The 115343-nt window shown below is 44.0% G+C and carries 103 protein-coding genes, 1 tRNA gene and 2 pseudogenes (1 of these 106 running past the window's edge); 68 read left to right on the top strand and 38 right to left on the bottom strand.

Annotation, left to right across the window (positions count from 1 at the left end; translation table 11 throughout):
- Positions 1-2290: the 3' portion of a heavy metal translocating P-type ATPase gene (locus ACPK8D_RS09995; RefSeq protein WP_424717703.1), read on the top strand. The gene continues 584 nt to the left of window position 1, outside the view; 2290 of the gene's 2874 nt are visible here — the last part of the coding sequence; its start codon lies off the left edge, out of view; the stop codon is at positions 2288-2290.
- A gap of 140 nt (positions 2291-2430) precedes the next feature.
- Positions 2431-2694 (top strand): hypothetical protein, encoded by a 264-nt coding sequence (locus tag ACPK8D_RS09990; RefSeq protein ID WP_424717702.1) that lies wholly within the window; start codon positions 2431-2433, stop codon positions 2692-2694.
- A 314-nt stretch (positions 2695-3008) separates the two neighbouring features.
- Here the strand turns inward: ACPK8D_RS09990 and ACPK8D_RS09985 are convergent, their stop codons facing one another.
- On the bottom strand, positions 3009-3557 hold the full coding sequence (locus ACPK8D_RS09985; protein WP_424717701.1) for a rubrerythrin family protein: 549 nt from the start codon (positions 3555-3557) through the stop codon (positions 3009-3011).
- Positions 3558-3790: 233 nt separating this feature from the next.
- Entirely contained in the window at positions 3791-4090 is a 300-nt protein-coding gene (locus ACPK8D_RS09980) for an Hsp20/alpha crystallin family protein (RefSeq protein WP_424717700.1), read from the bottom strand.
- 455 nt (positions 4091-4545) lie between these two features.
- Here ACPK8D_RS09980 and ACPK8D_RS09975 point away from each other — a divergent pair, with 455 nt between their 5' ends.
- Positions 4546-4872, top strand: a complete 327-nt coding sequence (locus tag ACPK8D_RS09975; RefSeq protein WP_424717699.1) for a phasin family protein — start codon at positions 4546-4548, stop codon at positions 4870-4872.
- A gap of 40 nt (positions 4873-4912) precedes the next feature.
- Here the strand turns inward: ACPK8D_RS09975 and ACPK8D_RS09970 are convergent, their stop codons facing one another.
- On the bottom strand, positions 4913-5179 hold the full coding sequence (locus tag ACPK8D_RS09970; protein WP_424717698.1) for a hypothetical protein: 267 nt from the start codon (positions 5177-5179) through the stop codon (positions 4913-4915).
- A gap of 133 nt (positions 5180-5312) precedes the next feature.
- Entirely contained in the window at positions 5313-6344 is a 1032-nt protein-coding gene (locus tag ACPK8D_RS09965) for a chromosome segregation ATPase (RefSeq protein WP_424717697.1), read from the bottom strand.
- A gap of 215 nt (positions 6345-6559) precedes the next feature.
- On the opposite strand from ACPK8D_RS09965, the gene ACPK8D_RS09960 reads away from it, so the two are divergent.
- The 4 genes from ACPK8D_RS09960 to ACPK8D_RS09945 all read left to right on the top strand — a co-directional run bounded on the left by ACPK8D_RS09960 (position 6560) and on the right by ACPK8D_RS09945 (position 11283).
- The gene (locus tag ACPK8D_RS09960; protein ID WP_424717696.1) at positions 6560-7597 is read left to right on the top strand and encodes a helix-turn-helix transcriptional regulator; all 1038 of its coding nucleotides are present in this window, start codon (positions 6560-6562) and stop codon (positions 7595-7597) included.
- Positions 7598-7987: 390 nt separating this feature from the next.
- On the top strand, positions 7988-8491 hold the full coding sequence (locus ACPK8D_RS09955) for an amino acid-binding protein (protein WP_424717695.1): 504 nt from the start codon (positions 7988-7990) through the stop codon (positions 8489-8491).
- 26 nt (positions 8492-8517) lie between these two features.
- Positions 8518-9513 (top strand): homoserine dehydrogenase, encoded by a 996-nt coding sequence (locus ACPK8D_RS09950; RefSeq protein ID WP_424717694.1) that lies wholly within the window; start codon positions 8518-8520, stop codon positions 9511-9513.
- Positions 9514-9576: 63 nt separating this feature from the next.
- Positions 9577-11283: an ATP-dependent DNA ligase gene (locus ACPK8D_RS09945; RefSeq protein WP_424717693.1), complete on the top strand. Its 1707-nt coding sequence runs from the start codon at positions 9577-9579 to the stop codon at positions 11281-11283.
- A gap of 165 nt (positions 11284-11448) precedes the next feature.
- On the opposite strand, the gene engB is transcribed toward ACPK8D_RS09945, so the two are convergent.
- From engB to ACPK8D_RS09930, 3 genes are all read right to left on the bottom strand, one after another.
- The gene (engB, locus tag ACPK8D_RS09940; protein ID WP_424717692.1) at positions 11449-12078 is read right to left on the bottom strand and encodes a GTP-binding protein EngB; all 630 of its coding nucleotides are present in this window, start codon (positions 12076-12078) and stop codon (positions 11449-11451) included.
- A gap of 205 nt (positions 12079-12283) precedes the next feature.
- Complete coding sequence (locus ACPK8D_RS09935; RefSeq protein ID WP_424717691.1) at positions 12284-13297, bottom strand: DHHA1 domain-containing protein; 1014 nt, start codon at positions 13295-13297, stop codon at positions 12284-12286.
- A gap of 766 nt (positions 13298-14063) precedes the next feature.
- Positions 14064-15659, bottom strand: coding sequence for a BatD family protein (locus tag ACPK8D_RS09930; protein ID WP_424717690.1), 1596 nt, complete (start codon positions 15657-15659; stop codon positions 14064-14066).
- Between the two features lie 527 nt (positions 15660-16186).
- On the opposite strand from ACPK8D_RS09930, the gene ACPK8D_RS09925 reads away from it, so the two are divergent.
- Together ACPK8D_RS09925 and ACPK8D_RS09920 are read left to right on the top strand one after the other, a co-directional pair.
- Positions 16187-16936 carry a Nif3-like dinuclear metal center hexameric protein gene (locus ACPK8D_RS09925; protein ID WP_424717689.1) on the top strand — a complete coding sequence of 250 codons (750 nt, stop codon included), beginning with the start codon at positions 16187-16189 and terminating at the stop codon, positions 16934-16936.
- Positions 16937-17208: 272 nt separating this feature from the next.
- Positions 17209-17475 carry a hypothetical protein gene (locus ACPK8D_RS09920; protein WP_424717688.1) on the top strand — a complete coding sequence of 89 codons (267 nt, stop codon included), beginning with the start codon at positions 17209-17211 and terminating at the stop codon, positions 17473-17475.
- 174 nt (positions 17476-17649) lie between these two features.
- Here the strand turns inward: ACPK8D_RS09920 and ACPK8D_RS09915 are convergent, their stop codons facing one another.
- The gene (locus ACPK8D_RS09915; RefSeq protein WP_424717687.1) at positions 17650-18450 is read right to left on the bottom strand and encodes an HD domain-containing protein; all 801 of its coding nucleotides are present in this window, start codon (positions 18448-18450) and stop codon (positions 17650-17652) included.
- A 431-nt stretch (positions 18451-18881) separates the two neighbouring features.
- On the opposite strand from ACPK8D_RS09915, the gene ACPK8D_RS09910 reads away from it, so the two are divergent.
- Both ACPK8D_RS09910 and thiI read left to right on the top strand, forming a co-directional pair.
- On the top strand, positions 18882-22295 hold the full coding sequence (locus tag ACPK8D_RS09910) for a tetratricopeptide repeat protein (RefSeq protein ID WP_424717686.1): 3414 nt from the start codon (positions 18882-18884) through the stop codon (positions 22293-22295).
- Positions 22296-22495: 200 nt separating this feature from the next.
- Entirely contained in the window at positions 22496-23812 is a 1317-nt protein-coding gene (gene thiI / locus ACPK8D_RS09905; RefSeq protein ID WP_424717685.1) for a tRNA uracil 4-sulfurtransferase ThiI, read from the top strand.
- A gap of 161 nt (positions 23813-23973) precedes the next feature.
- Here thiI and ACPK8D_RS09900 read toward each other — a convergent pair whose 3' ends face one another.
- The 4 genes from ACPK8D_RS09900 to ACPK8D_RS09885 form a co-directional block, all read right to left on the bottom strand.
- Positions 23974-24363, bottom strand: a complete 390-nt coding sequence (locus tag ACPK8D_RS09900; protein ID WP_424717684.1) for a response regulator — start codon at positions 24361-24363, stop codon at positions 23974-23976.
- Between the two features lie 226 nt (positions 24364-24589).
- A complete protein-coding gene (locus tag ACPK8D_RS09895) occupies positions 24590-24769 on the bottom strand; it encodes a hypothetical protein (protein WP_424717683.1) in 180 nt (59 codons plus the stop codon).
- A gap of 628 nt (positions 24770-25397) precedes the next feature.
- A complete protein-coding gene (locus ACPK8D_RS09890; RefSeq protein ID WP_424717682.1) occupies positions 25398-25829 on the bottom strand; it encodes a response regulator in 432 nt (143 codons plus the stop codon).
- A 38-nt stretch (positions 25830-25867) separates the two neighbouring features.
- Complete coding sequence (locus ACPK8D_RS09885; protein WP_424717681.1) at positions 25868-30235, bottom strand: PAS domain-containing protein; 4368 nt, start codon at positions 30233-30235, stop codon at positions 25868-25870.
- Positions 30236-30884: 649 nt separating this feature from the next.
- Here ACPK8D_RS09885 and ACPK8D_RS09880 point away from each other — a divergent pair.
- The 10 genes and pseudogenes from ACPK8D_RS09880 to ACPK8D_RS09835 form a co-directional block, all read left to right on the top strand.
- Positions 30885-32294: pseudogene (locus ACPK8D_RS09880) on the top strand (N-6 DNA methylase).
- 163 nt (positions 32295-32457) lie between these two features.
- The gene (locus tag ACPK8D_RS09875; protein WP_424717680.1) at positions 32458-33423 is read left to right on the top strand and encodes a hypothetical protein; all 966 of its coding nucleotides are present in this window, start codon (positions 32458-32460) and stop codon (positions 33421-33423) included.
- A 398-nt stretch (positions 33424-33821) separates the two neighbouring features.
- Complete coding sequence (locus ACPK8D_RS09870; protein WP_424717679.1) at positions 33822-35648, top strand: DUF262 domain-containing protein; 1827 nt, start codon at positions 33822-33824, stop codon at positions 35646-35648.
- Between the two features lie 187 nt (positions 35649-35835).
- Positions 35836-36603, top strand: coding sequence for a restriction endonuclease subunit S (locus ACPK8D_RS09865; protein WP_424717678.1), 768 nt, complete (start codon positions 35836-35838; stop codon positions 36601-36603).
- Positions 36557-36928: a restriction endonuclease subunit S gene (locus tag ACPK8D_RS09860; RefSeq protein WP_424717769.1), complete on the top strand. Its 372-nt coding sequence runs from the start codon at positions 36557-36559 to the stop codon at positions 36926-36928. Before ACPK8D_RS09865 ends, ACPK8D_RS09860 begins: the two co-directional genes overlap by 47 nt.
- 1 nt (position 36929) lies before the next feature.
- Positions 36930-37340, top strand: coding sequence for a DUF6884 domain-containing protein (locus ACPK8D_RS09855; RefSeq protein ID WP_424717677.1), 411 nt, complete (start codon positions 36930-36932; stop codon positions 37338-37340).
- Position 37341: 1 nt separating this feature from the next.
- Positions 37342-38004, top strand: a complete 663-nt coding sequence (locus ACPK8D_RS09850) for a hypothetical protein (RefSeq protein ID WP_424717676.1) — start codon at positions 37342-37344, stop codon at positions 38002-38004.
- Between the two features lie 566 nt (positions 38005-38570).
- Positions 38571-38831 (top strand): hypothetical protein, encoded by a 261-nt coding sequence (locus ACPK8D_RS09845; RefSeq protein WP_424717675.1) that lies wholly within the window; start codon positions 38571-38573, stop codon positions 38829-38831.
- Positions 38832-39329: 498 nt separating this feature from the next.
- Positions 39330-39752 (top strand): type I restriction endonuclease, encoded by a 423-nt coding sequence (locus ACPK8D_RS09840; RefSeq protein ID WP_424717766.1) that lies wholly within the window; start codon positions 39330-39332, stop codon positions 39750-39752.
- Positions 39692-40090, top strand: a pseudogene (locus tag ACPK8D_RS09835) (type I restriction endonuclease); the annotation flags it as partial. The gene ACPK8D_RS09840 and the pseudogene ACPK8D_RS09835, both read left to right, overlap by 61 nt.
- 752 nt (positions 40091-40842) lie before the next feature.
- Here ACPK8D_RS09835 and ACPK8D_RS09830 read toward each other — a convergent pair.
- Positions 40843-41031: a hypothetical protein gene (locus ACPK8D_RS09830; RefSeq protein WP_424717674.1), complete on the bottom strand. Its 189-nt coding sequence runs from the start codon at positions 41029-41031 to the stop codon at positions 40843-40845.
- 76 nt (positions 41032-41107) lie between these two features.
- Here ACPK8D_RS09830 and ACPK8D_RS09825 point away from each other — a divergent pair, with 76 nt between their 5' ends.
- Genes ACPK8D_RS09825 through ACPK8D_RS09810 form a run of 4 tightly spaced genes read left to right on the top strand, consistent with a single transcriptional unit; the run spans position 41108 to position 44623 of the window.
- On the top strand, positions 41108-41590 hold the full coding sequence (locus tag ACPK8D_RS09825; RefSeq protein WP_424717673.1) for a 4Fe-4S dicluster domain-containing protein: 483 nt from the start codon (positions 41108-41110) through the stop codon (positions 41588-41590).
- A gap of 5 nt (positions 41591-41595) precedes the next feature.
- Positions 41596-43542 (top strand): aldehyde ferredoxin oxidoreductase family protein, encoded by a 1947-nt coding sequence (locus ACPK8D_RS09820; protein ID WP_424717672.1) that lies wholly within the window; start codon positions 41596-41598, stop codon positions 43540-43542.
- A gap of 50 nt (positions 43543-43592) precedes the next feature.
- Entirely contained in the window at positions 43593-43892 is a 300-nt protein-coding gene (locus ACPK8D_RS09815) for a MoaD/ThiS family protein (protein WP_424717671.1), read from the top strand.
- Positions 43889-44623, top strand: a complete 735-nt coding sequence (locus ACPK8D_RS09810) for a HesA/MoeB/ThiF family protein (RefSeq protein ID WP_424717670.1) — start codon at positions 43889-43891, stop codon at positions 44621-44623. The genes ACPK8D_RS09815 and ACPK8D_RS09810 overlap by 4 nt, the downstream gene beginning before the upstream one ends.
- A gap of 83 nt (positions 44624-44706) precedes the next feature.
- On the opposite strand, the gene ACPK8D_RS09805 is transcribed toward ACPK8D_RS09810, so the two are convergent.
- From ACPK8D_RS09805 to ACPK8D_RS09775, 7 genes are all read right to left on the bottom strand, one after another.
- Positions 44707-44778 (bottom strand) — tRNA-Ala (locus ACPK8D_RS09805).
- 64 nt (positions 44779-44842) lie between these two features.
- Positions 44843-45112, bottom strand: coding sequence for an elongation factor 1-beta (locus ACPK8D_RS09800; RefSeq protein ID WP_424717669.1), 270 nt, complete (start codon positions 45110-45112; stop codon positions 44843-44845).
- A 92-nt stretch (positions 45113-45204) separates the two neighbouring features.
- Positions 45205-45375: a zinc finger domain-containing protein gene (locus ACPK8D_RS09795; RefSeq protein WP_424717668.1), complete on the bottom strand. Its 171-nt coding sequence runs from the start codon at positions 45373-45375 to the stop codon at positions 45205-45207.
- 204 nt (positions 45376-45579) lie between these two features.
- Positions 45580-46257 carry an amino acid kinase gene (locus ACPK8D_RS09790; protein WP_424717667.1) on the bottom strand — a complete coding sequence of 226 codons (678 nt, stop codon included), beginning with the start codon at positions 46255-46257 and terminating at the stop codon, positions 45580-45582.
- An 84-nt stretch (positions 46258-46341) separates the two neighbouring features.
- The gene (locus ACPK8D_RS09785; protein ID WP_424717666.1) at positions 46342-47331 is read right to left on the bottom strand and encodes a hydantoinase/oxoprolinase family protein; all 990 of its coding nucleotides are present in this window, start codon (positions 47329-47331) and stop codon (positions 46342-46344) included.
- 111 nt (positions 47332-47442) lie between these two features.
- Positions 47443-48402: an ATP-grasp domain-containing protein gene (locus ACPK8D_RS09780; protein ID WP_424717665.1), complete on the bottom strand. Its 960-nt coding sequence runs from the start codon at positions 48400-48402 to the stop codon at positions 47443-47445.
- An 18-nt stretch (positions 48403-48420) separates the two neighbouring features.
- Positions 48421-48681: a hypothetical protein gene (locus ACPK8D_RS09775; RefSeq protein ID WP_424717664.1), complete on the bottom strand. Its 261-nt coding sequence runs from the start codon at positions 48679-48681 to the stop codon at positions 48421-48423.
- Between the two features lie 54 nt (positions 48682-48735).
- Here ACPK8D_RS09775 and ACPK8D_RS09770 point away from each other — a divergent pair, with 54 nt between their 5' ends.
- The 8 genes from ACPK8D_RS09770 to ACPK8D_RS09735 all read left to right on the top strand — a co-directional run bounded on the left by ACPK8D_RS09770 (position 48736) and on the right by ACPK8D_RS09735 (position 60072).
- Positions 48736-49194 carry a heat-shock protein gene (locus tag ACPK8D_RS09770; protein ID WP_424717663.1) on the top strand — a complete coding sequence of 153 codons (459 nt, stop codon included), beginning with the start codon at positions 48736-48738 and terminating at the stop codon, positions 49192-49194.
- Positions 49195-49321: 127 nt separating this feature from the next.
- Complete coding sequence (gene grpE / locus ACPK8D_RS09765; protein ID WP_424717662.1) at positions 49322-49951, top strand: nucleotide exchange factor GrpE; 630 nt, start codon at positions 49322-49324, stop codon at positions 49949-49951.
- A 374-nt stretch (positions 49952-50325) separates the two neighbouring features.
- Complete coding sequence (gene dnaK / locus ACPK8D_RS09760) at positions 50326-52185, top strand: molecular chaperone DnaK (RefSeq protein ID WP_424717661.1); 1860 nt, start codon at positions 50326-50328, stop codon at positions 52183-52185.
- A 106-nt stretch (positions 52186-52291) separates the two neighbouring features.
- Positions 52292-53461, top strand: coding sequence for a molecular chaperone DnaJ (dnaJ, locus tag ACPK8D_RS09755; protein ID WP_424717660.1), 1170 nt, complete (start codon positions 52292-52294; stop codon positions 53459-53461).
- Positions 53462-54097: 636 nt separating this feature from the next.
- On the top strand, positions 54098-55444 hold the full coding sequence (trkA, locus tag ACPK8D_RS09750) for a Trk system potassium transporter TrkA (RefSeq protein ID WP_424717659.1): 1347 nt from the start codon (positions 54098-54100) through the stop codon (positions 55442-55444).
- A 24-nt stretch (positions 55445-55468) separates the two neighbouring features.
- Positions 55469-56902: a TrkH family potassium uptake protein gene (locus tag ACPK8D_RS09745; RefSeq protein ID WP_424717658.1), complete on the top strand. Its 1434-nt coding sequence runs from the start codon at positions 55469-55471 to the stop codon at positions 56900-56902.
- Positions 56903-57238: 336 nt separating this feature from the next.
- Positions 57239-58585 (top strand): Trk system potassium transporter TrkA, encoded by a 1347-nt coding sequence (gene trkA / locus ACPK8D_RS09740; protein ID WP_424717657.1) that lies wholly within the window; start codon positions 57239-57241, stop codon positions 58583-58585.
- Positions 58586-58641: 56 nt separating this feature from the next.
- The gene (locus tag ACPK8D_RS09735; RefSeq protein WP_424717656.1) at positions 58642-60072 is read left to right on the top strand and encodes a TrkH family potassium uptake protein; all 1431 of its coding nucleotides are present in this window, start codon (positions 58642-58644) and stop codon (positions 60070-60072) included.
- 572 nt (positions 60073-60644) lie between these two features.
- Here the strand turns inward: ACPK8D_RS09735 and ACPK8D_RS09730 are convergent.
- From ACPK8D_RS09730 to ACPK8D_RS09695, 8 genes are all read right to left on the bottom strand, one after another.
- Complete coding sequence (locus ACPK8D_RS09730; protein ID WP_424717655.1) at positions 60645-61868, bottom strand: digeranylgeranylglycerophospholipid reductase; 1224 nt, start codon at positions 61866-61868, stop codon at positions 60645-60647.
- Positions 61865-62041: a 4Fe-4S binding protein gene (locus ACPK8D_RS09725; RefSeq protein WP_424717654.1), complete on the bottom strand. Its 177-nt coding sequence runs from the start codon at positions 62039-62041 to the stop codon at positions 61865-61867. The genes ACPK8D_RS09730 and ACPK8D_RS09725 overlap by 4 nt, the downstream gene beginning before the upstream one ends.
- A 763-nt stretch (positions 62042-62804) precedes the next feature.
- On the bottom strand, positions 62805-63431 hold the full coding sequence (gene cofC / locus ACPK8D_RS09720; RefSeq protein ID WP_424717765.1) for a 2-phospho-L-lactate guanylyltransferase: 627 nt from the start codon (positions 63429-63431) through the stop codon (positions 62805-62807).
- Positions 63432-63974: 543 nt separating this feature from the next.
- Complete coding sequence (cofH, locus tag ACPK8D_RS09715; protein ID WP_424717653.1) at positions 63975-65132, bottom strand: 5-amino-6-(D-ribitylamino)uracil--L-tyrosine 4-hydroxyphenyl transferase CofH; 1158 nt, start codon at positions 65130-65132, stop codon at positions 63975-63977.
- A 47-nt stretch (positions 65133-65179) separates the two neighbouring features.
- Positions 65180-66307, bottom strand: a complete 1128-nt coding sequence (cofH, locus tag ACPK8D_RS09710) for a 5-amino-6-(D-ribitylamino)uracil--L-tyrosine 4-hydroxyphenyl transferase CofH (RefSeq protein ID WP_424717652.1) — start codon at positions 66305-66307, stop codon at positions 65180-65182.
- Between the two features lie 25 nt (positions 66308-66332).
- Positions 66333-67334, bottom strand: a complete 1002-nt coding sequence (gene cofG, locus ACPK8D_RS09705; RefSeq protein WP_424717764.1) for a 7,8-didemethyl-8-hydroxy-5-deazariboflavin synthase CofG — start codon at positions 67332-67334, stop codon at positions 66333-66335.
- Positions 67335-67358: 24 nt separating this feature from the next.
- Positions 67359-68636 carry a phytoene desaturase family protein gene (locus ACPK8D_RS09700; RefSeq protein WP_424717651.1) on the bottom strand — a complete coding sequence of 426 codons (1278 nt, stop codon included), beginning with the start codon at positions 68634-68636 and terminating at the stop codon, positions 67359-67361.
- The gene (locus tag ACPK8D_RS09695; protein ID WP_424717650.1) at positions 68633-68794 is read right to left on the bottom strand and encodes a 4Fe-4S binding protein; all 162 of its coding nucleotides are present in this window, start codon (positions 68792-68794) and stop codon (positions 68633-68635) included. Before ACPK8D_RS09695 ends, ACPK8D_RS09700 begins: the two co-directional genes overlap by 4 nt.
- A gap of 838 nt (positions 68795-69632) precedes the next feature.
- On the opposite strand from ACPK8D_RS09695, the gene ACPK8D_RS09690 reads away from it, so the two are divergent.
- From ACPK8D_RS09690 to ACPK8D_RS09590, 21 genes are all read left to right on the top strand, one after another.
- On the top strand, positions 69633-69773 hold the full coding sequence (locus ACPK8D_RS09690) for a hypothetical protein (RefSeq protein ID WP_424717649.1): 141 nt from the start codon (positions 69633-69635) through the stop codon (positions 69771-69773).
- Positions 69774-69785: 12 nt separating this feature from the next.
- Positions 69786-70160 (top strand): F420H2 dehydrogenase subunit FpoA, encoded by a 375-nt coding sequence (gene fpoA / locus ACPK8D_RS09685; RefSeq protein ID WP_424717648.1) that lies wholly within the window; start codon positions 69786-69788, stop codon positions 70158-70160.
- On the top strand, positions 70148-70699 hold the full coding sequence (gene fpoB, locus ACPK8D_RS09680) for a F(420)H(2) dehydrogenase subunit B (RefSeq protein WP_424717647.1): 552 nt from the start codon (positions 70148-70150) through the stop codon (positions 70697-70699). Before fpoA ends, fpoB begins: the two co-directional genes overlap by 13 nt.
- Before the next feature lie 47 nt (positions 70700-70746).
- Positions 70747-71223, top strand: a complete 477-nt coding sequence (gene fpoC, locus ACPK8D_RS09675; RefSeq protein ID WP_424717646.1) for a F420H2 dehydrogenase subunit FpoC — start codon at positions 70747-70749, stop codon at positions 71221-71223.
- A gap of 9 nt (positions 71224-71232) precedes the next feature.
- The gene (fpoD, locus tag ACPK8D_RS09670) at positions 71233-72357 is read left to right on the top strand and encodes a F420H2 dehydrogenase subunit FpoD (protein ID WP_424717645.1); all 1125 of its coding nucleotides are present in this window, start codon (positions 71233-71235) and stop codon (positions 72355-72357) included.
- A gap of 5 nt (positions 72358-72362) precedes the next feature.
- Positions 72363-73403: a F420H2 dehydrogenase subunit FpoH gene (gene fpoH, locus ACPK8D_RS09665; protein WP_424717644.1), complete on the top strand. Its 1041-nt coding sequence runs from the start codon at positions 72363-72365 to the stop codon at positions 73401-73403.
- Between the two features lie 4 nt (positions 73404-73407).
- Positions 73408-73818: a F420H2 dehydrogenase subunit FpoI gene (fpoI, locus tag ACPK8D_RS09660; protein WP_424717643.1), complete on the top strand. Its 411-nt coding sequence runs from the start codon at positions 73408-73410 to the stop codon at positions 73816-73818.
- Positions 73815-74105 carry an NADH-quinone oxidoreductase subunit J gene (locus tag ACPK8D_RS09655; RefSeq protein ID WP_424717642.1) on the top strand — a complete coding sequence of 97 codons (291 nt, stop codon included), beginning with the start codon at positions 73815-73817 and terminating at the stop codon, positions 74103-74105. The genes fpoI and ACPK8D_RS09655 overlap by 4 nt, the downstream gene beginning before the upstream one ends.
- Entirely contained in the window at positions 74095-74346 is a 252-nt protein-coding gene (fpoJ, locus tag ACPK8D_RS09650) for a F420H2 dehydrogenase subunit FpoJ (protein WP_424717641.1), read from the top strand. The genes ACPK8D_RS09655 and fpoJ overlap by 11 nt, the downstream gene beginning before the upstream one ends.
- Complete coding sequence (gene fpoK / locus ACPK8D_RS09645; RefSeq protein WP_310576580.1) at positions 74343-74645, top strand: F420H2 dehydrogenase subunit FpoK; 303 nt, start codon at positions 74343-74345, stop codon at positions 74643-74645. Before fpoJ ends, fpoK begins: the two co-directional genes overlap by 4 nt.
- Positions 74639-76657: a F420H2 dehydrogenase subunit FpoL gene (fpoL, locus tag ACPK8D_RS09640; protein WP_424717640.1), complete on the top strand. Its 2019-nt coding sequence runs from the start codon at positions 74639-74641 to the stop codon at positions 76655-76657. The genes fpoK and fpoL overlap by 7 nt, the downstream gene beginning before the upstream one ends.
- The gene (fpoM, locus tag ACPK8D_RS09635) at positions 76657-78144 is read left to right on the top strand and encodes a F(420)H(2) dehydrogenase subunit M (RefSeq protein WP_424717639.1); all 1488 of its coding nucleotides are present in this window, start codon (positions 76657-76659) and stop codon (positions 78142-78144) included. Before fpoL ends, fpoM begins: the two co-directional genes overlap by 1 nt.
- Positions 78145-78147: 3 nt before the next feature.
- A complete protein-coding gene (gene fpoN, locus ACPK8D_RS09630) occupies positions 78148-79593 on the top strand; it encodes a F(420)H(2) dehydrogenase subunit N (RefSeq protein ID WP_424717638.1) in 1446 nt (481 codons plus the stop codon).
- 13 nt (positions 79594-79606) lie between these two features.
- Positions 79607-80002, top strand: a complete 396-nt coding sequence (locus ACPK8D_RS09625) for a F420H2 dehydrogenase subunit FpoO (protein ID WP_424717637.1) — start codon at positions 79607-79609, stop codon at positions 80000-80002.
- Between the two features lie 236 nt (positions 80003-80238).
- Positions 80239-80412, top strand: coding sequence for a hypothetical protein (locus tag ACPK8D_RS09620; protein ID WP_424717636.1), 174 nt, complete (start codon positions 80239-80241; stop codon positions 80410-80412).
- A 10-nt stretch (positions 80413-80422) separates the two neighbouring features.
- Positions 80423-80608 (top strand): type II toxin-antitoxin system RelE family toxin, encoded by a 186-nt coding sequence (locus ACPK8D_RS09615; protein ID WP_424717635.1) that lies wholly within the window; start codon positions 80423-80425, stop codon positions 80606-80608.
- Positions 80590-80688: a type II toxin-antitoxin system RelE family toxin gene (locus ACPK8D_RS09610; RefSeq protein WP_424717634.1), complete on the top strand. Its 99-nt coding sequence runs from the start codon at positions 80590-80592 to the stop codon at positions 80686-80688. Before ACPK8D_RS09615 ends, ACPK8D_RS09610 begins: the two co-directional genes overlap by 19 nt.
- Before the next feature lie 1908 nt (positions 80689-82596).
- Positions 82597-84318, top strand: a complete 1722-nt coding sequence (locus tag ACPK8D_RS09605; RefSeq protein ID WP_424717633.1) for a PKD domain-containing protein — start codon at positions 82597-82599, stop codon at positions 84316-84318.
- A gap of 289 nt (positions 84319-84607) precedes the next feature.
- On the top strand, positions 84608-84844 hold the full coding sequence (locus tag ACPK8D_RS09600; protein WP_424717632.1) for an antitoxin VapB family protein: 237 nt from the start codon (positions 84608-84610) through the stop codon (positions 84842-84844).
- 5 nt (positions 84845-84849) lie between these two features.
- A complete protein-coding gene (locus tag ACPK8D_RS09595; RefSeq protein ID WP_424717631.1) occupies positions 84850-85011 on the top strand; it encodes a PIN domain-containing protein in 162 nt (53 codons plus the stop codon).
- Positions 84965-85240 carry a type II toxin-antitoxin system VapC family toxin gene (locus tag ACPK8D_RS09590; RefSeq protein ID WP_424717630.1) on the top strand — a complete coding sequence of 92 codons (276 nt, stop codon included), beginning with the start codon at positions 84965-84967 and terminating at the stop codon, positions 85238-85240. The genes ACPK8D_RS09595 and ACPK8D_RS09590 overlap by 47 nt, the downstream gene beginning before the upstream one ends.
- Positions 85241-85395: 155 nt before the next feature.
- Here the strand turns inward: ACPK8D_RS09590 and mntA are convergent, their stop codons facing one another.
- Positions 85396-85842, bottom strand: a complete 447-nt coding sequence (mntA, locus tag ACPK8D_RS09585) for a type VII toxin-antitoxin system MntA family adenylyltransferase antitoxin (RefSeq protein WP_424717629.1) — start codon at positions 85840-85842, stop codon at positions 85396-85398.
- A 318-nt stretch (positions 85843-86160) separates the two neighbouring features.
- Between mntA and ACPK8D_RS09580 the strand changes: the two genes are divergently transcribed.
- The 3 genes from ACPK8D_RS09580 to ACPK8D_RS09570 all read left to right on the top strand — a co-directional run bounded on the left by ACPK8D_RS09580 (position 86161) and on the right by ACPK8D_RS09570 (position 94046).
- Positions 86161-87867: a right-handed parallel beta-helix repeat-containing protein gene (locus ACPK8D_RS09580; RefSeq protein WP_424717763.1), complete on the top strand. Its 1707-nt coding sequence runs from the start codon at positions 86161-86163 to the stop codon at positions 87865-87867.
- 517 nt (positions 87868-88384) lie between these two features.
- Complete coding sequence (locus tag ACPK8D_RS09575; RefSeq protein WP_424717628.1) at positions 88385-92224, top strand: PKD domain-containing protein; 3840 nt, start codon at positions 88385-88387, stop codon at positions 92222-92224.
- Between the two features lie 325 nt (positions 92225-92549).
- The gene (locus ACPK8D_RS09570) at positions 92550-94046 is read left to right on the top strand and encodes a WD40 repeat domain-containing protein (RefSeq protein ID WP_424717627.1); all 1497 of its coding nucleotides are present in this window, start codon (positions 92550-92552) and stop codon (positions 94044-94046) included.
- 283 nt (positions 94047-94329) lie between these two features.
- On the opposite strand, the gene ACPK8D_RS09565 is transcribed toward ACPK8D_RS09570, so the two are convergent.
- Entirely contained in the window at positions 94330-94977 is a 648-nt protein-coding gene (locus ACPK8D_RS09565; protein ID WP_424717626.1) for a TatD family nuclease-associated radical SAM protein, read from the bottom strand.
- A 311-nt stretch (positions 94978-95288) separates the two neighbouring features.
- On the opposite strand from ACPK8D_RS09565, the gene rpl7ae reads away from it, so the two are divergent.
- From rpl7ae to ACPK8D_RS09530, 7 genes are all read left to right on the top strand, one after another.
- A complete protein-coding gene (rpl7ae, locus tag ACPK8D_RS09560) occupies positions 95289-95651 on the top strand; it encodes a 50S ribosomal protein L7Ae (RefSeq protein ID WP_424717625.1) in 363 nt (120 codons plus the stop codon).
- Between the two features lie 24 nt (positions 95652-95675).
- Positions 95676-95897 (top strand): 30S ribosomal protein S28e, encoded by a 222-nt coding sequence (locus tag ACPK8D_RS09555; protein WP_048140916.1) that lies wholly within the window; start codon positions 95676-95678, stop codon positions 95895-95897.
- Between the two features lie 16 nt (positions 95898-95913).
- Complete coding sequence (locus ACPK8D_RS09550) at positions 95914-96102, top strand: 50S ribosomal protein L24e (RefSeq protein ID WP_048166765.1); 189 nt, start codon at positions 95914-95916, stop codon at positions 96100-96102.
- A 44-nt stretch (positions 96103-96146) separates the two neighbouring features.
- Positions 96147-96596 carry a nucleoside-diphosphate kinase gene (ndk, locus tag ACPK8D_RS09545; protein ID WP_424717624.1) on the top strand — a complete coding sequence of 150 codons (450 nt, stop codon included), beginning with the start codon at positions 96147-96149 and terminating at the stop codon, positions 96594-96596.
- Complete coding sequence (locus ACPK8D_RS09540) at positions 96574-96735, top strand: hypothetical protein (protein WP_424717623.1); 162 nt, start codon at positions 96574-96576, stop codon at positions 96733-96735. Before ndk ends, ACPK8D_RS09540 begins: the two co-directional genes overlap by 23 nt.
- Before the next feature lie 14 nt (positions 96736-96749).
- A complete protein-coding gene (gene infB, locus ACPK8D_RS09535; RefSeq protein ID WP_424717622.1) occupies positions 96750-98525 on the top strand; it encodes a translation initiation factor IF-2 in 1776 nt (591 codons plus the stop codon).
- Positions 98526-98675: 150 nt separating this feature from the next.
- Positions 98676-99095: a 30S ribosomal protein S6e gene (locus tag ACPK8D_RS09530; RefSeq protein WP_424717621.1), complete on the top strand. Its 420-nt coding sequence runs from the start codon at positions 98676-98678 to the stop codon at positions 99093-99095.
- Positions 99096-99527: 432 nt separating this feature from the next.
- On the opposite strand, the gene ACPK8D_RS09525 is transcribed toward ACPK8D_RS09530, so the two are convergent.
- The 7 genes from ACPK8D_RS09525 to ACPK8D_RS09495 all read right to left on the bottom strand — a co-directional run bounded on the left by ACPK8D_RS09525 (position 99528) and on the right by ACPK8D_RS09495 (position 107654).
- Positions 99528-99935, bottom strand: a complete 408-nt coding sequence (locus ACPK8D_RS09525) for a pyridoxamine 5'-phosphate oxidase family protein (protein WP_424717620.1) — start codon at positions 99933-99935, stop codon at positions 99528-99530.
- Between the two features lie 325 nt (positions 99936-100260).
- Entirely contained in the window at positions 100261-100860 is a 600-nt protein-coding gene (pdxT, locus tag ACPK8D_RS09520) for a pyridoxal 5'-phosphate synthase glutaminase subunit PdxT (protein ID WP_424717619.1), read from the bottom strand.
- A 322-nt stretch (positions 100861-101182) separates the two neighbouring features.
- Positions 101183-102079, bottom strand: a complete 897-nt coding sequence (gene pdxS / locus ACPK8D_RS09515; RefSeq protein WP_424717618.1) for a pyridoxal 5'-phosphate synthase lyase subunit PdxS — start codon at positions 102077-102079, stop codon at positions 101183-101185.
- A gap of 612 nt (positions 102080-102691) precedes the next feature.
- Complete coding sequence (locus ACPK8D_RS09510; RefSeq protein ID WP_424717617.1) at positions 102692-103756, bottom strand: phosphatase PAP2 family protein; 1065 nt, start codon at positions 103754-103756, stop codon at positions 102692-102694.
- A 155-nt stretch (positions 103757-103911) separates the two neighbouring features.
- Positions 103912-105513, bottom strand: coding sequence for a methylamine methyltransferase corrinoid protein reductive activase (locus ACPK8D_RS09505; RefSeq protein ID WP_424717616.1), 1602 nt, complete (start codon positions 105511-105513; stop codon positions 103912-103914).
- A gap of 213 nt (positions 105514-105726) precedes the next feature.
- On the bottom strand, positions 105727-106554 hold the full coding sequence (locus tag ACPK8D_RS09500; RefSeq protein WP_424717615.1) for a cobalamin-dependent protein: 828 nt from the start codon (positions 106552-106554) through the stop codon (positions 105727-105729).
- Positions 106551-107654 carry an MtaA/CmuA family methyltransferase gene (locus tag ACPK8D_RS09495; protein ID WP_424717614.1) on the bottom strand — a complete coding sequence of 368 codons (1104 nt, stop codon included), beginning with the start codon at positions 107652-107654 and terminating at the stop codon, positions 106551-106553. Before ACPK8D_RS09495 ends, ACPK8D_RS09500 begins: the two co-directional genes overlap by 4 nt.
- Before the next feature lie 753 nt (positions 107655-108407).
- On the opposite strand from ACPK8D_RS09495, the gene ACPK8D_RS09490 reads away from it, so the two are divergent.
- From ACPK8D_RS09490 to ACPK8D_RS09475, 4 genes are all read left to right on the top strand, one after another.
- Positions 108408-109277 carry a dienelactone hydrolase family protein gene (locus ACPK8D_RS09490; protein ID WP_424717613.1) on the top strand — a complete coding sequence of 290 codons (870 nt, stop codon included), beginning with the start codon at positions 108408-108410 and terminating at the stop codon, positions 109275-109277.
- Between the two features lie 336 nt (positions 109278-109613).
- Positions 109614-110669 (top strand): metal-dependent hydrolase, encoded by a 1056-nt coding sequence (locus ACPK8D_RS09485; RefSeq protein WP_424717612.1) that lies wholly within the window; start codon positions 109614-109616, stop codon positions 110667-110669.
- A 319-nt stretch (positions 110670-110988) separates the two neighbouring features.
- The gene (locus ACPK8D_RS09480) at positions 110989-112551 is read left to right on the top strand and encodes a tetratricopeptide repeat protein (RefSeq protein ID WP_424717611.1); all 1563 of its coding nucleotides are present in this window, start codon (positions 110989-110991) and stop codon (positions 112549-112551) included.
- Between the two features lie 226 nt (positions 112552-112777).
- On the top strand, positions 112778-113959 hold the full coding sequence (locus tag ACPK8D_RS09475) for a metal-dependent hydrolase (protein WP_424717610.1): 1182 nt from the start codon (positions 112778-112780) through the stop codon (positions 113957-113959).
- A 182-nt stretch (positions 113960-114141) separates the two neighbouring features.
- Here the strand turns inward: ACPK8D_RS09475 and ACPK8D_RS09470 are convergent, their stop codons facing one another.
- A complete protein-coding gene (locus tag ACPK8D_RS09470) occupies positions 114142-114753 on the bottom strand; it encodes a superoxide dismutase (RefSeq protein ID WP_424717609.1) in 612 nt (203 codons plus the stop codon).
- Positions 114754-115343: the final 590 nt, after the last annotated feature.

Here is a 115343-nt window from a genome sequence, read left to right as displayed (position 1 = left end):
TATCGGATATAAGGTAGAAAAAGATACGGTAACTCTCAGTCTCGAAGGCATGAGCTGTGCCTCCTGTGCTGCAAATATCGAGAAAGTTCTTAATAAGACCGGCGGCGTGATTTCAGCCTCAGTAAATTTCCCGCTTGAAAAAGCCGTGGTAGAATTTGATTCAGCCCGGATTTCCGTAAGGGAGATTATTGCTGCAGTCAGGGGAATTGGCTATGGGGCGTCAGTCAGGGCGGAAACTGTAGATTATGAAGACAGAGAGCAGATATCCAGGGAAGCTGAGATCCGGAGGCAGAGAAATAACCTGATCACTGCTGCTGTGCTTGGAATTCCGGTTGCCATTGGAAACATGGGTATGATGTTTCCTTTCCTTTCGGAGTTTATCCCTTCCTTTTTCTTCGACCCGATAGTGCTTTTTATATTGTCTACCCTTATTCTTATCTTCCCGGGCAGGCAGTTTTTTGTCGGGACCTTTAAAGGTTTCAGGCATGGAGTAACCGACATGGATCTGCTGATTGCCGGGGGAACAGGGTCTGCCTATCTTATCAGCGTAGCAGCGACATTTTTTGATCTGGGTCCCGGATATGACACCCTTTACTACGATACGGTAGCTCTCCTTATACTCTTCATCGTGCTTGGCAGGTATCTCGAAGTCAGGGCAAGGGGCAGGACTTCGGAAGCCATCCGTAAACTGATGGGGCTCAGGGCAAAGACCTCCAGAATCCTTGTTGATGGCCTGGAAAAAGAGGTTCCTGTAGAAGAAGTGGCAGTTGGCGATATTGTCGTTGTCAGGCCAGGAGAGAAAATTCCGGTTGACGGAGTAGTCCTGGAAGGCAGTTCGGCTGTGGACGAGTCAATGCTTACCGGCGAGAGCATTCCGGTAGAGAAAGGTCCAGACAGTACGGTTATCGGGGCTACGCTAAATAAAACAGGAACTTTTAACTTTCGGGCTACAAAGGTAGGAGCCGATACGGCTCTGGCCCAGATAGTCAGGCTTGTTGAAACCGCCCAGACCACCAAAGCCCCAATCCAGAGGGTTGCGGATGTGTTTGCCGGAAACTTCATAGTAGCCGTGCATATTCTTACCCTTCTTGCCTTTTTTTTCTGGTTCTTCATAGGCTACTGGCGCTACGGGGTAGGGGAGTCCGCAGCTATGGGAGGAATCAGCCCCTTCCTTTTTTCTCTGCTTATAGGCATTACTATCCTTGTAATCTCATGTCCGTGTGCGGTTGGGCTTGCAACCCCTGCAGCCATCATGGTCGGTACAGGTAGAGGTGCGGAAAACGGGGTTCTCATCAAAGGCGGGGAGGCCCTGGAAAGGGCTCATAAGCTTGATACCATAGTTTTTGACAAAACCGGAACCCTTACGGAAGGTACTCCGAAACTTACGGACCTGCTTGCAGTTCCGGGAAATGAAGAGAACCAGGTGCTTTTTATAGCTGCAACGGCTGAAAAAGGATCGGAGCATCCTCTCGGGGAAGCTATCGTAAAGGGAGCTGAGGAAAGGGGAATTGGCCTGGGAAAGGCAGGAAATTTCCGATCCATTCCGGGAAAAGGTGTGGAAGCCTATCTCGAAGAAAAGCGAATCCTGCTCGGCACGCGCAAACTTATGGAAGAAAACGGGATCTCCTTTGAGGAACTTAAACCTCAAATGCGTGCATTTGAGGAAAACGGGAAAACTGCGATGCTTGTGGCGTTCGAGAGCGAAATCATAGGCCTTGTTGCAGTTGCCGATACTCTGAAGGAAAATTCCAGGGAAGCAGTTGAGACCCTGACAAAAATGGGAATCGAAGTGGCTATGATTACGGGGGACAATGCTATTACAGCCGGCGCAATAGCAAGAGAAGTGGGTATCTCCAGAGTGCTTGCCGAAGTGCTTCCTGAAGATAAGGCAAATGAAGTTAAAAAACTTCAGGACGAAGGCAAGCTTGTCGGGATGGTAGGTGACGGCATTAATGACGCTCCTGCGTTGATCCAGTCCGATGTGGGAATTGCAATGGGGGCAGGCACAGACGTGGCAATGGAATCGGCAAAAATTGTGCTTATAAGAAATGATCCGAGAGATGTGGTCGTGGCTCTTAAACTGAGCCGGCTTACCATAAATAAGATCAAGCAGAATTTGGTCTGGGCTTTCGGGTATAACACAATAGGTATCCCGATTGCAGCTGGAATTCTATATCCTATCTTTCACAGGATCCTTATCACGCCTGAACTTGCTGCTGCTTTTATGGCACTCAGTTCGGTGTCGGTAACTACCAATTCCCTGCTAATGAAAAGAAGCAAGCTTAAATGAATAGGCGGATAGTCTTAAATTTTAATAAAGAAAAGTTAAACAGGATAGTTAAACAGACCGTTAAACAGGATAGTTAAACAGGATAGTTAAACAGATCGTTAAACAGGAAAGTTAAGCTTAGAGTCAAAAAGGAGAGTTGTATGGTAAAATTCGGATCCGAGGACAACAGACCCAGAATAGTGTTTCTGTTAAGTCTTGCCACCTCGATAATGCTTGTTGTCCTTTTCCTTTCCGGGGCTCTTTTAACCAATATCTCAAGGGGAGAAATGGCCTATACCCAGGTAGATATGGCTGCGGGCTCGATTTTTGTTTTTGTGATTTCCATGATAATCTCGCTGTCGCTCTGGCCCAAAATTGCGGACTGGCTTGAAAACAAGGAAAAAAGCAATAAAATTCCAGAGTGAATCCTTCTGGCAGAGCGGTTCCGGAACGGTTCCACAGGATTTTCGTAAACCTGACTTTTAAATCCGTCGATAAATGAGTCTTTACCAGACAGGGAACTTATTCCTGGACTGATAGGTTCCGGAACCTATTTCTGGACTGATAGCTTCCAGCAAAATAATAAATAGGGAGTTTAATCCGGAAAGGGTGCCAGTAAGAAAGATAATACAGAAAATGACCTTTTCAGAAAATGACTTCGCAATAAGTCATACCGGCCCTGCGGTAGAGAAACTCGCCTGTCAGAATTAACCGATACAGGATAAGCACTTATCAAGCATTATTTAAACGTAGTAAATTTGTCTTTTAATGCGCCACATACGGGGCACCTGTCAGGTGCTTCTCCTTCAAGGGTATATCCGCATACTTCGCAAACCTGAATAGGGCCGAGTTCGACATCCTTTTCTGAATTAACCCACTCCAGTGCCCTTTCAAAAAACTGTTTATGTAGTTTTTCACTGGCATATGACCATTCAAAACTTCTCTGTGCGCCTTTTTCTCCCTGGAATTTTGCTACTTCTATGTATACAGGATACATTTCCTCAATTTCAAAGGTCTCACCGGCAATGGCCAGTTTGAGGTTTTTTATGGAATCCCCGGGGCCAAAAGCTGCCATGCTATTTGCGACAAATCCCCCCTCGAGATGCCTTAACTCCCGATAATGGTCTCCTGCATGTATATATTCGGCATGGGCAATTGCACGAAACAGGCGGGCTACATTACTGTATTTTTCTTTTTCGGCCTGGTTTCCAAAATGTAAATATCTCATATGTGCCTGGCTTTCTCCTCCGAATGCATTGATAAGATGCTGTTCTGTCATTTTTTTCATTTGAAAACCTCTTTTTTAACAGGATTTAACTGATTTAACTATTTATATACTCCGGACTTACGCAGTTGGGGAACAGAATCAAAAGCAAGAAAGTCTATAACCAATATTGTGGTTTAAGCTGCAAATGTCCCTCTTTAAACAGCTTGAGGTTTAATTATCTAAACAGCTTGAGGTTTAATAATCTCAGGTTTAATTCCGGATTTCCCGGTTCAACTGCTTGATTCCCGGTTAACTTACTCGATTTTTACATCCACTGCTTTTTCAAAAGGCTGCTCATAAGGTACTGTAACTTTAAGTACACCGTTTGAGTACCTGGCTACCGCCTTTTCAGGGACTACCGGGCAGCAGATTGCGTAGCTGTCCGCATATTCGACCCCTTCCTTGGCAGCTCTTACATAAAAGCCGTCTTCGGTGATCTTAAAAGAAATGTCTTTCTTTTCCACTCCCGGAAGGACTACTTCAATTTCAAGGTTTTCGTACTTGTCGTCAGGATATGCACATATAGATGGTGAAACTTTTAAAGTGTCTGCCATTAAATTACCCCCAAATAACATCACCGATTAATATATTTATATATTTTCTTTCGGTTAATTAATCTGTTAACGTTAAAATGACTGCAAAGTGATTCATTATCTCGATTTTAATTTACAGGCCGACCTGATCTGGAAGCTGGCTTAAATTCACAGGCTTATGGAAAGAATAAAGGAAAACAGAAATAGAACTCCATAGGAAAGAAGTAAAATCCCATAAAAGCAGAGCGTATCAAATAGAATATGATCACATAGAAAAACAGAAAAGATATCAGATGTAAACATATTATATATTTACTCTTTCTATATTTACTCTTTCTATATTTACTCTTCCCGGTAGGGGAACTTTAATACACCTTTGGGGATCATATCAATTAATTATTTTCACGTGAGATCATTTTAAGATTATTTTAATATAAGCTTTTTCCATATTGATAATCAAAAGCGAGTGTTTGTACATGAGAGAATCCGTCAGAAAACTCGGGCTTATAGGAGCCGGCCTCTGGGCAGTAACCGAAGATAAGATAAACGACCTTGTAAAGGAGCTTGTCGATAAAGGAGACATCAGTAAGGAAGAAGGTAAAAAAGTTATCCAAGATATGCTGGATGAAAGAAAAAAGCAGAAGCTTGATCTTGAAAAGAAAATCTCTGAGAAGATTCAGGAATCGGTCTCAAAAGCTGACGTCTTTGCTAAAAAAGATATGCACGAACTTGAATCCAGGATAGAGAAACTGGAAGATGAAATTCAGAGAATTAAAAACAAAGAAAAGATGTTTTTTAAGTGAAAACGATTTTTCAGGGGTTTTCACCTCCTTCCTTTCCATTTCATATTTCTTCGATTACTATCTCTTCTTCAGGGCTTGCATTTTCAAGCAAGACTTGAAGCTCTTCCATATCAGAATCAAGCTCCTGGATTTCGGCCTGTGTAAGTCCCATTTCCAGATATTCAGCCGGTGACCCATTTCCTGCCTCGACGGCGTTTGGGTTTACCCCTGTCTTTTCTACTTCAGATGTACCGTTCCCAACACAACCGGATCCTGCAAGCCAGATAATTAAAGCTGACAGTACGAGCAGGTGAGCGAATTTAACCATTTTCTGCCTCCTCAATTATGTAATTTTCCTTCAGTAAGTTTTTCCAGTCTCATCCCCTGAGATACGATTTTTCCCTTTGTACAGTTTTCAGGCTGCTCTTCTTAAATTCCGTATATTTTCAATTTAAATTCCGTTACATTTTTGACATCGGTTCCGTTATATTTTTTACTTCAGTTCCGTTGTCTCCTTCAATTTCGTAATCCTTTAGCTCGCCGAAAATTTCCCTGAGTATCTTATTTGCCTTGCTGATATCATTGAGGGACTGACGAAGGTAATTATTCGCCTTTTGCAAATCTTCCCGGCTGACGTTCTCACCATTGTAGATGGAATCTGCTGCTTCTTTCTTCTCCTGCGCGGATTTTATATAGGAAATATAACTGGCAAGTTTGGTCTCAAGTTCAGCTGTGTTAACGCCTGTTTCTTTCTGGTTCTCGACTTTTGCTCCAAGTTTTTCAGAGAGGTTTTCGGATTCTTTAAGGAACTTTCCTACTTTCTCGCTGACAGTCTGCCCTGCGCCTGCAAGGCTGGTTTTCTCGGCATTATTCCATACTCCACGCACGGACCTGACTATGGCCACAAGCTCTTCCTGACTTGATGCATTTGCAATGTTTGTCTTCTCAACTTCAAGCAATTTAATCTTTTCATCTATGACAATAATTTTTTCTTCTGTTCCGTTCCCGTTTGAGTATGCCATGTTGCTCTTTATATTTGAAAGATGAGCTATCATATAGTTAATACTTGAGTTAAGGTAGAGCTTTGTGGCATTTAGAGCCTCTTCGGAGTCAGGATCAAGTTCTTCTGCCCGAATACGATTCCTGATCTTGAGAAAATCTCCTTTTGCTTCCATGTATTCTTGCTTATGAAACCGTAGTTCTTCCTCTAATTGTTTTCTTTCCTGTTTGTATTCGGAAATTTTATTCCCGTTTTTTACGCTGAGATTTTTCTGCTCCTGTCTGGCGCCGGATTCAGAACTGCTGGCCCCACTCATGTTGTTGGTCTCATTTCTGTATGAACTGCGGGCCTCTTCACGCATATACTGATTCGGATTGCTATTTCCGTGTTCAGAAGAGTCTCTGGCAGCGAGGGAGCCTCCTGGCAGCAAACTGAGTAATGTCAATATGATCGTAAAACAGGCCAGATATCGCAAAGCTCTTGATTTTCTCATCTGACTGCCTCCGTTTATAAGTTATTACACTGTCATATGGATTAAGGTAAATATAAGCATTCTTTTCCGAATACGTCTTATTAACAGACAGATATGAGTTTTCAAGCTTGATAAACTCCCTGCTTGCTTGATAAAGCTTTAATGTTTATCTGTTTTTTCGCGTCTCTTCATTAAGAAAAGTAAAACATTTATGTTAAAAACCCATTTAACACTGCGTGAATTTTAGAAAGCTCTGCAGGTTCGCACTTGTGTTGTTTCTCATTATAGTCTTTCAGGGGAATGCATTTGCGGCCACGATTCACGGGACAGTTTACGAATGGCATACCTTCAAACCTCTTAATAACTCAGTTGTAGAGATCAATTCTACTCCGGAACAGAACTTTATCGCAACGGATTCGCATTATTCTTTCAACCTAACTCCCGGGAACTATACGATAAACGCCAGCTATCTTGAAGGAAACAGGATCGTTTATATAGCTCAGGAAGAAGTTGTGATTTCAGATGAAGGAGAGTATGTACACGACCTTCTCCTGTTCCCACCACCCTATGATGAGGAGCTTCTGAACCAGGATGAATTTGAAGCCCCCATTCTGGATTATGAAGAGACAGGGCCCAGATCCCCACCAGGCTCTCAATATACCGCTTTAGTTTCAGCTTTCCTGGCTTTAATAGTCCTGTTGCTGGCTGGCTACTTTTTAAAAAAGAGGCGCGAAAGATCGACAGCGATTCATTTTCCTCAGGGAGACAGACAGCCATACCTGCTGGAGCCTGGAAACCCTATAAAGGATGCAATATTTTCTGAAGAGATTGAAACCGATTCAGCAGAAAACATTGCTGGAATTCCGGAAGTGAGCTCTGAGCAATTTAATCAAAAGTCCGAAGAGATTCCCGAGACTGATAAATCTTTACAGCAGAGACGCAAATCTACAGAAGAAGTTCAGGATCTCCGTAATTCTTCTCTTCATGAAGAGGAATCGGATAAACCGAGTTCAGGAGCCTCAAGACATTCAAAAATTAATCTTCCGGACGATCTCAAAGAACTTCTAGAGATGGTCCGAGCTAGCGGAAATCGAATCACCCAGAGAGAACTGCGAAAAAAATCCCCCTATTCGGAGTCCAAAGTCAGTCTTATGCTTTCGGACCTTGAGGAGCGTGGGCTCATTGAGAAATTCAAAAGAGGAAGGGGAAACATAATCCGTATTCCGGACATGCACATCTCCAGGCAGAAAGAGCGTGAAAGCAAGAAGGAGTAAGCGGATATCGTACCCTATAAAGTCTTTTTTGAAGGGCCATAAACAGTAAACTATATAACTTAACTAATCTACTAAGCAGCAGAAAGGGTTAACAATATTTGGAGTATGCGGTATATTTGAATACCCCTTTTGATCTCTTATGCCCCAGAAATTATTTACTGGACAAAAATATGCTTATAACACATCAGGGTAGCAAGGCCTCGCTTCGCGAGAACGGATCTGGAAATCAGGTTGATAAAAAATCAGGTTTAAGAGGCTAGACGCTGGATTGGAATCGGATACTCTGATATATTACTTTACCCCTGACAGTAAGCTGCTGGACATGAATATTATAGATTCGTAAATTATTATATTACACAAGGGATTATTAAAAAATGTGCGAGGGACAACATGCGAGTTTCCATGGACATTGAGTTAAAAGATGTACCCGGGCAGATGCTTTTAGCCCTCCAGCCTCTTTCGGAATGCAAGGCTAACCTGATAACAGTAGTACATCACCATCAGAAGAGAACCCCCAGAAAAACGGTGCCCGTAAAGCTTGTACTTGAAACCAGGCCTGAAAGCATTGAGACAATAAAGGCGAAACTGGAAGAAAACGGAATTAGAGTAGTGAGAGTCGGAGAACACCGTTTCAGGGAAAGCATAAACGTTGTGCTCATAGGGCATGTGGTCCATACAGGGATCCAGGATACGATTGACGAGATTGACAAGACCGGCTTTGCCGAGGTTGTGGACCTTTCCCTTTCCATGCCCGGTATAAATATGCTTTCTTCAGCCCTCATGAAAATCGATGCTGTCGGTAAAAACGATTTGCAAAGGGCCCTTTCCATCCTCAAAGATGTCTCGGCAAAAAAAGACCTGCTTATGGTTCTTCCAATTGATATCCAGGCCTGAAAAATAGTTTTAGGAGATTTGAAAATATGAAAACAGTGTACTGTTCCATTCTCGGGTTCGGTGCAATCGGACAGGGTGTGGCCGAAGTACTCCTTATGAAAAAAGAGTATCTTGAAAGTATCGGGCTGGACGTAAAAGTGGTTGCTATTGTGGATTCAAAGGGCGCGACTGTTAATCCTGAAGGCGTGGACCTTGCCGACTGCCTTACCAGGAAGAGAACAGATGGGACGGTAGCCCTTGAAAACCTTTCCGGAGTCGAGGTCATCCGATCCGTAGCCCACGAGCTGGTAATCGAGACCACACCTACGAATATACGAACCGGCGGAGCAGGCCTGCAAAACATGCTTGCAGCCTTCCAAACCGGAAAAGACGTTATTACCTCCAATAAAGGGCCCCTTACCCTCAAGTACAGGGAACTTACGGAAGCCGCAAAGGCAGCAGGTTCGCATTTCAGGTTCGAAGCGACAGTCGGCGGTTCAATGCCTATTGTCAACCTGGCAAACGAGGTGCTTGCAGGCAATAAGGTTAAAAGCATCAAAGGAATTCTGAATGGGACCTGTAATTATATCCTGACAAGGATGCTGGAGGAAAGGGCAAGCTACAATGACATTCTTGCCGAATCGATGCAGCTGGGGATTGCTGAAACCGACCCCACATATGATGTGGAAGGAATCGATACAGCCTGCAAACTTGTCATTCTTGCCAACGCGATTTTCGGACTTGATGTTACTTATAACGACGTTGAAGTTACAGGAATTACGAAAGTCACGCCTGAAGCCCTGGAGATGGCTTATGAAAGAGGGCATGTGATTAAACTCATAGGGGAAGTCAGCAGGGAAAGAATTCATGTAGCCCCCAGGCTTGTACCTATCAACCATCCCCTTGCAGTCGGAGGGACCCTGAATGTAGCGTCGGTAGATACCGAACTTGCAGGAGAAATTACGGTTACGGGCAAAGGTGCAGGTCCGGTTGAGACCGCAAGTGCGATTCTCAGCGATCTGATCGCAATTTACGGGAACTGATAGGTTAAGAATTCAGGTTTTGCCCGAATTCGGAAAAAAACAAATTGAAAAGCTGCGTGGATCATGACAAGTTTCAGGGAATTTTCAGAAACCTGCCAGGCGATTGAAAAAATCTCGAGTACTATTGATACTACAAACCGGGTTGCCGACCTTCTTAAAAAGGTTGATGTAGAAGAGCTGCCCATTGCAACTCATTTTATTATGAGTGAGGTTTTTCCGGCCTGGAGTGGAGAACAATTGGGGATTGGCACAAGCCTGCTATATGTTGCCCTTTCCAGAGCCTCGGGAATGGCTGTAAAGAGCATAGAATCTCTTATCCGGACTACCGGAGATATCGGGGATACAGCCCTGCTTATCCTTAAGGAAAAAAGAAAAAATCAGGTTACTTTCTCTTCTTTTCTCGAAGAACAGCCCGAACTCTCAATAACGGAGGTTTATAAACGCTTCAAGATCGCCTCCGAAGCCTCAGGGAAAGGCTCGCAGGATATTAAGATAAAAAACCTTCAGTTTCTCTTCAATTCCTCAACCCCGAGGGAAGCAAAATATATTTCCAGGCTTGCGCTTGAGGAACTCAGAATCGGCGTTGGTGAAGGCGTTGTAAGAGACGCAATTGCAAAAGCTTTTTCCGTGCCTGCGGATGTGGCCGAGCATGCCTTTATGGTTACAAACGACCTCGGGATAGTCGCTGCAACTGCGAAGGACGGCGGAACGGAAGCCCTGGGACACCTCGGGATTGAAATCAACCGCCCTATCAAGATGATGCTCTCGCAGATCAGCCCTGAGATAGATGCCGATATCAGAGAAATGAAGGAGGCTGCAATCGAATGGAAATTCGATGGGGCACGGGTCCAGATCCATAAGGCCGGAAATTCGGTTGCGCTTTTTTCACGCAAGCTTGAGAATGTCACAAATTCCCTTCCTGACCTTGTAGAAATAGTCCGCAAACATGTAAAAGCCGAATCAGCAATCCTTGATGGGGAAGCCGTCGCAGTGGACGAAAACGGTAAGCCCAGGGCATTTCAAGAAATCCTTAAACGTTTCCGGCGCAAGTACGATGTGGAGGAAAAAGCCCTTGGAATTCCTATTCAGCTCAACCTTTTTGACATTATGTACTTAAACGGCAAAACGCTGATCGACCTGCCTCTGATTGAGCGGCGAAAAGCGCTTGAATCCTGCGTGGAAAGCTCGGTTGAGGATTCAAAATCTATTTGCGTGGACAAGCAGGTAATAACCGGAGACCTCGAGCTTATAGAAAAGATCTACAGGGAAGCCTTAAAAGCCGGGCATGAGGGCCTCATGGTCAAAAACCCGAATTCGTTTTATTCCCCAGGCAAGCGCGGCAAAAACTGGCTTAAGAAAAAGCCTCTTATGGAAACCCTTGACCTTGTAATCGTGGGAGCCGAATGGGGCTTTGGCAGGCGTGCAAACCTTATAGGCTCTTACACGGTTGCCTGTTATGACCCCGAGACCGGCCGTTTTCTCCAGGTCGGCAAAGTTGGGACCGGCCTGACCGACGATCAGCTAAAGGAGCTCACAGAGATGCTGTCGGGCCTCATGGAAGGCGGAGAAGCAGGCGGAGTATTTGCAATCCGGCCGAAAATAGTCCTTGAAATCGCCTTTGAAGAAATCCAGAAAAGCCCCAATTACGACTCGGGTTTTGCACTGCGTTTCCCACGCTTTATCCGCATCCGGGACGATAAAGACCCAGACGAAGCCGATACAATCCAGCGGATCGGAAAGGTATACAGCCAGCAGTTGAAAAGGATGTAAACAGCTTTAAATGTTCTAAAACCGCTTTAGAGCTTCTGTTAACAGCTCAAGTCCCTGGGTTGATCCGAAACCTCTGAATAGTCTGAAGATTCTAATGGCTCTATCCTTACTATTTTTTAAAACGATTGAAATAAAGCAATAAACTGGCCTGCTTGAAAATCGGAATCAAACATACTTGAACAGGTCGTCCCTTTTCATTTCGTGCAGCCTGTCCCGAAGTAAACCCTTTATGGCTTTCAAGTCTCCTTTCTTGGCGCTGATAGGGGCTATAATATGCTTCCAGTTCTGCCAGGGCGGCTCAAGCCCGAGACGGACTGCAATCTCGTCAAGGAGAGGGTCATACTCGTTTTCTTTTACTTTGTCCATTTTGTTTGAAACAACAATAGTGTCAATTCCTACCTCCCTCAGGAAATCGAACATCTCAATATCTACCGGGATCTGGTCTTTCAAGTCCCAGCGGTCAACGATTTGCGGGAAAGCCGGGCCGTCTATTACGAGAACTCCGATTTTGATTCTTTCGGCATTCTTTTCAATATAGCGTACTGTCTGGTCTTTTACGATGTCCTGTTTCCGGTCTTTCACTCCGCTCATGAAGCCGAATCCAGGCATATCCGTGATAAGAAGGTCCGATGCCTGGGCATGTCTGGGACGCAGGGTAACGCCAGGGCGTCTCCCAACCCTTACTTTCGCCCCGAAGAGCTCTCTTAGAAGGGAAGATTTTCCCACGTTTGAGCGGCCCACAAAGATGATCTCAAAGCTTATTCCGCTTTCAGCTGCAGTTTTACTGGTTTCCATTGTTTTTTACCTCCTCAAATTTTTTCAAAAAAGGCTTGATCGCAAACTTTTTCAGAAAAAGTTTGATCAAAAACCATGCTTTATCTAAAATGACATACCGGCGTGATCAACAGGCGCAACGCAACCCTTTTGCGAAAAGGCTTGACCGAAAACGACATTGTCGGCGTGATCAACCGGCTCAGCGGTTGCGGCTCAGCGGTTGTGGTCAAGCAGGGCTTCTGTTGCTATTTTCCATTATTTTTATTTCATGTTCCTTCCCGAGTTCCTTATCGAAAGCCCTGAGGAATGCGTCAAGGGAATTCTCAGGGATTCGGGCGCCTGCCGCAAGAGGGTGTCCCCCACCGCTTCCTCCGAATCTCGGGGCGACTGAACGGAGAAGCCGGTCTACGTTGACTTCTCCCCTGGAACGAATACTCAGATCATAAGCCTCTTTTCTCTCACGGTATTCGGCTGCAATCCCTACTTCCCGCCTGCCGTAGGAGGCTGCGTAGATCGCTGCCTTTGAAATGGAATTGTTTGTATTTACAATATACGCACTGTTTTTCAGGACTTTCACATTTTCTTTAACAAAAAGCCTTATTTTCTCCTCGTTGATAGCGGCTTCCCTGGCAAGTTCAAGCAGTTGAGGAATGTTTGAAGGAATAATATCCTTTGAGAGGGGTTCGATCAGGTTTCTCTTGAATTCGTACTCCTTTCCCTTATACAGGACAGCCTGGGTCAGAGTTCCTGCCTGGAAATAAAGGTTTCTTTTATCCCAATCTTTAATCCAGCTCTTTACATGCGCAGTATTATCGCAAAAATCCCCTATCGCTCCGTAAATTGCTATCCTTCGCATGTCCCTGTTAAGGCGCTTCTCAAAGACCCTGTAGGTCAGCTCTGAAGAGCAGGCTTCAAGCTCATGATAGAACCAGTTTTCTTTTTCACAGCTTTTCGGAAGAGGGTGATGGTCAATATAGTAAAGATTACATTTTTTCGCAAATATGTTAAGTACTGCGTGCAGCTCGGAGCAGTTCCTCTCATCGATTGCAATATCGCAGATAATAAGGGTTTTCACATCCTCTATAAGCCTTAATTTGTCAAGAAGGCTAACCGGGCTTGTGAAATACACATAAGCATCCGGATAAGCAGTTTTTGCAATCGCACCCGAGCAGATCCCATCCGAATCCCCGTGGGTAAGGATTAAAGTTTTCGCTTTAAGCCGGTTCTCGAGTTCTTTCATACTTTGCTCCTTTTTTTCCGAAAAAATTCCATTCCTTTTATATCTGCGGCGCTTTTTCCAACATTATCTTTTTCCAACAGCAGGTTCTTTTTCTATCAGTATCCTTTTTCTAACTGCAAGCAGTATTGAGCCCCTGCTTCTTCCTCTTCCAGATATCTATTTTTTACTTTCATACTTTTTACTTTCAGACATCGATTTTTTTCACTTTCGGAAGATCATGGAATATCAGTTTCATATTGCTAAATTTTACCATTTTTTTACTCAAATGAGCCTTAAGGTAAAAAGAAGTTCGCATTAATATCTTGCTTTTCAGGAATGACAAGAAATATCCGGCAAGATGATAAAAAGAACAATGAAAAGTACAAACAAGAGTAACAAAAAAGGATTAAATCAAAAGATTAGATTGGGACGTAAATATTAATACTGATTTCTCAGGAACCTGTTATTACTACGCAGGTAGGAAAACCCAATCAAGACATTATAACCCAAAAAAACACTGAAAACACGGACCGCACTAAAGTTACCATGCCTTTTTCCTCTATTCCATCCCTTCCGGCAGTCGGCGTTTTCATCATTACTGTTTTATAAATTAATTCACCTGAGCACAAGCGCAACCGTTGGTCTGCAACCGTTGGGCCGTTTGATCACGCCGTCACCAGGGGTTTTCGCTCAAGCCTTTTCTGAAAAGGCTTGCGGTCAAGCATTTTTTTGAAAAGGCTTGCGGGACTCAGGTATTCGAGCATCCTAAATCGTTCTTAATATTTTTTCAGGCACGTTTTTTTCCCAGGAAGCCTGTAACTGCCAGAAGTCCTGCTATAGCAAGGATGGCGCCAAATCCGGGAGCTTCTCCGTTGTCTTCTTCCGTAAAGCTGCTTGAGGAGGCATTTTTCTCCTGGTTGGATTCCACTACTTCTTCGGGCTGCGTGCTGCTTCCTTCGAGGGGAATCGGTATTCCTACATAAACTACAGGAGCATTCGAGAAGGTCTCTCCTGAGTATTCATCCAGGTCAAGGAAACTTGCTTTGCATGCATGCAGACGGATTTCTCCTTCTTTATGCATCTGCAGGATGTAAGTTATCGTCTTTGAATCCCCATCTTTGCCGATAATCTGCTTGAAACCCATTTCCCCACTTATAAATTTAGCTTCTGGAGGCGCGGTGTCAGTTAAAGTTACACTTGCATCAACATTGCCGGTATTCTTTGCAGTAACCGTTACAGTCAGTTCGTCTCCGGTGTTTAGCTGCTGCCTGTCAACAGTTTTCGTAATTGATATTTCAGGCCCATAAATTTTTACTTTCTCCGAATTGTTGGAACCCGCTTCTCCGCTCTGTCCATTGGGAAGAGTAAAAGTAGATATAGTTTGAGGGAAGGTGAATTCTCCAGGCTTATCAGGAACCAGAGTGTACTCAAAAACATTTTTAGCTAATTCTCCGGATTTAAGGGAAAGAGTCTTTTCAAGTGTTACATCTTTTTGTAAATGCACTTCGGAAGCTATAGAATCCTTGAGTGCGATATCATCGATATCGCAGAGCCCATTGTTCTGGACGCTGATTGAAACGTGGATAGGTTTCCCCATATGGTTATCTCTTGGAATACTCTTTAGAATAACAAGGCCCCATCTTTTCTCGATTTTTATTACTTTCGAGCCTATATCTTCATACTTATCCTCCCTTACATCCACGCATGTAGTTCTTGCAGTTATGTTAAGGTCAGTATCGACCCAGGGGCTTGGAGCCTTCAGGGTAATGTTTACAGGTTCAAGAGTCTGGTCTTTAGGAACCTCCCCAAGCGTGTACTTTGCTTTTCCTTTAACAACCTCCATTCCTGCCGTATCGATGGTCAGAACGGTATCCTCAGCCTTTGACTTCCCTTCATTCTTAAGCTTTATCGACACATCGATCCAGTTGTCCCCAGAGGATTTGGAGTCATAGGTATCTTTCCGAGTTTCGACTTCGATATCAAAACTAGGCTCTCCTCTTACAAGGATGTCAAGCTCAGCATAAGGATTCCAGTTTCCTATCTTGAATTCCTTTCCATCTTTGGTGATAGTTTCATAATTAGGATCCACTTTCTGGGCATAGACCTTTACCCTGTCGTCATATACAACTTCAAAACCTGCGGAAAGTGGCGCTGTTTTCAGTTTTTCCCCATCCTTTGAAATTGAGACGAACACCTGTTTCTCTTCGTTGAAATCTTCTGCCTTTATAACGTAACCGTCAACTGTTACGGTCTCCCCCCAGTACAGTTTCGCTCCGTCCTGTTTTTCCACCCACTCGATATCTTCTGCCGCAAGGGTGGTCATTGAGACGGCCAAAAAGAAGAAAACGGCAAGTAATGCAATCAGTGCAAGCTTTTTAGCCATAATTACCTTCCTTGAATTTTACACTTTTATACCGGATCTGCGCACTGGAAGCATGCATTCTGGGATTCTTTAATGATTACGGCTCTTTAAATATTCTTATTCACTGAATACAAATACCTGATAAACGTCTATTCACGATATACAGCCGTATTTACTATTCGATGCATTGTTTTTGCCCCCGCGCTCCCCCATAGTTTATATTTTAGCTCTCAATTTCTTTCATAATCTAATTTCACAGCTTTCTCGTTGAGTTCAGGATCAATTTGTAATTCTTTGATCTGATAGTTCCTGCTGTTTAGTATTAAGGCCGTTTTAATCAGAAATCCGGTCTGGACCCTATAAATCCAAACTCTATAAAGTATCTTAGCGTAAGATATTTTAATTTTTTGTACTGTCCAGGGTTTCTAATAACTTCTAATATCAGAGGCGTTTACTTTTTAAGGCTTGTACCCTGACAGGATCGGAAGACGAAGTTTTTAAATCCAATCAAGAAGTAGCAGTTTCGCTCGGATATCGGAGGTTTTTTCATGGAACTTATAAAAGTTGTAGAAATTCTTGAAGAAATTGCACCACCCGAACTTGCGGATAACTTTGACGAGGGCAGGATCGGGCTAATTCTTAATCTGGAAAACGATATAAAAAGGATTGCAGTTGCCCTTGATGCCACTTCATACGTGCTTAAAAAAGCCGCAGAAATGAAAGCAAATTTACTGGTTACCCATCATACCCTTATCTTCCATCCGATAAACAAAATCTCAAAACCCCTGGCCGAATCCCTGAAGCTTGCCCTTGAAAACGGGATATCCCTTTACAGCATGCACACAAATTACGATAGGGCCGAAGGAGGTATCAATGACGTGCTTGCCTCGAGGCTTGGACTCAGGAATATAGAAACTGCGGAAATAGGCAGCATAGGAGAGCTCGAACCCTGTGCTTCGGCTGAACTGGCATCTCATGTCTCGGAAACCCTGAAAACTCCTGTAGTATATGCCGGAGAAAAAGAAGGGATTAGGCGGGTAATGGTTGTCGGAGGCAGCGGTTTTTCGACTGAATTCCTTGAAATCGCCAGGGCAAACGGAGTTGATGCTTTCATATCTTCCGAACTCAAGCATAACATTCTCCGCGCTTATGAAGATCTCTGCCTGATTGATGCCACTCACTATGCCACGGAAAATCCGGGTATGGAGGCTTTATGCTCCAGGCTGTGCGAAATTCCCGGCCTTGAGGTGGAATTCATTGAACAGCCGTCGGGACTCAAGGCAATCAATAAGGCCTGAACAGCAGTCCCGGGTTCCGGGCCAAATAAGAAGAATTTGGAAACTCTAATTAAAACAAAAATTCTAATCAATACAAAATTCTAGTCAATACAAAATTCTAATCAATACAAAATTCCAGTCAAAACAAATTCTAATTAAAATAAAATTTCAGTTAAAATGAAATTCTAATTAATATAAAACTCCAGTTTGAATTATTGAACAGTAAGTTATGTAAAAGTATAATTACAACAAAAACACGTTTTACCCTGGGTAGATGCAGGGGTGATTTCGATATGAAAAAGGAAAAGGATTCCAGTGAGCAGGGAACAGAAGAAAAGGATTGCATTAGACAGGAAACCGGAGAAAAGGATTGCATTAGACAAGAAACCGAAGAAAAGGATCGCAATAGACCGAAGATGGAGACAAAGGATCAAAATAAACAGGAAGAACGTAAAGAGGATTCCCTGGAGTCAATGCTTGAAGAACAGTTAAGAAGCCAGGTTCGTTCGGATTATCGCCGCAGTCTGGGCAATGAATATCGTAGAAGATATATGGAATGAACTCGGAGTGAATTTCTCTTTTCAACAAGATATTTAAAATTTTACTATACTGTTTTTTCCTTCTCCTTTTTTGTTTCCGCTTAATTTAAGATTTCAATTCATCTCTGTTTCAGTTTAACCTATTTATATTCTTTAAGGTCTTCTGGCCTTCTTCTGGTATCAATTTTTACTGCTTCAGGCTCTGATTTCGGTTTCGAAGGCGTTTAAACAGCTTTTAAGATGTTTGCGTATAATCTGCACTTCTTCGGTTTCTTGCATTGAGGACAGAATCGTATCCAGATAGCCGTGTTGTTTGAGAAGAGCAAGAGTTGCCTGAAAATTAATATCAAAAATCCAGCTCAGGCGAAGGAGTTTTATATCGTTTCGGTTCCTGACATCTGTAAGCTTTACCATCCTGTTATTCAGGATATCTGCAACTACCTTTTCCGAACATCCGGGTGTATCGGGGAAATCGAATTCAAGAGCCGGGTTCCTTGATTTTTCCTCTCTCGCGTAATCCTCACTCACAAGCTTCAGGATATCCAGCTTATCCGCATCCCGGATCAGTTTTGAATAAAGAAGAAATTCTCTGGAGTTTCCTGGGCAACCGGGGATTTCCATGAGATTATGATATTCCACAGCTTTCAGAATTAAATCTTTCTCTCTCAGGGGAAGACGGGACAGAATTCCGATATTTTCCAGGATTTTTACCCCAAGCAGAGCGTGATTTTCAGATTCCGAGTCTTTAAATGTCCTGTATTTCATAAATTGCTCAAAGCGGCCCAGGTCGTGAAATAAAGCTATTGCTTCGGCGAGCCTGCAGCCTTCCTCCCTTACTTTTTCAGTTTTAGCAAGTAAAAGGATATTTTCACGGACTCTTGCCGTATGTTCGATTTTGAGCTGTATGTTTTCCTTGATAAAAGCCTCAGGAGAGGAAAATCGGTTTACGTAATCCAGAAACCATTTTTTGAAGAGATCCAGGTCTTCTTTCTGCATACTTCTGCAATAGGAGCTTCGATGTATAAATTCTTACATATTCATGAGGTTTTGAGGCTATACTTACATTAACAATTTTATTTCCCTTATCATAGTTTTTTATCTTACTATTTATTATTTCTATAACAATAATATACTGTTGCGCTAAATATAGTAAAAAACTCAAAATTCTTTTTAAACTGCATAAATTTTATATGGGGGAACTCTTAAAACTAAGTATTAATGTATTGGGTAATTTATTGGATTTGTCATGGAACTGGTGAAATTATCTGCGGGGGGAGCAAAAAGAATTTATCTAGTCACTTTTATTCTTTGATTGTTCTTCTTTGTGTAGTAATGGAAAACAGCACCGGATAATGAATATAATGATAGTGTTAGACTCTTTATGAAAAGTCTCAGTAAGAACTCATTAGAATTAATCGGGGTATTTAATGAGCTCAGTTAAAAAAAATAAATCGATTGTTAGTTCTTTTATTCTCCTTGCTTTGATATTATATTTATTTTCAGGTTTTTTGCCTGTAGCAGGAGCTATTACAGGCCACGGGCTGGTTGTGGAAGATAATGAAAATAATGAAAAGACCGAAGCTAATAAAAAGACTGAAGTCACTTCGGATCTTGGTGAGGTAATCTCACAGAATCCAGCTTCTGTAGAAGGCCTGATTGATAAGGGGCACGCTTTATACTCTCTTAAAAAATACGAGCTTTCTATAGCCTGCTATAACGATGCGCTGAAGCTCGACCCCAATTCCTCACTGGCCTGGTATGGAAAAGGATGTTCTCTGGCAGAATTGGGAAAGAATGAAGAAGCAATTTCCTGTTACGAGAAGGCTCTTTTGACCTTTCCCGTTTCTTCCGGGAACTGGTCTGATAAAGGTGATGAACTTCTTGAGCTAAAGAAGTACGTTGAAGCCATTAATTGTTATGACAAAAGTTTTGCTGCCGATACTTATCTCTCCACAGTGTGGTACCGAAAAGCCCTTGCTTCCGAGCAGATGGGGCTTGATGAGGAAACTCTGGCTTCTTATGATAAATCTATTGAACTGAATTCCAATTCTTCCAGAGCTCTGCAGATGCAGGGAATGGCTTACGCCGGACTTGAGCAATATCCAGAGGCAATGAACTTCTTTGACCTGTCTCTTAATATTACTCCTGACAATTCTGAACTCTGGTACCAGAAAGGAGTAATTCTTGATAAGTCCGAGGATTACGAAGCTGCAGTAGACTGTTATGACAGAGCAATTTCTCTTAATCCTGATATGGTAAATGCCTGGCATAACAAAGGTGTTAACCTGGAAAGGATGGGAATGCACGAGGAGGCTCTGACTTGCTATGATTTTGTTCTTCTCTCGGAGCCTGAAAACCTTGATGCCCTGCAAAGAAAGGGTTCCTGCCTTGAAAAGCTTGGAAGAAATGACGAAGCTCTGAAATGCTATGATGAGGTTCTGGCCTACAATCCTGGCAATTCCGAGGCGTGGTACAATAAAGGCTCTTTGCTTAATAAGACAGGGCAATATGATGCTGCAATATCCTGCTATGATAAGGCACTTAACCCGGATGCAGGGATTCAGGTTGAGGAAATCGAAGGTGAACTGCTCGAAGAGCTGAGCGTTTACGAATCCGAGCTTCCGTGTTATTCCGAAACCCCTGAATTTAAGTCATCTACAATCAAGATCTGGTACGAGAAAGCTCTGTCTTTTGATAAGCTTGAAAAATACGAAGCTGCACTGGAGTGCTATGACAAGGTCCTTGAAACCGAACCCGGACATGCTGTCGTCTGGTACATGAAGGGCCTGGATCTTGACAGGCTCGGAAAGTATGAAGAGGCGATTGAGTGCTATGACAGAGCCCTGAAACTGGATTCCAGGTATGCTAAAGTCTGGTACCAGAAAGGCTTCGACTCTTCAAAAATAAAAGACTACAAAGGTGCGGTAAAAAGCTATGACGAAGCCCTCAAGATTGATGAAAATTATACGCTTGCATGGTATGGTAGGGCTTTTGCCCTGGCAAAGCTTGGAGAGTACGAAAGCTCGCTGAAATGCTACAATAGGGTTCTTACTGCTGTTCCCGACAGTGCCGATGCCTGGTACAATAAAGGCCTTGTTCTCGATGAACTCGGAAAACATGATGAAGCTTCGGACTGCTATAACCAGACTCTCCTGATCGATCCCGGGTATTCTGCTGCCCGCTTTAAGTTGAACGAAAATCTGGAGCAGCGTTCAACAGAAACGCCAGTATCCAGGCCTGTTAAAAACAGTAGTGTAGATGCCAATCCCTCCCAGGCACTGTCTGGAGGTTTCTGGCCTTATCTTCTGAACCATAAATATGCAAATTCGGAAGACAAATCCGAACCCTCCGAAGAACTTGACTTATTTAGCCCGGAATTCGGTTACGATGCTGCGTGGTATGGGAAGGCCTCGATCTACAGCAAACTCGAAATGTACGAGGATGCCCTTACATGTTATGATATGGTGCTTGCTATTAATCCTGCACGTGCTGAGGCCTGGTATGAAAAGGGCTCGATACTTGACCGGCTCGACAGAAGCGAGGAAGCTCTGGAATGCTACCAGAAAGCCCTGGATCTGGACCCTCAGTCAAGTACGGCCTGGTACGGAATAGCCTCTACTGTAAGCGATCTTGGAAGGCTTGAAGAGGCAGTAAGTTACTATGACCAGGTGCTTGCTCTGAACTCAAGCAATTCAGAGGCCCTGTTTGGGAAAGGCCTGGCCCTCTCGAACCTGGGCCGATATGAGGAGGCAATCTCCTGTTACACCGCTCTCCTTGGTTCTGAGCCTGAAAACCTTGAGGCTCTCAGAAACCGGGCTCTTGCTCTGTCGAAATCCAATAAATCCGACGATGCGCTGGCAGACTACGATAGAATAATCGAGCTTCAGCCTGACAATACCCAGGTTCTGGCTGAAAAAGCCTCTTTGTTTGAGGAGCTTGGCAGGTATGAGGAAGCTGCTGCATGTTATGAAAGAATGCTCGAAATCTCACCGGATAACAGGGAGATAATTTACAGGCAGGGAAAAGCCCTGGAAAGTGGTGGAGACCTTGAGGGAGCAATAGGCTGTTACGACAGGATCCTTGAGCTGGATCCGGGGAATGTGGATGCCTACAACAATAAAGGCTTTGTGCTCTACAAACTGGAGAGATACCAGCTAGCGATTGACTGTTACAATAAGGCCCTGGAGTATAATCCAGATAATGCTACAGCCTGGTATTTCCAGGGATGCGCTTATCTCACGATAAGCAGCAATAAGGCTGCCCTGAACTGCTTCGACAAAGTGGTCCAGCTTAAACCTGACTGCATCACGGCCTGGTATAACAAGGGATACATCCATAATATGATGGGGGAAGTTGAAGAAGCAATTTTGTGCTACGACAATGCTCTTGCAATTAACCCGAACTCATCTTCAACCCTTTACAACAAACGTTTTGCCCTTTACAGCATAAAGAAATTAGATGAGGCTGCAGTATGCAAGGCGAGACTTGAGGAAGTCGATCCCGGTTTTGTGGGTGCCCTGGAAGAAAGAGGAACTCGATTTTTCCTGCCTGAAATTTATAATAGCAGTCTGAATTACTCCCTGCCTTCAAGATGGTACGGACAGGAGGAAAATATATCAGGAAACATAAGTGCGAATACAACCGGTCCGAATACGACTGAGCCTTACCGGTCAGGAGCTATCCGGGAGACCTACAACCAGTCGGAAAACAATACCAGTAACTATACCCGGCCACCTGATGAGAGCCAGGGAAATCAGGATCCAGGCTACTGGTATGTTCCCGAACCTGATGAGGGAAGAGCAAATCCTGATGAAGAATGGCGTATTCCGGAAGCAGGCTAAAGCTTGAATTCCGGAAAATTGAATTCAGAAGTCTTTTCCGGTGTGCAGCAGAAATGCATACCGGTACAATTTTCTTAGAGCTTTATATAACAAATTTTTTAATGAAAGCATAGATACGAACTATTCATTTTTTCGTTTTCAGGAGCAAAATTCTTTTCCTGAAAGCTTTAAACTTCATGCCATCCTAACCGTAAGTATCCATGACAGACAATTCCAGTGAGATCGAAAAAAAGCTTAAGGCTGATATTCATACCTCGGGAGAACGAGAAACCAGGAATACGTCGAAAGGCTATACCGAAAATAAGGGAAAACGGGGTTCCGGCCCATCTTCTTCCGGGCTTGAAATTCAATCGGACGTAGTTATAGTCCGCTATGGCGAGCTTGCTCTTAAAAGTACAGGAGTCCGGAACTGGTATGAGAAAATTCTTATGAAGAATATTGCGGCAATGCTGGATTCGAGAGACATTTTATATTCCCAGATACGGCGGGAATGGGGCAGGATATTTATCGAGACTACGGATGGCCGTGCAGCCGAAGCTGCGGCTGATGTTTTTGGTATCGTCTCAACTTCCCCTGCATTGACAGCAGAGCCTGCTCTTGAGAACGCAGCCAGCGTATGTGCTGCCCTGGCCAAGGACCTGGTTTTGGAAGGCGAGTCTTTTGCCATCAGGGCCAGGAGAAGTGGAAACCACCCGTTTTCTTCCTCAGACATCGGCAGGACCTGCGGGGATGCTGTCTGGAGTGCCCTGAAAAAAGAGGGAAAACATCCCAGAGTTAACCTGAGCTCTCCTGATAAGGAAGTCTTCATCGAAATGCGGCAAAATCTGGCTTACGTTTATCTTGAGACCTTTAAGGGAGTTGGGGGGCTTCCTCTTGGTACACAGGGCAGTATGGTAGTTTTGATGTCAGGCGGGCTTGACTCTCCGGTTGCAGCCTGGCTTATGATGAAACGTGGAGTTCTGATTATTCCTGTCTACTGCAATAATTCGCCCTATGCAGAGAATGCCGCGAGAGAACGTGCTTTTGATTGCATCCGCCAGCTCCAGAAGTGGGCGGCGGGGCATCAGTTTAAGACCTATGAGATTCCTCATGGCCCCAATCTCCGGGTCTTTATCGATATCTGCAACCGGAAAAATACCTGTCTTCTTTGCAAACGCATGATGTACAGAGAAGCTTACGAAGTTATGAAAAAAGAAGGCGCAAGTGGAATTATTACCGGCTCTTCCCTGGGACAGGTAGCTTCCCAGACCGCTGCCAACATGTATGCAGAAATCTATCAGCTTGCTATCCCTATTTATCATCCTTTGATTGCCTTTGACAAAACCGAGATCATAGATACTGCCCGTAAAATCGGAACATATGATATCTCCAGTCGACCCGCAGGCAGTTGCACTGCTGTGCCGGAGCGGCCCGAAATAGGAGCAAATTATGACCTTATTGTGCTTGAGGAAAGGAAAATGGATATCGAGACTATGGTTTCCAGTGCTATGAAAGCAGCAAAAGTCCTTAAGCTCTGAAAAAGGCGCTGATTCTTTTAATAATTTTATAATTCTCTTTCAACTTTTTAATAAGATATTAACAATTAAAGTGTGTTCAGACTTTATTTACGCAGTAGTTTCCTAAAGATTTGAGCTCCGAGTATACCGTTTCCGGACAGTTTTGGACTATAAAAATTCTCTCAGTTTTTCTTTTTTGACCGGCTTTTAAGAAGAGCCGCCTCTATATTCTCACAGAGATCCTCCTCTTTGAAAGGTTTCGAAATATATCCTTCTGGCTCTGTTAACTTCGCTCGCTCAAGGGTCTCAAAATCCGTACAGGCAGTAAGGTAAATTACGGGTATTCCGAGACGCGATTTAATAATCCGGGCCGCTTCAATCCCGTCCATATCCCCTTTTAGCATAATATCCATTAAAACCAGGTCAGCGTTCGTAAGCTCAGCTTCTCTTATTGCCTCTTCCCCTGAGACCACAGTACCTGGAACGTCATACCCAAGATTTTTCAGCCTACTTTTAATATTGAGAGCCACGATAGTCTGATCTTCAACAACCAGAATTTTTGTTTTAACCATTTTTTTTCACCCTGTTTTTCATATTTTTTCTGAGTCATCCTACACTGTTTTTTTCTCCTGCTTACGATTTCTTCTAATAGCTCTAAAATTAGGCGTTTCTAAATTACATTCGATTCTCTCGACCTTCTGCCCCTTAAAGAAGTAATTCCAGGCTGCAAGCCAGATAGGTTACAATAAAATATATAAACTCTTTACTCTCAGATCTGTGTACTTTAACCACTAAATATTACACAGTTATTATAAGTTCTTTTTTTATTAATTTTACTATTGCGGCAGGATTCCGCTTTGGGATCACGCCCCGAATTGCGGCTCGGCAGAGTTGCGCCTCGGGAGGACGCTGCCCTTTTCGCTCCCCGAATTGCGCCTCGGGAGGACGCTGCCCTTTTCGCTCACTTCGTTCGCTCAAGAGGGCTAATTTATAAATAAAAACTGAAGTGAGCTCAAGAGGGCTAATTTATGAATAAAAACTGAAGTAAGCTCAGGAGGGATAATTTATGGATAAACAGTATTGTTTCGCCCGCGAAGGCGGACTATTTATAATCGAAGATCTAGTTTTTTCTTTGAAGCAGGTGATTCGGTGATACAGGAAATCAGCAGGTTTGTTCTAATGTTTAAACTCTGGACTTTTTCCGATGCCCTCCGTAAAAGTGCATATTCTTAAAAATGAGCGATTGCATACTTCTGGCTTTCAGTTGGGTTTAATTGACAGAAACAGAAGTAAATGAGATATTTTAGTTAAAAAACCGTTTTGAGGAAATAATTTTTTAATCTCTAATTTTTTAGTCTCTATTTGATGTGATGTCATATCGTTTTATCATACAGTTTTAATATGAACGTCATATTATTTTGATATGAAAAATCGTACATCTATTTTTAATATAAAAGAGCTTTAGAGGATTCTTCCATCAGTTTTTGAAACTATTCTCTCTACTTTCAGTTTCATTTTTTTGGGTTTTCCAGTTCCCTATGTCCATTAAGGCTTTCCTCTAAAGTTTTTCATGAGACCTGGTTGGGCCAGGTATGTGTTGAAAAGTTTACTCAGTAGCTTTCCCACTTTCTTTTTCGGCTTCTTTCTCAGCTTCCTTTTTTTCGGCTCTGTGTTTATGAAGAGCCATTTCTATATTGCTGTGCAGGTCTTCTTCTTTAAAGGGTTTTGAGATGTATCCTGCAGGCTCTGTCGTTTTTGCCCTCTCCAGAGTCTCGTCATCAGTATAGGCGGTGAGATAGAGTACTGGAATTCGGAGCCGGTTTTTAATTTCACGGGCAGCCTCAATTCCATCCATTTCTCCTTTTAGCATGATATCCATCAAGACAAGGTCTGCGTTCGTCAGCTCAGCCTTTCTTATGGCCTCCTCTCCTGTAGACGCAGTACCCGGCACAGTATAACCAAGATTTTTCAGTTTGTTCCTAATATTAAGAGCCACGATATTCTGATCTTCAACAACCAGAATTTTTGCTTTTTTCATTGTATCTCCCCTTTGATATCGGATAAGCCTCCGGATGATCAGTCGTTTTCCCTGAACAGTATTTTGAAGGTAGTCCCTGCACCTTTTTGAAGTTCGATTGTACCCTCCAGTTGTTCAACAAGAATGTTTACAAGTTGCAGACCCAGAGAGCCAGTATTCCTGAAATCAAGATTTTCCGGAAAACCCAACCCATTGTCCGAAACTACCAGCGAATATTGACTACTTTTGTCAACTGAGCTCTTAGCACCAATATTATTGGTGCTATTACTTATACTTTTATTCTCTCCATTCTCATCAACCCTGCAGAGTTTTATCCGGATTTCTCCTTTTCTACCCTGAGGAAACGCATGTTTCAAAGAATTAGACACGAGCTCGTTAATAATTATCCCCAGAGGAACCGCCGTATCCATCCCGAGAAAAGTCTCTTCAATATCCAGCTGCATTCTAATATCGCCTTTTCTGACAGTGTACGAGCGAAGTAGATCTGCAGTCAGTTTTTGAAGGTATTCCGAGAAATCAAGGGTCTCGTTATTTCTCGACCTGTAGAGCTCCTCATGGATTATAGCCATGGTGGCAACCCTGTTCTGGCTCTCACGGAAAGCTTCAAGGACTTCCTTTTCGCTGAACCTTTCGGCCTGGAGTTCCAGCAGGCTGGAAATGACCTGGAGGTTATTCTTTATACGGTGATGGATTTCTTTTTTACGGATTTCTTCTACTTTCCGCAGAGACTCTTCGGCTTCTTTTTGTCCGGTTACATCGTAGACTGCGCCCTGCAGGATTCTTTTCTTACCTGTAAGGTCCGAAACATTCTGGATAATCTCACGGACCCACTTTATTTTCCCATTCCTGTGCTTTATACGGTATTCGTGCTCTATAAGAAGCAGCGGATTATTCACCAATCTTTCATTATTATTAACAAGTTTTTGCCGGTCTTCAGGAAGAACAATCTGATACCAGTTTACTTTCCCGGAGATGAAGTCTTCTCCCCGGTATCCTGTAATTTCCTCCACAATTCCGTCCACAAGAATGGGGGTGAAATCCAGACTTCCCTGGAAGGCTATACCCCTGAAATTCTTCATGAAGGACCTGTACCGCTCTTCGCTCTCTCTCAGTTTTTTCGATGCAAGTTTTATTCCTGTAATATCTTTCATTACTCCGATATCCCTGTAAGAGTGCCCCTGTGCGTCTTTCAGGAAAATCCCGCTGTCCTCCACATACAGATAACTTCCGTCTTTCTTTCTGAATCTGTACTCGGTGGCGAATCTTTCTCCTCTCTCCCTGTACTCTTCAAGCTTTTCGATAATACCTTTGCGGTCATCGATATGGATATGTGTTTCCCAGGCTTTCCTGTTAAAATTCTGGAATTCTTTCAGACTATACTGGGTAAGCTCTTTAATGGCTCCAGCCCATTCGATTTTACCTGTGAGCCTATCATAATCATATACTATCTGGCCTGTCTGTTCGGCGGCAATCCGGTATCTTTCTTCACTTTTCTCAAGATCTTCCTGGGCCAGTTTCAGCTTGGTTATGTCTTTCATTACCCCAAGCATTCTATATGTGCTCCCTTCCTCGTCCCTGAGAAGAACTCCCCTGTCTTCTACATAAATATAATTCCCATCCTTTCTCCGGAACCTGAACTCTTCCCTTAGCCTCTCCCCCTTTTCAAAGAAGAACCTGACTTTTTCTATCACTTTTTCACGGTCATCAGGGTGAATATGCTCTAGCCAGATTTCAGGACTGATTTTCTGGAATTCCTCACAGCTGTAGCCAGTAAGCTCTGCAATAGCTCCAGCCCAGTCTACCTCTTCGGTTTTTGTATTATAGTCGTAAACAATCTGCCCTGTCTGCTCGGCAGCTATCCTGTATTTTTCTTCACTTTTCTGAACTTTTTCAGTTGCTTTCTTTCTCTCAGTGATGTCTTTAATTACCCCGAGTACCCTGTATATGCCGCGACTTTCATCTTTCAGGTAAACGCCGCTGTCTTCTACAGAAAAATAACTTCCATCCTTTCTCCGGAGTCGATATTCCTCAAGGTATTTTTCCCCATTCTTCATGCAATTTTCATGGGCTTTTACAGCTTTTTCCCGGTCTTCGGGATGTACATGGTCAGCCCAGAGGTCAGGAGTGAAGCCCTGGAATTCTTCAAAACTATATCCGGTGAGCTCCTCAATCGCGCCTGCCCAGGAGCTGTGATTATTCTTCACGTCGTAATCATAAATGAGCTGTCCTGTTTGTAGTGCAACTGCCCTGTACCGTTCCTCGTTTCTCTCAAGAATTTCCCTGGCAAGTTTTCTTTCAGTTATATCTTTTATTACTCCGACAATTCGATGAACCTGATTTTCTTCATCTAAAAGGTAAATGCCGCTGTCTTCTACATGGAAATAACTCCCGTCCTTCTTTCTGAACCTGTATTCTTCGAGGTATCTTCCCCCGGCTTTCATACAGCTCTCATGGGCTTTCCACGCTCTTTCTTGATCTTCTTTATGGATATTTCTTATCCAGCCTTCAAGATCAATCTGTTTAAACTTTTCAGGACTGTAACCTGTTAGCTGTAAAATAGCTCCGGCCCAGTCAATTCGCCCTGACTCGATATCATAATCATAAACAAGCTGTCCGGTCTGCTCAGCCGCGATCCGGTATCTCTCTTCGCTTTTTCTGAAGGTTTTTTCAGCCGTTTTACGCTGGGTTATGTCCAGCATTACCCCCACAACACCTGCCACTTTTCCTGAGCTGTCCTGGTATGTGGCTTTATGGAAAAGAAAATCCCTCTGTACACCGTCGGCACAGAACACCTTGGTTTCGTAATAATTGCTTCCACCTTTTTCAATAAGGCTTCTGTCATCTTTATGATAGATTTCTGCAAGCTCTTTTGGAACTCTCTTCTGAAATTCCTGAAAAGAACCCCCTATAACCTCGTCTTTGGGAAGCCCCATAATCTGCCTGGCAAAACTCTCATTACAGTTTACATATATTTCATTCAAATCCCTCTGGAACACAGGGCTTGGAATACTATCAAGCAGGGTTTCCAGAAACTGCACATTATTCTGAAGCTTATTCTCAATTTTCCTGAGCTCGGTTACATCAAGCAGTACGGCAACCATATTCCTTGCCTTTCCTTCTTCTTCGGGAAAAGTTGCCCTGCTCGCCAGAAAATCCCTTTTTATACCGTCGGCGCACATGATTTCTTTCTCATATACATCGCTTCCCCCTTTCTGCAACAACTCCAGATCATCTTGATGGATTTCAAGCGAGGTTTCGGCTGGAGACTTCCTGTACGCTTCAGCAAATGTTTTTCCTATAATCTCTTCCTTTTCCAATCCCAGGACCTGCCTGGCGAAAATATCATTACAACCCAGATACCTGTCCTCACTATCTTTATAAAATACAGGTGCGGGTATCGTGTCCAGGAGAGTTTCAAGAAACTTCAGGTTATTCCTGAGGCTTTTTTCAATTTTTCTCCTTTCCATTACTTCATGTACAAGTTTCTCGTTTGCTTCCGTGTACTCAAGGGTCCTTTTTTCAACGAGCTTTTCCAGCTCTTGCTGATGAATCGAGAGCCTTTCCTCGGCGCGCAGGCGTTCTATGATCCCAGATAACAGAAAAGCAGCAGAATTCAGGAAATATATCTCATCCTCAGTAAATTCTTTTTTTTCTCGACTATAAACTTCCATTATTCCGAAAGGCTTATTTACATCTCCTATCAGGACCGTCACTCCGCTGGCTATGCCGTATCGACTGAAAAGTTTACTGCATTCAAAACGGGTTTCGGTTTCAATATCCTTCAGGATAATCGGTCTTTTCAAAACAAGGGTGTATTCTGCCTGAGAGTTCTCTTTTATCACACTACTGTCTATGGGCCCTTCTTTCCAGCCATATCCTGCCCTCACAATGAAGGTTTTATCGGGCGTGAGTTCCAGAATCCTGGAAAATTCCATACCAAGTCCCTTAGCAATAAGCAGGGTACTTTCTTCCAGAATCGCCTGGAAGTTTTTGCATGTTAAGGATATCCTGCCGAGCTTGCTCAAAGCAAGGTATTGTTTTTCTCTTTTACGGAGTTTTTCTTCGGTAAGAACCCTGAAACTTATGTCAAATCCCTGAAGGTTTACATAATTCTCTGTCGGAAAAGGATAAAGTAATGCAGCATATGTTGTTTTCCCTGCCTGAATTTCAAAATTTTTAGGATATTCCTGTGCGAGAACTCTTCTTATACTATGTCTTAGCGCCTGAGGAACTTTTTCCCCCTCTTTTATGCCCCAGTATCCGAGAAGAGCGTCAGCTGCCCTGTTAGCACGGAGAACTGTTCCCTCCTTTCCCAGCTTCAGGAAAATGTTGGGATTTTTTGGAGAAAGTTCCGCTGCCATTCTTTCTTTACCTGATTCCCCTATCTCTTCTGCTTCTTCGAGCAAATCATTACTTTTAATAATTTACAATCCCCCGTTTTTGTTAATTTGCGTGTTTGCCAGTTGTACAGAAACAGATATCAGTATCTTTATCGAAGTCCAGGCTAAAACATCTTTTGAGGATTTTTCCCAATTTCTCGCTCTTTATTCCTTTAGTCCGACGCTTCCTGGCTTATCTAAGTTAAAAAAATATATATTGACCCATATGTATTCACTATTTAAAAAGTATATGATATCTGTCAGGATTTTTGAAAGTTCGACCTGATTTACTTAAAATTCGAGAGCTTAAAACAACTTATGCATGAAAACAGGCTTTCCTGATATTTGCTAAAATTATCGGGTAATTTATTTGCGTTTTTTAGGCTGCAAGAAGCTCTCGGTTAACTTTAAGCGGCTAATACCTCCGAAAAAACCTTATATTTCTATTTTATGCCGTATAACTTGCCTTTTTGAGCAAGCACTTTTTAAAAGAGCCTGAATGCTTAATGTTTTTAAGTGGACTCGGCGGGTGTACATCTTTAAAGTTTATAGTCCTGGAAGAATATTTTGGTCGTCCTCTGCTGTTTGATTGACATCGTCTCCAGAGTACTTACAATCGGCAATTTTATAACAGTTCGCGAACTACCGTAAGGCATCATCAAAGTGTTGGTCATTCATGGCAAAAAACATAGCAGGCTCAAACGGCGCAAATCTAGGTTTTGAAGAAAAACTCTGGCAGACAGCGGACAAACTCCGAAACAATATGGACGCAGCAGAGTATAAACATGTGGTACTCGGCCTCATTTTCCTGAAATACATTTCGGATGCTTTTGAGGAAATGCACGAAAAACTTTTATCGGAGGTTGAAGACGGAGCCGACCCGGAAGATCCTGAAGAGTATCTTGCAGAAAATGTCTTCTGGGTGCCTCCTGAGACCCGCTGGAACCATCTGGAGAGAAGTGCAAAGCAGCCCACTATAGGATAAACCGTAGACGACGCTATGACCGCAATAGAGCGGGACAATAGCACCCTGAAAGGCGTGCTCCCGAAGAACTATGCACGGGAAGGGCTTGACAAGCAGCGCCTGGGTGAGCTGATCGACCTTGTGGGCACAATCGGCCTTGGGGATAAGGAGAGCCGCAGTAAAGACGTCCTTGGCCGAGTTTACGAGTATTTCCTCGGCAGGTTTGCAGATGCTGAAGGCAAGCGCGGCGGCCAGTTCTATACCCCAAGAAGCATAGTAAGAGTCCTTGTCGAGATGATTGAACCCTACCGCGGCCGAATTTATGACCCCTGCTGCGGGTCGGGCGGAATGTTTGTCCAGAGCGAGAAGTTTATTGAAGCCCATGACTGCCGCCTTGAGAATATTTCCATTTCCGGCCAGGAGTCAAACCAGACCACCTGGCGCCTCTGTAAAATGAACCTTGCAATCCGGGGCTAGACAACGACGGCATCAAATGGGGTGACTCGTTCCATAAAGACCTGCATAAAGACCTGAAAGCCGATTTCATCCTCTCAAACCATCCTTTTAATGACTCGGACTGGAAAGGTGAACTTCTTGCCGAAGACGCTCGTTGGAAATTCGGAGTCCCGCCAAAAGGCAATGCCAACTTCGCCTGGGTTCAGCACTATATTCACCATCTCACCCCAACCGGAATTGCAGGCTTTGTCCTTGCGAACGGCTCCATGTCCTCAAACACCTCCGGCGAGGTGAAATTCTTTTTATCGACGCCCGGAACATGGGAGTTTTGAGGGACCGTACCCACCGCGAACTTACCGACGAAGAAATTCAAAAGATTGCTGACACCTACCACGCCTGGCGCGGGGAAAAAGTCGAAAGCGGAACCTACGAAGATATCCCAGATTTTTGTAAGGCTGCGACCCTTGAAGAAATCAAGAAGCACGATTATATCCTTACCCCTGGCCGTTATGTAGGTTTTGAAGAAACCAAAGAAAAGACGACGATGAGGAATTCGAGGAGAAAATGGAAAGGCTGACCGCAGAACTTTCGGAGCAGTTCAGGAAATTCGGGGAGCTGGAGAAGAAGATTAGGGAAAATCTGGCGGGCCTAGGGTATGAACTCTAATCCCAGGTTAGTAGAATCTGAAACTCTTGAGCTGTGAAAGGTTCCCACTGAAAGTAAAGAAAAACTGAACTTACAAACGAAGCTTAAAAACTAAGTTTAAACATATGCTGCTACAATGAATATTAAGGAAAATATAAATTATAGACAAGCGGAGGGCATTGCCATGAATCCTGATACTGGGAGCAAATTCACTGAAGGGGGAGACTACTCTCTTTCCCGATATCTAAAACCCGATACTCCGGAAATAAAGGAAATGAAAAGTCTGCAAGGAAAGGAGTACAAATACAGTGACTATCTGGGAACAATTGAATATTCGATTGCCAGGTATTTTTGTGAAAATGACCGAAAAATAAAGGACAAAGACGCAGTAGCAGCATTAAATAACATCAAAAATAACTACGATAAAAAAATCTCTTTTTTTAAGCAGGACCTTGAGATAGAAATAATTGAAAACCTGATAGAACTTCTTGAAGATGAACCAATAAGCCATCACGAGTTCAAACTGGCAATCGACTACGTTCTAGAAGTTATCGACAACAGGTCATGGATGGAAGACGAACAGGCGTACCTGAAGTGGGCCACTTATGTTATGGGGCTTTTCACTGAAAAAGAGAGTGAAGAGTACGAAAAAAGCGTCAAAAAGCTTGCCGCTAAAATGGGCCTGTCCAGCAAACATGCAGATCTCATGCTCATGAAAGGAGATGAGGAAGATTATTTCGATTTTGTAGAAAATTACGGAGCAGAGGGCAAAGAAGGACTAACTGAAGAAGAACTGGTAGCCGAAATGGAAACAAAGTTCCTCTCACTGCCCGAGGACGAAAAATTTGATTTCCTGCTGGAAAACGGCTCTGAGTTTTATGAACTCGTAGGCCTCTATATTTCAGACCTGTCCGAAAGAGGCGAATTTGATAAAATCCAGGACCTGTATAAAAAGCTTACTGAAAAATATGATGACTTCCTCTACCTGTATGTTTACATGGGAGGAGTCTATGTTGAAACAGACCCCACCCTTGCTAAATCCTACTTCGAAAAAGCTCTGGAAACTCTGGATAGACTCGATGATCTTTCGGATTCTACCAGAGAAGCATTAAGAGCCAATTTCCTCGATCTTATAAGTAAATTAAAGTGATTTTTCGGGGAAATCCCGACAGAAATCATACAAATTTTCGGCTGGCAGAGAAAAATAATTGAAAGAGCCGGGAAAAAGATCTGGCAAATCAAAAATAGAGGAGCTGTAATAGCTGTCTTTAGCGTGTCTTGGCAGAGTTGCGGCTCTGCAGTGCGCTGTCCTTTTCGCTTCGCTCAAGAGGACTCCCGGCAGAAATTATACAAATTTTCGGCTGGCAGAGAAATAATTGAAAGAGCCGGGAAAGAGATTTGGCGAATCAAACACAGAGGAGCCGTAATAGCTGTCTTTAGCGTGTCTTGTCCGCTCGCAAGCGAGCGGCCTTTCACGAAAACTTTTGAACATTAGAATAAAAATAAATTTTGAAATTAAGCAAAGACAAAGAAGAATGAGCTGAGCGCATGAAGAAAATAGATGGTACGCCAAAAACATTAAGAGAACTGTTCACTGGAGTCAAGTACACTGTTCATTATTATCAACGGGAATATATGTGGGGTAAAAAGCAGATTGAAGAGTTAATCGAAGACTTGACAAGCGAATTCTTAGAGTACTATAGTGAGGACAATTCTCTCAAAGATGTACCTTCTTATGGCCATTATTTCATGGGCTCAATTGTTCTGACTGACAATGAAAATGCAATTATTGATGGCCAGCAAAGACTTACTTCTCTGACTCTTCTTTTAATTTATTTATACCATAACTTAGAAGATGGCGAAGAAAAGGCAGAAGTTTTAAATTTATTTTACTTTAGAAAATCCGGCGAAAAAAGTTTTAATTTAAACGTAGAGGAACGAGAAGAGTGTTTGAAGGCATTGAAAAACGATGAATCCTTCGATACGATAGATAAACCTGAAAGTGTCAGGAATATCTATAGGAATTATGAATATATTGAAGAAATCTTCCCTGAAGAAGTTAAAGGGCAGGCTCTTTTATTCTTTAAAGACTGGCTTCTGGATAATCTGGACTTCATCCGGATAATAACGCAAGCTGAACAGGATGCACATAAGATATTTGTTTCTATGAATGATAGAGGGCTGAGCCTTACCGAAACTGAGATGCTAAAAGGCTATCTGCTCTCTGAAATCAAAGATGATAAAGAGAGAAACAAATGCAACGACATGTGGAAACAGACAATCCTGAACCTGAAAGAGTTAGACAAGGATAATGACTTGACATTTATAAAAAACTGGCTTCGTGCCCAGTTTGCAGCGTCAATAAGAGATACCAAAAAAGATGCTGTTCCCGGAGATTTTGACATTATTGGAAGTGCCTTTCACAAATGGGTGAGGGAAAATTCTTCCAAAATAGGCCTCTACAAAAGCGATAATTATGAGTTTTTTATCAAGAACGATTTCATTAAATTTTCGAAGGTCTACCAGAGGCTTTTAAAGTATTCCACTGAATTCGATAAAGAGTACGAACACGTTTATTACAATGCCAATAACAATTTCACTCTTCAATACCAGTTAATTCTGGCTTCCATCGATCCTAAAGACTCCGAAGAGATTGTCAATAAAAAGATAAAGCTTGTCTCGTGCTTTATTGATCTATTTGTCATTTCAAGAGTTTTTAATTTTAAAACCGTCGATTATTCTGCAATTAAAAATAGAGTCTTTGATTTAACCCAGCAGATCCGCAGGCTGTCCATTGAAGAGCTTGCGGAATATCTCTTCAATTATCTAAATAAATCCGAATTCGAAGTAAAAGAAGGAGCAAGATGGTTTTACCTCAATGGTTTTACCAAGCGGTACATGCTCAACATAATCTCACGGATGACAAATTTCATTGATCAGGAAATAGGCCTGACATATTCCTTTGAAGATTACGTAAGCCGGGACATTCAGAACCCCTGTGATATCGAACATGTTGTGGCAGACCATTTCAACCAGCATACCGAAGAATTCGAATCCGAAGAATCCTTCCAAAAATACCGAAATAAATTCGGCTCTCTTCTGATCCTCCCAAGAGACAAAAACAGAAGCTATAAAGACAAAGTTTACGAAGAAAAAAAAGAAATGTACTTCAGTGAAAACATCCTCGCCCGTTCCCTAAATGAAAAATGCTACCAGAATAACCCTCAATTCCTCAAATTCATAGATAAATATAATCTCAAGTTCAGACCAATTGAACATTTCACCAGACAAGCGATTGTGGAAAGGCAGGAATTATACACCGAACTTGCAGAAATAATCTGGAACAACGAAAAACTTCTGGAATTGAAACAATGATTCAAAAGTTTAAAGAAATCGAGATCGGGATGATTCCTGAAGAATGGAGTATATCCAAGTTTGGAGATTTATTTGAAGTTCCTCTTCGTAATGGTCTAACACGCCCCAAAATGGCTAGAGGTTCTGGTATAAAAATGGTGAATATGGGGAATTATTTTCTTATTGTCGGATTTTCAGTGATGTAGGAATGGATAGAGTACCTATATCAAATGATGAATATGAAAAATTCAAGTTAAAAAAAGGCGATTTGTTATTTGCTAGGCAATCGTTAGTTCTTGAAGGTGCTGGAAAATGTTCCATAATTATGGATGACATTATACCTGCAACATTTGAATCACACATCATTAGAGGTCGTCTGAACGAAAAACTTGCTGATCCGCTATTTTACTACTATTTTTTTAAATCTGCTACTGGAAGAAATCTTGTCTCTTCTATTGTAGAACAAGTTGCTGCTGCCGGAATAAGAGGAAGTGATTTGAGCAAACTTTCTGTATTGTACCTTCCTAAGGAAGAACAAAAGAGTATTGCCAATATTTTCAGCACCCTCGATGACAAAATCGACCTCAACCGCCAGATGAACTCTACTTTAAAACAAATCGCCCAGTCCCTTTTCAAACGCTGGTTTATTGATTTCGAGTTCCCTGACGAAAACGGAGATCCTTACAAATCAAGCGGCGGCAGGATGGTAGATTCGAAATTGGGAGAGATTCCGGAGGGGTGGGGAATTGGTAAGCTTGGAGATATTGCCAGCGAAAAGAGAAAAAACGTAAAAGTTGAAGATATGAATCCAGAAACTCCCTATTTTGGATTGGAACACATACCAAGAAAATCAATATCTCTTTCCGATTGGGGAAATGCAAGCGAAATTTCAAGTAATAAGTTAATTTTCGAGAAAAGGGATATTCTTTTTGGGAATAAGACCCTACTTCCACAAAGTCGGCGTAGCTCCTATTGATGGCGTTTGTTCTACAGATATTATCGTGATTTCTCCGGCAGAAGACTATTATTCGTTTGTCCTTTCAATAGTATCAAGTGAAAAATTTGTAGAATATGCGACTCAAACTTCCGAAGGTACAAAAATGCCAAGGGCAAACTGGAAAACTCTAATCAGGTATCCAGTTGTAATTTCTGATAAGTCGACATCTAAAAGATACAATGAAATAGTTTTGGATTTTGTATACATTATACAAAAAAATATATTTGAATGTAAAACTCTTTCTCAAATTAGAGATTCCCTCCTTCCAAAACTCATGTCAGGAAAAATCAGGGTTGAATGTTGAAATGGCAAAAATTGTTTTGATATCTTGCGTGAGTAAAAAACTGCCTTATAAAGCAAAAGCGAAAGATCTGTACATCAGTACGCTTTTCAAATACAACCTTAAATATGCAAGATCATTGAGCCCTGACAAGATCTTCATTCTTTCTGCAAAATACGGTCTGGTAGATTCGGAGGCGGAAATTGAGCCTTATGATAAATGTTTGATTAATATGTCTTCTAAGGAAATCAAGGAATGGGCAGATTGCGTAATAGACCAGATAAAAAAGGAAGCAGATCTGGAAGAAGATGAATTCATTTTCCTTGCGGGAGAAAAATACAGAAAATATTTACTGCCTCATATTTTGAATTACCAGATTCCTCTTAAAGGACTAGGAATTGGAAAACAACTCCAATATCTTAAAATGAGATGTTAAAATGAGTGAAAAATGCAAACAACTGCATCAATGGTTCAATAATCTGGAAAGGATGAGTTTTCCATTTGATGAGAGGAAAATCCCTCGCAATGGAATCTATATTTTGTTTGAAAAAGGAGAAACTGCCCACGGTATGGGCAGAATCGTTCGCATAGGAACTCATACAGGTAAAAACCAGTTAAGATCACGACTTAAGCAGCATTTCATTAAAGAAAATAAGGATCGGAGCATTTTCAGGAAGAATATAGGGCGAGCTTTGCTTAACAGGGATAAAGACCCGTTTCTTGATCAATGGGAAATAGATTTGACCAGCAGGAAGGCAAAAGAAGAATATTCGGCTTCTATTGACCTTGAGAAGCAGAGAGAAATAGAAAAGAGGGTAAGCCAGTATATCCAGGCAAATTTCAGCTTTGTTGTAATTGAAGTTGAAGCCCAGGAAAAAAGGCTTGAACTCGAATCAAAAATCATCTCCACAATTTCCCTGTGTGATGAATGCTGTCATTCATCGGACTGGCTGGGTTTGTTCTCCCCCAAAGAAAAGATAAGCAAGAGCGGGCTCTGGTTGGTAAATGAGTTGTTCAAAGAGCCTTTATCTGATGAAGATATGCAACAAATCAAAAATTTGGTATCACATGCCGCTGGAATCAATGAATTCCTTGAGTAAAGAACTTTACTTTCTTTTTTGTGCCTATTTCTGTAACTATTATTTTAGTGACTATTCTTTTTGAAATTTCGTGGAATGGCCGCTCTCCTGCGTCGAGCGTGACAAGACACGTTAAAGACACCTATTACGGTTTTCCGGTTTTCAAATAGACCATTTCTTCAGAGCCGCCCGCCGGTTTTTTGATCAGTTTATTGTCGGCTTTGGTTGATTATAAATTGTTGATTCTTCTAAAAAGTGGACTTCGCCGCCGACAAAAAAATATATTATATAAGCTATCGGCCGGTTTATTTATTAAATTTTTTTGATAGCTTGCGTGAGTAAAAATCGCCTCATAAAGCAAAGGCAAAAGATCCGTATGTCAGTTCTCTTTTCAACTTTCTTATATACTCCTTTGTGAATGTCCCATCTAGTTTTAAAACAACCTGGGCAGTCTAAATTTTCCAGAATCACTTAAAAAACTAAGAAAACTCCTGGAATCGATTGGAAAAAATGAAACTTTTTTATAATTTCATACTGTTAACTAATTATTCATCTGTGTAAACGACTTTACAGAGGTTCATAACTTGGTGACCAGGGAAATGAAAGAACCCGAAAAAAATTTCGACCGGGCGATAGAATTTGCCGAGAAAAAGAAAGAGGAAGCACTAAAGAAAGCAACCAATAAGGTTGAAAAAGAGTACTTGGAACAAGCATTCGACAAGGAAATACAGGAACTTAAAGAGAGAAAGAAAAAATTAGTAGATAGTCGTGAATTAACAGAAAAGAAAAAAAACGAAGAAATGGAGAAACGAAGACAAAAGAAAAAAACAAAAGAAACGAAAAATTAAAGGAAGAAACTTAAATCAGGCTCTCATTTTAAGTTTATATAAAGGCCATTTTCAGGTTAATCCAATAAGTTTTTGATTTTTCTAGAAGATAGACTGCGTCGCTTACAGGATAAATATATTTAATTAGTACGCGCTTGATTGATTTTTTTTCGTTTTTCGGTTTTTTTCTTTTTGCCGTGGGAAAAGAATGCTAATTATGATTAGTACTAATTTAGATTAGTATTTTGAAAATTCGATATCGGAAAGTTGTTTCTGTATTTTGCCAGAAGAAAAATACTAATTTCTGCCTTCTGCCTGAAAAAGGCGACACCAGAGGTTGAGGTTTCTGAATTCTCATTTTTTCAAACGAAGAGCGCAACAGAATAGTCACACTTAAATAAATTTACCAGGACACACAATTCTAATTTTTTTAGGTTAATATTTTAATGGCAGAAACTCTCTTTTGAACGGAAACCTGCCCTACTAAGGCAAAATCAGACCAAACAGATAAGAAAGTAGATAAAACAGACAAAAAAGACAGGAGAAATCTCTATTCCGGCCTTCATCCCCGAATCCGAAGTTGAAGTTGCAGCCCTTGAAATCCTCTCAGAGCTTGGCTACGATTACCTTTACGGTCCGGACATTGCCCCGGAAACAGAAGATGCCGGGAGGGACGATTTCGGGACTGTTATTCTGCCGCGCCGGCTTCGGGCTGCAATTGATATACTGAATCCCGGAATTCCGGCAGGAGCAGGGGAAGAAGCAATAAAAAAGGTGCTTCGGGAAGAGAGCCAGGATCTCGTGCATAATAACCTTTCTTTTCACAATATGCTGGTAAACGGGATTGAGTTGAGTATCAGGGGCAGGACGGGGAAACCGTTTATGATAAGGTCTGGTTTTTTGACTTTTCAGAGCCTGCGGAAAATGAATTTCTTACGGTAAACCAGTTTACCATTATAGAAGATGGGAACAACAGGCGGCCGGACATTATACTTTTTGTTAACGGGCTGCCGCTTGTCGTTATCGAGTTAAAGCGGCCGGATGAAGATAACGGGTTTGCAAATGACGAAATAATCTGGGACGCCTACAAGCAGTTCCAGACTTACAAAAAAGAGATTCCAGGCATTTTCCGATATAATGCTTTCTTGCTGATAAGTGACGGGCAGGACGCAATGGCAGGAACGCTTACCTCGAACAGGGAATGGTTTATGCCCTGGAAGACAATTGACGGGGAGAAAATCGCAGATTTTAAGGTGCCGCCTATGGAAGTGCTGTTTTAACACTTTTAGGTCCTCTATCGTTAAGCGGTTGTTAAGGTTATTCTGAAAAATAAAAATCGACCAGGTAACTGTGAGTGACCAGGTGTTGGGATGAGCCCATTAAATATGTGAACGGATTAAATAAATTTAATTAAATAGTTAATTTCTTATAATATTAAATACATAATATTAATTGGTTCATGGGGAAGTAATCTGTAAGATGGAGTAAGCTCAGGACAGTTTCAAACCTGATCCCGTGATATACTTCATTGCGCGTAATCTGTAAAATGGAGCAAATTCAGGACAGCTTCAAATCTGATCCCGTAATATACTTCATTGACGCGTATCTGTAAAATGAAGCAAATTCAGGACAGCTTGAAATCTGATCCCTAATATACTTCATTGTTGCAGGTCAAACCTTGTGAACCACCTTATAATCAGCTTTTTTACTCACCAGCTTTTTTACTCAACACTCAAGCCTATAGATACTTTTTCTCATCTTCTACTGCTTTTCCCTTTTACTGCTTTTCCCTGCCTTTTTCGCTTTCAGAAATATTATTTTCAGAAATATTATACATTCATGTCTTAACGGATACTTTCAAGGAATATAGATTCTTATTTTGAATCCCCTTTTCTCCACACTGAGAAAGCGAGAAATCCATATTTTGCGTATTAATATTCTCTTGAGCGAACCTTTAGTCTCTTTCTACAACTGTCTTTTCCGGGACTCAGGGCGTTGAGAAATAGGGCAAACTTTTGTTGCGATTAATGCGTCAATCCTTCAAGCTTTTGTTCTTTTGCTTTTTCTCTTCCAGAATTATTTTAAACCCTGCAGTTACGGTGGTCCTGAAGGAAAGGAAATCACTAACGTCCTGATTAATGACCTGGCCTTCACGCAGATGTGGAACAGACTGTGAACCATTCGTCTCTTCGATTTCATTCTGCCCTGTATGTGATATCACTAATTAATTTCCAAAGTGTTATATAAGATACACCTATAAATAGTTAAAGTACAAAATAGGACTTTATAGAACAAATATGGTGATTATTACGAGTTCAAGGTCATTGCTGATAGACCCATCCCGATGTACAGGCTGCAGGAGCTGCGAAATGGCTTGCTCCTTATACCACGAGGGTGAGTGCAGTCCGGTGTTGTCACGCATGAGGGTAGTAAAATACGAGGCTCTGGGAAGGAACTTCCCCTCAGTGTGCTCTCAATGCAGTAAGCCCCAGTGTTTGGCAGCCTGCGACCAGGGAGCCATCAGACTGAGCGAGAGCACCGGAGCAATTTATATGGAGGAATCCCTCTGCACGGGATGCCGTTCCTGTCTGGTGGCCTGTCCTGCTATGGGCTTTCATCCTGTGAAAAAAGTAGCCTTCAAGTGCGATTTATGCGGCGGAGACCCTCAGTGCGCCAGGTTTTGCCCATCCGGAGCCCTTACTTTCCGGAGTGTGGATGAATTCCTCATGGAAAGGCGTCGTGAAATGGCAGACAAAGTAATTTTAACCGCCCAGGAGTGAGAATTATGGTCGATGGCTGGACAGGCAAAAGGCTGAGGGTAGACCTGAGCAAGGGTACGGTTAAGGTTGAGGAGATCGAGAAAGCTTACAGGGAAAAATGGCTTGGAGGTCGCGGTTTCAACTCCGAACTTCTATACCGTGAAGTTGGGCCGGATGTGGATCCTTTAAGCCCGGAAAACAAGTTGATTTTTGGCGTCGGGCCTTTGACAGGCACCTTCGCACCTTCGAGCGGCCGGACTACAGTGACCGCCAGATCACCCTTAGGTGGCGGCTTTGGAGACTCGAATATGGGAGGCCACTGGGGTCCGGAGCTAAAGTTTGCAGGCTACGATCAGCTGGTAGTAGAAGGAAAAGCAAGCAAACCTGTTTACCTCTGGATAGATGACGAGCAGGTGGAGATCAGGGACGCCGGGCACCTCTGGGGCAGGACTGTCCCGGAGGCGGATGCGATCCTTAAAGAGGAGCTGGGATCAAAGGAGATCCACATCGCTTTGATTGGCCCGGCCGGAGAGAACCTGGTCAGATATGCCTGCATCCTGAATGATGTCTATAGAGCGGCCGCAAGGACAGGAATTGGCGCTGTAATGGGCTCCAAGAATTTAAAGGCCGTAGCCGTTCGAGGCACCGGGCCTGTGACAGTTTCCCGCCCCGACGAGTTTTACCAGGTCTGTGCCGACATCCGTGAAAGAATGAAGCGAGATTTGATGGTTCAGATGCTCTATGACCAGGGCACCTGGCTTCTAACAATGCCAGCTAATTACGAGCAGGGCTGGTTCTGCTGGCACAACTTTCAGAAAGGCTTCCATCCGGATGCCAGTAAGCTCAGTGGCGAGAACCACAGGGACAATTTTCTTTCTCACCGGGAAGGCTGCTTTGCCTGCCCTATTTCATGCGGCAGGTTCAGCAAAATAAGGGAAGGCAAGTATGCAGGCGAAATTACAGGAGGACCGGAGTACGAGACCCTGACAGCCGTAGGGCCGCGCATCGGCCTCCTTGACATGGACAAGGTAGTGCATAATAATAAGCTGGTCAATGAACTGGGCCTGGACTCGTGTTCCTGTGGGGGAGCTATCGCCTGGGCTATGGAGTGCTGGGAGAAAGGCCTGTTAACCCGGGAAGACACGGACGGCCTTATCCTTAATTGGGGAGATCAGACTTTAATCGACCGACTCATCCGAATGATCGCTTTTCGAGAGGGCTTTGGTAACATTCTGGCTGAGGGGTCCAGTCGGGCAGCCGAGCTTATGAATCGAGGTGCAGATTTTTCCATCTCTGTAAAAGGCCACGATATGTCCCAGGACGATCCTCGCGGGCTTGGCTTCGCCTTTGGAATAGGATTTGCCACTGGCCGCAGGGGCGGGGACCATCTCCAGGGCCTGCCCTGCCTGGAGCTGACTGGTCCCTTTTATCCAGGCCTGGTAGAAAAGATCCTGGGAACCAGGGAAGCGGAGGACCGTTTGTCACCAGTTAAAAAGCCGGAAATGGAGAAGTACTCCGAGGATCTCAAGGCATTAGGGGATAGCCTTACGCAGTGCACTTTCACGCACAACTGGTCTTTTGCCGTTCAGCCCGAAGACATGGTACGGCTGCTCTCTGCGGCTACGGGCATGGATATCTCTGCAGATGATCTGCTCAGGATTGGCGGAAGGATAGTGCACCTGGAGAGGGCTTACTGGAACCGCCTCCTCGTAGGATGTATGGAAGATCACTGTCCAAAAAGGTTCACCCGGGAACCCATGCCTGACGGCCCGAACAAAGGCATGGTCTTCCCGGAGGCGGATCTGATTCCTCGTTACTATGATGTGCGTGGCTGGGATCGAAAGACAGGTTTTCCTCTTCCGGACGTCCTGATAGAGTATGGTCTGGAAGACGTTGCCAGAGATCTGGAGCCCTGCCGGGAAGAATATCTGAAAAAAGTGCAGATGGAAGTTCAGATGGCTGAAAAGCTGTAAAACATTTAGAGGTAGCCAGAGACCGCCTGAATTCGTGAGGCCAGGAAAAAATGCAGGTGACTGTTCGATATTATGGTTTTTTCTCTACAGTGACCAGGAAGCTATACGAGACCGAGGAAGTAAAAGAAGGACAGAGGGTTAAGGACCTGATAGAAATCCTGTCCGGGAGATATGGCTACAAGTTCTCAAAGCTCTGCTTTATTCAACCCCTTTATAGCGATAAGGAGTATGCGAATATCTGCCTTAATGCCCTTGACCTGAATAATATCCAGAAGTTTCCCCGAGGGCTGGAGACTACCCTTAAAGAAGGAGATACGGTCTCCTTTGGTGTGATAGGAGGGGCTGCATGAGCCAGGATAGATGGTCCAGGCAGGTCTCAATACCGGGTTTCGGGGATGAGGGGCAGCGCAGGCTTTCAGAAAGCCAGGTGGCTGTTCTGGGTCTGGGCGGGGTAGGAGGCCCTGCTGCCCTCTACCTGGCGGCTGCGGGCGTAGGGAGCCTGATTCTGGCCGACCGGGATGTTGTGGAGATCAGCAACCTTAACCGCCAGGTACTCTTCTGCGTAAAAGACCTGGGTTGTCTCAAGGCAGAAGCAGCCCGTAAACGCCTGCTGTCTCTGAATCCCGACTTGAAGGTTAAGGTTGTGGCAAGAAACCTGAAAGAAAGTGATATGCTTACCCTGCTGAAAGGTTGTCAGTTCGTTCTGGACTGCTTCGATCGGAATGCTGATCGGCTGGCAGTCAACCGGGTCTGTATGAGACTGGGAATTCCTGCAGCCCACGGCTTCGCACAGGACTTCAGCGGCGAAATCTTTACGGTAGTTCCCGGCAAAAGTGCGTGCCTGGCATGTGCACTGGACGAAAACTTCCCCGAGACCGATATCACGCCTGTTCTGGGAGTTACTACCGGCCTGGTTGGAACCGGTATGGCAGCGGCTGCTATCCTGAACCTGACGCAACTGGGAGACCCGGCAATTGGGGAGAGAACCATTTACGACCTGGCTTTTTCCAGGGTTCTTAAGATTCCCGTAAAGAGAAGTATCCGCTGTCCTGCCTGCATGAATGTCCGGGCTGAAGAATAAGCCAGCCTCTCTGCTATATGTTCTCCATTTTTAAAGGAATTTAAAAATAGTAGTATTGATCAGGAATATTAAAACTTTTTAAATGGACTCGGCGGGATTCGAACCCGCGGCCTTTACGTTGCGAACGTAACGATCTTCCCCTGATCTACGAGCCCTTTTAAAGAAAGGAGAATGAAAAGGTATTTTTCCGGACACGCATTGTCCGGATCTTTTCTCCTCTTAAATACGGTAGGCTTCCATAACCTGGACGTTTTCGACGCCGGAAACTTTTGCGAAAGCCTCTTCTACAACTTCGGTTCCGCCTTCCTCGTCATTGACTATTAATGTGACAATCAGGGCTTTTAATCCGAAAGCAATAGGCTCTTCTACAATATCCCCGTGCAGGTCTGCCCCTGCGGGAATTACGGCTTTTAGCTTTTCTTTCAATTCTGCAAGGTCGGTTTCAACGCTTTCAGGCATTATCTTTATCTTTGCTGCAACATCGCCCATTCTGATTCCTCTTATATTTTTATCTGATTTTGTTGATCGAGTTTAATCTCGTTTACACGCGATATTATATATGGTTCGGGGCTTTGCCTGAATCAGGGTGCCTTGTATCCGCACTTGGGGCAGGTGTATACGTTACCCTGCTGCCTGCAGCTTGAACATCTTCCGATTTCTGATCCGCATTGGGGGCAGGGGAACTTTACATAGCCCTTTTCCACGAGGCGAATTCCGCATGAAGTACAGTACTCAACTTTTTGTGCTGACATTTTTTTTCTCCTTAAAGGTTAATTCGAATAGCAAATTTGTAACGAGTTGCCGGTGAATCAGGCGCCTTCCTTAAGCATCAAGCTTCTGCTTTCCCTGGCACCTTTGTTAACATTAGCAGATTTAATGAACTAAATTTAATTAATGCTTTTGGATACGCTTTGCGATACGCTTTGCTTCTCCCCTAGTCATATACGATATACGATTTAAATATTCCCCTTTACTAAAGTACCAAGCACAGGCTTTCCATACACTGCATGAATAACCCTATCCGGACATTTTCCGTTTACGATCAGGCACTCCAGCCGGTTTTTCAGTAGAAATTCCGGCAGGGCAGGATCGATACAGCTTGAGCGGTTCCCTTTGCAACTGGCAGCAGAAATTTCCCTGACTAATTTTCCATTCCTGAATATGCCGTCTACGTCCGTAGCCTTTATAAATACTGCTCCGGCCTGCCTTGAAGCCCAGGCAGCGATAGTGTCGGAAGTCACATCCCAGGTATGAGGCAGGGGATCTTCGTTTCTCATAAGCCTGTATGGAAAGAGAATAGATACTCCCTGAGGCAGGCCTGCTATCGAGTCTACAGCCCTTGCACCGGTTTTATCCTGAAGATAGCAGGCATACTGCTCCATGCCAAGTATGGCCATCCAGTGGGCTGCATCGTCTCCGAGTCCAAACCTCTCGTCAGCTCTCCTTACGGTATCAGCGAATATTCCTCCGCCGGGCACAATAAGGACGGAATAAGGTACTCTTTCGGGAACCTGCCTGTCTAGAGTAGTTTCTGCATTTTTGAAGCGAAATTCTTTTACGAGCCTGTCAATAAGTTCCGGAGCTTCGCTGATCAGGCTTCCCCCTATTTTGATAACTACTCTCATAGCTTTCATTAAAATTTCTCGTTCGTTGCGGTTTTTTGCAAATGATTTTCAGTTATACATTAATTCCATCAGGGAAACAGAAATATTATAGACTCAGTTTCCTGACCTTTCGGCTTCCAGCAGCCTGGCAGCCGCATATGCCGGAAAGACCTTCGAGATTTCTTCTCCACAGTGCCCAGAAATAGAAATGCATTCAAATCCGAGCCTTTCTGCAGCTTCCGCTATCAAAAACTCTCCAAGACCTGCTGCTGCAATTTTCTTAAGCCCGTTTCTTTTCGCAACTTCAGAAATAGCTTCAGCAAGGGTAGAAACCTGTTTCTCCTTTACCTGTTCTGCAATCTCGTATATCTCCCGCTCCCCTACCTCTGAAAGGTCGGCACAGACCAGCCTTGCAATCCTGCGCATGGATTCTGTCCTGCTCCTGCCGGCTCCGTCAGCCGTCTCGCACGTATACATGCCTTCATTGATCTCCCCGAGTATCAGATAGGCGTCCGCCGTCGTTGCAAAAAGTTCCGAGGATGTTCTGCATATCCCTTTTCCAAGTTTCACTTTTTCAAGGAGTGCAGCGAGATTTGTCCTCAGAGTGCCTGCATATACGAGTTCACTCCTGAGCAGGCGTTCGAAGTCAGTGTGCCCTGCCCTGTGCTCCCCTGAGACAATAGGAATAATATCACTTGTGGTACTGCCGACATCAACAAAAAGGCAGTCTCCTATCTCTCTTCCGATCAGTCTGGCTGAAGCTGCCCAGTTGGCAGCAGCAAGTTCCCTTAAATCGTCAGTTTCGTGCTGGAACCTGCCCATACTATTTATGTAAGACACTTTTGAGGGCCCGAAAGCAGAATCAACACATGATTTTATAAAGAGGATGCCCTGTTCCTTATTTTCAAAGCAGTCTGCAAGTTCTCCGGTCATAACAACAGCAACTTTTTCGGGATGCAAGCGCTGTGCGATTTCCTTTAAGACCTCTGGAAGCTGCGTATTTTTCCAGAGGGGCAGGTAATGCAGTTCCACGATCTTTCCGTCCGAGGAGGCGAGTTTGGTGTTTGCTCCTCCAATATCAAGTCCGATAACCTTTGAATTCATTTTTAAGCCCTTTATTCAGTTTTTTAAGTTTTACCGTATCTTCGCTTTTCTGGTCTTTTTCAAGCTTCCCGTATTCTTACTTTTCTGGCTTCTCAACCTGTTACCTCTCTTTCAAGCCCTTCCGAAAAGTTCGCCCAGCGCATCCTTTGAAAAGCGGTATTCTCCTTCAATATTTACCGAGTCAGGCAGTTCTCCAAACTTGTTTTTCAAAAGCAGATCTCCAATCTCCTCTCTCATGACCCTGCTAATCCCGAAAAGCGAGGCTGTAGGCCTTGGATTCACATCCACAACGTACGGCAGGTCAGCGAGTACGATATCTACGCCCACATACCCGAAACAGTCCAGGCATTTTACTGTGGAAATCGCAGTCTCATAGAGTTCCTCTCTCCCTGGAGTCCGGTAAGGGGTAAGGCTACCGTTGTATTTTATGCCGAAAACTCCGGTTTTCCCATTTTCTCCGGCTTTTACCTCTTTTTCGCCAAACTCTATGAACTGGCGGTTAACGGTAAGAGGAAGCGGTTTTTTTCCTGCGATAAGGCTTACGCTCAGGTGCTTTCCCTCAATATACTCGCTCGCAAAGAGTCCGTCCTCATTCTTAAACTCCGTGACCAGGTATGTTGCCTCCGCTCCGCAGCCGAATCTTGGTTTTACAACATACTTTTTGCTTTTTTCGGCCTCTTTTGCAATCTCAGGGGTTTTAATCCCGGCTTTCTTCAGGATTTCCGTACAGAGCAGCTTATCCGCACAGCAAGCTGCCGACTGAGGCGAGCATCCAAGGTTTACGGTATTTTCTTCAAGGACTTTATTCAGCTCGGGAAGCATGGAATCTGGGGCAATAACCAGCCCTGCATCACAGGCCTTTGCCTTTTTCTCAATTACCTGCCTGAAACTTTCGGCTGTAGATTCGAAGCACGTGCCTGCACCGATTTTCGTGCCTGCCGACGGGTAGTATACCTCATGCCCAAGCCGAACAAAGCTTTCCGCAAGGGTTTTAAGCATAGCTGCTCCCTCGGGGATAAGAGACTTTTCAATGTCCGTGCCGACAGCAAATTCCGCAATCAGGATTTTCATTGGAAAGGAAAAACCCGGTCATTTATATATTACTTTTTGTTCACAAGCCTTTTCAAAAAAAAGCTTGATCGCAAGCCTTTTCAAAAAAGGCTTGAGCGAAAACGATATTGTCGGCTTGATCAACCGACGAAACGCAACCTTTTCAAAAAGGGCTTGATCGCAAACCTTTTCAAAAAAGGTTTGATCGAAAACGGCGAACGCCTGTGATTGAGAAGTACTTATAATTCCCAAGCCCCATCCGGCGTGATCGGCCGTTGCGCCGGTTGGGATTGGAAACATTGAATATGTAAAAGTTTATATAAATTATACAGTTTATACCTTAAAAGTTAAACATTGCAAAATATAAAGGTGCCTGGTACTATTAACAGCAGAAACCCTAACTCTCAGTCGGTCCTTGAAAACCCGTTTGTGAAAACCCTTTCTATTGCGGTTTTCATGGGCATATTCCTGGTTGATATGGGGCTCGGGCTTTTTGAAATTTTTTCATCAAAAGAAAGTCCATTGCCCTCCGCAGTCGTACTTTTGATTTTTGCGGTGATGTTTATTGCAGGCATGGTTTTTTACGAAAGACATGGGCTGGATACTCTCAGTTCCCTTGTAGGAGGAGCTCTTGCAGGTTTCGGTTTTTCCTTCGTGTTTGTGTCGCTGGTAGGCGGTGTGCAATTCGCACTGGCAGGAGGAATCTCAGCCATCGGGTGGGACCAGGTGATTTCGGCAGTCGCGGCTTCCATGATTGCAAGCGTCGTAATGCTCAAAGCACTCTCTTATAAACTTCAAAAACACTTTTACTGATTTTTCTTTTTCTCTTCTTTTCGGAGTAATACATCTTCTCGAATGCCCGAAAAGTATTTATAGAATTACAAACAATCACAGATCAGGACGAGCGAAACCGTTATAATTACTTAATGGGGATCGACTAATGAGAATATTCAATAAAGAAGGAAATAAGGATTCTAAAGAAGATACCCAGGCTGGGGCTGAAAATCCTGACGCCCGGAATTCTGGTTCTTCGGCGGAAGAGGCTAATGAAGCACGGGATAATCCCGAAGAGGCTTCTGCCAGTTCGGAGGCTGAAAAAAGCCCTGAAGCCATGTGCCAGAAGGAGAACCAGATTCTCAAGGACCAGCTTTTCCGGCTTGCAGCAGATTTTGACAATTTCAGAAAACGGACCGCCCGCCAGATGGAGGAAAACCGGAAAGCCGTGCTTGAGCAGGTACTTCTTGATTTCCTTGAAGTAACGGACAATTTCGATCGCGCCCTTAAGTCTGCAGAGACTGCGGAGGATATGAGCTCGATCGTCAGCGGAATAGAACAGCTTTCAAGGCAGTTTTTTTCAATCCTCGAAAAGTACGGGCTTGAGAAGATCAAGAGTGAAAAAGCCAGTGAATTTGACCCTCACAGGCACGAAGCAGTTCAGCATATCGAGACTTCCGAAGTCCCGGACAACACTATAGTAGAGGTTTACAAAGCCGGATATGCTCTTGACTCAAAAGTTATCAGGCCTGCTATGGTCTCAGTGGCCAGAAACCCTGATGAAGCAGAGGAATAAAGCGATATATTCAAAGAAAGCGAATATTCAAAACGATATATTCGGAAAGGTTTAGTAAGTTCTCATAAAGGAATTCTTTACTGAAAAAAAGTGATTTTATTGAGTCTTCTTATTAAGTCTTTATTTAATAAAAAATCTAAGTTTACTACACTTAAATTAACACAAAATCACTATATCATTAAGTGAAAATAATAAGTAAGAAATTTACTCACGTGTAATTTCACTCCTGGGTCAGGTCTAACCTGACTCCTGAATTTAACTGAATAACTTTACCAGATAACTTAATAAATAATTTAATTCAATGATTTGTCTAAAAATTTTTGTCTAAAACTTTAATTGAAGAAATTAACCAGATAATCTAGTGAGGATAAAATATGGCAAAAATACTGGGTATTGACCTTGGTACTACGAACTCATGCATGGCAGTAATGGAAGGCGGGGAAGCTGTCGTGATCCCGAATGCCGAAGGGGCCAGAACAACCCCGTCAGTGGTCGGATTTTCTAAAAAAGGAGAGAAACTTGTAGGCCAGGTCGCAAAGCGGCAGGCCGTTTCGAACCCTGAAAATACTGTTTATTCCATTAAAAGGCATATGGGAGACGCCAATTACAAGGTCACCCTGCAGGGAAAGCAATACGCACCGCAGGAAATTTCCGCAATGATTCTCCAGAAGCTCAAATCCGATGCGGAAGCTTATCTTGGAGAAACGATCAAACAGGCTGTCATCACGGTTCCTGCATACTTCAATGATGCCCAGAGACAGGCTACAAAGGATGCAGGGGCAATTGCGGGTCTTGATGTCCTGAGGATTATCAATGAGCCTACTGCCGCATCCCTGGCTTACGGGCTCGACAAGGGAGATATAGAGCAAACAATTCTTGTCTACGACCTGGGAGGCGGAACCTTTGACGTATCAATTCTCGAACTCGGAGGCGGGGTCTTTGAGGTAAAGTCCACAAGTGGCGATACTCGCCTCGGAGGAGACGACTTCGACCAGCGCATTGTTAACTACTTACTGGCTGAGTTCAGGAAAATTGAGGGAATCGATCTCTCGAAAGACAGGGCCATACTCCAGCGCTTAACCGATGCCGCAGAGAAAGCCAAGATCGAGCTATCCGGAGTTGCAAGTACCAATATCAACCTTCCCTTCCTTACAGTCGGCCCGGATGGGGAACCCAAGCACCTTGATATTGACCTTACCAGAGCCCAGTTCCAGAAGATGACCGAGGATCTCCTTGAAAAGACCCTCGTATCCATGCGCCAGGCTCTCAGCGATGCAAAGCTTACACCAAACGATCTCGACAAAGTGATTCTGGTCGGAGGCGCCACAAGGATGCCTGCGGTAGTCGAGCTTGTAGAGAATTTCACGGGCAAAAAACCCTACAAAAACATCAACCCTGATGAGGCCGTTGCAATCGGGGCAGCCATCCAGGCCGGTGTGCTCGGGGGCGAAGTCAAAGATGTCCTGCTGCTTGATGTCACTCCTCTGACTCTCGGAATCGAAACGCTCGGAGGCATAGCAACCCCGTTAATCCAGAGAAACACGACAATTCCAACCAAGAAAAGCCAGGTCTTCTCAACGGCAGCTGATAACCAGCCCTCGGTAGAGATCCATGTCCTTCAGGGAGAAAGGGGAATTGCTTCCGAAAACAAGACTCTGGGCCGTTTTATCCTGGACGGAATTCCCCCGGCTCCGAGAGGTATCCCGCAGATTGAAGTTACCTTTGATATCGACGCAAACGGTATCCTGCACGTGGGTGCAAAAGATCTCGGAACCGGCAAGGAACAGTCCATATCCATCCAGAAACCGGGTGGACTCTCGGACGCCGAAATCGAGCGCATGGTCAAAGATGCGGAATTGCATGCCGAAGAAGACAGAAAGCGCAAAGAAGAGGTCGAGAACAGGAACAATGCCGAAGCCCTGATCAATGCTGCGGAAAAGACTTTAAAGGAAGCCGGAGATGTGGCCACAGAGGATCAGAAGTCAAAGGTAAACGCCGCAATCGAAGACCTTAAGAAGGCTCTTGAAGGTAAGGACAGCGAAGAGGTTAAGGCAAAAACCGAAACACTTCAGGAAGCCGTATACCCGATCTCCACTGCAATGTACCAGAAAGCCCAGCAGGCTCAGCAGGCTCAGCAGGCTGCAGGCGGAGCAGGGAGTGCTGATGCAAGAGGTCCTGATGAGACGGTCGTTGACGCCGACTATGAGGTAGTTGACGACGAAAAGCGTAAATAAGGAAAAACCAAGTAATAAAAGATAGGCCTGAAGATTCTCAGGCCTTACCGGAAACCTGCTTGCAGGCTCCGGAGATTTATCTTTTTTAAAACAACAGGGAATCCTGATGGCCACAACACGTGATTATTACGAAATTCTCGGATTATCCAAAGACGCCTCACCCGAGGATATAAAGAAAACATATCGAAAACTTGCGCTAAAATTCCATCCTGACAGGAATAAGGAAACCGGGGCTGAGGATAAGTTCAAGGAGATTTCCGAGGCTTATGCCGTTCTCTCGGATCCTGAGAAACGGTCTCAGTACGACCGCTTCGGACATGCCGGAATAAACGGGCAATATAGCGCAGAAGATATCTTCCGGGGTGCAGACTTCGGCGGCTTCGGAGATATCTTCGAAATGTTTTTCGGCGGCGGAGGAGGCAGACGGAGTCATATGGGGCCGAGGAGAGGGTCCGATCTTCAGTATGACCTTTATATTACCTTCGAGGAAGCAGCCTTTGGAGTCCGTAAAGATCTCGACATCCCGAGGACTGAAAGATGTTCAAACTGTTCCGGAACCGGAGCCAAACCCGGAACAAGCCCGAAGCGCTGTCCCACATGCGGCGGTACAGGGCAAATCCGTACCACGCGCTCCGGACTGGGTATGCAGTTTGTAAGCACTACCGCCTGCACTACCTGTCATGGTAGGGGTCAGGTTATTGAGTCTCCCTGCCCGGTTTGCAGCGGCACAGGCAGAGTTCGAAACACAAGAAAGATAACCGTAAATGTGCCTGCTGGGGCCGATTCTGGCATGAGCCTGAGGCTCAGCGGAGAGGGGGATTCGGGAGAACCCGGGGCTCCGTCCGGAGATCTCTATGTCGTGCTCCATGTAATGGAACACAAGTACTTTAAGCGGGTCGATTATGATGTAATTTCCGAGCTTCCGATCTCCTTTTCCCAGGCTGCACTCGGGACGGATGTGATGGTCGATACCCTCCACGGAAAGGTCAAGATGAATATTCCTGAAGGCACTCAGACTCATTCCGTATTCAGGCTTAAAGATAAAGGAATTCAGCACCTGCACGGGAGTAGAAAAGGTGACCAGCTCGTCAGGGTTGTGATCAGGACTCCAACAAAACTCACTCACGAACAAAAAGAGCTTCTTCGTCAGTTCGAAGCCCTGAGCAGCGGCAAAAACCCGGAAGGAGATGAAAAGGGAAGGGACGAGAAATCCACAGAAAAATCCAGGAAAAACAAAGGATTTTTTGAGAAAGTAAAGGACGCTTTTGAGGGTTAAAGCAGCTTTTAACTACATTTTAATTTTTTTATCTTACTTTTTTAAAAGATATTATTCTCTTTAACGCTCAGACTTTTCTCTTTAATGCTGAATTCCTTTCCTTATTATATTTTTCCCTGATTCCTTTTTTCTTTTTATTTTCAGGTTATCCCCGGGTTATCCTTTTATCCCTTATTAAATATCCTTTTTGCCCGTTACAGCGTTAACTTCTTCCTCTTCAGCCCTTTTTGAGGCCTTTTCTTTTCCCTTTCCTGCCTTTTTCTTTTCTTTATTCGATTTTATTTTCACAGGTCCAGTTCACGCTTGTATTTTATTTATTGCTGTAAAAATCTGAAAACATTTATATAACTGCTCAATTCTAGAGCTTTAATCTGCAGTTACTTTGCAAAAGCATGGGTCTTATAAATTCTGTTTGCAAAACGTTTAATTTCCAGAGATGGTCAACACGCTGATTAATTTCATTCCAAACAATTTATCGGACCGCCTTTTACAGTTTTATCTTATCTGTGATCTCCGAACCTCTTATATTTCTTTATCCAACGTTTTCTCTCTTGATTTATCCCATGCCTGTTGCTTCTGGTCTGCCAGGTTTCGCAATATCAGCTTAGTTAAAAACAGTTTTTCTGAAGGTGTGCTATGAAGGTTATAATTATTGGCGCAGGGGAAGTTGGTTATCATATTGCAAAGGCTCTTTCCCCCAAAAACGATGTAGTAATTATTGAAAAAAACGGAGAAGCAGCAAGAAGGGCAGACGAACTTGATATCCTCGTTATAGAAGGAAATGGGGCAAATGCCGAGGTCCTTTCAAAAATTCTTCAGGATACGGATTTGCTTGTGGCTGTGACCGGTATCGATGAGGTTAACATTGTAGCTTGCATGACCGCCAAGCTAATCGCCCGAAGCAGGCCCGAATGGAAGGAAATTAAAACCATTGCAAGGGTCAGCAACCCGGATTATATAGATTCGCCTGTAACCTCAAGGGCTCAGGTTGGAGTTGATCTTATGATCTGTCCGGAACTTGCACTTGCCTCCGAAGTTGCTGAGATCCTGTCAAGCCCGTCCGCGATAGATGCCGAGATGTTTGCCGAGGGAAAAGTCCGAATGACTGAGTATGCAATAAGTCCCAAAAGCAAGCTTGTAGGAAAGCAGATGCAGGACCTCAAACTTGCTGAGTGCTGCATTGTAAGTGCGGTCTTTCGGGAGCACGAAATAATTATTCCTCATGGAGACGATGTAATCAAGGCAAACGACCATATGGTAGTTGTGGGTAAACCTGAGGCTATGGAAAGCCTGGGCAATGTTTTCGGGAGCCAGGTGCCTCACAGGAATAAAGTTCTTATTATAGGCTGCGGGATTGTAGGTTTCTATCTGGCCAAACTGATAGATAAGGAAGAGAATGCTGAGCTGAAAATTATTGAGTACAGAAAAAACCGCTGCATAGAAGTGGCCGAGATGCTGGAAAACGCCCTCATCTTAAACGGGGACGGCACTGATCTCAATCTGCTCAGGGAGGAAAACATCGAGAATATGGATGTTGTTATTGCAGTCACGGACAGTGATGAGAAGAATCTCCTGTGTGCCCTTCTTGGAAAACAACTGGGGGCAAAGAAAGTGATTGCAAGGGCTGACCGCTCGGATTACCTTCCCCTCTTTGAAATGGTCGGCATAGATATGGCAGTCAGTCCCAGGGAAGCGACTGTTAACGAGGTCCTGAAACTTACAATGGGCCGGGGAATACAAACTCTGACAACCATTGAAGGCGAAAGAGCGGAAATTATAGAATATACGGCTTCCGAGAGCTCAAAAATTGTCGGGAAACCTTTGAACAAGGTAAAGTTCCCAAGAGGAGCTCTCATTAACATGGTTGTGCGCGGAAAAGACACTATAATCCCGAGAGGGGATTTTGTTATAGAGAATGAAGATCGAGTGGTCATTTTTTCCATGGCTTCCGCAATCTCGGAAATAGATAAGTTTTTCAGGTGAGCTTTAAAATGCAGGTGATCTCTTATGGATAACAAAGCGGTTTTTAACGCTTTAGGGAAAATTCTATTCCTTCTGGCGTTTACAATGCTTGTTCCTCTTTTAGTAGCCTTTTACTACCGGGAACCCCTGGTACCTTTTGTTTTCTCTTTTTTCATAACCCTGATTACGAGCTTGTTTCTCATGCGGTTTAAAGGCCGCGAGGATTGGCAGCAAAAAGAAGCGCTTGCCATTGTGGCTTTGAGCTGGCTTGCAGCAGCTATTTTCGGGGCTATTCCTTTTCTTTTTGAAGGAGTCTCTTTTATTGATGCCGTTTTTGAAACAATGTCGGGTTTTACTTCAACGGGTTCGTCAATTCTCGTGGATATCGAAAGCTATTCAAGAGGCCTTCTTTTCTGGAGGTCTTTCAATGCCTGGCTTGGGGGCATGGGGATTATCGTACTTTTCATAGCAGTTCTGCCCAAACTCGGAGTTGCGGGCCGGCAGCTTTTCCGGGCCGAAGCTCCCGGACCCACCGAGGATAAGTTGAGGCCGAGAATCAGGGAAACTGCAAAAATTCTGTGGAAGATCTATATCCTGATCTCTGCTGCTGAGGTTCTGGCTCTGGTGCTGGCAGGAATGTCCCTTTACGATGCCCTTACCCATACATTTGCCTGTATGGCTTGCGCGGGATTTTCTCCTTACAACGCAGGAATAGAGGCTTTTAACAGTCCTTTGATAGAGTTTATTCTAACATTTTTCATGTTTTTCGCAGGGGCGAACTTTGCCCTCTATTACCGGCTTATCCATAACAGAAATAAGAATATTCTCTTCCGGGATGAGGAATTCAGGGCTTATACTTATTTTCTTCTGGGTTTCACGGGCTTGCTGACGCTGGTTCTATTCAAGGATATGGGATTTTCTCCGTTCAATTCGTTCCGGTATGCCATTTTCCATATAACCTCGATCATGACAGCTACCGGCTTTGCTTCAACGGATTTTAACCTCTGGGAAGATTCTGCAAAGATTCTGGTTTTTGCGGTAATGTTTATCGGGGGTTGCGCAGGTTCGACGGGCGGCGGCATGAAGGTTGTTCGTTTTCTATTGATGTTAAAGTATGCAAGGAGAGAGCTCTTTAAATTTGTTCATCCCAGAGTTGTCAGGCCTATCCGATTTAATAACAAAGCAGTACCTGATGACATTATGCAGTCAATCCTGTCTTTTGTTGTACTTTATATAGGCGTTTTTGTCGTAGGTACAGTGCTTCTAACACTATTGGGAGTTGATATGATAAGCTCGGTTACAGCTTCGATAACCACTCTCGGAAACATAGGTCCGGGTTTTAATGTTGTCGGACCTATGGCAAACTTTGAGTCAATTCCGCCACTCGGCAAAATTATTCTTATCAATAATATGTGGGTAGGTAGGCTTGAGGTTTATACCGTACTCGTACTCTTTACAAGCGACTTCTGGCACTCCTGAAAACGTGAACTCGTTCAAATCTTAAAAGGCAAATTATTCATTGAAGAGCAAACTGCTTCTGAGAAGTAAATTATTTTTTGAAGAGTAAATTGTTCTTAGAAAAGTAAACCGCCCCTGTATACTTATGTCTCATTCTTTTCCCTGAAACTGAGTTTTGAGGGTTTGCCTTTTGCTCCCACTACTGGCTTAGTTCCTTCATTTGCCCATTGAAGGCTTTTTATGTTATTACTGCGTAATATTTGTCATAAACATAACCATTTATGGTTTTCTTTTTCCAAGACTACTTAAACAAGCAGGTTAATTTAACTGGAATCAAGCTTTTTTTGAGGAAATCTTATGAAAGCAATAGTGATAGGGGCAGGCGAGGTTGGATATCATATCGCAAAGTTTCTCTCCCTCACACACGACGTAATTGTTGTCGAGAAAAATGAGGAGGTTGCACGAAGGGCGGATGAACTCGACGTTCAGGTTCTGGAGGGAAATGGTGCAAACGCTGATATTCTCGACAGCATCCTTCACGATGTGGACATTCTGGTTGCTGTCACGGGGGTCGATGAAGTCAATATTGTTGCCTGCATGACTGCAAAACTTATCATAAGGTCCCATCCCGGCTGGAGAGAGACCAAGACCATTGCAAGAGTAAGCAATCCGGATTACATTGATGTGCCTGTAACCTCCAGGTCTCAGGTCGGAGTCGATATCATGATCTGTCCCGAACTTGCACTCGCCTCCGAAGTTGCCGAGGTACTCTCAAGCCCGTCAGCCATAGATACTGAAGTCTTTGCCGGGGGAAAAGTTCAGATGATGGAATTTGCCATCCGTCCTGACAACAGGCTCGTAGGACAGCAGATACAGGACCTCAAGCTTGATGAGTGCTGCATTGTAAGTGCGATTTTCCGGAAAAACGAAATAATCATCCCGCATGGGGACGACAGTGTCCACGCAAACGACCATATGGTAGTTGTAGGCAAGCCCAAAGCCCTTGAAGAATTTGGCCGCATCTTCGGCAACGAGGGACCCCACAGGATCAGAATTCTCCTTATAGGCTGCGGAATTGTAGGATTTTATCTGGCCAAACTGATAGATAAAGACGAAAATGCCGATCTCAAGATTATCGAGTACAGGAAAAGCCGCTGTATAGAAGTAGCCGAGATGCTGGAAAACGCCCTCATCTTAAACGGGGACGGTACTGATGTCAGCCTTTTGAGGGAAGAGAACATCGAAGACATGGACGTGGTGCTTGCAGTTACGGACAATGACGAGAAAAATCTTCTGTGTTCGCTTCTGGCAAAGCAAATGGGGGCAAAGAAGGTCATCGCAAGAGCTGACCGTTCGGATTATGTGCCCCTTTTCGAAATGATCGGAATAGATATGGCAATCAGTCCAAGGGAAGCGACCGTAAATGAAGTCCTTAAGCTTACAATGGGAAGAGGTATCGAAAAGCTTGCCACGCTGGAAGGTGAAAAGGCAGAAATCATCGAGTACACGACCTCAAGATACTCAAAAATTATAGGAAAGTCCCTCGACAGAGTCAAGTTTCCTAAAGGTGCAATCGTCACCATGGTAGTCCATAACGATGACATCATCATACCCAGGGGAGACACCGTAATTCGGGAGGGAGATAGGGTAATAGTTTTTGCGTTATCTTCTGCGGTTTCGGCTGTGGAAAAATTTTTTAAGTAATGACTAAATAGAAAAAATTCCAAAGGGTCTAACAGCTTTTAAAACAGAGGATCCGCATGAATTTTAAAATTGTCCTGTATGTGCTTGGTGGCTTGCTCAGGCTCCTGGGGCTGATCATGATAATCCCTCTCGGAGTCGCATATTATTACGGGGAGAGTTTAACTCCGTTCCTGGTTTCGATTTTCATAACCACCCTTACAGGCTTTCTCCTGCTCTCCTATAAGACCGAAGATGAATGGATGAGAAAAGAGGGTTTCGCAATCGTTGCCCTTGGATGGCTTGCAGCTGCAGTTTTCGGAGCCATACCTTTCATGCTGGATGGGATTTCTCCTCTGAACTCTCTCTTTGAATCCATGTCAGCATTTACCACCACAGGCTCGACAATTCTAACCGACATCGAAAGTCACCCGAAAGGAATCCTTTTTTGGAGGGGCATGATGCAGTGGCTCGGGGGTATGGGCATTATCGTGCTTTTCATTGCGATCCTGCCAAAACTCGGAGTTGCGGGCCGCCAGCTTTTCCGGGCTGAAGCGCCTGGACCTACAGAAGATAAGCTCAAGCCAAGAATAAGGGAAACCGCAAGAATTCTCTGGATGATTTACTTCGTAATCTCCTTTCTGCAGGTTGTAGCTCTCCTGCTTGCAGGAGTTTCCCTTTACGATTCACTTAATCATATGTTTGCTACAATGGCTTGCGGAGGTTTCTCGAATTACGCACTCAGTGTCGGAGCTTTTCACAGCCCTCTTGTTGAGTACATAATAACTTTTTTCACGTTCGTTGCCGGTGCGAACTTTGCCCTCTACTACCGGGCAATATATGTGGATAAAAATCTCCTTTTTAAAGACGACGAGTTTCGATTCTATACCGCCCTGATCCTTGCAGCAAGCGGGCTTCTCACCTTCCTGCTCTGGCGGGACCTTGGCACAGACCTTTTTGATTCTTTCAGGTTTGCAATCTTTCATGTAGTTACAATCATGACAAGTACCGGATTTGCGACAACGGATTTCAATCTCTGGTCCGAATCCGCGAAAATGATACTTATTATAGTCATGTTCATTGGAGCCTGTGCCGGTTCTACAGGCGGAGGCATCAAGGTTGTACGTATCCTCATCCTTCTCAGGCACAGTAGAATGGAACTGTTCAAGGCCCTTCATCCGAGAGCCGTAAAAGGCGTTAAATTTAACAATAAAAACGTGCCTGAGGAGATTGTCAACTCCATTGTCTCATTTGTTGTCATATATCTGATTGTCTTTCTCACAAGCGCCCTGATTCTCTCGGTTCTGGGCATGGACATTATAACCTCAGTTACTGCATCCATAGCTACACTCGGTAATATCGGCCCAGGCCTGAATGTTGTAGGCCCGATGGGCAGTTTTGACCCTATCCCGCCCCTGGGTAAACTGGTCCTGATCGCGAATATGTGGATTGGCAGGCTTGAAGTCTATACCGTGATTTTACTCTTTACGCCTGAGTTCTGGAACAAGTGATCATAAACCTTTTCAAAAAATGCTTGACCGCAAGCCTTTTCAAAAAAGGCTTGAGCGAAAACGGCGCAACGTTTGTGATTGAGAAATACTTATAATCTCCAAGCCCTATCCGGCGTGATCACAAACCTTTTTTGAAAAGGCTTGATCGCAAACCTTTTCAAAAAAGGTTTGATCGAAAACCCCTGACAACGGCGTGATCAACCGGCGCAACGGTTGCGGCCCAACGGTTGCGGCTCAAGAGGGCTGATTTCTGGGACAGAAATTTTTCTTATTTTCCGTCTTTCCATGGTTATAAGTTCGGATTGAGTTTTTCGGTGTGCCTGGTGATTACAAAAATGATCCGGTTTTTGTCATGGGGGTTTCTGGGTGGTTATAGAGGCTGAGCGGGTTGCCGTAAGAATTTATGCTTGTGTTGAAAAAATGTAACTTAAGGGTAATTCACGGCAGTTTGCTTTTTAAGGGAATATGGGGTTACCGAAAAAAAAGAGTTTGGATGAACCCGGGATTAGAGAATTTTTTAGGGAAGGCTAAAAAAAATATAAACAAATAGGAGATGCCCGGGTTTCCGGGCGTTACATTTTGTTTTTTACTACTTCTTTTGCGGCGTCCTTGAAAAGTACTCGAAGGTCCCAGAGAAGTTTTTTGTTGGCTTTAAAGAGGGCCTGTAGCAGGTCAAGGAGGCTCATTCTGTCAAATCTTACATCTTTCAGGGAATGGGCAAGGGAATTCAGGTCCTCATCGCTTAGATTGATAAAGCAATTCTTTACGATGAGGCTCATATCGATTTCATGCCCTATGGTTGCCCTCCACGGCTTTTCATAAACTTCTTCAAGTTTCTGGAGGGAGACATCCCCTGCGGATATAGCGGTATAAGCAGCTTCTCCTGCCAGCTTCCCCGCATCCATAGCGTTAAGAATCCCGCCGCCTGTTATCGGGTCGGACTGGCGGGCAGCGTCTCCGATTAGCATCAGCCCGTTAGCAGAAGTTTTCTCAATGCTGCCCGAAACCGGAACTCCTCCGAAAACCATCTCGACTACCCTGGCATTGGGAAATTTCTTTTCCAGAAAGCTGTTAAGGTAGTCTACAGGTCTTGGCTTGAATTTTCCAGTCTTGCTCCCTAGAATTCCAATCCCTACATTGGCTTTGCCTTCGCCTTTCGGAAAGATCCATACATAGCCGCCCGGAGCAATTTCATTTCCTATGTAAAATTCGCAGTGGTCCTGGTCGATATCCGCTCCGGCTATCAGGTACTGGGTGCAGGTTTCGATGTCTATCGGCTTTAAGGAAGTATCGATACCTGCCCATCGGCCTACCTTTGATTCGACCCCGTCAGCACCTATAACTATTCCGGCACGCACATCATACGCTTTTCCAAGATGCATGAGCCTGGCTCCCCTTACGAAGCCATCCTCGATGATCAGGTCAGTTGCTCTGGTTTTTACTCTCACCTCCGCCCCGGCATTAGCAGCCTGTTCTGCAAGGGTCCGGTCAAACACCTTTCTCTCAAGGACGTAACCTACTTCTCCACCAGAGATTTCCTGTGCCATCTCTATCCTTGTACCGTCCGGGGCGTAAATAAAGGAAGCTTTAAGGTCAGCGCAAATCCATCTTTTGTCAATTTCCACATGTTTTTTGAGGTATTCTTTGTTCACGCCTTCGGCACAGCGTACAGGGTCACCTATCTCCTGGCGTTTCTCGATTAAAAGTACATCAAGCCCTTTTTCGGCTGCGGTTCTGGCAGCAATGGAACCTGCAGGACCTGCTCCTATTACTAAAACATCGTACCTGTCCTTCATTTCATTACCTCAATTGCTCCCACAGGGCAGATGCGATCGCATATCCCGCATGCCACGCACGTACTTTCATCTACTTCGACCCAGGTCTCTACAAGTTCGAGTGCTCCCTTAGGGCAGACTCCCACACAGGCACCACAGTATCCACACTTATATCTGTTTATCTTGATGCTCACCAGCTCACCTGTAACTTTTAAAGGCAAATAAGGCAATTATGGCATGTTAGGCAGTTTGGCAAATTATGGTAATTTTAAGGCAGTAATAACAGTTCTCTATCATATATTTTTTTGTTGATTAAAACTACCAGTGCCTGAAAGATTTTTCTCTTTCAACCGCTAATTTCGAGAAATCAGGGTTTTCTCCGATCTATAGAGCCACTTTTCCCGTAGACAAACTTCTTTCTTCTAAGGCATGAATTATGCCTTTCAGGTTTCCCTTCTGAAAGTCCGGAAGTTTTTAAGTTGCAGGCATAATCTTCCCTGTTATTAATAACTGCAGTGAAATCTCTTTGGTCGGCTTTCGAGTTCGGGCATAATATCGGACATGTCCACGCGATGACAAGATTGAGTTAACTGGATGGTATAATTCAGTTCAAAAAATTGAACTGAATTGTTTGCAAGCTAATTGCTCGAACTCTTAATGTTCGGACTATTAGTTTGTTTCCTTATTATTCGATTTCAAACTAACTTATTAAATTCTATTTATACTTTTTGATCCTGAAGACCGGATTGGAAAATTGGCACTTGTATTCCTTTTTTAATCTTAATATAAGGCTTCCAAACGCACTTCTATCCATCCAAAACTGATTCTCTGACCTAAAAAGCCCTATCCCACCAGTTTAGTTCCGCGAATTCAGTTATTACTTACCCCATACCAGTTTCTCTCAATTTCCATATAACCTTTCTGTTTTTTAATTTGAGAATTGTCATCCTGCTAACCTCAAACAGGAGCCAGCCTTACTCTTCCTCTGCTAATGTCAAGCCTGAACTTTTTGCTTATATAAGCTTTCGCAGCTCCGCTTCCGTGTATAAGCAGTTCGACCAGATCTTCAGGCTCATCTATATCTATACCTGCAAGGAAAGAATCATAAATTTCAACATTCTGCCCTGTTTTTTCTGCAATCGAGCAGTGCGTCAGAAAACTCGAACCATAGTATCTGACCCTGTAACCTGAAGGGCTTTTGATAAACAGTACATTTGTACCTCCGCCTTTTCCCGGTACGATACAAACATCTTCTTTTGTTGAAGTTATGCCTTTAACATGGTCCGGAGAAAGGAGGGGAAGGTCAGCCATAACAATCATAACCGGCTCCTCAGCCTGCTCAAGATACCTGTTAAGAGCTTCATTCAGGTCGTTTTTATCCAGAAGCACATTGGCCTTTGTCATACTCTCAAGCCCGTACATCGATGGACTGAGAATATCGATTGTCCCTATCCCGGCTTCCTTAAGGGTGTCTATCACCTGATTCAACATCAGTTCTACAAACTCTTCTCTCTCTTCCCGAGTCAGGACAGGGGATAATCTGGATTTTGCACTGGTTTTTTTATAAGGGATTACGGCTTTCATCTGAACTCCTGAAAATATAAGTTCGGACATAAATAACATAACATAAATATAAAACTTAATTCACTGAATTTATATAATTACTTAAAACCCACTGCACACGAACAAATCCGTTCGTCTCTCCTCTTTACCGGCTTGCAGGCTTGCTTCCAGCGCCCTAATTTACTTTGAATCGCTAATCGAATCCGGAGGGCACATGGAAATCAACACTTAATAAAACTCGTTCTCCTTAGCGAAATTCGGTTTCTTTACTTATAAATTAGCCCTCTTGAGCGAGTTGAAAAAGTAGCCTCTCTTCCCCATAAGCCGGCCCTCTTGAGCTCACTTCAGCTTTTATTCATAAATTAACCCTCTTAAGCTCACTTCAGTTTTTATTCATAAATTAGCCCTCTTGAGCTCACTTCAGTTTTTATTCATAAATTAGCCCTCTTGAGCGAACGAAGTGAGCGAAAAGGGCGGCGTACTCCCGAGGCGCAATTCGGGCCGTCCTCCCGAGACGGGACTCGGGCTGCAGAGCCGCAACTCTGCCTAGTTGAACTCGGGCGTTTATTCTCTGCTGCTTATTTTTGTTTTTCCGAAACTGGGAAGCGGGCTAACTCTATTCGGAAAACCTGGCTCCACTTTCCGGTACAGAGTATCCCTCTGCACAGGAATTCTTCCTGCCCCTTTTATCATCCATTCGAACTCGGCAGGAGACACATATTCCCCGTGGTTCCCTCCGGATGCCGTTGAGATCTGGTCTTCCATAAGCGTACCTCCAAGGTCATTTGCTCCGCATTGGAGGGCGAATTGGGCAAGTTTTTTCCCGAGCTTAACCCAGGTGGCCTGAATATTGTTTACGTAAGTGTGCAGGATTATACGGGAAATTGCAATGAGTTGCAGGTCTTCGAGTCCAGTGCTTGCGAATTTTCCGGATGCCAGCATTTTCTCTCCTATCCTGTTATTATAGGGCAAAAAAGACATAGGAATGAGTTCCGAAAATCCGCCGGTCTCTTTCTGGATTTCACGAATGATAAAAACATGATCCAGGCGTTCTTCGACCGTCTCTACATGCCCGTACATAATGGTCGCATTCGTGGAGATTCCGGTTTTATGTGCGGTCTTTATAGTATCGATCCACTGCTGAGTATTGATTTTTCCGGGACAGATTATTTTTCTCACCCTATCGGAAAGGATCTCGGCTGAAGTTCCGGTAAGAGAGTCAAGCCCGCTTTCTTTAAGCTTGCGGAGAGCCTCTTTTACGGACATGCCGGAAATCCCTGCCGCATAGTTTACTTCCATAGGCGAGAGGGCATGAATACAGAGCTCGGGAAATTCAGCTTTTATCGATTCCATAATCTCAAGATAAAATTCCATATCAATTTCCGGAATATACCCTCCCTGGACGCAAACCTCGACAACTCCGGCTTTCCTGGCCTCACCCACCTTTTTCAGGATTTCCTCTACACTAAGTACATACCCTTTTTCTGTCCTGTAGGCGCAGAATCCGCAGTTTCCTGCGCATTTATTTGTAATGTAGATATTCCGGTTCGTGACATAACTAACAGTGTCGCCTACGGCATTGGCTCGCAGGGTATCGGCAAGTTCGAATAGCTCGAACGGGCTTCCTTCAAGCAGGATAAGCGCATCCTCTTTAGTACAGTTTCCCTGATGTGCCCTTTCAAGGACATCATCGGGGACTGCTGTCGGTTTCTTCATGTACATCCCGATCATTCCTGTTTAAGCTAATATATCTACCCCGACGGATAGACTCATTCCGATACTCTGCACCCCGAGCTCTTCGGATTTCCCGAAACCAGCTCATTCACTCTTCCGTACAGAGTGGTTCTTTCTTCCGGAATCCTTCCGGCTCCATAGATCATCCATTCCAGTTCTTCTACGGATATTTCTTCGCCGTTAGAGGCTCCTGCAGATCTGGAAATGCTTTCTTCCATAAGGGTACCCCCAAGGTCGTTAACCCCACAGTGAAGGGCGAATTGGGCAAGCTTTTTCCCTAACTTCACCCAGCTTGCCTGAATATTGTCTATATGCCCGTGGAGAAGAATACGGGAAACAGCATAGTTTTTCAGGTCCTCAAGGCCATACGTGGCATATCGGCCTTCTTTTATCATTTTCTCCCCTACAGGGTTGTTATAGGGCATAAAAGGCAGGGGCACAAATTCTGTAATTCCACCTGTTTCTTTCTGGATTTCCCTGATGATCAATATATGGTCGATCCTTTCCTCCAGGGTCTCAATATGTCCGTACATCATTGTTGCAGTTGTAGGAATGCCTGCAGCATGTGCCTGGCTGACCACCTCGATCCATTCCGAGGTCTTGAGTTTCGAGGGGCAGATAATTTCCCGCACCCTGTCCGAAAGGATTTCGGCTGCAGTGCCGGGCATGGTGTCAAGCCCACTTCTTTTAAGACTTAACAGGGCTTCTTTTACCGGGATTTCGCTGATACGGGAAGCATGGTAAACTTCCATCGGCGAAAAAGAGTGGATATGCATTTCAGGGAATTCGGCTTTTATGGCTTCTACGATCCCAAGGTAAAAGTCCAGGCCCACATCAGGCAGGAGCCCTCCCTGGATGCAGACTTCGGTAGCATTTGCCTGTGCTGCTTCTCTTACCTTTGCCATTATTTCATCGAGGCTGAGAACCTTGCCTTTATTAGTCCTGAATGCGCAAAACCCGCAGGTTCCCACACATCGGCTGGTAAAGTTAATGTTCCTGTTTACTACGTAAGTAACCGTATTTCCTGCCATAAGGGAGCGAAGTTCATCCGCAAACCTGAAGAGTTCGAAAGGAGGTACCTCCAGGAGCAGGAGCCCGTCTTCTTTTGTGCTCTTCCCCTGGTATGCGCGTTCTATAAGGTCTTCGGGAATTTTGCTGTTCATTTTTCTAATTCTCCGCGTGCCCTGTTCAGGGCTGTTTCCTGTAACCTTCCGTATCCGAGAGTTGTGCTATCAGCCCGCTTATCCGGTTCGAATACCACCCTTTTCTTATATACTGAGGGTAAACTGGCAGGCGTTCTCTGAGCAGAATCGACCCGAGTTTCTCCTGCAGGTCCTTCACATCCGGCCATTCGGCTTCAGGATTAATCCAGTCAATTGTCAGTGGTGATATGCCTCCCAGGTCACTCACCCCTTTTGCGATAAGGGCTTTAGGGTCTATAAGGTTTGGGGCAACCTGCACTGCCACGTCAGGAGGGAGGAGTTGCCTGGCAAGCTTTATAGTATCAATCATTTCCTCTACCGTGGGTTCAGGAGAGTTTTCCATGGGTGTTCCTGGCTTTGGGGCGAAGTTCTGGATAATGACCTCCTGGATATGCCCGTATTCCCTGTGAAGACCCGCAATAGCCTCAAGGGACTCGATTCTATCCTTCCTTTTCTCCCCGATCCCTACAAGGAGGCCGGTGGTATAGGGAATTTGGAGCTTTCCTGCTTCCCGGATAGTCTCAAGCCTGAGTTCGGGAAGTTTGCCAGGGCAGTCTTTATGGGCATTAAGGGTTGCCGTGCTCTCAAGCATCAGCCCCATGCTTGCGTTCAAAGGCTTTAAAGCCTTCAGCTCCGAGCGCGTCATAATTCCCGCATTCGTATGAGGAAGGATTCCGATATCGATTGCATTTTCACAGAGAAAGAGAAGGTATTCCAGAGTGGAAGAATAACCGAGTTCCTTGAGCCATTCTCGGTATTCCGGCACTTCCTCCGGCGCCTCCCCAAAAGTGAAAAGTGCTTCGGTGCACCCTGCCTTTACCCCATTTTCAAGCACAGAAAGAACCTCTCCGGGCTTCATGAGCCTGGCGTCCGGCTGCCCCGGCTCCCGCCGAAAGCCGCAGTATCCGCAGCGGTTTCTGCAGATATTGGTTACAGGGATGAAAACGTTTTTCGAGTAAGTTACAAAACTGCAATTTTCTGGTGGAATGATAAAAACACCTGCTGGATTTCTTTAGCCGAGGATTTTCTTCATGGTTGCAGCCACGCCGAGAGCTACGCCTTCGACTTCGATGCCTCCTCTCCCTTTGGCTCCGTCCCCAACGACGTAGAGCTCGGGAATAGGGGTTTCGTTGCCAGGGTCCGTACCTGAGGCTGCTCTGTTTACCGGCCAGCTGTCGTGGTATGACTGGATGAGCAGGACTTCATATTTTTTGCCGGGAAAGATTTCTTTAAGGTCCTGAAGCCCGAATTCGATTTCAGCCTCGAGATTTTTCACGTTCTCAGGGGCTACGTACTGGTGGGACATTGTAAGGTGCTTGCCAGGAGGAGCTAATCTCGGGTCAACCTGGGTAACCTCGTCAATCCCATTTACCCTTTTCGCATATGGAGTCAGAAGGACGCCCGAGTGCCCTACAAGCGGCTCGTCTGCAGCAAGGCAGATCTTTATGCCGGCAGACGGCTTAAGGGTTTCAAGCCTTCTGAGGTATCCTGAAGCTTTCTCTGCTGACAGGGCCTCCCTGCAAAGGCAGGCAGTTGCAACATGCCCTAGATTGCTGATTATCAGGTCTGCTTTATGAGCCTCCTCGCCAATAAGCACGCCTGCAGCTTTTCCATTTTCCAGAAGGATTTCTGAGACCTCGGTTCTGGTCTGGATCTTTCCGCCATGTGCGGCAATTACACTTTCCAGAGCATCGATTACTCCTTTGCATCCGCCAATAGGAACGCCAGGGCCTCCGAATCTGTACATGTTTTCAATGATTTCGAAAATTTCTTCCACAGGGACTTCGTCACTTCTCAGGCTCAGCGCCCAGCCACAGAAAGCATCGGCGAATCTCACAAGCCATTCATCCTTAATCTGGGTTCTGAGCCAGGTCTGGAGAGTGAATCCTGCCGGGCGGTTCTTTCGTGTATTCACTATAAGAAGGGCGATTTTCAGGCGGTCTTTGGGCGAGAGAAGCGTGGAAAAATCGGAAAACGAAATATCCTTGAAACCTTTCCCATAATCCGGGCTGCCCTTTTTCAGGGGCACGCGCACTATTGTATTTTCAGACCTCACTATCTCTACATCAGCTCCGACTTCGCTGAGAAGTTGGGCCAGAGGGCCTGAAGGTCCGTGGGGCAGGATATGGAAAGCTCCGCTCGAAAGCTGGAAGCCTTTGTAATTCAGGTTTGTAAACCTTCCTCCGGTAATAGGAAGCCTTTCAAAGACTTCGACCTGGTATCCTGCCTTTGAGAGCCTGGCCGCACTTAAGAGCCCTCCAAGTCCCGCACCAATTACAATTGCTTTCACACCGACACCTCTATGGCCTTAACAGGGCAGTAGAGAACGCAGATCCCGCAATCTACGCAGGCATCAGTAGCTCGTGCCTTTCCTTTTACCTCTATTGCTCCTTTCTTGCAAAAAGAAGCACACTGGCCGCACCCTACACAGTTATCATTAATCTTCATGCGATTCCACCAGCTTTTCTATCATGAAAGACTTATTATAATGTATTGGTACAGTGTATTCTCAGGATTAAGTCCGGAAGCGTAATTTTCTCTTAGCCGTGAGTGCGGCAACTATATGTTGTAATCGGTGATATGTCATTTATTTATTCTCTACTACATATTTTATGCCGTGTTACTGCGGAATTCACAATTGCTTTCAGTAATATATCTCAAAAAGTAGAAATGGGATCTTTCACTCCGGAGCTTGCGGCAGGAAGATTTAGACTATATTTAGTCCTTTATTATTTTTATTTTCGAGACGGCCTGAAAAGCCTTTTATCCTCAGAATTCATCACGATTATTCGTAATATATGTGCGAACTTTTTATTCAATCTAAGATAATTAAATATTATATATAATTATTCATGTTTGCTCCGGACGTATTTATATATTCTATAAATTATTTTACTGCGGCATGGGGCTGTCCCGGGGTAATAACATAATTATGGCTTGTATATAATATCGTAAACGGGCCAATGCTTTTGCTCTGGTTTTTTAGACATATCCATATTTTAAAAGGAGACTTTTAATTATTTAGACTTAATATTTATATAATATTAATTATCTAGCAAATAATTATAAATAACCCCTCATTCATTTGCAGGACTAATTATAGAGACCTGTAATCTTAACTATTAATTATACTAATTTCACGCAATTGGATCTATACTGCCTGAAGCAGGAGTAATCCCGCACTTCTGGCAATTTATTACATAATCCCGGGTAAAGGAATCTAAATTTTCAGAGCCCGGAAGCAAATGTCTGTATACAGGAATCCTTTTATTGCAATTAAGGGCCTGTGGATTCAGGCGTTTCCAAATGGACCTGTGTCTGGACCGAAAGCGATTTCCCTAAAACCCGGGTGCTCGGACGCAGTTTTTTGTCCAAAAACCCACAATCCATGTCATGTAACGCTGCAATTCAGGTTGCTGCACTTTAATAGGTGATATTAATGTCTGGAATAATTGATAGCTACATACCAGTTGCGATATTCCTTGTCATGGCGCTTGTTATGCCTCCTATGACAATGTTTATGGTAAAGCAACTGAGTCCGAGGAGTAAGGCAGCCGGCAAATACACGACATACGAATCGGGTTCGGTTCCCACAGGGACTGCAAGGATCCAGTTCAATGTTGAGTATTATCTCTATGCGATCGCATTTGTGCTCTTTGATGTTGAGGTGCTTTTCCTTTATCCATGGGTTACGGTTTATAAGGGACACGGGATCACCTCAATCGCAGTAGTTGAGATGTTTGCCTTTGTTTTCATACTGCTCTTTGGATACATTTATCTCTGGAAGAAGGAGGCCCTTACATGGGTGAAGTGAAGGAGGAAAAAACGAGTAAATCCGATGAAACGTCTGAAGAAATCCCTGGCGTTATCACAACAACAACCAGTGCGATTCATAATCTTCTTAAGAAAACCAAGGCTCAGGATCTGATCAACTGGGGAAGGAAAAATTCACTGTGGTTTATGACCCAGCCTATGGGCTGCTGCGGAGTTGAGATGATTGCCACAGGCTGTGCTCACTATGACACTGACCGCTTCGGGATCATTCCAAGGAACTCCCCGAGGCAAGCTGATGTCATGATTATCAGCGGTTATGTGACAAAGAAATACCTGCCTTCTTTAAAGAGGCTCTGGGAACAGATGCCTGCACCGAAATGGGTCATCTGTATGGGAGACTGCTCCATAAGCGGCGGGCCTTTCTACGAATCCTACAGCACTGTGCAGAATATCGATGAAATCTTCCCGATTGATGTTTTCATTCCAGGATGTCCGCCAAGGCCCGAAGCCCTGCTCCAGGGGTTTGTGGAGCTTCAGGAAAAAATAAAGGCCAAAAAAGACCGGGGTACGGAGTATTAAGCTTACTGAGGTTCTTCTGAACTTTCAGATTCATTCGAGGGAAAATTATGGATGTTACAGAAATTCTCAAGTCATTAACAGGTACATTTCCTGAGGCAATTTCCGAAGCAACCGCAGAATCCGAAATCCGCGCCAGGGCTTACGTGGATACGGAGAAAGCGAAAGAAGTCTGCCAGTACCTTAAGGATTCCCTTCAATTCGACCACCTCTGCTCAGTCTCCGGGGTGGATTACATCAAAAGAAATGAGCTTGAAGTAGTCTATCATATTGCATCATATGACCATCCTGTGGTTCTGACGCTCAAGGCCAGGCTTCCGAGGGAAAATCCGGAAATCGAATCCATTGTATCGGTGTACTGGAACGCAAACTGGTATGAAAGGGAAACATACGAGCTTTTCGGGATTATGTTTAAAAATCACCCGAACCTGAAGCCACTTGTACTTCCCGAAGATATGCTTGGAGAATGGCCCCTCAGGAAAGATTACGAGGGCTTTCCGAATAAAACAGCCAGAAATCTGGTGTGAGGGTGAAAAATGGAAGAAAAGCTTGGATCAAATGAAATGATCGTACACCTGGGCCCTCAGCATCCCATGCAGCCCGGCCCCTTCAGGTTAAACCTGAGATTAAAAGGGGAAACAGTCGTGGATGCCGAGGTAGAACTGGGATTCATTCACAAGGGCATTGAAAAAATCCTGGAGAACAAGACTTACCTCCAGGGAATTACAATCGTGGACAGAATCTGCTACCTTGTAGCCCTTGTAAACGAGGAATGTTTTGTAGGCTGTACCGAAAAATTATTAGGTATCGAACCGCCTGAGCGGGCTCAGTATATCAGGGTTATTCTTGAGGAACTCACAAGGCTTCAGAGCCATCTGCTGGGTATGGGCGAATTCGGAGAGTTCATTGGTTTTGTTTCCATGTTCATGTACACGATCAAGGAAAGGGAAGAGGTTCTCGGGCTGATCGATATGGTAACAGGGGCCAGAATTACTCACAGCTACCTGAGATTCGGAGGAGTACGCGATGACCTTCCTGATGGCTTTAAAGACAAAGCAACTTCTGTCCTGAACAACCTCAAAAAAGCTGTTAACGACTTTGAGGAAATGTTCCATACTGACAGGATCTACAGGGAAAGGACTGTCGGAGTCGGTATCCTGACTGCTGACGCCGCAAAGAGCCTTGGGGTTTCAGGGCCTGCTCTGCGTGCAACCGGTGTACCTTTCGATATCCGGAAAAATGAGCCTTACCTGGTTTACAAAGACCTGGACTTCAAGGTCTGCACGGAAACCGCAGGGGATTGTTTTGCAAGAGTGCAGGTCAGGATTAACGAGATAAGGGAAAGCATCTACATAATAGAGCAGTGCCTTGACCAGATTCCCGGCGGCCCGCTCTTCCCGGAAGATACCCTGTATGGCAGGAGAACCCCGGTAATGAGAGTTCCGGCCGGTGAGGTATTCCACAGAGTGGAAGACCCGAGAGGGGAAATGGGAATGTATATGATCTCCGACGGCTCGGACAAGCCGTACAGGGTCAAGATAAGAGGGCCTTACTACCCTACCCTGCAAGCCCTGCCTCCCCTCATCAAAGGCACGACCGTTGCAGACGTAGCAGCAATTTCGGGCAGCATGGACGGCTGTACCAGTGAAGCGGACAGGTGATTATAATGCCGATAGAGATTCCTGAATTTATACTTCCTTTACTTCCCTGGATCCGCGGAACAGTCGGCCTTTCTCTGGTTGGAGTTATTTTCCTCGGAGCAATGGGAGCTGTGTGGCTCGAACGAAAGCTTTCTGCCGATATCCAGTCCAGGATGGGACCGTGCCGCGTAGGAAAATACGGGCTTCTGCAGCTTGTAGCCGATGCAATCAAGCTCTTTACGAAAGAAGACTTAAGACCACTGAATGCTGACAGCTTACTTTTCAATAATGCTAATATCTTTATGATTGGTTCGGTTTTTCTTATGCTGGTTGCCATTCCCGTGGGCGCGGTCTTTATCAATGGGGTCGAATACCCGCTTGCGGTCACCCAGATGGACATCAGTGTGCTTTACATCGAAGCAGTGTCTGCAATCTCGATTTTCGGGATTTTCATGGTGGCTTACGGCTCGAACAATAAATATTCCCTGCTCGGGGCTTTCCGAAACTTCGCCCGGATGGTCGGGTATGAAGTGCCTCTCGGATTAAGCGTCGTAAGTGTAGCTGTTATGACAGGTTCCCTGAATATCGTGGAAATTTCAAGATCACAGGGCATGATCTGGAATATCTTCCTGCAGCCCCTGGGATGCTTTGTATTCTTCGTATCACTTATGGCCGATATGGGCAGGCTTCCCTTTGACCAGAACGAGTCCGAAGAAGAACTTATAGCAGGCTGGATTACGGAATACTGTGGAATGCGTTTCGGGCTCGGTTTCTTTGCCGAATATATCCACATGATCCTTGGTTCTTTCCTCGTAGCCCTTCTCTTCCTCGGCGGCTGGAACGTACCTGGTTTTGTTGCAAACAATCCCGTGCTTGGCCTTATTGCCCCAACAGGTTTCCTGATTGTAAAAGTTGTCTTTGTACTTATGGTAATTATAGGTCTCAGGTGGGCTGTTCCGAGATTCAGGATAGATCAGGTTGTCGACCTGAGCTGGAAAAAACTGTTTCCTCTTGCCCTTTTAAACCTTGTCTGGGCCGTAGGGCTCGGACTCTACCTGGGAGCGTAAGATCATGGTTCTTAAAAACATTAAGTACGCGATTAAAAACATCTCAAAGCCTCCCGTGACCAGGATGTACCCGGAAAAATGCAGCGAGCTTTCCGACCGGTTCAGGGGGCTTCAGATACTTGATAAAAGTAAATGCATAGGCTGTGGCATCTGCGCCAATACCTGCCCTAACGCCGCAATCAAGATCGTAAAAGCTCCGATTGCGCCAGGCAGCGAGAAACAGCGCTGGTTCCCCCAGATTGATATAGGACACTGCCTTTTCTGCGGGCTCTGTATCGACCAGTGCCCGAAAGGCGCGCTTTCAAGCGGTAAGGAATACACTAAAGGTCTCATTAAGTGGAAACACAAAGACCTGCTTATGACCCCTGATAAACTTTCCAGGGAAGTTGATCTTGAGAAAGGTGACGAGAGATGATCGGACTCGAAACGATCGGAGCAGCTGTGGAAATGGCCGTCTTCGGGCTTCTTGCTGTTATCACAGTCTTCTTTGCAATCTTCGTGGTAACCGCAAAGGATGTTGTCCGGGCCGGACTTGCCCTCATTATGTGCATGTTTGGAGTTGCAGCTCTCTACATCCTCTTAAACGCCCAGTTCCTGGGAATTATTCAGGTGCTGGTTTACATAGGAGCAATCGGGGTGCTGATCCTCTTTGCAGTTATGCTTACAAAACGTGAAATCGGAGGTGAACCCGGTGCGGATTAATCGGCCTTTAGCCTTTCTCGTAGCCCTGCTCTTTACAGCTGTTGTGGTAGTCGGGGCTTTTGGGACTTCCTGGAACACGGTTTCCGAACTTCCTGAAAACCCGGCTGACCAGAGTAATATAGAAGGCATAGGCATGCTGATCTTTACCCATTACGTAGCGCCTTTTGAGGTACTTTCAATTGTCCTGCTCGCATCCCTTATAGGAGCGATCTATATGGCAAAAGGGGAGGGCAACCGATGATTCCTTTAAGCTTCTATCTAGGGCTTGCAGCCCTGCTCTTCTCAATCGGACTCTACGGTGTAATGACACATAAAAACGGTATCAGGATGATTATGTGCATTGAGCTCATGCTCAACTCCGCAAACCTGAACCTGGTAGCTTTCTCAAGTTACACGGATACCCTGAACGGGCAGGTTTTCGCCATGTTCTCGATTGCCCTTGCAGCTGCCGAAGCAGCGGTCGGGTTTGCAATCTTCATGGCAATCTACAGAATGCACGATAAGATCAACCTTGATGAGCTCAACATCCTGAGGTGGTAAAAACGGCTCTGGAAGAATTTGCATTTTTAATCCCCCTGCTTCCGGCACTGGCTTTTGTGATCACCTTCTTCTTCGGCAAGAAAATGCCATCAGGTGGTGCCGTCGTCCCTATTCTGGCAATTGCAGCCTCCTTCGTAATCTCTTTAGCGATTACGCTCGGGCTGCTGGCAAATCCGGAAGAGGTCGTAAGCCAGTCCTATTCCTGGTTTGCAGTGCTCAATATCGGAGTGTTGATTGATCCTCTGGCCGCAGTGATGCTGTCAATGGTCTCCTTCGTGAGCCTGCTGATCCACATTTATGCAGTTAGCTATATGTCCCACGATCCCGGAAAGGCCAGGTACTTTGCAGAAACCGCACTCTTTACTGCGGCAATGCTTTCCCTGGTCCTCTCAGACAATATTCTTCAGCTCTTTGTTTCCTGGGAACTTGTAGGGCTGTGTTCCTATCTCCTGATAGGCTTCTGGTTCGAAAAGCCCTCGGCTGCAGCTGCTGCCAAGAAAGCTTTCCTGACAACCAGGATCGGAGACGTGATGTTCCTTACGGGAATAATCATACTGACTTCCGATCTCCTGAAACTTGCAGGAGGCTTCCAGGACGGAACATACCTGCTCCGTTTTGACGAAATCTTCAGCTACATCCCGCAGCTGTCTGCGCTTCAGGCAAACATTTTCGGCTTTGAAGTAAGCCACCTTACTATTATCACCCTGCTCTTCTTCGGAGGAGCCGTAGGAAAGTCCGGGCAGTTCCCCCTGCATGTATGGCTGCCTGATGCAATGGAAGGCCCGACAACCGTTTCAGCCCTTATCCATGCTGCAACAATGGTCACTGCCGGGGTCTACCTGGTTGCACGAACCTTCCCGATGTTTATTGCAGCCCCTGACTCCCTTATGGTTGTTGCCTACTTCGGAGGGTTTACCGCGCTCTTTGCAGGCACTATGGGAATTGTTATGAATGACCTCAAGCGTGTGCTTGCTTTCTCGACAATCAGCCAGCTCGGATACATGATGCTCGGTCTGGGTCTTGGTACGGCAATCGGGCTTGAAGCAGTCGGGATCTCCCTTTTCCACCTGATTAACCATGCTTTCTTTAAGGCACTCCTTTTCCTCTGTGCAGGCAGCGTAATCCACGCAGTAGGCACCCAGGACATGAGGGAGCTCGGAGGCGTAGGAAAAGTAATGCCAATTACGGCTGCAACTATGACAATTGCAGCCCTGGCCCTGGCAGGGTTCGGGATTCCGGGAACTTCCATAGGAACCAGCGGTTTCTTCTCAAAGGATGCAATTATTGAGGCTGCCTATCTCTTCGGAGAACACAGCAACAACTGGATCCCCTACCTGTTCTCAATTGCGGCTGCACTCCTCACGTCGATTTACATCTTCAGGCTGATCTTCATGACCTTTACAGGGAAGCCGAGAAGCAGCTATCACGGGCATGAGTCCCCTTCCATTATGACCATTCCCCTTTCCATTCTGGCAGTCTTTGCCCTTGTATTCGGAGCGCTGACACAGACAGGGTTCATGGCTTTCCTTGAAGAAACCTTTGCCAACACTTTCGTGAATGTTGATATAGGAAGCCTTGCAGGCATCGGCGGAAATGAGCTTGTAGAGGCAGCAGGGCATGAACCTCTTCTCGTCCTGTGGATGCCTTTGATAGTAGCCGTTGCAGGCCTTGCAGTCGCTTTCTTGATCTATTACCTGAGGATAATAAAACTCGGGCCTCTTGCTTCCATGAAGAATCCGGTTTACAAGCTGCTCTACAAGCGCTACTACCAGCATGAGATTTATACCCAGTTCTTCTCACTCGGAATCGTATACGGAGTCATTGCTTTCCTTTCGCAGGTGCTTGATGTGATAGTTGACAGCATCGTGGAGGCAATAGGAATTCTTACAGTCGGTGTAAGTGAGGAACTCCGGAGAATTCAGACCGGGGTTGTCCAGACTTATGCAACTGCCGTAATTGCGGGTGTTACCCTGCTAATAATACTTGTTAAGTTAATAACGGAGGTACTCTGATGCTGCCGGTCGCATCACTGTTGATTCTGGTGCCGCTGATTTCCGCAGCAGTGACCTTTTTCACAAAAACGAAAGAACAGGCTGCAGGTCTGGGCTTTTTAGGGTCCCTTGTGACGCTCGGCCTTACCCTGTACGCCTACCTGAACTTTGACAGCAGTACAGCTGCCATGCAGTTCTTTGAGTCGATGGAATGGATCCCCTCGCTCGGAGTTAACTATTCAGTAGGAATAGACGGCATCTCCATGCCCCTTATTCTCCTGAATTCAATAGTTATCCCGTTCCTTATCCTCTACAGCTGGAAGGAAGACAGGGAAGCCCCGAACAGGTTCTATGGGCTCATCCTTACCATGCAGGCTGCAGTTATAGGAGTCTTCGTAGCCCTTGACTTCCTGGTCTTCTATATCTTCTGGGAGCTTACCCTCATTCCTCTCTTCTTCATGGTAAATATCTGGGGAGGAGAAAAACGGGTCCATGCGTCTTACAAGTTCTTTATTTACACGCATGTTGCCTCCCTGATAATGCTGCTAGGGATCTTCGGGCTCTTCTATGCCTCCTGGCAGCAGACAGGGGTTCCTAGCTTTGATATAAGAGAGCTGGTTGCACAGTTCCAGTTCTTTGAATCCGGGCTATTGAGGGATGCAATTTTCCTCTCTATTATCTTCGGATTCCTGGCAAAGCTGCCGACCTTCCCCTTCCACTCCTGGCTTCCGGATGCTTATACCGAAGCCCCTACCGCAGGCAGTGTACTCTTTATCCTGCTCAAAATCGGAGGATACGGACTTTTCAGGATCTCACTTCCCATGCTCCCGAATACGGGCAGCCCTGAGCTTATGATCAATATGCTGGGCCTGCTCGGGGCTTTCAGCATAGTGTATGGGGCGCTTGTGGCTCTGAGGCAGAAAGACCTCAAACGCATGATCGCCTACTCAAGTCTGAGCCACATGGGATTTGTCATTCTGGGTTCGGCTGGCTTCGTTGCCCTGTCGGTTTCAGGTGCTATGTTCCAGCAGTTTTCCCACGGGCTTATAATGAGCATCCTGTTCATGTCAGCAGGTGCAATCCAGACCACTACAGGAACAAGGATCATCAACAACCTTGGCGGGCTTGCAAAGAAAATGCCGAAGCTGACAGTGGTTATGATGGTTGGCTTTATGGCATCTCTCGGCCTGCCCGGGCTGAGCGGCTTTATTGCCGAGTTCCTGGTGTTTACCTTCAGCTATGTCAACCTGCCTGGCTTTGTCCTGTTTGCCCTGCTGGCAATAGTAATTACTGCAGGTTACCACCTCTGGGCAATGCAGAGAGCAATGTTCGGAGTGTACAATGAGAAACTCGGGGATATCAGCGATATTAATTCCCTTCAGGTCTTTTCCATGGCAGTAATTGCCCTGCTTGTGATTTATTTCGGCTGGAACCCGAGTCCGGTGCTTAATATGATGATTACGAATTCGGAAGCAATAGTAAGCCTTGCGGCTGCCCTGGGAGTGTAAGATATGGAGAATTTAATGTTCCTTGCACCTGAAATCGCAGTCGCTGCAACCGGCCTGATTATACTGCTTATCGGGGTCTTTATGTCCCCCCGGACCAAGAATGTGCTGGGTTACCTGGCAACCCTGGGAGTGCTTTCAGCTCTTGTCCTGACAGTACAGAGCTTCGGGACCGAAGCTTCAATGTTTTACGATACTGTCAGTATCGATGCCCTCTCCCAGTTCTTCAAACTGGTCTTCCTGGCAGTTGCGCTGATCGTTTCGGTTGCTTCAATCAAGTATAATGAAAACAGCGACCATACCGAAGAGTTCTATACCCTGGTACTTTTCGCAACCTTCGGGATGATGGTTGTTGCATCCGCAAACGACCTGATCCTGCTCTTCTGTGCTTTTGAGCTGGCAAGTCTTGCCACCTTTGCACTTGCAGGCTTTGAAAAACAGAACGCAAAGTCTCTCGAAGGTGCCATGAAATACTTTGTAATAGGCGCGGTTTCTTCAGCGCTTATGCTCTTTGGGATCTCTTTTGTCTACGGGGCAACAGGCACTACCAGCATTCCCATGATTGCTGAAAACGCCGCCCTTCTGGCAGAAAACCCGATCGGGCTTGTTGCAGTAGTGCTGCTTATTGCAGGTTTTGGCTTCAAGATGGCGCTTGTGCCCTTCCACATGTGGGCTCCGGATGCCTACCAGGGCTCGCCTTCAGTTGTTTCATCCCTGCTTGCAGCCGGGTCGAAAAAGATGGGCTTTGTGGCAGCTTTCAGGGTTTTCATCCTTGCCCTTCCCGCCCTTCAGACTGACTGGCAGTTTGCCTTTACGCTCCTGGCAGTCGTAACCATGACCTTCGGAAACGTGGTTGCAGTATCCCAGACCAGCGTAAAACGTATGCTCGCCTACTCTTCCCTGGCCCAGGCAGGATATATTGCAATGGCTTTTGTGGTAATGACCCCAATGGCCCTTACAGGCGGAATCTTCTATACCCTAGCCCACGCCTTTATGAAAGGAGGAGCATTTATTGCAGCCGCAGCCGTGGTCTGGATGATTACCACGCAAAAGACAGGAGACCTTGATGTCCCGGACCATCTGGACAGCTTCAGGGGCCTTGGAAAGAGAATGCCTCTGGCTGCCCTTTCAATGACGGTTTTCGTCTTTGCCCTTGCTGGCATCCCCCCGACTGCAGGTTTCATGGCCAAGCTGGTACTCTTCTCTTCAACCATTGAAGCAGGCATGGCCTGGCTTGCAGTAATTGCAATCCTGAACAGTGCCCTTTCACTGTTTTATTATGCACGGCTTGTAAGATACATGTATTTCCTGCCCCCCGAAGGAAAAAAGATCGGCATGCCTTTCCCATATGCAGCAGCTCTCCTGCTTGCAGTGGCCGGCGTGCTGTCAATGGGCATCTGGCCCGAACCCTTCTTGCAGTGGGCAATGGATGCAGCACAGGTATTAATCTAAGGAGGTATGAGAAATGACAGATTGTGATCTTTGCGGACGTGCACTCCCGACCGTTAATCCGGTCCGGACCTTCCCTCCCCTTCTCAAATTCGCCTATCCTGAGGGTGTCTGGAAAGGGCTTTGCGAGACCTGCCTCGATTCCGCCCAGAAAACCTATTTGAGCATTAACAAAGACGAACTCTCCTGCAGAAGAAACAAATGCTCTCTATGCGGTAAAAAAGGTAGGGTCTACCCTGTGGAACTTCAGGTCCCCAGTTTCTCAAAAGGGGTCGTAAAAAAAGAGGTAAATGTCTGCACAATTTGCCTGGAATCCGTCAATGAGACCTATATCAGGTTTAAAAGAGAGCAGCTTGAGGAAGCCCATGAAGAGGGCCGTATACACGGGCACGAACACGTACACGAGCACTGAATTTAAGTAAAGCTGCATTTTGCGGCTTTATTAATTTTCTTATTTTTTAGCAGAGTTTCTTCTGAATGTACCTGCGGAATCCTCCAATGCTGGTCCATAGAGATGTTAGGGAGTACCTGAATTTAGAAAAATGATTTTTTTTCGCTAAGGTTAGCGGACGAAAAAAGGTTATACCTGAAAAGAAGATAAATGCGTATAAAACAGATTTTGGGATTTTTCCTGAAAAAGGTGATTATGTGACCGTTGCGCATGAACAATACGTGATTGATGAAAATGGGGAAAAAGTGGCGATTATTCTTCCGATAGAGGAATATGAAAAAATGAAAGAGGATCTCCATGATCTGGCTATCGTTGCAGAAAGACGCAACGAGAAGACTCTTAGTCTTGAAGAAATGAAACGAAGACTGTAAATTCAGAGCAATGGCAGCTTATACAATCGATTTCAAGGCCAGTGTAGAGAAAGATTTAAAGAAAGTGCCAAAAGACAGGCTTCCTGATATCCTCGAAAAGATTGAGGAGCTTGCAGAGGTGCCTCTTCCGTCCGATTCAAAGAACTGTCCGGCGCTGAACATCGGTATCGTGTTCGGGTGGGAGATTACAGGATAATATATGAAGTAGTGCACAAAACAAAGAATGTAACCATTTTTTACGTAAGAAATAGGCGTTCTGCTTATAGTGAATTATGACTCACTTTCAGTCTTTAGTCTCTTTCTTTCAATACACTCCAGCACGTACTCCGCATATTTCGAATTAGGTTGAATCATTACGACCTGGAGAGAATGTATCATTATTGACCCTGCCGTCCTGGCAAACAAGTAAAAGGGTACACACCTGAAAGTCAGTAAAGAAATGAAAGTATTTATGTGCTTTATAAATTGACAGAGTAATTCATTATCTTCAATAAAATCCAAAGCTTTTGGAGCATTTATTGCATTTGGCCTTAAAGTAAAATTTGCTTTAACATGAATAGTCCTAATTTGCCCAAATAGTCAATTGCAAGCTAAAAAATCCTGATTTCATAAAAAAGTAAAAAATTGTAAACTGTAAAACAAGTTTAAAAATAATCTACTTTTTTAGCTGACTATTGTCCAGATTTTCAGAGCCTATTAATAATTAGGAAATTTTATTCTATTAATATTATATAATTTAAAGTTCTATGCTTATTTGTACCACCGGCATAGCCACCTTTTAAGATGTTATGGACAAATTGCCTGAATTCATTTTTTCTTGAACCGGTGACTACGTAAGAATATGCAAAAAAAGCGTGAAATACACCAAACGAGTGGAGGAAAATAAAGTGTACATTGAAAACTTTGACATTCTCTTCAGCAGGAAGTTCAAAGTAATTGTAAATGGCCTGGTAGTATGTAATGGATAAATAACCATAATAGTTACCTTTTTAAAATTAATGGGAAATTTCGGTAGGTCCATTATATTTTGAACGGGTGGCTGTACAAAGAATATTCAAAAAAGATTAAAATAAACTTAGAGCCGGAAAACTCAGTATAGTGTATTATGTATCTCTGGCAGAATTCAAAGCAATTTCAAATGATCTTTTCGAAACAGCCTGAAAAGAAATAGTATCTATAGACATCTTTCAAGATTAATATCTGGATTTTATGAATTCACTTTATCTTGAACTGGTGGCTATCTATTTTTGCTCGTGTCCTTGAATTATTGACTCTGGAAACAGAAAATGGTTCCAAATAACTCTATTGACGGTGGAAAAAATAACAGATCATACATGTAGTTTAAAGGAATTATTAACTTTCGAGTTCCGGTTCAATAACTCAGGTAGATGACCCAATTTTTGTCTTGACTGTCATTAAGGGAAAAGAAATAGAGTGCCAACTCAATTGCAGGCAGGGGCACAGAAATATTAAACATTATCTAAAGTTGCGTTTTGTGGCTTTTTTATTAATTTTAGTGTAATTCCTGTCTTTTTGTTAATTTTGTAGTATTCCCTGTATGAAGTGCCTGCTAATTGGTTCTTGTTTCTGTTTCTCAACGGCTTTTTATATTCGATCCTGATATCTCTTTATAAATTAAATTTATTCATCATTGATTCTTTCAGACTTATATGCGTTTATATAATGAAACAATGGTTCTTTCCTGATTTAGTTTATATATAATTATTATCTTTATGTCATATTTTATCATACTTTCGTAAAAAAGAAAAGTATATTTATTAGTTATACTTTCTAACTATGAAAACTATTTTATCAATTATATACATATTTTTTATATGTATACTGTTGAAGAGATTTATAAAATTGTTGGGGTATAGAGGTGAGGTCAGAAAGGGAGTTCGATTACATTGACAAGACTGGTTAAGCTCGAAAATTAGTATAGATTTGTGGAAAAATCTCTAAACTACGAATTTAGTTAATCCTGTTTGATATGAAATAATAACAGCTTGGAAAGTAAGAAGAAAACTTGAAAGCCTGATATCAGAAAAATTGGCTTCTTTCTGATCCAGGAATGTATCGACAAAAATGCCTGCCTGGTGCGGGTATAAGAGTGTGTAAAAGCAAAACTTGTGAATTTTTTAACATTCTGCTATATGGGGTACTAAATAATTCTGGTGATGTATGATGAATCTCAATTTAAATCCAAAATTATTAACATTTCTGGTTTTACTGCTGGCATTCACTGCCATAACCGGGGGAGCGGCTTCTGCCGTGGAGGAAGGTCGTTCTGGAGGTCCTGATTATTTTGGCTATACGTTTGAAGATAGTAACGTTGCAGGTGGTCCGGTTTACGACTGGATAGAGATTGCATGGACGGGAACAAGGATACTACCCTGTAGTGACGATAAATATGTGAACGGCATTCCTGTTGGTTTCTTATTCAACTACTATGGCACTGATTATAGCCAGGTAAGCGTAACTAATAACGGGATTACTCTTCCCGGCGACGGAACAAACCAGTGGGAAAATCAACCTATAGGAAGCAGCACCCTCCATAATTTCATCTCACCTTTTTGGGATGATCTTGTTACATGGAGCTCGGATGGCGCGGTCTATTATCAGGTAATTGGAGAAGCTCCGAATAGAAAACTCGTTGTTGAATGGTTTGAGAACCAGCACCGTACACCTTCCGGAGCCTCACCTTCTGGCGGTACCTTCGAAGCTATAATTTATGAAGGTACGAATGACATTAAATTCCAGTATAAAGATGTTGATTTCGGATCCGATTCTTATAATAATGGAGTATCAGCCACTGTCGGTATTGAGAGTGATGATGGCAGAGGCTTACAATATTCGTATAACGAACCTGTAATTAGCCCGGGTCTGGCAATTTTGTTTAAATATCCTGCACCTGTAACAGTTGAAGCAGGTGAGGATAAGACTGCAGATGAAGGAACAGGTGTGGACTTTGAAGGAACCATTACGGCTTCAGGGCCACACACCTATACTTCCCACTGGGACTTTGGCGACGGCTCGGAGGGAGACAATTCCCTTAGAAGTTCCCATACCTACGCCGATAACGGAGTTTATACAGTTATTTTGACTGTAACTGATGAACAAGGCAATTCCGCCAGTGATACATTAACAGTCTCGGTCAGTAATGTTGCTCCTGATGCCGGTGAAATCAACTCTCCGTTTGATCCTGTACAGCTCGGAACGCAGATAAAGGTTGGTTCTACCTTTACCGATCCCGGAATACTTGATACTCACACAGCAGTCTGGGATTGGGGTGATGATCTTTCCTCGGACGGATCTGTCACTGAAAACGGAGGGTCGGGAACAGTTAGCGGGGAACATACATATTCCTCTGTCGGGATCTATGAAGTTACCCTGACAGTTACGGACGATGATTCGGGAACTGACTACTCGGTTTCCAAATATGTTGTTATTTTTGATCCTGAAGGCGGCTTTGTTACGGGCGGAGGCTGGATCAACTCTCCGGCAGGAGCCTATGTACCTGATCCGAGTCTGGAAGGCACTGCCAATTTCGGTTTTGTTTCAAAGTACAAGAACGGAGCCACTGTCCCAACCGGTGTTACTCAATTCCAGTTCCAGGTAGCAGACCTGAATTTCCATTCAAACAACTATGACTGGCTGGTAGTTGCCGGAGCACGCGCACAATATAAGGGTACAGGTACTATCAACGGAGCAGGCGAATACAGTTTCATGTTAACTGCTATTGACAGCGAACTTAACGGCGGTGGCAGTTCCGATAAGTTCAGAATCAAAATCTGGGATAAAGCTTCCGGTGCAGTCGTGTATGACAACATGCTGCAAGCTGATGACAATGCCGATCCGACAACAGAACTCCAGGGAGGATCAATAACAATCCACAAGGAGAAATAATGTTTTTCAATCTTTTAACTGAGATTTTGAAATTCAGGGGACTGATTCCCCGAATTTCTTGATCTTTAATCTTTTTTCCATTTCTGGAGAAACAGGTTACTTAATAGCTTTTGCCAATATTCGGGTTTACTTATTGAGTTGAAAACAAATTGATTAAAATCCATTTTTCCTCTGAAATTATTACTTATCCGATATTAGTAATACTTTAGACTTCCAGCTGGAAATTTCTTTCAATCGCATTTGTCCCTCACTGAAAAACTTAAATACACATACATACACAGTTACTATCGTGCCAACCAGAACAATCAGCATAAGTGAAGAAGCCTACGAAAAACTCAAAAGCCTCAAAACCTCAGAAAAAGATAGCTTCTCAGATGTAATCCTCAAATATTACCCCAAAAAAAGAAAACTATCTGACGTGCTCGCAGATATAGGTTCCAATCCCGAACTTGCCGATGCAATTGAAAGAGCTTCCAGAGATATGAGAAAAGCTAAGATAAGGGAAATTAACCTTGAGGAAGGTTGATCTCGATGCCGGTACTTGATACTTCTTTTATTGTAGACCTACTTAGAGGAAAAAATGAAGCTCTCCAGAAGCTGGATGAAATGGAAGCTCAGGAAATTCCCTTAAGCACGACCGAGATTAATGTCCTTGAACTGTACCGGGGAGCATATTTATCCCGAAACGCATGAAAACCTGGAAGAAATTAAGAAACTTCTGGAATGTTTTCAGGTTCTGAAGCTTGAAGAATCAGTCTATGAAGTTTTTGCTTCGCTTTCTGCAAGTTTACTCTCCAGGGGAAAGGCCATTGGAGCATTCGATGAACTGATAGCTTCAATAGTACTTTGTTATGATGAGAAAATAATTACCAGAGATAACCATTTCAAAGAAGTGCCAGAACTTGAAGTTATAATTTATTGAAAAACTAGTTTCGCAGAGAGATAGAAGGTCCGGTTGCGATTCTGATAAAGCCTTTGCACTATTTTGTTGGCGTTCTCGGTATCAATTGATTTAAGATAACTTACAGGGCGCTGAATGAAGTTCAACTTCCGAATTATCTTGTCAACAGCTGTAACTTAGAATCCCCCCTTCTCTTTAATTCTTTTTAAAAAAGCCCTGTTCAGGAAGTCTTCATGGTGTTTTCTATCCAGGTAGCGAGACATTATCTTCTGTTCAACGTCAAGCTTGATATCATCATCTCTCACAAATAAAGGAACATTGGGTTTTATTATTTCAAAGTTAATAACAGGCGGTGCATCGTTCATGATTATAAGGTCAATACTGTCGGATTTAAGGAAACCTGCAAGCTTAACTGCTAATTCCAGGCGCTTGTCTATTCTTTCCATTTTTGTAAGCCTGACTGAAAGGTAAACACCCACATCGATGTCACTTAAAGGCCCTCTATTATCCTCTGCCGTTGAACCGAAAAGGTAAGCAAGCTCAACATCTTCTTGCGATTCGAAAAATTCTGCAAGTTTGGAAATTAGAATCTCTTTATCCAGTTTATCGGTCTCGGAGATCATTACAATGTTTCCTATGTCTTATTCTTTCAAATAGATTCTCTCGATCTATTTCAAATTTTTTCAGGAGAATCTGGAAACTTGTTTAGCCAGGCTGGATACCTGAAAAATCCGCTTTCTTCTCCTTAGGGAAATCCTACTAGTGGTAAACATTTTTCATGTAAAAACAAAGGAACAGTTAATATATAAATTATTGATTTAATCTGTATATTAACAATTATCTTCACTATAAACGATAACTGTCGGTTCAAAATTTATCTTGTTTTGAGCTGGAGGGGCTAATATAAAGTTTCTGGGGGGTCAATTCTGAGAATCGTGTTTATGGGAGACCGCAGTAACAGGCGGAGGTTCAGTACCGCACTAATTGTTATTTTATTTTTGCTTTCGGCAGGCGTCGGAAGTGCAGAGATTATTTATGTAGATCCTGGGAATTCAATCCAGGCTGCAGTAAATAATTCTACGTCAGAGGATATCGTTATTGTGAAAGCAGGCGAATATCAGGAGAATATTGTTGTCAATGTGTCAGGTGTGAAGGTCAGTTCGGAATTTGAGAACCCTGAAAGTGTGCTTGTAAGGGCAAGTGATAAAAATTCCAGCGTATTCCAGGTTAAAGCCGATAATGTAACTATCAGCGGCTTTAATATCTCGGGGTTGTGGGACACTTCCAGAGTCCCTGAAGCTTCAGGCTCTGCAAACTCTTCTGGCCAGGGCAATAATTCCAGTGGTCCCGGGGATGCAGAAGAAGGGCAAATTTCGGGTCAGGTTTCAGGCTCCGGGTTCGATACGCTTTACCAATGGGATGAGATTGGCTGTCCTTCAGCAGGTATCTGTCTTGAGCAGGTTAACAACTGCACAATCGAGAATAACACGTTTTTCGAAAACCGGTACGGGGTTTACCTGCAAAACTCCAGGAACAGTACACTCCTGAAGAATACTTTTTTCCGCAACGGCATCTGGCTTGATGAAGGGTGCGGCAAAAACCTGCTGATAAATAATATCATTGAAGAAAGTAACCTGGTGATTGGCGCCCACTGCTGGGATAATATAATGTTCCAGAACCGGCTCTCGAACGGCGACGGGATAAGTATCGCCTGCTGCGGTGGAAACAATCTCGTCTCAAGGAATGAAATCATAAACTGCAGTACAGGCATTGACATTTATGATGTTCAGGCAAGGACTGTCCTGCGTGATAACCTGATTATAGGCTGCGGGAACGGGATTTATCTATCTTTTGTCTTCGACTCCAGAGTTTACAATAACACGATTTCAAATGGCAGCACAGGCATTTTTCTGAGAGAAGACTGCCACGACAACGAGCTGTCTAACAATACAATAAAAGCAAGTAACGAATCCGGTATTTACCTGCTGGACTACAGTGCGGATAACCGTATTTATAATAATTACTTCAATAATAGCATAAATGTGAAAACCGAGAACGCCAGGGGAAATATCTGGAACACTACACAGTCGCCAGGGACAAACATTGTAGGGGGCTCAAACCTGGGCGGGAATTTCTGGGCAAACCTGGAAGGAACCGGTTTTTCCCAGGTATCAAATGATTCGGATTCCGATGGGATCTGTGACTTGCCATACAATATTAACGGAAGTGACTTTGACTATCTTCCGCTCGCCAGGCCTCCTTTCGCAACCGGAGTGGATCTTACGGTCACAATCGGAATGTCTGAAACAAATAATACTTCTGACGTTTCCATTGAAATTGACCGAAATACCCTTGACTTCGGAACCCTGCTCTCCGGGCAGTCAACAGGACAGTCAAGCAAACCTCAGGTTTTGAAGGTAAGGAACACAGGAAAAAGTAATGTTAGCCTTTCCGCTGAAGTTACAGGTTCTTCAGATCCGGTTTTCTCAGAAGGAATTTATATTTCTTCCCTTTTCTGGTCGGATTTCTCCGAAGTAATTCCAAACAATACAAGTAAAGACCTGGAGGTTGTACTCAAAGTCCCGGCGAACTACTCTGGAAATGGCACTGAAAAAGGGTCTCTTATTTTCCTGGCTAAACGGGTTTGAGAGATCGAGTTTTTATCTTTTTTGTTTCTTTTTTCTTTCTGGCGTTTATTTCGTTTTCAATGTTTTATCTAACTCATTATCGTCTCATTTACCTTCCAGCCTTCCAGTTCTAAATTACCTTCCAGCCTTCCAGTTTTAAAGCTATTTCTTTAACTTCCGATCTCTCTTATTTTTTCGGCAGCTATCCGACAATTATATTTGTCTGTGTGTTCAGGTTCTTTGTAGGGTACTGTAAAAATCCCCATGTCCGGTTATAGTTAATAGTAAAGCTTGACATTTCGAGGTGTACTTCTATTTATTTTTATTATATTATTTAAAATATTAATATAAAGTGCACAGGTTCAGGGAAGGGTTTTCGCAGTTCCCATCTGGAATATTCACTGGACCTGTTTAAATCCCGCATTTTGTTTCTGGTCAGTTCTTACTGGAAATATACTATTAAAACAGGCAAAGTCTGGCTGCTCTCAAAACAGAATTAAATGGATTTTCTAACAGGTTCAGCAGGAGTGGGGAGTTAATGGGAGCAAACAGAATAGTTCTTTTAGTGGCTATTGTGCTTATAGCAGGTGTGATTTGCAGTCCTGCGTCAGCAAAGCAAATTATCGCAGGTAACGACCCTCAGGCGAAGTTCAGTTCTATTCAGGAAGCAGTAGATAATTCGTCTTCAGGGGATGTAATTCTCGTTTTACCGGGTATCTATAACGAAAGAGTGAACGTTAATGTCGAAGGCCTGAGTATTCTATCCAGGTCCGGAAATCCGGAAAATACCGTTGTTACGGCTTTTACCGTGAGTGCCAATAATGTTGTTATTTCGGGGTTCGGCATCCAGGAGTACATAACTACTGATATAAATCAAGGTGTGCAGTACTGCACTTTCAAGCATAACAAATTCCCAGGAATCAATTCGGATGTCGGCCCGATAGGTATTGATGCGGTTAACTGTTTCAACTGTATATTCTCGGATAACATATTTTCTAATTCAGGTATCGGATTGAATGCAGGGGGAGATATAACCAATGTTACAATAGCAAATAACACTATAAAGGGCGGTTCTATAACATTGGGGGGTTCCAGTGAGAACAGAATTCTCAACAATTCAGTATCAAATACTATATCTGACAATGGAGAGAGTTATGGACTCAATCTCCCTGAGTCTCACGACAATATTATCACTAATAATTCGATCTCAGGATGCAATTACGCTATTTTAATGTGTTTCCTCACCGGAGGCAATAACGTTTCCAATAATACGTTAACCTCAAACAGCAAGGGGATCGTAATTGATCATCTCTCCCCTGGAAACGAAGTTAAAAATAATATGATTTCAAACAACGATATTGGCATATCAATAGGAAGTTCCTGTCCTAATACCCTGATCACTGGCAACAGGATACAGTTAAACAGGGATTATGGAATCTATATAGAGCAAACTTCCACAGATCCTTCTTTTGAGGAAAGCAGCCTGATTTACAACAATCTCTTCAATAACACGGTAAACCTCTTCAATAATACCGTAGAATTGCAATACGGAGAACCGATAAACACTATCTGGAATACCACAAAAATATCTGGAACCAGCATTGCAGGCGGGCCCTACCTGGGCGGTAATTACTGGGCAGAGCCAGATGGATCCGGTCTTTCACAGAACTGCAATGACTGGGATAGCGATGGAATTTGCGACTCTATCTATACGATCAGTGCAAATGATATTGATTATCTTCCTCTCACCGCTTTGTCGGACCAGCAGTTAGTATTTCCGGTTGCAAATTTCAGTGCCAATGTGACCGCCGGGAATATTCCTCTGACTGTCCTGTTTACGGATCTTTCGCGGAATGCAACGTCTAGAAGCTGGGATTTTAATAATGACGGAATAACTGATTCCACCGATGCAAATCCGCTTTATGTGTACACAACTCCAGGGATATATACTGTCAACCTGACAGTTAACAATGCAAACGGAACTGTCTCAAGACTATCCATGATAACTGCACTTCCTGCTCCGCCTATAGATGGATTTATTCTCAAGGAGACTCAAATAACTGTTAACAAATCAAATCAATCTCAACCCGCTATTTACGGAAACAGGATAGTATGGAATGACGACCGTAATCGAAGAGATTACGCAAATGTATACGATCTATATGTGTATGATGTTTCTACTTCTAAGGAAGCCCGCATTAATTCCAGTGGACTGTGGCCCTGGAAGCCGTCAATCTACGAAGACAGGATAGTTTGGCAGGAGTATCGCAGAAATAATAATACGAATGTCTGGGATAAATCTGATATTTATATGTATAATCTCTCTACTTCCGAAGAAACTCGTATTACAACCAGCGGAAAAGCATTCTATCCTGATATTCACGGGAACAGGATTGTGTGGACAGACATCCGAAATGGAAATGGAGATATATATATGTATGATCTTTCCACATCCCGGGAAACCCGGATTACCACTGATGAGGCACATCAGGATGACCCTGCGATCTACGGGGACATAATAATTTGGGAAGATTCTCGCAACGGAGAAGGCTATAATCCCACAGATATCTATATGTACAATATTTCCACATCCGAGGAAACGCAGGTTACTGCTGACGATTCGGATCAATATTCTCCTGCTATCTACGGGGACAAAATAGTGTGGGCAGATTGGCGCAATAGAAACTGGGATATCTATATGTACAATCTCTCCACTTCAACTGAAACCCGGATCACCATCGATGACTCGGCACAGGAGTTTCCTGCGATCTTTGGTAACAGAATAGTATGGCATGATCTCCGGAATGGAAACTATGATATCTACATGTATAATTTCTCTACTCAGGAAGAAATTCCGATTACTACCAATAAATCCGACCAAACGTACCCGGCTATCAATGGGAACAGGATAGTATGGGAAGACTATCGCAATGGAAATAACTGGTATATTGATCCCGACAGAAATGCAGACATTTACACGTGCACTGTTTTCGGAAGAGAGCAGGAGCAGAAAGTCCCTGTTGCAGACTTTTTCGTAAATACCACATCAGGATACGCACCTTTAAAGGTACTATTTACCGATAACAGCACAGGCTCGCCTACCTCCTGGCTCTGGGATTTCGGGGACGGAATTTATTCAAAACATGCCATGAATGCGACTCACACGTTTACAAAGCCAGGAAAATATAATATAAGCCTCACAGTTGCGAATGAGCACGGCAATAATACAGTTACGAAACCCGTTTTTATCACCGTTAAAGCTTTGAAAGCTCCTGTTGCCGACTTTTCCGCAAATGTAACATCAGGAGATGCGCCTTTAAAGGTATTGTTCACAGATAACAGTACAGGCGCACCAGAGTCGTGGTTCTGGGATTTCGGGGACGGGATTTACTCGAAACATGCCATGAATGCGACGCATACCTTCAAAAAACCTGGAATTTATAATGTTACTCTAAAGGTAACTAATGCCGCAGGCAGCAATTCGATAACCAGGCATGGCTATATCACAGTCATGGCAACCACGCCGACGGTAAAGCCTGTTGCGGATTTCTATTCTCCGGAAGCCGAGGAGGTATTAAATCAACCCAGTGATCATGGGATTTACGAGAATGAGGTTGTATCGTTCTTTGACAACAGTACAGGCTCACCAGCTTCCTGGGAATGGGACTTTGGAGACGGAAACACGTCAACCCTAAAGAATCCTGCTCACGTTTACGGGAAAATGGGCGGGTATACTGTTAACCTGACAGTGAAAAATGCCGCAGGCAGTGGCACAATAAGTAAGTACGGTTACGTACTCGTTGGAATCGGGGACGAACCTGCATCTCCGGCATACTTCTCTTCCGATGTAACGTCCGGAAGCGCTCCGCTCACGGTAATTTTCCTCGATGATAAGGACGCCGAGTTTCCAAATTATCCAATCTGGCGCCAGTGGGATTTTGGCGATGGCGTAATTCAGTCTTATATGGTGGATAGTAACGAATCAGCAACCCCGTATGCAATGCACGTTTACGAAAAGCCTGGTAAATACACCGTAACATTATACCTGGATAACCGTGGCGGTAAGTCTATCATTACAAAATATCACTACATAACAGTGACAACTCCTGATACGATTCCTGACATGCCGGTTGCAGATTTTTCTGCGAATGTAACGTCCGGAAAAGCGCCACTCATAGTTAAATTCACTGATACGAGCACCGGGTCACCAGCTTCCTGGTACTGGGATTTCGGTGATGGGATCTATTCAAAACATGCTATGAATGCAACTCATACATATACTGGGGCAGGAAATTATGATGTTACATTAACTGTGAAAAATGCTGCCGGTAGCAATATAGCTAGAAAAACCGGCTATATTAAGGTGGAAAGCAGGTAATACCTTCTGAAAAGCATGAAAAGGGTCGGTTAGCCAGAATTAAACCCAATTATTCAAGCCGCGACTTACCTTAAAGTTTAGGGCTGTAGATAGCTAATCTATGGCTCTTATTGATTTTATTCGCCATTTTAACTTACTTTTTATCTTCCGGGTATCCACCGCGGCTAATGGTTCAGTGAAACGAAACCAGTACCTTGGCTGACTCTAATTTCCTGATCCTCAATTCTACTCCGTAAAACCTTACTGGTTATATAACGCCCTTATTTTTCTGCTGCAAACTCTAACAAAAAATTCATTTGGAATAAACTCCTACATTATAATTACTATGAGACAGTCAGCAGGAATATGGTTACTTATGGCACTTGGTCTGCTTTTCGGCCTGATTGCAGATCCAGGAGCTGCAGATCCTGTTACGGATAGTGGGGAAGTAAACCTTTCGGAACTCAGGGCTTTTGACCTGCTTTGCAAATGTGAGACCGGATGCATAATCAATACAGTTTCTCTCTCTTCCGGTGGGAATTATCTTGCAGTAGGGGATTTTGATCATAGTGTTTCTCTTTTTAATCCAGATGGGAAAAAACTCTGGAATTATACTACCGGAGACGTTGTCTATACCGTATCGATTTCTTCCGATGGGACTCGTGTAGCTGCAGGAAGCAATGATAAAAAGGTATACTTTTTTAACCGGCAGGGTAACCTGCTCTGGAATTATGAAACCGGGGGCAGCCTGAATAGTGTGATGGTCTCTTCCGATGGTTCGTATGTGGCAGCCGGCAGTGAGGACGGCAAGCTTTACTTCTTTAATAGGGAAGGCAAGCTTTTATGGAGTTTCGATTCCGGGGATTCCGTCCGAAGTATAGCCATCTCCAGGGACGGATCTTATGTTGCAGCCGGGGGTTCCAATCAGTGTATTTACCTCTTTGACAGTAAAGGAAATAAAATCTGGGAAAGAAAGACAGGCAGTGTAATCAATAGCGTGTGCATGACTCCGCACGCCTATTATGTGGCTGCCGGCGGGTCCAATTATAATGTCTATCTCCTTAACCAGAAAGGGGAATTTTCCTGGATGCACAATCCTGCTTTCTGGATAAGCAGCGTTTCGCTATCAAGCAACGGCTCACATTTGGCAGCAGGCAGTTTTGACGATAAGATCTACCTGTTTAACAGCACAGGCACGAAACTCTGGGACTACCGGGTAAAAGACGATATCTACAGTGTTGTAATTTCTCCGGATGCGTCATTTATTGCAGCCGGAAGCTGGGATGATATGCTTTACGTCCTCGACATGGAAGGGAACGAATTCTGGAACTGCAGTTGCGAAGGAAATATTAACTGCGTGTCCGTTTCTCTCGACAGTTCGGTCCTTGCTGCAGGGAGCGATGCCGGAGCGGCATATCTCTTTGAACGGAATTCCACGTTTTTTGCACAGTTCTTTGAAGATGAACGTTTCCTTTCCGGAAACGGACTCAGGGAGTCAGACCTCGATACGGAATTAGAAACCGGACTGCCGCTAAATGAAGGTACGGCAACGACTGGGGGCATTGAAAACGTAGTTGAAATTGCTTCGGCCTCCTCAGGTAAAGTGTCAGGTGATACAAATAACGAAGAAGATCCGGCTGCAGAAAGCTCGGGCTCTGCAGAAAGTTCTTCAAAGCTTCCGGGACTACTTAATTTCTTTAAGTTTCCTATGGTCCTTTTACTGGCAGTCTTAATAGTAGCGCTCTACCTGAAAAACAAAACCTTTAAGACACGGACCCGAAAGGTGAATTCTGAATATTTCGAAAACCTTGACGATGATATACACAGACCTGAAAATCAATAAAAAATCCGAAACTGAAATTTCAGCCCTGGAGGTGTAAACTTCCAGTTCTGTAAATTTCAATTTTGCAAATTTTAGTTCTGTAAATTTCAGTTCTATAAATCTTAATTCTTTAAATCTGAATTTGTAAATCTGATTTCTGCAAATTTTAATTTTATGTGTTTCAATTGTGTAATTTTTCAGCTTCTAACTTTCAATTATAAAGCTGGTTAATTTCTCAAAGCTGATTAATCTCTCCAGGGTCTTAAATAGCTTAATTTATTAAACATGTAAACCTTTAACAGTTTCAAATTTCTTTGCTTGCAGCTTCGGATAATGCTCTTATGTGGAAGTCCGAATCAAGCTCATCTGCAAGCTTTTTACATTTTTCCAGGTCTATTTCGGACACGTTAACTACCGTAACTCTAGTACTGATTCCTGCCCTTTTTGCTCCCCTTATAAAATCAAGTACTGCACCGTAAGCGTTTTTGTGAATCGGCCTGCAAAGCTTGTTATATTTTTCCTCGGATTCGGCATTGAGGCTTACGGATACGGAGTCTATTCCTGCGGTTTTCAGTTCCGAGATCACATCTCTTCCCGGATTTATCAGGGCTGCCTGTCCGTTGGTATCAAGCCTGACTCGAATATTCCGGCTTTTTAGCCAGCGGGTTACTGCAAGCACCACGTCGAGCCTCAGGGTGGGCTCTCCAAGACCTGTGAATACAATTTCTCTGTATTTTGAAAGGTTCAGTTCTTCCAGGGCTCCGATAACTTCCTCAGTTGTAGGTTCTTTCGAAAGCCTCAGGTTATATCCGTAAACTCCGTCTGCAAAATTGCGGATGCAAAAAATACAATCTGCACTGCAGCGGTTGGTAAGGTTAAGATAGAGATTTTTATGAGCTTCGTAGTAAATTGTGTCCATGCGATCAAAATTTCTTACATTCCTTATAACCATAACGTATTAATTCGCTTTTTATCCGGGAACTGAAAATAGCCTTATATATACGAATTTCTTATTACTTTACTTCTGCTTTTCGTTTATGACTCGCGTTTTCAAGCAGAAAGTTTATAGGTGATCATGTACTTCTAAGGTTCGATCTGCGGCATTTAGCTAGCAGTATCTATGTTTCAACTCATTTACTCTCCACATTGAAGTATCTCAGGCTTTAATTTAAGAATCTGAATCTCAATGTTGACAGATGTGTGTTAAAAAACCTATGATTGATGAAAAATTGCGGTACTCGCAATTTCGAAGGAGAATCTTAAATGGCACAATTAGCTAAATTCGACGTTCCAGAGGAACTTACAAACAAAGCACTTGAAGCTCTGGAGCTTGCCAGAGACACTGGAAAGATCAAAAAAGGCACCAATGAAGCCACAAAAGCAATCGAGAGAGGCAACGCAAAGCTCGTCCTCATCGCGGAAGACATCGAGCCTGCCGAGATCGTTGCTCACATCGCTCCCCTTTCCGAGGAAAAGAAAGCACCTTATATCTTCATCAAAAACCAGAAGGAACTCGGTGCAGCCAGTGGGCTTGGCGTGTCCTGTGCAACTGTCGCAATCGTAGACTCAGGAAAAGCAGCTGAAATGGTCCAGGACATTGCCCAGAAGCTTGAAGCTCTTAAATAATCCTGATAACATGAGGTGCTGATTATGGCTGACGAAAGCACAACCGGCGGCTTTGCTGCTGAGGTTATTGACGTTATCGGGAATACAGGTATGCATGGTGAAGCCAGTCAGATCCAGTGCAGGGTTCTGGAAGGCAGGGATAAGGGTCGTGTTATTACAAGAAACTGTGTAGGCCCTGTCCGCATCGGCGACATCCTGATGCTTCTTGAGACCTCAAGAGAAGCGAAGAAACTGACCACCAGATAAGAAAGCGGTGAAATGGATGGAACAGAGGAAATGCTATTTTTGCGGAAAGATGCTGGAGCCCGGAACCGGTAAGCTCTACGTCAAGAAAGACGGTTCTACCTACTATATGCACTCTTCCAAGTGCATGAACAACTTCAACCTGGGTAGGCTTCCAAGGCGTACTGAGTGGACCGAGAAAGGCAGAATCCAGTTGAAGAAAGCATAAGAATAGAATTGTCAGTTATTTGTTCGGATTATTAAGGTGTGTACATGGAACAGACATACGTTATGGTAAAACCTGACGGAGTCCAGCGCGGGCTGGTCGGAGAGATAATTTCCAGAATTGAGAAGCGGGGTCTAAAAATCGTCGCTCTCAGGATGAACGTTATCAGTGAAGCCACTGCAAAAGAACACTACGGTGAACATGCAGCCAGGCCTTTCTTCCCCTCCCTTATCGAATTCATCACCTCCGGCCCTTCAGTCTCAATGGTAGTAGCCGGAAAAGATGCAGTTCGTGTCATGAGGGCCATAAACGGGGCTACAAACCCTGTGGATGCGGCTCCCGGAACAATCCGTGGGGATTTCGCTCTGGATGTGGGCAGAAACGTAGTTCACGCATCCGACTCCCCGGACGCTGCAGCAAGGGAAATTGCAATTCACTTTAAGGACTCCGAAATCGGGAAGTATTCCAGAATCGATGAGGTCTGTCTGTACGAATAAAGCAGGTACATCAAAGCCTTTTCATGCCCTCGAACTTCAGGGCACGATTCAGGCTTTTGTTTATCCGGTACCTGCAATATGGGTCCTTAGGGGAAACCCGGACCCTTCTGGACCTGCAGCGAATAAGACGCGGGAATGAGAGAGGTTTTGCATATGGCCGACAAGAAAAATTTAAGGACTCCTATAGTCTGCGTGATGGGGCACGTCGACCACGGGAAAACGACTCTGCTGGACAAGATCAGGGGTACTGCAATTGTCAGCGGAGAAGCCGGCGCCATCACCCAGCATATCGGGGCAACTGAAGTCCCAATAGATGTGATTATCAAAAAGCTCGGAGACCCGAGGCTTCGAGAAAGGTTCATAGTGCCAGGACTGCTCTTTATTGATACGCCTGGACACCATGCCTTTACAACTTTAAGAAGCAGGGGAGGTGCCCTTGCCGATCTTGCAATTGTTGTGGTGGACATAAACGAAGGTTTCAAGCCCCAGACCTACGAAAGTCTGCAGATCTTAAAGCGGTTCAAAACTCCTTTTGTTGTTGTTGCTAATAAAATCGACAGGATTGGCGGCTGGGTCTCACAAAAAGACCTGCCTTTTGCAGCCACTTTCAAAAAACAGTCCGAGGACGTTCAGGCCCGGCTTGAGACAAAGCTCTACGAGGTAATAGGCGAGCTATATAACCAGGGTTTTGCAGCAGAAAGGTACGACAGGGTTACAAACTTCCAGAAAACCCTGGGTGTAGTGCCTGTAAGTGCTGTTACGGGCGAAGGAATTCCTGATGTCCTGATGGTACTTCTCGGCCTTGCCCAGAAATTCCTTGAAGCAAACCTGCAGTATAGCGCTACAGGCCCTGGAGTCGGCACTGTGCTTGAGGTCAAGGAAGAAAAAGGCCTGGGTGCGACCCTTGATGTTATTCTCTACGACGGCACTCTGAAAAAGGGCGATACCGTTGTTATCGGAAGCCTGGGAGAACCGATCCAGACAAAGGTACGGGCCCTTTTAAAACCGAGGGAACTTTCCGAAATTCGTTACGAGAGCAAGTTCAAGCAGGTGAATAAGGTTACTGCTGCGGTCGGTGTAAAGATTTCGGCTCCCGGTCTCGAAGGTGCCCTTGCAGGCTCTCCCATAAGGGTTGCTACCGAAGAAACCCTTGACGAGATTGTAACCCAGGTAAAATCCGAGATTGATGAAGTCCGGATTGATACGGGTTCGGTAGGAATCATGATCAAAGCCGATACCCTCGGTTCCCTTGAAGCCCTTGTCCATGAGTTCAAAAAAGATGAGGTACCTATCAGGAAAGCCGAAGTGGGAGATATCTCACACCGTGATGCCATTGAGGCTTCGACGGTTGAAGACCCGCTCTATTCCGTGATTATAGGTTTCAGTGTGAAAATTCATCCTGACGCCAGAGATTTCCTGCAGGAAAGCAATGTGAAGGTATTCACAAGTGATGTGATCTACCGCCTGATTGAAGATTATCAGAAGTATGTAAAAGAGCAGCAGGAAAAGGCTGAAAAGAAGATTTTCGAAACGATAATCCGTCCCGGAAAATTCAAAATCCTTCCGGGCTGCGTATTCCGCCAGAGCAAGCCTGCAGTTGTCGGCGTAAGAGTGCTTGGCGGAGTCGTGCGGACGAACGCAGATGTCATGCTTGAAAACGGAAACGTTGTAGGCAAGATCAAGGGCCTGCAGTCCGAAGGAGATAATATTCCATCGGCAGGGGTAGGCAAAGAGGTTGCAATGGCAATTGACGGCGCAACCGTAGGCCGACAGATCAAAGAAGACGATGTGCTCTATATTAATGTGCCTGAGAGGCACGCCAAAGTTCTTGAGCACGAGATATACGATTCCCTTTCAACCGATGAAAAGGAGACTCTTGACATTTTCCTTTCCCTGAAAAGAAAAGACAATCCTTTCTGGGCAAAATAACGCTTATAAGTGCATAATTATTCAGGATGCACGTAAGGTTCAGGTAAGAATTCAGGAAATTCCGGGTGAACTTCGAATAGGGGTAAACTTCGGATAGAAAGGCAAGGCAAAGGAATTATTAAAAATAAATCTGATATTGGAGGATTTCACATGGCTAGTTTCAAAGTTGTAATTTCTGACCCGAAGGAAGCGCGTGCTTACCAGGTCGATGTAAAAGACCCTGACACAAACGCATTAATCGGGAAATCAATAGGCGACGTTGTTGACGGTGCTGTTTTCGGCCTGACCGGATACAAAGTCAAGATCACTGGCGGCTGTGACGGCAGCGGTTTTGTTATGAAACCCGACCTTCCTGGCCCCAGAAGGCAGAGAATTCTGCTGGCAGTAGGCGTGGGCTACACCCCCAAACTTCCGGGACAGCGCAGGAGAAAGATGATGCGCGGCAAGGAAATTGCTCCTGACATCGTCCAGATCAATGCAAAAGTCGTAGAGTACGGAAGCAAATCCATAAGAGCCCTTCTCGGTCTCGAACCCGCAGCAGAAGCTCCAGCAGAGGCTCCAGCAGAGTGATTTTTCAAGTTCCGCCCACGGGCGGGCTTTAAAACACTTTTTGATTTTGTTTTTGATCTTTTTTAGTTTTATGTAGTTTGATTTTGTTTTTATTTATTTCATCTGTTATTGGTTCTAGTATTTTTTTCTATTTCTCTGGTTTCCTTTTCTCTCTTCTTTTTCCTAGCTCTGTCCCTATACCCACCCCGATTCCAATGAATATCCCAGTGCGTATTCCATTCATTAAATCATTAGACAAGTATCCTAATGACGTGCATACGATAAGGGGCATAATAAAATATAAAAATCGTTCTTTCATTAGAGATTTTCTCATATTTGCAATCTCCTGACTTTAATTGAAAATTTTTTCAAAAAAGAAAGGTAATGGGGACATTATTTCATCCCATACGTCAGAATAAAACAGTAAATTTTTTAAGTTGATTTGAAAGCTCTTTAGAGAATTCTCTTTCCGGGTTCTGTGAAGGGCTTGCAGTCATAAACTTCGGTAATTTTCATAACTACAAGGGCTTTTGCAGGGAACTTATCTGATTTAGCTTTAACCATTTTATACATTTTCTCGTAATCTTCCCCTTCAGTCTTTATCTCAATATCTCCTTTTATCTGATAGCAGGCTTTAATCTCGGGTCCCCAAAAATAGATTGAGCCCCTGGGATTTTCATCAAGGTTTTTACGGGTCTTAAGGAAATAGTTGTCTGCTATCCAGATTGTTTCTCCATCTTCCTGTAAAATGCACAGCCCTACTGGTATTACATTCGGTTCTCCACCTTTAGATGCAGTTGCAAACGGAAAAATTTTCATCTTTGCAAAATCTTCCTTCATCTCATCTGTCAATTTTACCATTTATATTACCCCTTATTGAGTCGGTTTTTATTAATATGGCTGCAATCCGTATATAGTTTTCAAGGTATCAAAAATAAAGAAAGTAAAAACGCTTTTTGCTCAGCTTTTTGCGCCTATAAGAAAGCTTGCTGGAAGGCACAGGAAAAAAGTACAAAAATCAGATAAAAAGTATGAAGAATTTAACATAAGTATGCAATAGTTAAAGAGTGCCTGAAAAATTAACATAAAAAGCTTATATAAACGTTATATAAAAAGTTACAAAAAGGTATAAGAAAGAAGAGCCGGAAAAAAACCGGAACCCTATCTTAATTTCAACAGCCGGATGTTAGCAGTTAAACACTTTATCCAGGAAATACTGGTGAATCCGCAAGTCCCCGGTTAATTCGGGATGGAAAGCAAGCGCAAGAACGTTTCCCTGCTCTGCGGCAATAATCAGGTCGTCGAGCCTGGAAAGCACGCGAACCCCAGGCCCGCAGCTCACGATTCCCGGAGCCCTTATAAACACGCCGGTAAAAGGAGAATCAAGAAGATCAATCTCAAGTTCGGCTTCAAAAGAAGCCCTCTGCCGCCCAAAAGCGTTCCTGTTGACTTTCGTATCCATAATCCCGAGCAGTTCCTGGCTGGTTTTTTCAACCTGCTCGTCGCCTTCCTTTGCAATTACAATCAGGCCTGCGCAGGTCCCGAGGATCGGAACTTCTCTTGCAGCCGCGTCCTTAATCTCCTCTGCAATCCCCTCGCGGGCAAGCAGCCTGCAAAGCGTGGTACTCTCCCCGCCAGGAATCACAATCCCGCTGCATTCCGGGACAATACCTTTATGCTTTATAGCAACTACCTCTGCATCCGCCCCTCTTTCCCTGAGGGCTCTCCTCAAAGCATCAATATGCTCAGAAACCGCTCCCTGAATAGCGATTACACCTATCTTCATAAAAAACACCATTTTCCAGAAATAATTTGTTGTTTTTTGATCCGAAAATAAAAAATTGAATTAATTTATTCCTACAGCCCGTAAGAAAAATCCATTTTTAAAAATTAAATCTCAGCTCCGTTTGAATGAAGCTAAATTCCAGTTTTTTCTAAAATCTTCCGCTTAAGCAAGTTAAAAAGTCATTTTACCTGTCCATAAGTTATTCCGCTTGAGGGAGCGTAGCGACCGAAACGGAGGCGTGCTCCCGAAGCGCAATTCGGGCCGTCCTCCCGAGACGGGACTCGGGCGAGACGGGACTCGGGCGAAGCGCAATTCGGGTGGGTCACCAGCCGCGTTCCTGAAGGGCTTCTTCAAGAGGAATCATATCTGCGCTGATCCCTTTCATGCCGGCACCCACGCCTTTTGAGATCTCAGCAAGTTTTGTGGGGTTGTCAAAGTTGTTTACGGCTTCGACGATGGCTTTTGCCATTTTCTCAGGGTTTTCGGCTTTGAAAATGCCTGAGCCCACGAAAACACCGTCTGCCCCAAGCCGCATCATAAGCGCAGCATCCGCTGGGGTTGCAACTCCGCCGGCTGCAAAGTTTACTACTGGCAGGCGCTGCATTTTTGAGGTTTCTACTACAAGTTCGATCGGAGCTTCGATATCTCTGGAAACCATAATCAGTTCTTCTTTAGTCTTCCCGGCAAGGGCACGAATTTCACCCTGGATCTGTTTCATGTGTTTTACTGCCTGGCTGACATCTCCGGTTCCGGCTTCTCCTTTTGTCCGGATCATAGCTGCCCCTTCGTTAATTCTTCGGAGAGCTTCTCCGAGGTTTCGGGCCCCGCAGACAAAAGGCACGGTAAACTGTGTTTTGTCTATATGGAAGTAGGGGTCAGCAGGGGTCAGGACTTCGGATTCGTCCACCATGTCAACACCCAGGGCTTCCAGGATTTCGGCTTCGACGAAGTGTCCTATCCTGGCTTTTGCCATTACAGGGATTGTAACCGTATCAATGATCTGCTGGACAATTTCAGGGTCGGCCATCCGCGCAACCCCGCCTGCTTTCCTGATATCAGCAGGGACAGCCTGAAGGGCCATAACAGCAACTGCTCCGGCTTCTTCTGCGATCCTGGCCTGTTCTGGAGTTGTAACATCCATGATCACACCCCCTTTCTGCATCCTTGCAAAGCCCCTCTTGATAAGTTCGGTCCCGTGTCTTAATTTTTCAAAATCCATGAATGTCGTCCTCTCTGTTTTGATATGATTATAAGCTCTATGCCGTGGGAAACCCTTTCCACGGTGAAATGACCCTCAGGTCTTTTCCACTGATTGCAACCGACAGGTTGCGGTTTTCGGTTAGTTATTTCTCCAGTGAATTGTGAATACGCTCAATAGTTAAAAGCATTATTTAAGTTATTCCTTATGAACGGCTACAGATAAATTAAATTGCAATAATAGAGGATTTTTTAGAGGATTTTTTCATTTCTGGGTATGACTTTATATTTTTTGACTCTGTATGGCTCGTCCGTCCTCTATACCCGATGCATTATAGAGCCTTACCGCGACTTTTTAGTCTGCTTTTATCTGTTGTGCCTGAGGTCTATTAACTCTATTTCAGTCTTCATATAATATATATGATCCCCCTCAGGTTCTGGGATATAAACTTATCCAGGATCCAGGGCAGAAGGACTCGAAAAGTCCTCTTAGTCAGTCCCTGAGCAAGTGGATATGATCTTATTTAACTTTACAGGTTTCAGCCGGGCTTTACAACCACTGTATGAGAATATAATTATAAGGTATACTGGGATCATTATATACAGGAGTTTTTTCCGGGATAGCTTCTGAATTTCAGGGTTTTACCGATTTTCTATTCAATTCCGTGTCCTGACTGCTTGCAAGCTCCTTCTCTCTTCTATACAGGTTGAGCTTTATGCAGACGACTGCAGATATCCAGATCGTAGATGCAGGCATGAAAGTCTTTAAGAATTCTATGAGTTTAAAACTGAGATAGCCTGTAGTTTCGATACTACTGAACCCGACAGCAAGAACAAGACTGGAGACTCCGAACAGCAGGAGTGCAATAAATATCCTCAAAATCCTCTGTTCCGTACTTCCCGTATCATCAGGAAGCCCTTTTCGTATAATCAGAATATATGCCACATTCGTGCCAAGGAAAAAACCTGCTGCATCAGCACTTACCAGAGATAGGGCTGTAAGAGCGGGAGGGATAACAAAAAGAATGAAGTACAAAATAAGGTTTTGGCGCCTGAATGCAATTTCAAAATTCTCTTTCTTGAAAAAATCATCTTTCAGGGGACTTTTGAGAAAGAGGGTAAAACCAATCAGGAAAATTAAGCCTACAATCGCCCCTCCCAGCAAGTCTCCCAGGAAATGCCTTCCCAGGTAAATCCTTGAAAACGCTACAAGTAATACCATAACAGGAGCTAGATTTTTTATTGTCCTGCTGTTGAAAATCGCGGAACCTCCTCCCCAGAGTGCAGTCGTGACTGCGACATGCCCGGAAGGGAAACCGAAAGGCGAATGGGTAAGTTTCTCCTGAAGGCGAAAGGTTTCAAGAACCTCTCTGTCGGGAAGTTTGAACACACCTTCAGGTCCATTCCCACTAAAAGGTGAAGAGTTTTTTACTCCGTACTCAAGGTTAAGCACTCTGTTATCTACAAAATCCGGCCTTGGAAAGGCAATCATTGTCTTAAGAATCTCGGTAATCAGCCCTGTCCAGATTAAGAGCTGGAACAGAAGAATACCTTTCCGAAAATTAATTCCGAAAGTTATGCTAATTATCAAGGCAGCTAAAAAAGCCGATGATCCCATTGTAGTTATCAGAATCATGAGGAATGTAAGCCATTCGTTTCCAAGAGATTGCAGGTAGATTATAGGTTCGGTCTGGAACAAGGGCTTTGACTCCTGATTAAATATTTTCCTGCGATATATCAGTTTTATCCGGAACTTCTGGATAACGCTGGATATCACGGAATCTGTAAAAAGTTTATGTCGATTCAGGGCTGGATAATTATTTTAAGTTTTCTAGTAAAATTACTGTTGTCAGGTTACTGTTCAGGCTTCAAGGACTCCGGGAGTTCCAGCTTAAAATCACTTATCGAGAACTTTTTTTCAGGGCACCTTTCTTCACATCTTCTGCAGGCAGTACCAAGACATCTTTCAGTATTGATCTTAAAACTCTCATATTCTCTTGAAAGGGCCTCTTCAGGGCATTCTTTCACACAGGTATCACAACCGCTGCACTGAATGGTAGCAATAAGACCCCATTCAGACTCCATGATCTCCAGACTTTTTCCAGGTTCGCGGATATCCCTTTCATATTTTCTTTCAATAATGCTTTCCTGAAGTTTTTGTGGGATAGGCTGGACACCTGATCTTTCAAGGTTTGCATTATACTTTTCAAGTGGCATCCCTTCATTCCATAGGGCTATTTCCTGGATGTAGATGGCTGCAAATATAGGGGACGAGGCAAACATGATATGATTTGCAAGGATCGATTTCTTCATTTCGTTGAGGTATAAGAGGTAGTCGGGATCAAGGGCAAGGTCTTTTGCAAGTTCCAGGGACGTATTTCCGCACTGGACAATCCGTTTCGCCGTTGCAGGCACAGCGCCTGTAAAGCGGGCTTTTAGAGGGTCTACATAGGTTCCGCTTGCCCCGCACATGTACATCGTTTCCAGGTCTTCGTAAGCTATCCCTGCCTCATGCATCAGGGTCATGTGACCTGCTCTCAGGGCTCCGAAGGCTTTTCCTGCTTCTATTACATCTTCCTCCGTGAACGTGATCTCCTTACCCAGCCGAATTTTATTGCCTTCAATATGAGGGGGCTTTATTATGCCAGTTACAAGCCCTGCATACATAAGGGCAATTACGCCCGTGCCTGTAATTCCCTTTGCAGGGTATCCGGTGGCTTTAAAAGTTCCGTTGCGCAGGTCGATCCTTGGCCCTTCTACCAGCCTGAGTTTTTCATCAAGGACAAGCGCTTGCCAGCCTCCGGAAAGCCTTAAGTCGGCAATCGCTCCAGGTGTTGCCAGCATTCCTTTGCTGATTTGCTGTCCTTCAATGACAGGGCCTGCAGCAGCCGATCCTGTGTATATTCTGTCGCCTACCTTCAGGGCCATCTCGGCATTTGTCCCGTAATCCGTAACCATACACGTTTCGGGAGTATCCAGAAACCCGGTCTTTATCATCATGGCAAGGGCATCGGCTCCGATTTCATGCCTTATCGAAGGCGGGATAATCACATCAACATCTGCATAAAGCCCTATTTTATTTCCTGAGACGATGTGCCCGTCCCTTTCCGGAGGCTTTAAATGTAATTTTTCGAGGGCATTTTTTCCCGCAAATGCAAGGTCCCGGATTTCTATTCCTTCGAATAGCGACAACTGGATCGGATTTCCACAAACGGCTATACGCTTGAGGTTTTCCGGTTTAAGGTTATTTATCAGGGAGTTTACGGCTGAGACCAGAATTTCATGGGCTATTCCCTGCCCGTAATTAATTGCAAAGTCCATATGGTCAACAACGTTTGCACCCGGAAGCGGGTTTCTGGACAAAATTGCAGTCCTGAGGACGGAAGAGTCCGTAAGATTCAGGAGCTGGGCTCGAATCCCACTGGTGCCGATGTCGATATTTATTGCCTGATCCATATTTTATCCCAGGATTCTGTGAAAGTTTTTGTTCATCCTTTCCCGATTTCAGGCTTTTCTTCCTGTTCCCGTTTTTTCGGTTTTCGTTTTTTCTTCCCGATCCCTATTTATTAACTTTCCGGCATTTATTTCCCGATTTAAGTGTTCCGTAGATGAAAAAGAGACAAAGATCGAAAAATAAAAAGAAAAAGAAAACCGGAAAGTAAAGTAGAATCAGTAAAGTTCCTTGCGGGTTTCTTTCCAGTTCTTTCCTGCACAGATCTTCTTTGCAATTTTTACCGCGTCAAGCGGTGTTTTTCCATATACCGAATTGCCAAAGGTTTCGACAAAGCGCCTGTCTATGGCAGCCCCGCCACAGGCTACGGGAACGTCTTCGGAGTCCAGGACCTCTGCAAGGGCTTTAAGGCCTCCTTTGGTTGTGCTCATCAGGGTTGTTCCGGTAACAAGGTCAGCGTTTGCTGCCTTCACAGCTTTAACGGCTGCTTCCACCGTTATGTCTCTTCCAAGATCAACTACTTCGAAACCATTTGCTCTGAGAATAGCGGCTACGATGTTCTTGCCTATGTCATGCACATCTCCCTCAATAACGAGGGATACCACCTTACCCTGGGAAGGGACTTCGCCTATTTTTTCCTGGCAGAGTTCCACCCCTCCGATGAGGGCTTCATTTGCCAGCAGGATTTCCGGCACATAGCTTTCCCCGATATCGTAAAGCTCACATACGGTCTGGATTCCTGGCATAAGGGCATTTAAGACAAGGTCTGTCGGATCTTTTCCTTCTCCAAGCAGGGCAGCTGTAAGTTTTACGGTTTCAGCTCTATTCCCCTCGATCACGGCTTCTGCCACGGCTACATATTCGGGATCTTTCGGCCTGTTCTGTTTCTTTATCTGGTTGGCAGGGGTCATTTCTTTATTTCTATCTCCAAGATCCACCCCGAGACCGATCATGATTCCTTCATCAATGAGTTTTTTAAATTTTGCAGGCTCTTTTTCTTTCATCTCAAATATCTTCTGAACTGCAACGTCGATATGCCTGATCATTCTTTCATCCCACCCAGCACGTTTTCTTTCATATTCCTTCCAATACCGACTCCAATCTGCCTGATAAGGTCTTCCACGTCATCGTATTTCGGGATTGAGGTCTCTTTACAGGCCCTGACATATGCTCTGAGATTTTCTAGGGAGGTTCCAAATGAGACCCCACATGAAGTCCCGACAATATCAGCTCCCTGCAAGATGCATTCCCTGGTTCTGTTATAAACCTGCTCGGGGGTGCCGTTTGGCATCAGGTCTATGACATCCAGGCTTCCGAGAATGGACATCTCGTTGCCCACTACCTGACGGCAATACCAGACCGGAACGGCATCAAAGGAGAAACAGTCAATTCCGCTCTGCTTTATGTAAGGCAGGAGTTTACTGGTATCTCCGCAGATGTGCAGGATCTGGGGACAGCTGATCTCCTTTGCCATTCTTTTGTGGGAAGGGAGTACAAATTCTCGGTACGTTTCCGCAGAAATCAGGTCACCGGAAGCTGAAGGATCAGCGAGGAAGATGATATGTGCCCCGTAAGCAGTCTGCAACTTCCCGTAAGCTATCACGAAATCAGTTGCTGCTTCAATGAAGGCCTGGGCTTTTTCCGGGTCGGTTTTTGTCCACCGGGCCATATTCTCAACGCCTGCTATGTGACCTGCTACCGTGAAGGGGGATGTAAGTACAGGGATAACAGGAAGCATACCGTCATAGCGTTTCCTCAGTTCGTCGATTGCTCCGAGCACTACCGGAATTCTTTCGGCTTCTTCCAGGTTGTCGGGCCAGGTTATATCGGAGGGATCGGTATAAGCAGGGCCGGTTACGGGAGGCCTGTCCGGTTTGTTCCAGTCAAGTTTGCATCCCAGGACCTCTGCTTCGAGAGAAATGTCAAACTGGGGACGTGCAGCCTCAATGCCGCAAACTTCATAGGGAGCGGCTGCAAGGTCTGCCATCATTTTGCTGTCAAAGTGGGCTTTTGGCCAGGAAGCGTTGCATACCTGCATCAATTCGGTTGTGGTTTGAGATAGGGGATTTGCAGGAGGTACGTAGTCCACCCTGCCTCCAAGCACTGCTGCCAGAGCTCTTCGGGTTGGAGTCATTTCACTTACCATGCTTTATTTCACCTTTTTAATCTACATCAATATATATTATTGATTAAATATTAACACGTTTTACTTTGCAGTCCGATCACCAGAGAATTCATTTTTTTGAATGCCACCAACAGGGTAAAAGAAGTATTGATCTACTGTCAGGTAAAAGCCTGAAATGCCTGTTTTTACGGTTCCTTTTACAAGTTCCTTTTCCGAGTCCTGGAGATAGTACGAAAGCTACTTTTATTTTGCAAAAGTTCACAGTTCTTACGCTGACATTTATTAATATGAACATTAGAATATTTAACCGAATACAGTTAGCACAATATAGAAAAACTTATATATTTCTCAAATTTGCGCTACATAAATTATTTTTAGCAGCCGATTTATTATTTGCCCGGAGTTCTGGGATATAGCTCAGGACGGTGAAGGGCTTGTTTGAGTTTAGCCAGCGGCCAGGTCATGCCAGAGATACACGTTGGGGACATGTAGGAAACATACATTGGAATTGAAAATATAAAAAATTTTGTAATGTAAGGCGAAAACTTCCGGATCTTTCCTTTAAGAAAAAATTAATCCTTATGGTTTATATCCCTTAACATATAATTTCCTATTAATATATATCTGGGGATTATCTTGTTATGTCAGGTATGTCAGGTTCGTGTAGAGACCAGGTTTCCAGAGCCGCCCGGAATTTCTTGCACTTCGGGAAAAGGGCATTCAAATTGCACGATATTTCCCGGTGTATATAATTTTGGGGGGTAAATGAATTTCATGAACAAATTAGTTTTATTTTTGCTTATAGTGAGTCTTCTTGGCGCTTTAGGCAGCACGGCTTCCTCTTATTCCGACTCTGAAGCTCCGGAAGCTGCAGGAACCGCCTGCAATGAAACCGAGAGCCAGTGCTTAGCTTCATCGCAGAATACCGGTCTTGAAACCACGAATTGTTCAGCCCCGGTTGAGGCTAAAACGGTTAATATTACAAGCAACTGCAAGGTTTATCCGGCCTATACTGCAGCCCCGGCTGAAGAAGGGAATTATCCGGCTATAGTGCTGATTCACTCATTCAGGGGATTTGAGCCCGGGTATCAGATTATGGTGGACAGAATGGCCGAAGATGGGTATGTTGTGATTGCTCCTTTCTGGCAGACATACTCTGATTCTCCTTCCGATGCCGAGGTGGAAGCCCTTATCAGAAACAGCACAGTTTACCTTGAAACAAGGGATGATGTCGATTCCGAAAGACTCGGCCTTACCGGCTTTTGTGCTGGCGGAAGGTATACCATGCTATTCCTGCCCCAGATTGAGAAGTTCGAATCCGGAGTTGCCTGGTATGGTTTCCCTTATATGGGCGGATCCGAAACCCAGCCCGACAGACCGGCTAGCCTGATAGACCAGCTTGACACGCCTATGCTTATAATACACGGCACCCGGGATCAGTACAGCAATATTACCGACATTTACAGGTACGTCGGGGAACTGGATGCAGCTGACAAATATTTCGAGATGAAGGTTTACCAGGGCGAGCCTCACGGTTTTATGATTACAGAAGATGGAGAACTTTCCGAAAGTTTTGTTGCACAGGATGCGTATGAGGGGATGATAACCTTCTTTGACAGGACATTGAATAGTTCAGCCCTGTAAGAACATTGAACAATCTTGCCTGTAAGAACATTAAATAATCTGGCCTGTAAAAATATTGAATAATTCGACACGGTAATTTGAGAGGGATTATCCTCTCATTAACTAATTTTTGTTTTTAATAAGAAGGCAGCCATTTTCCTTTTTTTATAAAAAGAGAGATATTTATCTTACCTGCGATCCTGAAAATTTGCTCTTAACATTCAACTTTTGCTTTCCATTATTCTCGAATGTAAATGCAACTTTGCAACTCCCGTACACGATTTTTCAAAAAGAAGAAATATATCTTTAATTCTCTATATTATTAAATATAAAAATCCGCTTCAGGAATACGGGATCATGGTAAATGTAATTTCCCATATGGGGGTAGGTCTTCTCATTGCTCTGGCTTTGGGCCTTAAAGGAAACAAGTTTAAAGTCGTGGTCTTACTATCTGTACTTCCGGACCTGGATTTTATCCTTTACTCGGCATATGTTTTTACCAATATCAACCTGAGCCCTGAGGACAGAAACCAGCTTTTTTACCTGATCGGGCACAGGGAGTTCATGCACTCCATCCTTTTCATCCTGCTTGTCACGGCTCTTATCTGGCTTAAGACAAAAGACCGGCTTTTTACGGTTGGAGGGTTCCAGTCCCTTTTCTTCCATTCTTATCTGGACTACGTTACAAGCTGGAAAATGCGTCCCCTCTATCCGTTCAGTACGGATGCTTCTATTATGGGAGCCGTGTATTTCTTTGATCCTCTGTTAAATTTGCTCCCTCTCCTGCCTCCCTTCATTGTGATTATTGGAAATTTGAGCCACAGGAGAAGAATCAAAGGGAAAGTAAAGGGCTTTTGCACGTTTATATCAAATATTGATGATAAACTCTATGCCTCGCTTATTCTTCTGTTACTTGTCTGGCTTACTCTGATGCCAATCTCGAAAGCTTTGCTCATCAGCAATATTTCCCTGTCCGAAGAAACCGAAATCAGCTACCAGAGCACCTATCCCGAATCAATGAACACGTTCCTGACGGCGTACTCATATAACTCCACTCATTATAAAGTCCTGAAAATAAGTTATCTTTCAGGAATCGAGAAAAGTTCCTACGTTGAAAAAGTTTCCGTAGAGGGGAATGTCCCTGATTCTGCTGCTTACATTAAAAGAGCAGAAAACTTATACAGGGCAGGCGTTTCTCAGGAAATCGATTATCCGGCTTACTCGGTTTCCGAATCAAACGGGACTGTGACGGTTGTCCTCAGTGATGCCAGAAGTCCTCATCTTAATGAACTGGCTTATTTTAAATCATTCTACAGGTTTGTTTTTGACAGGAAAAATGAAGAGAAGTACGAAGTCTATGCAGGTATGCATGGAGGACAGGAAGAGAAATTAGGCAGGAACTGGTTCGGATGAATCTTTAAATAGTCAAGCAGAGTATTTTTGCATCGAAAGTACGATGAAAAACCATAATTAGCCTCTTTTGACACGGCAGCTAACAAAAATAAGTTCTATTTTTCGTCCTTTTTTCTGGATCAGAACAGTATTAAATCAATTTTGTATATAACGTCAATTAAATATTACGAGATGCGATAGCTCCGGAATGTTCGCTCTCACAGGTTCTTCCCGAAATATGGTTTCCTATAAACTTATTATGCCTACGGTTTATATTATAATTTAGTTTTATTCTTTAGCGGGCATAATCTGGGGGGTACCGTCCGTACAAATTTTATCTGTGCTGTTAGCTGCCAGTAACATATCAGGTTCTATAGATGATGTGTTCATCCTTCATGTTCTAGAATATATAAAAAATGTAATTATATCTGTACTTGAAGTTATTGTAGGTCTTGTTGTTCTGATTTTTGTATCTGGACTCTTTATTTTTCTCTCTACTAAGAGTAAAGGAGCTGTTATTTTCCCATTTGAAGTAAATATCAATAATAAAACATATAACGGAAAAATAATTTCGGATTCTCTGATCGCAGAATTAAGAAAGATTGAGAAAATTCATAAACATCAATTTGAGGAAAAAGGTATAACTTGTGAAAAAATTTACTTGCCCAAAGTGGCTCTAAATACCGAAAATTTAGAAACAAAAATTTCTAATCTAGGAGATGTGAATATTGCCGGAATGGCTCTTTCAGTGGGTGGTATTCTCACCGTTCTCAAACAACTATGGCCGTTAGGAGAGCCAGCTAAAACTATCAAGGGGAGTTTGCAAGAGTACGACTCAGAAATTCATCTTATTGCACTGATGGAAGGCCCCAGGGTTTATGGATGGAATAGCAGTCGTAAAATAGAACAATCAGCAAATGAAGACAAAATTCCGGAATTAATTAAAGATTTGGCTTTCATGATAACCTATGATTTATCAAAAGAAAAGACTAAGAAAAAAGAAGGGATTACGGCAAAAACATGGATTAGTTTTAAATATTTTACAGAAGCCCTTGATTCTTATTCCCAGTATACAGCTACCAAAAAGCCTGAACACCTGGAAAATGCCCGGATAAATTGTATTAAAGCTTTGCAGGAAGAAACAGATTATCAGATCCTTGCTAATTTATTTTACAGCCTTGGTATCTCTTATTATTATGCCGCAGATTATAATTTTGCCGAAGATGCATTTCGCCGCTGTATCGATCTAATGCCTGACAATGAAAATGGTTTCATTAGTTTAGGTGTTGTGCTTGATATTCTCGGCCTACACACTGAAGCTTTAGAAGCATACAATGGAGCTTTAGAAGCATGCGAGAAACGGCTGAAAACAAACCCTAGGGATGCGGTTGTTCTGTCCGCCAAAGGTTTTTCTCTTGATAAGCTTGGTCGATACGAAAAATCTTTAGAAGCATACAAGGAAGCTTTAGAAGCATGCGAAAAATCGCTGAAAATAAATCCCGATGACTCTGTTTTGTTGTCCGCCAAAGGTTTTTCTCTTAATAAGCTTACTCGATATGAGAAAGCTTTAGAAGCATTTGAGAAAACACTGAAAACAAACCCAGAAGATGCGGTTTTGCTGTCCGCCAAAAGCTTTTCTCTTAATAAGCTTGGTCGATACGAGGAAGCTTTAGAGGCATGCGAGAAAGCGCTGGAAATAAAACCCAAATTTGTGGAGGCGTGGTACAGTAGGGCTTGTGTTTATTCTATGATGAACAAAAAAAATGAAGCACTCGCAGATTTAAAACGTGCAGTCGAACTTGATCTTTCTTATAAAAAACGGGTGACAAACGATAAAGATTTTGAAAAGCTGTGGGAAGATAAGGATTTTAAGGAAATAGTTAAAACCAATGAAGAAAGTTAAAGTGCTAATGTGGAGCGTTTTCCATATCTTTTTTGAAGTTAGGTAGGAATGGTTTGGTTGCTCATTTTCTAAAAATTCGAGTAGAATTTATCAATTCTTTTATATAATATTAGTTAAATATTATCAAGTGCCATCGCACTAGGAGATTTGCTATCTTGAGTTCTTCCTAAATCTTGTTTATGATAACCCTGTCACTAAAAAACCCAACAATACGGAACATAAATTTATGGTAAATACATTATCCCATCTTGGAGTCGGCCTGCTTCTCTCCTATGCTCTGGGAATTAAAGGAAGGAAGAGGCTGGTTTTACTGTTTCTCTCTTTACTCCCTGACCTTGACTACTTTACATATTCGATATTTACTCTCATAAGTAGCAGCGTAAGCCACGAGGCCCGGAACCAGCTATTCTACCTGCTTGGTCACAGGGAGCTCACGCACTCGATCTTTTTTGCTTTTCTTGTTGCACTTCTAATCTGGGTTAAAACTAAAGACCGGCGCTTTACGTTCGGAGGGTTTCAGGCCGTTTTCCTCCACATCTTACTGGATTATACTACAAGCGCAAAAATGCGCCCCTTCTATCCGTTGAGCACAAATGAGTCAGCCCTCAGAGCCATTTATCCTTTCGACCCCATTGTAAACTTTCTCCCGCTGCTGCCCCTCTTGATAGTGGCTGCAGAATTTGTTAAGAATAAAAACAGACCTGGGGTTAAAAACTGGGACAAGCTGAACATTATAAGCAACGACAGCTGGATCATTAAAAATTGGGATAAACTGAGCACCAGGAACGGGGATAGATGGAGTACTAAAGACAGGGATACCTGGAGCAGAAAACTAAACGGGCTAAACAGGCTCCATGGTTTTGTGAACAGGAACGAGAAGAAATTCTATGCCTCCGTAATCCTGGTTCTCCTGCTCTGGACCGCCGTGTTTCCGATTGCGAAAGTCTTCCTGATCAGACATGTTTCCGACGCAGAAGGAACCGGAATAAGCTATAAGAATACCTACCCGATATCTATCGGCAAATTCCTTGCAGTTTATTCGTATAGTGATACCCATTACAAACTCCTAGAAGTCAGCTACTGGTCAGGAGTTAAAGAAAGCTTTTACGTCGAAAAAGTGTCTGTAACAGGCAACGTCCCTGAGGCCCAGGCTTACGCCGAAAGGGCAGGCAAACTTTACAGTGCCTCAGTACCCAAGGCAATTGATTATCCGGTTTATTCGGTTTCCGAAGAAAACGGACTCGTAACTGTAATTCTGAGCGACGCCAGGAATCCGTATGTTGATAAATGGCCATATTTCGATACGGTTTACAGGTTCGTCTTTGACAGGGAGAGCGGAGAATATGAGGTATATGAAAGTCATTACGGGAGAGCGGAAAAGAAGCTTGATAAAAACTGCTTTGAGTAGTTTAAATGAAATATGAGCGTGTTTCCGATAAAAATGACATTATTTCCGATTAGATGAGTTTTCTAATTAAATGAAGTTCCCTGATTAAATGGAACTTCCGATTACTGTTAAATAAAAAATTAATTGAAAAATGTAATCGGAATGGAACAGATTAAGCAGATGTGTCAGAAATAACTTTTTAATTATTTTCTCATTTTCATGAAGTACTTGTCGATTTCTTCCCAGTTGACTATGTTCCAGAATCCTTCTATGAATTTGCCTCTATCGTTCTTATAATCAATATAGTAGGCGTGTTCCCACACATCCAAGTCCATAATGATTGGATAATCCGGGACAAGGTTTACGTTATGTTTTTCGATCTGCATAATCATAAGCCTCTCTGTATCTTTACAGAAAGTTAAGGCAGCCCACCCGGAACCTTCAACACTCGCTGCGACCTGGGTAAATTCTTTTTTAAACCTGTCAAAGCTTCCGAAATTGTCTTTGATCATCTCGGACAGTTCGCCCACAGCCTCCTTGCTTGCATTGCTTTCGGGTGTCATCTCCCACCAGAAGTAATCATGAAGTACATGCCCTCCCAGGTTGAAAGTCAGAGCTTTTGCACTGGCTTTATAATCAAAGTCAGTGCCATCTTTCCTTGCCTTGTCCATCATCTCTATAAGTGAGTTAGCGTTGGTCACGTAGGCCTGATGGTGTTTGTCGTGGTGGATGCGCAGCTGCTCTTCGGAAATGTAAGGTTCAAGGTCTGAATAGCCATATTTCAAATCCGGTAACTTGTATAACCCTTTAGCCATATTGTTTTCCCCTATTCCTGATTGCTGGTTTTGCAAAATTTGTTTGGAACTTGCTCCGGAATTGATATGCATCGAGTTAATGTAGGGACTCAAGCTTTAAGTTCCGGTTCAAGAAAATTCCATTATAAATCCTGCTAACTAATTTTTCCCTTAAGCAAATTTCCCCTTAATATGTCAACAGAAATCTGTCACTTAAACGATTCTGCTTGAGGTGGCTCTGCTGTTTTATCTCTTCAAATACATATTAAATCGCCATATGGCAATTCCAAATGCAGAATATAGTTATACGCGGAATCTATTTAAAGGTAAAAGATGCAAATTAATGAGATACTTTTGTAGAAATTTATCTGGAATTACTATTAACACTTTGGATATTATAACAATATTAACTACTTCTTTGTGTTGCCAGCGCTCTATCAAACTCATCTATACCGAAACGTTTCGCCGCCGAATACAGGACTAAAAATTGATTAAATCAAATTGCGGGCGGCCACCCCACCCTAAAGGATGGGGTATGCTTCGGGCCGCCCGCCCGGTTACTTAGGGACAGATGATTAAGTATCCTTTAACAAGGTTTCCTTATAACATAA

Source organism: Methanosarcina sp. (genome assembly GCF_049706645.1).
In the GTDB taxonomy this organism is placed as follows: domain Archaea; phylum Halobacteriota; class Methanosarcinia; order Methanosarcinales; family Methanosarcinaceae; genus Methanosarcina.
The sequence above is the reverse complement of the archived record's forward strand: the minus strand, read 5'-3'. Positions and strand labels throughout refer to the sequence as shown.

What these genes read in the sequence shown, in the direction of transcription:
- ACPK8D_RS09540 (WP_424717623.1), top strand. Translation starts at nt 96,574, where the DNA reads ATGAGGTCTGTCTGTACGAATAAAGCAGGTACATCAAAGCCTTTTCAT.
- ACPK8D_RS09970 (WP_424717698.1), bottom strand. Translation starts at nt 5,179, where the DNA reads ATGGTTAAATTCGCTCACCTGCTCGTACTGTCAGCTTTAATTATCTGG.
- ACPK8D_RS09485 (WP_424717612.1), top strand. Translation starts at nt 109,614, where the DNA reads ATGGTAAATGTAATTTCCCATATGGGGGTAGGTCTTCTCATTGCTCTG.
- ACPK8D_RS09850 (WP_424717676.1), top strand. Translation starts at nt 37,342, where the DNA reads ATGAGTGAAAAATGCAAACAACTGCATCAATGGTTCAATAATCTGGAA.
- fpoA (WP_424717648.1), top strand. Translation starts at nt 69,786, where the DNA reads ATGTCTGGAATAATTGATAGCTACATACCAGTTGCGATATTCCTTGTC.
- ACPK8D_RS09890 (WP_424717682.1), bottom strand. Translation starts at nt 25,829, where the DNA reads ATGAAAAAAGCAAAAATTCTGGTTGTTGAAGATCAGAATATCGTGGCT.
- ACPK8D_RS09500 (WP_424717615.1), bottom strand. Translation starts at nt 106,554, where the DNA reads ATGATCAGGCATATCGACGTTGCAGTTCAGAAGATATTTGAGATGAAA.
- pdxS (WP_424717618.1), bottom strand. Translation starts at nt 102,079, where the DNA reads ATGGATTTTGAAAAATTAAGACACGGGACCGAACTTATCAAGAGGGGC.
- infB (WP_424717622.1), top strand. Translation starts at nt 96,750, where the DNA reads ATGGCCGACAAGAAAAATTTAAGGACTCCTATAGTCTGCGTGATGGGG.
- ndk (WP_424717624.1), top strand. Translation starts at nt 96,147, where the DNA reads ATGGAACAGACATACGTTATGGTAAAACCTGACGGAGTCCAGCGCGGG.
- ACPK8D_RS09980 (WP_424717700.1), bottom strand. Translation starts at nt 4,090, where the DNA reads ATGGCAGACACTTTAAAAGTTTCACCATCTATATGTGCATATCCTGAC.
- ACPK8D_RS09745 (WP_424717658.1), top strand. Translation starts at nt 55,469, where the DNA reads ATGGATAACAAAGCGGTTTTTAACGCTTTAGGGAAAATTCTATTCCTT.
- trkA (WP_424717657.1), top strand. Translation starts at nt 57,239, where the DNA reads ATGAAAGCAATAGTGATAGGGGCAGGCGAGGTTGGATATCATATCGCA.
- ACPK8D_RS09800 (WP_424717669.1), bottom strand. Translation starts at nt 45,112, where the DNA reads ATGGGCGATGTTGCAGCAAAGATAAAGATAATGCCTGAAAGCGTTGAA.
- ACPK8D_RS09985 (WP_424717701.1), bottom strand. Translation starts at nt 3,557, where the DNA reads ATGAAAAAAATGACAGAACAGCATCTTATCAATGCATTCGGAGGAGAA.
- cofC (WP_424717765.1), bottom strand. Translation starts at nt 63,431, where the DNA reads ATGAAAGCCGTAATCCCTTATAAAAAAACCAGTGCAAAATCCAGATTA.
- ACPK8D_RS09865 (WP_424717678.1), top strand. Translation starts at nt 35,836, where the DNA reads ATGGATAGAGTACCTATATCAAATGATGAATATGAAAAATTCAAGTTA.
- ACPK8D_RS09900 (WP_424717684.1), bottom strand. Translation starts at nt 24,363, where the DNA reads ATGGTTAAAACAAAAATTCTGGTTGTTGAAGATCAGACTATCGTGGCT.
- fpoM (WP_424717639.1), top strand. Translation starts at nt 76,657, where the DNA reads ATGCTGCCGGTCGCATCACTGTTGATTCTGGTGCCGCTGATTTCCGCA.
- cofH (WP_424717652.1), bottom strand. Translation starts at nt 66,307, where the DNA reads ATGAACAGCAAAATTCCCGAAGACCTTATAGAACGCGCATACCAGGGG.
- pdxT (WP_424717619.1), bottom strand. Translation starts at nt 100,860, where the DNA reads ATGAAGATAGGTGTAATCGCTATTCAGGGAGCGGTTTCTGAGCATATT.
- ACPK8D_RS09975 (WP_424717699.1), top strand. Translation starts at nt 4,546, where the DNA reads ATGAGAGAATCCGTCAGAAAACTCGGGCTTATAGGAGCCGGCCTCTGG.
- ACPK8D_RS09695 (WP_424717650.1), bottom strand. Translation starts at nt 68,794, where the DNA reads ATGAAGATTAATGATAACTGTGTAGGGTGCGGCCAGTGTGCTTCTTTT.
- dnaK (WP_424717661.1), top strand. Translation starts at nt 50,326, where the DNA reads ATGGCAAAAATACTGGGTATTGACCTTGGTACTACGAACTCATGCATG.
- thiI (WP_424717685.1), top strand. Translation starts at nt 22,496, where the DNA reads ATGACAGACAATTCCAGTGAGATCGAAAAAAAGCTTAAGGCTGATATT.
- ACPK8D_RS09815 (WP_424717671.1), top strand. Translation starts at nt 43,593, where the DNA reads ATGCAGGTGACTGTTCGATATTATGGTTTTTTCTCTACAGTGACCAGG.
- rpl7ae (WP_424717625.1), top strand. Translation starts at nt 95,289, where the DNA reads ATGGCACAATTAGCTAAATTCGACGTTCCAGAGGAACTTACAAACAAA.
- engB (WP_424717692.1), bottom strand. Translation starts at nt 12,078, where the DNA reads ATGGAAACCAGTAAAACTGCAGCTGAAAGCGGAATAAGCTTTGAGATC.
- ACPK8D_RS09555 (WP_048140916.1), top strand. Translation starts at nt 95,676, where the DNA reads ATGGCTGACGAAAGCACAACCGGCGGCTTTGCTGCTGAGGTTATTGAC.
- ACPK8D_RS09470 (WP_424717609.1), bottom strand. Translation starts at nt 114,753, where the DNA reads ATGGCTAAAGGGTTATACAAGTTACCGGATTTGAAATATGGCTATTCA.
- ACPK8D_RS09990 (WP_424717702.1), top strand. Translation starts at nt 2,431, where the DNA reads ATGGTAAAATTCGGATCCGAGGACAACAGACCCAGAATAGTGTTTCTG.
- mntA (WP_424717629.1), bottom strand. Translation starts at nt 85,842, where the DNA reads ATGATCTCCGAGACCGATAAACTGGATAAAGAGATTCTAATTTCCAAA.
- ACPK8D_RS09915 (WP_424717687.1), bottom strand. Translation starts at nt 18,450, where the DNA reads ATGCAGAAAGAAGACCTGGATCTCTTCAAAAAATGGTTTCTGGATTAC.
- fpoC (WP_424717646.1), top strand. Translation starts at nt 70,747, where the DNA reads ATGGATGTTACAGAAATTCTCAAGTCATTAACAGGTACATTTCCTGAG.
- ACPK8D_RS09945 (WP_424717693.1), top strand. Translation starts at nt 9,577, where the DNA reads ATGACAAGTTTCAGGGAATTTTCAGAAACCTGCCAGGCGATTGAAAAA.
- ACPK8D_RS09790 (WP_424717667.1), bottom strand. Translation starts at nt 46,257, where the DNA reads ATGAAAGCTATGAGAGTAGTTATCAAAATAGGGGGAAGCCTGATCAGC.
- ACPK8D_RS09550 (WP_048166765.1), top strand. Translation starts at nt 95,914, where the DNA reads ATGGAACAGAGGAAATGCTATTTTTGCGGAAAGATGCTGGAGCCCGGA.
- ACPK8D_RS09820 (WP_424717672.1), top strand. Translation starts at nt 41,596, where the DNA reads ATGGTCGATGGCTGGACAGGCAAAAGGCTGAGGGTAGACCTGAGCAAG.
- ACPK8D_RS09570 (WP_424717627.1), top strand. Translation starts at nt 92,550, where the DNA reads ATGAGACAGTCAGCAGGAATATGGTTACTTATGGCACTTGGTCTGCTT.
- ACPK8D_RS09920 (WP_424717688.1), top strand. Translation starts at nt 17,209, where the DNA reads ATGAAAAAGGAAAAGGATTCCAGTGAGCAGGGAACAGAAGAAAAGGAT.
- ACPK8D_RS09955 (WP_424717695.1), top strand. Translation starts at nt 7,988, where the DNA reads ATGCGAGTTTCCATGGACATTGAGTTAAAAGATGTACCCGGGCAGATG.
- ACPK8D_RS09530 (WP_424717621.1), top strand. Translation starts at nt 98,676, where the DNA reads ATGGCTAGTTTCAAAGTTGTAATTTCTGACCCGAAGGAAGCGCGTGCT.
- fpoB (WP_424717647.1), top strand. Translation starts at nt 70,148, where the DNA reads ATGGGTGAAGTGAAGGAGGAAAAAACGAGTAAATCCGATGAAACGTCT.
- ACPK8D_RS09605 (WP_424717633.1), top strand. Translation starts at nt 82,597, where the DNA reads ATGAATCTCAATTTAAATCCAAAATTATTAACATTTCTGGTTTTACTG.
- ACPK8D_RS09625 (WP_424717637.1), top strand. Translation starts at nt 79,607, where the DNA reads ATGACAGATTGTGATCTTTGCGGACGTGCACTCCCGACCGTTAATCCG.
- ACPK8D_RS09655 (WP_424717642.1), top strand. Translation starts at nt 73,815, where the DNA reads ATGATCGGACTCGAAACGATCGGAGCAGCTGTGGAAATGGCCGTCTTC.
- ACPK8D_RS09810 (WP_424717670.1), top strand. Translation starts at nt 43,889, where the DNA reads ATGAGCCAGGATAGATGGTCCAGGCAGGTCTCAATACCGGGTTTCGGG.
- ACPK8D_RS09595 (WP_424717631.1), top strand. Translation starts at nt 84,850, where the DNA reads ATGCCGGTACTTGATACTTCTTTTATTGTAGACCTACTTAGAGGAAAA.
- ACPK8D_RS09575 (WP_424717628.1), top strand. Translation starts at nt 88,385, where the DNA reads ATGGGAGCAAACAGAATAGTTCTTTTAGTGGCTATTGTGCTTATAGCA.
- ACPK8D_RS09930 (WP_424717690.1), bottom strand. Translation starts at nt 15,659, where the DNA reads ATGGCTAAAAAGCTTGCACTGATTGCATTACTTGCCGTTTTCTTCTTT.
- ACPK8D_RS09475 (WP_424717610.1), top strand. Translation starts at nt 112,778, where the DNA reads ATGGTAAATACATTATCCCATCTTGGAGTCGGCCTGCTTCTCTCCTAT.
- trkA (WP_424717659.1), top strand. Translation starts at nt 54,098, where the DNA reads ATGAAGGTTATAATTATTGGCGCAGGGGAAGTTGGTTATCATATTGCA.
- ACPK8D_RS09950 (WP_424717694.1), top strand. Translation starts at nt 8,518, where the DNA reads ATGAAAACAGTGTACTGTTCCATTCTCGGGTTCGGTGCAATCGGACAG.
- fpoN (WP_424717638.1), top strand. Translation starts at nt 78,148, where the DNA reads ATGGAGAATTTAATGTTCCTTGCACCTGAAATCGCAGTCGCTGCAACC.
- ACPK8D_RS09565 (WP_424717626.1), bottom strand. Translation starts at nt 94,977, where the DNA reads ATGGTTATAAGGAATGTAAGAAATTTTGATCGCATGGACACAATTTAC.
- ACPK8D_RS09785 (WP_424717666.1), bottom strand. Translation starts at nt 47,331, where the DNA reads ATGAATTCAAAGGTTATCGGACTTGATATTGGAGGAGCAAACACCAAA.
- ACPK8D_RS09525 (WP_424717620.1), bottom strand. Translation starts at nt 99,935, where the DNA reads ATGGTAAAATTGACAGATGAGATGAAGGAAGATTTTGCAAAGATGAAA.
- ACPK8D_RS09775 (WP_424717664.1), bottom strand. Translation starts at nt 48,681, where the DNA reads ATGTTTCCAATCCCAACCGGCGCAACGGCCGATCACGCCGGATGGGGC.
- grpE (WP_424717662.1), top strand. Translation starts at nt 49,322, where the DNA reads ATGAGAATATTCAATAAAGAAGGAAATAAGGATTCTAAAGAAGATACC.
- ACPK8D_RS09580 (WP_424717763.1), top strand. Translation starts at nt 86,161, where the DNA reads ATGGGAGACCGCAGTAACAGGCGGAGGTTCAGTACCGCACTAATTGTT.
- fpoH (WP_424717644.1), top strand. Translation starts at nt 72,363, where the DNA reads ATGCCGATAGAGATTCCTGAATTTATACTTCCTTTACTTCCCTGGATC.
- ACPK8D_RS09875 (WP_424717680.1), top strand. Translation starts at nt 32,458, where the DNA reads ATGAATCCTGATACTGGGAGCAAATTCACTGAAGGGGGAGACTACTCT.
- ACPK8D_RS09965 (WP_424717697.1), bottom strand. Translation starts at nt 6,344, where the DNA reads ATGAGAAAATCAAGAGCTTTGCGATATCTGGCCTGTTTTACGATCATA.
- cofH (WP_424717653.1), bottom strand. Translation starts at nt 65,132, where the DNA reads ATGTACATGAAGAAACCGACAGCAGTCCCCGATGATGTCCTTGAAAGG.
- ACPK8D_RS09505 (WP_424717616.1), bottom strand. Translation starts at nt 105,513, where the DNA reads ATGGATCAGGCAATAAATATCGACATCGGCACCAGTGGGATTCGAGCC.
- ACPK8D_RS09925 (WP_424717689.1), top strand. Translation starts at nt 16,187, where the DNA reads ATGGAACTTATAAAAGTTGTAGAAATTCTTGAAGAAATTGCACCACCC.
- ACPK8D_RS09910 (WP_424717686.1), top strand. Translation starts at nt 18,882, where the DNA reads ATGAGCTCAGTTAAAAAAAATAAATCGATTGTTAGTTCTTTTATTCTC.
- ACPK8D_RS09490 (WP_424717613.1), top strand. Translation starts at nt 108,408, where the DNA reads ATGAACAAATTAGTTTTATTTTTGCTTATAGTGAGTCTTCTTGGCGCT.
- fpoI (WP_424717643.1), top strand. Translation starts at nt 73,408, where the DNA reads ATGGTTCTTAAAAACATTAAGTACGCGATTAAAAACATCTCAAAGCCT.
- fpoD (WP_424717645.1), top strand. Translation starts at nt 71,233, where the DNA reads ATGGAAGAAAAGCTTGGATCAAATGAAATGATCGTACACCTGGGCCCT.
- ACPK8D_RS09735 (WP_424717656.1), top strand. Translation starts at nt 58,642, where the DNA reads ATGAATTTTAAAATTGTCCTGTATGTGCTTGGTGGCTTGCTCAGGCTC.
- ACPK8D_RS09795 (WP_424717668.1), bottom strand. Translation starts at nt 45,375, where the DNA reads ATGTCAGCACAAAAAGTTGAGTACTGTACTTCATGCGGAATTCGCCTC.
- dnaJ (WP_424717660.1), top strand. Translation starts at nt 52,292, where the DNA reads ATGGCCACAACACGTGATTATTACGAAATTCTCGGATTATCCAAAGAC.
- ACPK8D_RS09590 (WP_424717630.1), top strand. Translation starts at nt 84,965, where the DNA reads ATGTCCTTGAACTGTACCGGGGAGCATATTTATCCCGAAACGCATGAA.
- ACPK8D_RS09780 (WP_424717665.1), bottom strand. Translation starts at nt 48,402, where the DNA reads ATGAAAATCCTGATTGCGGAATTTGCTGTCGGCACGGACATTGAAAAG.
- ACPK8D_RS09495 (WP_424717614.1), bottom strand. Translation starts at nt 107,654, where the DNA reads ATGGTAAGTGAAATGACTCCAACCCGAAGAGCTCTGGCAGCAGTGCTT.
- ACPK8D_RS09855 (WP_424717677.1), top strand. Translation starts at nt 36,930, where the DNA reads ATGGCAAAAATTGTTTTGATATCTTGCGTGAGTAAAAAACTGCCTTAT.
- ACPK8D_RS09935 (WP_424717691.1), bottom strand. Translation starts at nt 13,297, where the DNA reads ATGAAAGAACTCGAGAACCGGCTTAAAGCGAAAACTTTAATCCTTACC.
- ACPK8D_RS09870 (WP_424717679.1), top strand. Translation starts at nt 33,822, where the DNA reads ATGAAGAAAATAGATGGTACGCCAAAAACATTAAGAGAACTGTTCACT.
- ACPK8D_RS09615 (WP_424717635.1), top strand. Translation starts at nt 80,423, where the DNA reads ATGGCAGCTTATACAATCGATTTCAAGGCCAGTGTAGAGAAAGATTTA.
- ACPK8D_RS09730 (WP_424717655.1), bottom strand. Translation starts at nt 61,868, where the DNA reads ATGAAGGACAGGTACGATGTTTTAGTAATAGGAGCAGGTCCTGCAGGT.
- ACPK8D_RS09825 (WP_424717673.1), top strand. Translation starts at nt 41,108, where the DNA reads ATGGTGATTATTACGAGTTCAAGGTCATTGCTGATAGACCCATCCCGA.
- fpoK (WP_310576580.1), top strand. Translation starts at nt 74,343, where the DNA reads ATGATTCCTTTAAGCTTCTATCTAGGGCTTGCAGCCCTGCTCTTCTCA.